At 62.1% G+C, this 114624-nt stretch carries 97 protein-coding genes and 2 tRNA genes (2 of these 99 only partly in view); 56 read left to right on the top strand and 43 right to left on the bottom strand.

Features of this window, described 5'->3' with window-relative positions; all coding sequences use genetic code 11:
* Both hrpB and ABWV42_RS04895 read right to left on the bottom strand, forming a co-directional pair.
* Positions 1-784 carry the 5' end (the start) of an ATP-dependent helicase HrpB gene (gene hrpB, locus ABWV42_RS04900; protein ID WP_353339125.1) on the bottom strand. It extends 1661 nt beyond the left edge of the window, so only the first 784 of its 2445 coding nucleotides appear in the window; the start codon lies at positions 782-784; its stop codon lies beyond the left edge, outside the window.
* Between the two features lie 32 nt (positions 785-816).
* Positions 817-1575, bottom strand: coding sequence for a DUF3108 domain-containing protein (locus ABWV42_RS04895; protein ID WP_353339124.1), 759 nt, complete (start codon positions 1573-1575; stop codon positions 817-819).
* A gap of 41 nt (positions 1576-1616) precedes the next feature.
* Here ABWV42_RS04895 and meaB point away from each other — a divergent pair, with 41 nt between their 5' ends.
* The 5 genes from meaB to ABWV42_RS04870 all read left to right on the top strand — a co-directional run bounded on the left by meaB (position 1617) and on the right by ABWV42_RS04870 (position 4906).
* A complete protein-coding gene (gene meaB / locus ABWV42_RS04890) occupies positions 1617-2594 on the top strand; it encodes a methylmalonyl Co-A mutase-associated GTPase MeaB (protein WP_255103095.1) in 978 nt (325 codons plus the stop codon).
* A complete protein-coding gene (locus ABWV42_RS04885) occupies positions 2591-3394 on the top strand; it encodes an alpha/beta hydrolase (RefSeq protein ID WP_353339123.1) in 804 nt (267 codons plus the stop codon). Before meaB ends, ABWV42_RS04885 begins: the two co-directional genes overlap by 4 nt.
* Positions 3395-3583: 189 nt before the next feature.
* Positions 3584-3874: a 50S ribosomal protein L28 gene (gene rpmB, locus ABWV42_RS04880; RefSeq protein WP_255103092.1), complete on the top strand. Its 291-nt coding sequence runs from the start codon at positions 3584-3586 to the stop codon at positions 3872-3874.
* Positions 3875-3981: 107 nt separating this feature from the next.
* The gene (locus ABWV42_RS04875; RefSeq protein ID WP_255103090.1) at positions 3982-4329 is read left to right on the top strand and encodes a hypothetical protein; all 348 of its coding nucleotides are present in this window, start codon (positions 3982-3984) and stop codon (positions 4327-4329) included.
* A 76-nt stretch (positions 4330-4405) separates the two neighbouring features.
* Entirely contained in the window at positions 4406-4906 is a 501-nt protein-coding gene (locus tag ABWV42_RS04870; RefSeq protein WP_353339122.1) for a copper chaperone PCu(A)C, read from the top strand.
* Positions 4907-4962: 56 nt separating this feature from the next.
* Here the strand turns inward: ABWV42_RS04870 and ABWV42_RS04865 are convergent, their stop codons facing one another.
* Entirely contained in the window at positions 4963-5661 is a 699-nt protein-coding gene (locus tag ABWV42_RS04865) for an NAD-dependent deacylase (protein WP_353339121.1), read from the bottom strand.
* A gap of 114 nt (positions 5662-5775) precedes the next feature.
* Between ABWV42_RS04865 and ABWV42_RS04860 the strand changes: the two genes are divergently transcribed.
* Positions 5776-6477, top strand: coding sequence for a 2-dehydro-3-deoxygalactonokinase (locus ABWV42_RS04860; protein ID WP_353339120.1), 702 nt, complete (start codon positions 5776-5778; stop codon positions 6475-6477).
* On the top strand, positions 6474-6902 hold the full coding sequence (locus tag ABWV42_RS04855) for a low molecular weight protein-tyrosine-phosphatase (RefSeq protein WP_353339119.1): 429 nt from the start codon (positions 6474-6476) through the stop codon (positions 6900-6902). The genes ABWV42_RS04860 and ABWV42_RS04855 overlap by 4 nt, the downstream gene beginning before the upstream one ends.
* Before the next feature lie 140 nt (positions 6903-7042).
* Here the strand turns inward: ABWV42_RS04855 and ABWV42_RS04850 are convergent, their stop codons facing one another.
* From ABWV42_RS04850 to ABWV42_RS04840, 3 genes are all read right to left on the bottom strand, one after another.
* Entirely contained in the window at positions 7043-8008 is a 966-nt protein-coding gene (locus ABWV42_RS04850; protein WP_353339118.1) for a LysR family transcriptional regulator, read from the bottom strand.
* A 149-nt stretch (positions 8009-8157) separates the two neighbouring features.
* Positions 8158-8478, bottom strand: a complete 321-nt coding sequence (locus ABWV42_RS04845) for a hypothetical protein (protein ID WP_255103078.1) — start codon at positions 8476-8478, stop codon at positions 8158-8160.
* Between the two features lie 119 nt (positions 8479-8597).
* Positions 8598-9242: a hypothetical protein gene (locus tag ABWV42_RS04840; RefSeq protein WP_353339117.1), complete on the bottom strand. Its 645-nt coding sequence runs from the start codon at positions 9240-9242 to the stop codon at positions 8598-8600.
* Between the two features lie 124 nt (positions 9243-9366).
* Between ABWV42_RS04840 and ABWV42_RS04835 the strand changes: the two genes are divergently transcribed.
* The 6 genes from ABWV42_RS04835 (at position 9367) to ABWV42_RS04810 (ending at position 12652) form a co-directional block, all read left to right on the top strand.
* Entirely contained in the window at positions 9367-9687 is a 321-nt protein-coding gene (locus tag ABWV42_RS04835; RefSeq protein WP_255103074.1) for an antibiotic biosynthesis monooxygenase family protein, read from the top strand.
* 82 nt (positions 9688-9769) lie between these two features.
* Positions 9770-10180: a universal stress protein gene (locus tag ABWV42_RS04830; protein ID WP_255103072.1), complete on the top strand. Its 411-nt coding sequence runs from the start codon at positions 9770-9772 to the stop codon at positions 10178-10180.
* Positions 10181-10203: 23 nt separating this feature from the next.
* Positions 10204-10608, top strand: a complete 405-nt coding sequence (locus tag ABWV42_RS04825; RefSeq protein WP_353339116.1) for a universal stress protein — start codon at positions 10204-10206, stop codon at positions 10606-10608.
* Positions 10609-10617: 9 nt separating this feature from the next.
* Positions 10618-11115, top strand: coding sequence for a hypothetical protein (locus ABWV42_RS04820; protein WP_353339115.1), 498 nt, complete (start codon positions 10618-10620; stop codon positions 11113-11115).
* 30 nt (positions 11116-11145) lie between these two features.
* Positions 11146-11727 carry a rhodanese-like domain-containing protein gene (locus tag ABWV42_RS04815; protein WP_353339114.1) on the top strand — a complete coding sequence of 194 codons (582 nt, stop codon included), beginning with the start codon at positions 11146-11148 and terminating at the stop codon, positions 11725-11727.
* Between the two features lie 109 nt (positions 11728-11836).
* Positions 11837-12652 carry a sugar phosphate isomerase/epimerase family protein gene (locus ABWV42_RS04810; RefSeq protein ID WP_353339112.1) on the top strand — a complete coding sequence of 272 codons (816 nt, stop codon included), beginning with the start codon at positions 11837-11839 and terminating at the stop codon, positions 12650-12652.
* A gap of 3 nt (positions 12653-12655) precedes the next feature.
* Here the strand turns inward: ABWV42_RS04810 and ABWV42_RS04805 are convergent, their stop codons facing one another.
* The 4 genes from ABWV42_RS04805 to ABWV42_RS04790 form a co-directional block, all read right to left on the bottom strand.
* Positions 12656-13150, bottom strand: coding sequence for a HugZ family pyridoxamine 5'-phosphate oxidase (locus ABWV42_RS04805; protein WP_353339111.1), 495 nt, complete (start codon positions 13148-13150; stop codon positions 12656-12658).
* 90 nt (positions 13151-13240) lie between these two features.
* Positions 13241-13711, bottom strand: coding sequence for an aminoacyl-tRNA deacylase (locus ABWV42_RS04800; RefSeq protein WP_255103062.1), 471 nt, complete (start codon positions 13709-13711; stop codon positions 13241-13243).
* 241 nt (positions 13712-13952) lie between these two features.
* Positions 13953-14732 (bottom strand): formate/nitrite transporter family protein, encoded by a 780-nt coding sequence (locus ABWV42_RS04795; protein ID WP_353339110.1) that lies wholly within the window; start codon positions 14730-14732, stop codon positions 13953-13955.
* A 210-nt stretch (positions 14733-14942) separates the two neighbouring features.
* Positions 14943-15371 (bottom strand): hypothetical protein, encoded by a 429-nt coding sequence (locus ABWV42_RS04790; RefSeq protein ID WP_353339109.1) that lies wholly within the window; start codon positions 15369-15371, stop codon positions 14943-14945.
* Between the two features lie 394 nt (positions 15372-15765).
* Between ABWV42_RS04790 and ABWV42_RS04785 the strand changes: the two genes are divergently transcribed.
* Positions 15766-16338: a hypothetical protein gene (locus ABWV42_RS04785; RefSeq protein WP_353339108.1), complete on the top strand. Its 573-nt coding sequence runs from the start codon at positions 15766-15768 to the stop codon at positions 16336-16338.
* A 40-nt stretch (positions 16339-16378) separates the two neighbouring features.
* On the opposite strand, the gene uvrB is transcribed toward ABWV42_RS04785, so the two are convergent.
* Positions 16379-18562 carry an excinuclease ABC subunit UvrB gene (uvrB, locus tag ABWV42_RS04780; protein WP_353339107.1) on the bottom strand — a complete coding sequence of 728 codons (2184 nt, stop codon included), beginning with the start codon at positions 18560-18562 and terminating at the stop codon, positions 16379-16381.
* Between the two features lie 124 nt (positions 18563-18686).
* Here uvrB and ABWV42_RS04775 point away from each other — a divergent pair, with 124 nt between their 5' ends.
* Entirely contained in the window at positions 18687-19040 is a 354-nt protein-coding gene (locus ABWV42_RS04775) for a DUF1353 domain-containing protein (protein ID WP_353339106.1), read from the top strand.
* Between the two features lie 140 nt (positions 19041-19180).
* Here the strand turns inward: ABWV42_RS04775 and ABWV42_RS04770 are convergent, their stop codons facing one another.
* The gene (locus ABWV42_RS04770) at positions 19181-19408 is read right to left on the bottom strand and encodes a hypothetical protein (protein WP_353339105.1); all 228 of its coding nucleotides are present in this window, start codon (positions 19406-19408) and stop codon (positions 19181-19183) included.
* Between the two features lie 59 nt (positions 19409-19467).
* On the opposite strand from ABWV42_RS04770, the gene ABWV42_RS04765 reads away from it, so the two are divergent.
* The gene (locus ABWV42_RS04765) at positions 19468-19779 is read left to right on the top strand and encodes an ETC complex I subunit (RefSeq protein ID WP_255103050.1); all 312 of its coding nucleotides are present in this window, start codon (positions 19468-19470) and stop codon (positions 19777-19779) included.
* Positions 19780-19895: 116 nt separating this feature from the next.
* Here the strand turns inward: ABWV42_RS04765 and ABWV42_RS04760 are convergent, their stop codons facing one another.
* The 4 genes from ABWV42_RS04760 to ABWV42_RS04745 all read right to left on the bottom strand — a co-directional run bounded on the left by ABWV42_RS04760 (position 19896) and on the right by ABWV42_RS04745 (position 31373).
* A complete protein-coding gene (locus tag ABWV42_RS04760; protein WP_353339104.1) occupies positions 19896-28457 on the bottom strand; it encodes a cadherin-like domain-containing protein in 8562 nt (2853 codons plus the stop codon).
* Between the two features lie 288 nt (positions 28458-28745).
* Positions 28746-29750 (bottom strand): GlxA family transcriptional regulator, encoded by a 1005-nt coding sequence (locus ABWV42_RS04755; RefSeq protein WP_353339103.1) that lies wholly within the window; start codon positions 29748-29750, stop codon positions 28746-28748.
* A gap of 78 nt (positions 29751-29828) precedes the next feature.
* Positions 29829-31166 (bottom strand): serine hydrolase domain-containing protein, encoded by a 1338-nt coding sequence (locus ABWV42_RS04750; RefSeq protein WP_353339102.1) that lies wholly within the window; start codon positions 31164-31166, stop codon positions 29829-29831.
* Between the two features lie 130 nt (positions 31167-31296).
* Positions 31297-31373 (bottom strand) — tRNA-Arg (locus ABWV42_RS04745).
* Between the two features lie 184 nt (positions 31374-31557).
* On the opposite strand from ABWV42_RS04745, the gene pdxR reads away from it, so the two are divergent.
* Positions 31558-32967, top strand: a complete 1410-nt coding sequence (gene pdxR, locus ABWV42_RS04740; protein WP_353339101.1) for a MocR-like pyridoxine biosynthesis transcription factor PdxR — start codon at positions 31558-31560, stop codon at positions 32965-32967.
* Here the strand turns inward: pdxR and ABWV42_RS04735 are convergent.
* Positions 32964-33872 (bottom strand): LysR family transcriptional regulator, encoded by a 909-nt coding sequence (locus tag ABWV42_RS04735; RefSeq protein WP_353339099.1) that lies wholly within the window; start codon positions 33870-33872, stop codon positions 32964-32966. The genes pdxR and ABWV42_RS04735 overlap by 4 nt on opposite strands.
* Before the next feature lie 217 nt (positions 33873-34089).
* Between ABWV42_RS04735 and ABWV42_RS04730 the strand changes: the two genes are divergently transcribed.
* On the top strand, positions 34090-34872 hold the full coding sequence (locus ABWV42_RS04730) for an SDR family NAD(P)-dependent oxidoreductase (RefSeq protein WP_353339098.1): 783 nt from the start codon (positions 34090-34092) through the stop codon (positions 34870-34872).
* 13 nt (positions 34873-34885) lie between these two features.
* On the opposite strand, the gene ABWV42_RS04725 is transcribed toward ABWV42_RS04730, so the two are convergent.
* The 3 genes from ABWV42_RS04725 to fsa all read right to left on the bottom strand — a co-directional run bounded on the left by ABWV42_RS04725 (position 34886) and on the right by fsa (position 37364).
* The gene (locus ABWV42_RS04725) at positions 34886-35803 is read right to left on the bottom strand and encodes a tyrosine recombinase XerC (protein WP_353339097.1); all 918 of its coding nucleotides are present in this window, start codon (positions 35801-35803) and stop codon (positions 34886-34888) included.
* A complete protein-coding gene (locus tag ABWV42_RS04720; RefSeq protein ID WP_255104422.1) occupies positions 35800-36510 on the bottom strand; it encodes a DUF484 family protein in 711 nt (236 codons plus the stop codon). Before ABWV42_RS04720 ends, ABWV42_RS04725 begins: the two co-directional genes overlap by 4 nt.
* 200 nt (positions 36511-36710) lie before the next feature.
* Complete coding sequence (gene fsa, locus ABWV42_RS04715; protein ID WP_353339096.1) at positions 36711-37364, bottom strand: fructose-6-phosphate aldolase; 654 nt, start codon at positions 37362-37364, stop codon at positions 36711-36713.
* A gap of 98 nt (positions 37365-37462) precedes the next feature.
* On the opposite strand from fsa, the gene ABWV42_RS04710 reads away from it, so the two are divergent.
* On the top strand, positions 37463-39676 hold the full coding sequence (locus ABWV42_RS04710) for a primosomal protein N' (protein ID WP_502930937.1): 2214 nt from the start codon (positions 37463-37465) through the stop codon (positions 39674-39676).
* Between the two features lie 114 nt (positions 39677-39790).
* On the opposite strand, the gene ABWV42_RS04705 is transcribed toward ABWV42_RS04710, so the two are convergent.
* On the bottom strand, positions 39791-40855 hold the full coding sequence (locus tag ABWV42_RS04705) for a YeeE/YedE family protein (RefSeq protein ID WP_353339095.1): 1065 nt from the start codon (positions 40853-40855) through the stop codon (positions 39791-39793).
* A gap of 146 nt (positions 40856-41001) precedes the next feature.
* Between ABWV42_RS04705 and ABWV42_RS04700 the strand changes: the two genes are divergently transcribed.
* The 4 genes from ABWV42_RS04700 to ABWV42_RS04685 all read left to right on the top strand — a co-directional run bounded on the left by ABWV42_RS04700 (position 41002) and on the right by ABWV42_RS04685 (position 45099).
* The gene (locus ABWV42_RS04700; protein WP_353339094.1) at positions 41002-42234 is read left to right on the top strand and encodes an MFS transporter; all 1233 of its coding nucleotides are present in this window, start codon (positions 41002-41004) and stop codon (positions 42232-42234) included.
* Positions 42235-42272: 38 nt separating this feature from the next.
* The gene (locus ABWV42_RS04695) at positions 42273-43568 is read left to right on the top strand and encodes an MATE family efflux transporter (RefSeq protein ID WP_353339093.1); all 1296 of its coding nucleotides are present in this window, start codon (positions 42273-42275) and stop codon (positions 43566-43568) included.
* Positions 43569-43622: 54 nt separating this feature from the next.
* Positions 43623-44492, top strand: coding sequence for a 50S ribosomal protein L11 methyltransferase (locus tag ABWV42_RS04690; RefSeq protein WP_353339092.1), 870 nt, complete (start codon positions 43623-43625; stop codon positions 44490-44492).
* Positions 44493-44745: 253 nt separating this feature from the next.
* Positions 44746-45099: a hypothetical protein gene (locus ABWV42_RS04685; RefSeq protein ID WP_353339091.1), complete on the top strand. Its 354-nt coding sequence runs from the start codon at positions 44746-44748 to the stop codon at positions 45097-45099.
* A 90-nt stretch (positions 45100-45189) separates the two neighbouring features.
* On the opposite strand, the gene ABWV42_RS04680 is transcribed toward ABWV42_RS04685, so the two are convergent.
* Together ABWV42_RS04680 and ABWV42_RS04675 are read right to left on the bottom strand one after the other, a co-directional pair.
* Positions 45190-47577, bottom strand: coding sequence for a choice-of-anchor L domain-containing protein (locus ABWV42_RS04680; protein ID WP_353339090.1), 2388 nt, complete (start codon positions 47575-47577; stop codon positions 45190-45192).
* Between the two features lie 142 nt (positions 47578-47719).
* Entirely contained in the window at positions 47720-48748 is a 1029-nt protein-coding gene (locus tag ABWV42_RS04675; RefSeq protein WP_353339514.1) for a polysaccharide biosynthesis/export family protein, read from the bottom strand.
* Between the two features lie 173 nt (positions 48749-48921).
* Between ABWV42_RS04675 and ABWV42_RS04670 the strand changes: the two genes are divergently transcribed.
* From ABWV42_RS04670 to ABWV42_RS04610, 13 genes are all read left to right on the top strand, one after another.
* Positions 48922-50190, top strand: a complete 1269-nt coding sequence (locus tag ABWV42_RS04670; protein WP_353339089.1) for a polysaccharide pyruvyl transferase family protein — start codon at positions 48922-48924, stop codon at positions 50188-50190.
* A gap of 3 nt (positions 50191-50193) precedes the next feature.
* Positions 50194-51444: a lipopolysaccharide biosynthesis protein gene (locus ABWV42_RS04665; RefSeq protein ID WP_353339088.1), complete on the top strand. Its 1251-nt coding sequence runs from the start codon at positions 50194-50196 to the stop codon at positions 51442-51444.
* Positions 51441-52715: a Coenzyme F420 hydrogenase/dehydrogenase, beta subunit C-terminal domain gene (locus ABWV42_RS04660; protein ID WP_353339087.1), complete on the top strand. Its 1275-nt coding sequence runs from the start codon at positions 51441-51443 to the stop codon at positions 52713-52715. Before ABWV42_RS04665 ends, ABWV42_RS04660 begins: the two co-directional genes overlap by 4 nt.
* Positions 52712-53773 (top strand): acyltransferase family protein, encoded by a 1062-nt coding sequence (locus tag ABWV42_RS04655; RefSeq protein ID WP_353339086.1) that lies wholly within the window; start codon positions 52712-52714, stop codon positions 53771-53773. The genes ABWV42_RS04660 and ABWV42_RS04655 overlap by 4 nt, the downstream gene beginning before the upstream one ends.
* The gene (locus tag ABWV42_RS04650) at positions 53770-55083 is read left to right on the top strand and encodes an O-antigen ligase family protein (protein WP_353339085.1); all 1314 of its coding nucleotides are present in this window, start codon (positions 53770-53772) and stop codon (positions 55081-55083) included. Before ABWV42_RS04655 ends, ABWV42_RS04650 begins: the two co-directional genes overlap by 4 nt.
* Positions 55084-55101: 18 nt before the next feature.
* Entirely contained in the window at positions 55102-56028 is a 927-nt protein-coding gene (locus tag ABWV42_RS04645; RefSeq protein WP_353339084.1) for a glycosyltransferase family 2 protein, read from the top strand.
* 11 nt (positions 56029-56039) lie between these two features.
* Positions 56040-57263: a glycosyltransferase family 4 protein gene (locus ABWV42_RS04640; protein WP_353339083.1), complete on the top strand. Its 1224-nt coding sequence runs from the start codon at positions 56040-56042 to the stop codon at positions 57261-57263.
* 205 nt (positions 57264-57468) lie between these two features.
* On the top strand, positions 57469-57945 hold the full coding sequence (locus ABWV42_RS04635) for a glycosyltransferase family protein (RefSeq protein ID WP_255104455.1): 477 nt from the start codon (positions 57469-57471) through the stop codon (positions 57943-57945).
* A gap of 10 nt (positions 57946-57955) precedes the next feature.
* Positions 57956-58447: a glycosyltransferase gene (locus tag ABWV42_RS04630; RefSeq protein WP_353339082.1), complete on the top strand. Its 492-nt coding sequence runs from the start codon at positions 57956-57958 to the stop codon at positions 58445-58447.
* A gap of 11 nt (positions 58448-58458) precedes the next feature.
* Positions 58459-59328 carry a glycosyltransferase family 2 protein gene (locus ABWV42_RS04625; RefSeq protein ID WP_353339081.1) on the top strand — a complete coding sequence of 290 codons (870 nt, stop codon included), beginning with the start codon at positions 58459-58461 and terminating at the stop codon, positions 59326-59328.
* The gene (locus ABWV42_RS04620; RefSeq protein ID WP_353339080.1) at positions 59328-61382 is read left to right on the top strand and encodes a GumC domain-containing protein; all 2055 of its coding nucleotides are present in this window, start codon (positions 59328-59330) and stop codon (positions 61380-61382) included. Before ABWV42_RS04625 ends, ABWV42_RS04620 begins: the two co-directional genes overlap by 1 nt.
* A gap of 271 nt (positions 61383-61653) precedes the next feature.
* Positions 61654-62325 carry a sugar transferase gene (locus tag ABWV42_RS04615; protein ID WP_353339079.1) on the top strand — a complete coding sequence of 224 codons (672 nt, stop codon included), beginning with the start codon at positions 61654-61656 and terminating at the stop codon, positions 62323-62325.
* A 30-nt stretch (positions 62326-62355) separates the two neighbouring features.
* Positions 62356-62703 carry a hypothetical protein gene (locus ABWV42_RS04610; RefSeq protein WP_353339078.1) on the top strand — a complete coding sequence of 116 codons (348 nt, stop codon included), beginning with the start codon at positions 62356-62358 and terminating at the stop codon, positions 62701-62703.
* A 59-nt stretch (positions 62704-62762) separates the two neighbouring features.
* Here the strand turns inward: ABWV42_RS04610 and ABWV42_RS04605 are convergent, their stop codons facing one another.
* Positions 62763-63632 (bottom strand): LysR substrate-binding domain-containing protein, encoded by an 870-nt coding sequence (locus ABWV42_RS04605; RefSeq protein ID WP_353339077.1) that lies wholly within the window; start codon positions 63630-63632, stop codon positions 62763-62765.
* A 132-nt stretch (positions 63633-63764) separates the two neighbouring features.
* Between ABWV42_RS04605 and ABWV42_RS04600 the strand changes: the two genes are divergently transcribed.
* Positions 63765-64718 carry an NAD(P)-dependent oxidoreductase gene (locus ABWV42_RS04600; RefSeq protein WP_255104463.1) on the top strand — a complete coding sequence of 318 codons (954 nt, stop codon included), beginning with the start codon at positions 63765-63767 and terminating at the stop codon, positions 64716-64718.
* A 235-nt stretch (positions 64719-64953) separates the two neighbouring features.
* Entirely contained in the window at positions 64954-71592 is a 6639-nt protein-coding gene (locus tag ABWV42_RS04595; RefSeq protein WP_353339076.1) for a calcium-binding protein, read from the top strand.
* Position 71593: 1 nt separating this feature from the next.
* On the opposite strand, the gene ABWV42_RS04590 is transcribed toward ABWV42_RS04595, so the two are convergent.
* The 3 genes from ABWV42_RS04590 to ABWV42_RS04580 all read right to left on the bottom strand — a co-directional run bounded on the left by ABWV42_RS04590 (position 71594) and on the right by ABWV42_RS04580 (position 76551).
* The gene (locus ABWV42_RS04590; protein ID WP_353339075.1) at positions 71594-74011 is read right to left on the bottom strand and encodes a GcvT family protein; all 2418 of its coding nucleotides are present in this window, start codon (positions 74009-74011) and stop codon (positions 71594-71596) included.
* Positions 74008-75510, bottom strand: a complete 1503-nt coding sequence (locus ABWV42_RS04585) for a trimethylamine methyltransferase family protein (protein WP_353339074.1) — start codon at positions 75508-75510, stop codon at positions 74008-74010. The genes ABWV42_RS04590 and ABWV42_RS04585 overlap by 4 nt, the downstream gene beginning before the upstream one ends.
* 81 nt (positions 75511-75591) lie before the next feature.
* Positions 75592-76551 (bottom strand): GlxA family transcriptional regulator, encoded by a 960-nt coding sequence (locus ABWV42_RS04580; protein WP_353339073.1) that lies wholly within the window; start codon positions 76549-76551, stop codon positions 75592-75594.
* A gap of 224 nt (positions 76552-76775) precedes the next feature.
* Between ABWV42_RS04580 and ABWV42_RS04575 the strand changes: the two genes are divergently transcribed.
* Together ABWV42_RS04575 and ABWV42_RS04570 are read left to right on the top strand one after the other, a co-directional pair.
* A complete protein-coding gene (locus ABWV42_RS04575; protein WP_353339072.1) occupies positions 76776-78176 on the top strand; it encodes a Glu/Leu/Phe/Val family dehydrogenase in 1401 nt (466 codons plus the stop codon).
* 11 nt (positions 78177-78187) lie between these two features.
* Positions 78188-79105 carry a LysR family transcriptional regulator gene (locus tag ABWV42_RS04570; protein WP_353339071.1) on the top strand — a complete coding sequence of 306 codons (918 nt, stop codon included), beginning with the start codon at positions 78188-78190 and terminating at the stop codon, positions 79103-79105.
* Between the two features lie 6 nt (positions 79106-79111).
* Here ABWV42_RS04570 and hutC read toward each other — a convergent pair whose 3' ends face one another.
* Positions 79112-79855, bottom strand: a complete 744-nt coding sequence (hutC, locus tag ABWV42_RS04565) for a histidine utilization transcriptional repressor HutC (RefSeq protein WP_353339070.1) — start codon at positions 79853-79855, stop codon at positions 79112-79114.
* A 151-nt stretch (positions 79856-80006) separates the two neighbouring features.
* Here hutC and hutI point away from each other — a divergent pair, with 151 nt between their 5' ends.
* From hutI to ABWV42_RS04540, 5 genes are read left to right on the top strand one after another with little or no spacing between them, the layout of a single operon-like run.
* A complete protein-coding gene (gene hutI, locus ABWV42_RS04560) occupies positions 80007-81215 on the top strand; it encodes an imidazolonepropionase (protein ID WP_353339069.1) in 1209 nt (402 codons plus the stop codon).
* On the top strand, positions 81212-82753 hold the full coding sequence (gene hutH / locus ABWV42_RS04555; RefSeq protein ID WP_353339068.1) for a histidine ammonia-lyase: 1542 nt from the start codon (positions 81212-81214) through the stop codon (positions 82751-82753). The genes hutI and hutH overlap by 4 nt, the downstream gene beginning before the upstream one ends.
* The gene (gene hutG / locus ABWV42_RS04550) at positions 82750-83544 is read left to right on the top strand and encodes an N-formylglutamate deformylase (RefSeq protein ID WP_353339067.1); all 795 of its coding nucleotides are present in this window, start codon (positions 82750-82752) and stop codon (positions 83542-83544) included. The genes hutH and hutG overlap by 4 nt, the downstream gene beginning before the upstream one ends.
* A 3-nt stretch (positions 83545-83547) precedes the next feature.
* Positions 83548-85218 carry a urocanate hydratase gene (gene hutU / locus ABWV42_RS04545; RefSeq protein ID WP_353339066.1) on the top strand — a complete coding sequence of 557 codons (1671 nt, stop codon included), beginning with the start codon at positions 83548-83550 and terminating at the stop codon, positions 85216-85218.
* A 38-nt stretch (positions 85219-85256) separates the two neighbouring features.
* Positions 85257-86618, top strand: coding sequence for a formimidoylglutamate deiminase (locus ABWV42_RS04540; RefSeq protein WP_353339065.1), 1362 nt, complete (start codon positions 85257-85259; stop codon positions 86616-86618).
* A 198-nt stretch (positions 86619-86816) separates the two neighbouring features.
* On the opposite strand, the gene ABWV42_RS04535 is transcribed toward ABWV42_RS04540, so the two are convergent.
* Positions 86817-87725, bottom strand: coding sequence for an AEC family transporter (locus ABWV42_RS04535; protein WP_353339064.1), 909 nt, complete (start codon positions 87723-87725; stop codon positions 86817-86819).
* Complete coding sequence (locus tag ABWV42_RS04530; protein WP_353339063.1) at positions 87722-88888, bottom strand: aminotransferase-like domain-containing protein; 1167 nt, start codon at positions 88886-88888, stop codon at positions 87722-87724. Before ABWV42_RS04530 ends, ABWV42_RS04535 begins: the two co-directional genes overlap by 4 nt.
* 111 nt (positions 88889-88999) lie before the next feature.
* On the opposite strand from ABWV42_RS04530, the gene ABWV42_RS04525 reads away from it, so the two are divergent.
* On the top strand, positions 89000-89836 hold the full coding sequence (locus ABWV42_RS04525; RefSeq protein ID WP_353339062.1) for a LysR family transcriptional regulator: 837 nt from the start codon (positions 89000-89002) through the stop codon (positions 89834-89836).
* Between the two features lie 427 nt (positions 89837-90263).
* Here ABWV42_RS04525 and ABWV42_RS04520 read toward each other — a convergent pair.
* A tRNA-Cys gene (locus ABWV42_RS04520) sits at positions 90264-90337 on the bottom strand.
* Between the two features lie 149 nt (positions 90338-90486).
* On the opposite strand from ABWV42_RS04520, the gene ABWV42_RS04515 reads away from it, so the two are divergent.
* The 3 genes from ABWV42_RS04515 to ABWV42_RS04505 all read left to right on the top strand — a co-directional run bounded on the left by ABWV42_RS04515 (position 90487) and on the right by ABWV42_RS04505 (position 93649).
* Positions 90487-91140: a protein-L-isoaspartate O-methyltransferase family protein gene (locus tag ABWV42_RS04515; RefSeq protein ID WP_255104493.1), complete on the top strand. Its 654-nt coding sequence runs from the start codon at positions 90487-90489 to the stop codon at positions 91138-91140.
* Positions 91141-91185: 45 nt separating this feature from the next.
* A complete protein-coding gene (locus ABWV42_RS04510; protein ID WP_353339061.1) occupies positions 91186-92607 on the top strand; it encodes a TolC family outer membrane protein in 1422 nt (473 codons plus the stop codon).
* Positions 92608-92680: 73 nt separating this feature from the next.
* Positions 92681-93649: a hypothetical protein gene (locus tag ABWV42_RS04505; protein ID WP_353339060.1), complete on the top strand. Its 969-nt coding sequence runs from the start codon at positions 92681-92683 to the stop codon at positions 93647-93649.
* A 105-nt stretch (positions 93650-93754) separates the two neighbouring features.
* On the opposite strand, the gene ABWV42_RS04500 is transcribed toward ABWV42_RS04505, so the two are convergent.
* A complete protein-coding gene (locus ABWV42_RS04500) occupies positions 93755-94075 on the bottom strand; it encodes a DUF6280 family protein (protein WP_243614643.1) in 321 nt (106 codons plus the stop codon).
* 216 nt (positions 94076-94291) lie between these two features.
* Between ABWV42_RS04500 and efp the strand changes: the two genes are divergently transcribed.
* Entirely contained in the window at positions 94292-94855 is a 564-nt protein-coding gene (efp, locus tag ABWV42_RS04495) for an elongation factor P (RefSeq protein ID WP_255104499.1), read from the top strand.
* 51 nt (positions 94856-94906) lie between these two features.
* On the opposite strand, the gene ABWV42_RS04490 is transcribed toward efp, so the two are convergent.
* Both ABWV42_RS04490 and ygfZ read right to left on the bottom strand, forming a co-directional pair.
* A complete protein-coding gene (locus tag ABWV42_RS04490) occupies positions 94907-95713 on the bottom strand; it encodes a fructosamine kinase family protein (protein ID WP_353339059.1) in 807 nt (268 codons plus the stop codon).
* Positions 95710-96447, bottom strand: coding sequence for a CAF17-like 4Fe-4S cluster assembly/insertion protein YgfZ (gene ygfZ / locus ABWV42_RS04485; RefSeq protein WP_353339058.1), 738 nt, complete (start codon positions 96445-96447; stop codon positions 95710-95712). Before ygfZ ends, ABWV42_RS04490 begins: the two co-directional genes overlap by 4 nt.
* Before the next feature lie 74 nt (positions 96448-96521).
* Here ygfZ and ABWV42_RS04480 point away from each other — a divergent pair, with 74 nt between their 5' ends.
* Positions 96522-97199: a TIGR04283 family arsenosugar biosynthesis glycosyltransferase gene (locus ABWV42_RS04480; protein ID WP_353339057.1), complete on the top strand. Its 678-nt coding sequence runs from the start codon at positions 96522-96524 to the stop codon at positions 97197-97199.
* Here the strand turns inward: ABWV42_RS04480 and ABWV42_RS04475 are convergent.
* Entirely contained in the window at positions 97196-99064 is a 1869-nt protein-coding gene (locus tag ABWV42_RS04475) for an ABC transporter ATP-binding protein (protein ID WP_353339056.1), read from the bottom strand. The genes ABWV42_RS04480 and ABWV42_RS04475 overlap by 4 nt on opposite strands.
* Positions 99065-99266: 202 nt before the next feature.
* On the opposite strand from ABWV42_RS04475, the gene ABWV42_RS04470 reads away from it, so the two are divergent.
* Positions 99267-100466 (top strand): pyridoxal-phosphate-dependent aminotransferase family protein, encoded by a 1200-nt coding sequence (locus tag ABWV42_RS04470; RefSeq protein ID WP_353339055.1) that lies wholly within the window; start codon positions 99267-99269, stop codon positions 100464-100466.
* Here the strand turns inward: ABWV42_RS04470 and ABWV42_RS04465 are convergent.
* The gene (locus ABWV42_RS04465) at positions 100463-100645 is read right to left on the bottom strand and encodes a histidinol phosphate aminotransferase (protein ID WP_353339054.1); all 183 of its coding nucleotides are present in this window, start codon (positions 100643-100645) and stop codon (positions 100463-100465) included. The genes ABWV42_RS04470 and ABWV42_RS04465 overlap by 4 nt on opposite strands.
* A 73-nt stretch (positions 100646-100718) precedes the next feature.
* A complete protein-coding gene (locus ABWV42_RS04460) occupies positions 100719-101822 on the bottom strand; it encodes a pyridoxal phosphate-dependent aminotransferase (protein WP_353339053.1) in 1104 nt (367 codons plus the stop codon).
* Between the two features lie 130 nt (positions 101823-101952).
* Between ABWV42_RS04460 and ABWV42_RS04455 the strand changes: the two genes are divergently transcribed.
* Entirely contained in the window at positions 101953-102747 is a 795-nt protein-coding gene (locus ABWV42_RS04455; protein WP_353339052.1) for a crotonase/enoyl-CoA hydratase family protein, read from the top strand.
* 1 nt (position 102748) lies between these two features.
* On the opposite strand, the gene ABWV42_RS04450 is transcribed toward ABWV42_RS04455, so the two are convergent.
* The 6 genes from ABWV42_RS04450 to ABWV42_RS04425 all read right to left on the bottom strand — a co-directional run bounded on the left by ABWV42_RS04450 (position 102749) and on the right by ABWV42_RS04425 (position 110386).
* Positions 102749-103075: a DnaJ family domain-containing protein gene (locus ABWV42_RS04450; RefSeq protein WP_353339051.1), complete on the bottom strand. Its 327-nt coding sequence runs from the start codon at positions 103073-103075 to the stop codon at positions 102749-102751.
* Between the two features lie 12 nt (positions 103076-103087).
* The gene (locus ABWV42_RS04445; RefSeq protein WP_353339050.1) at positions 103088-104275 is read right to left on the bottom strand and encodes an MFS transporter; all 1188 of its coding nucleotides are present in this window, start codon (positions 104273-104275) and stop codon (positions 103088-103090) included.
* A gap of 70 nt (positions 104276-104345) precedes the next feature.
* A complete protein-coding gene (locus ABWV42_RS04440; RefSeq protein WP_353339049.1) occupies positions 104346-107474 on the bottom strand; it encodes a valine--tRNA ligase in 3129 nt (1042 codons plus the stop codon).
* A gap of 109 nt (positions 107475-107583) precedes the next feature.
* Positions 107584-108408, bottom strand: a complete 825-nt coding sequence (locus ABWV42_RS04435) for a 3-methyl-2-oxobutanoate hydroxymethyltransferase (RefSeq protein WP_353339048.1) — start codon at positions 108406-108408, stop codon at positions 107584-107586.
* Positions 108409-108478: 70 nt separating this feature from the next.
* Positions 108479-109477: a sterol desaturase family protein gene (locus ABWV42_RS04430; RefSeq protein ID WP_353339047.1), complete on the bottom strand. Its 999-nt coding sequence runs from the start codon at positions 109475-109477 to the stop codon at positions 108479-108481.
* Positions 109478-109510: 33 nt separating this feature from the next.
* Positions 109511-110386: a phytanoyl-CoA dioxygenase family protein gene (locus ABWV42_RS04425; protein WP_353339046.1), complete on the bottom strand. Its 876-nt coding sequence runs from the start codon at positions 110384-110386 to the stop codon at positions 109511-109513.
* A gap of 102 nt (positions 110387-110488) precedes the next feature.
* Between ABWV42_RS04425 and ABWV42_RS04420 the strand changes: the two genes are divergently transcribed.
* The 3 genes from ABWV42_RS04420 to ABWV42_RS04410 form a co-directional block, all read left to right on the top strand.
* Positions 110489-111379, top strand: coding sequence for a LysR family transcriptional regulator (locus ABWV42_RS04420; protein ID WP_255104527.1), 891 nt, complete (start codon positions 110489-110491; stop codon positions 111377-111379).
* 162 nt (positions 111380-111541) lie between these two features.
* Positions 111542-113839, top strand: a complete 2298-nt coding sequence (locus ABWV42_RS04415; protein WP_353339045.1) for a xanthine dehydrogenase family protein molybdopterin-binding subunit — start codon at positions 111542-111544, stop codon at positions 113837-113839.
* Positions 113817-114624: the 5' portion of a T6SS phospholipase effector Tle1-like catalytic domain-containing protein gene (locus tag ABWV42_RS04410; RefSeq protein WP_353339044.1), read on the top strand. Its footprint extends 254 nt past the window's final position; the window shows 808 of its 1062 coding nt (coding positions 1-808); the start codon lies at positions 113817-113819; its stop codon lies beyond the right edge, outside the window. Before ABWV42_RS04415 ends, ABWV42_RS04410 begins: the two co-directional genes overlap by 23 nt.

Below are 114624 nucleotides of genomic sequence, written 5' to 3'. Positions count from 1 at the left end.
CCGAAGGTTTGATGGCGGCCTGCTGGTCCTTGAACGGCATCGCGCCAAACAACGGGCGCACATGGCAATCGGCGGGCAGGTTCAGAAGCGACTGGGTACGGCGGATTTCACCTTCGCCGGGCAGGAAGACAAGCACGCCGCCCTGGGTTTCGTCGATCGCCCGTGTGATCAGGCGGGCCGTGGCCTCCTCTAGGCGCATGGTTTTCGGGGTTGGGGTCTCGAGCCAGCGGGTTTCGACCGGATAGGCGCGGCCCTCGGAGGTGATGACCGGCACGTCGCCCATCAGCTTTGCCACGGGTTCGGCATCAAGCGTTGCCGACATGGCCAGCAGGATGAGGTCATCGCGCAGCGCCTCGGCGATCTCGAGGCAGAGGGCGAGGCCAAGATCGGCGTTGAGGGATCGTTCGTGGAATTCGTCGAAGATCACCGCGCCGATGCCCGAGAGTTCGGCGTCTGACTGGATCATGCGGGTGAGGATGCCTTCGGTGACAACCTCGATCCGGGTTCTTGCGCTGATCTTGCTTTCGCCGCGCACGCGGTAGCCGACGGTTTCACCGGGTTTCTCACCAAGGGTTTGCGCCATGCGTTCGGCGGCGGCGCGGGCGGCGAGGCGGCGGGGTTCGAGCATCAGGATCTTGCCCGAGGTCAGACCCGCATCGCGCAGGGCAAGCGGCACGACGGTGGTTTTGCCTGCGCCGGGGGGCGCTTGCAGAACGGCACGTCCCCGATCGGTGAGGGCCGTGATCAGGGGGGTGATGGCGTCGTGGATGGGTAGGGTCGTCATGAAGCCCTTATCCGGCACCGGCGCGGAGACGTCTAGTCCCGCCGCACAAGGGTTGCCGGGCCGTGACGGCTGCGCAGTTTGAGCTTGGTTGGCCGCCAGAGGGCACCGTGGGGTTCGTAGATCACCGAGAGCGGGGTGATGGGCATTTCCTTGAGCTCTTCGGCGCTGTAGCCGCCGAGGCGGTGATAGGTGCCGGAACAGATGACGCGGGAACTGCGCGTTTCGCGGGTTGTCAGGGTGATTTCGACAAGGCGCGTGCCGTCGAACTGGCGCTGTTTCAGCGTGCAGAGGGTTTCGGCGGGGCGATCCTTCAAAGTGAGCCAGAGCATCGTCAGCGGGTCGATGGCGCCCTTCAGGGCCTTATCGGGGATGGGGCTTGCCGGTGTCTGATCGCCTTCGGTTTTGCGGGGGAGAGGGCGAGAGAAGTCTACAACGGTGCGCGACAGGCGGCGGCCGGTATCGATGTCGCCTGAATAGGTGCGGGGGGTATAGGCCGACTGTTCCCGCGTGCCGCTGGTCGTGATGTCAAAGCGGATGCGGGCCAGAACGCCAGCCAGGCCGGTGGTCTTGAACGTGGCGTTGCCGGTGTAGGTGCCGGTGTCTTCCTGCATATGGACGCCAAGTTCACCGACCTTGATGCCAAAGGCATGGGCGCTCCAGTTCTGGGTCTCTTCGGCGAGGGCCGGGGTGGCGAGGCCCAAAACCAGTGCGGCGCATCGAAGCGCTGCGCTTGGGTGGCGGGAATTGGGTAGACAAGCAAACTTGGAACAAGGCATGTAAACGATCAGCATGAAAAGGGGCGCGTGACGCGCCGGAGGACACGGGAACCGTAATGGACATCGCACAGCTGCGTGACAAGATTCTTAAACAGGATCGCCGGGCCTTGGCGCGGGCGATTACCTTGGTGGAAAGTGGGCGCGAGGATCACCGGGCGCAGGCCAGCGAATTGCTTGAGCAGTTGCGCGGCAGCGGCAAGCAGGCGCTGAGGATTGGTCTGTCGGGTACGCCGGGTGTGGGCAAATCGACCTTTATCGAGAGCTTTGGCACCCTGCTTACGGACAAGGGGCTGCGCGTGGCGGTTCTGGCGGTGGACCCTTCGTCGGCACGGTCGGGGGGATCCATCCTTGGCGACAAGACCCGGATGGAGCGGCTTTCGCGCAACAAGAACGCCTTTATCCGCCCGTCGCCCAGCCAGTCGCACCTTGGCGGCGTCGCCCGGCGGACGCGCGAAGCGGTGGCATTGTGCGAGGCTGCGGGCTTTGATGTGATCCTGATCGAGACCGTCGGGGTCGGGCAGTCGGAAACCGTTGTGGCCGAGATGTCGGACCTGTTCCTGTTGTTGCTGGCACCGGCGGGTGGTGACGAGTTGCAGGGGGTGAAGCGCGGCATCATGGAGATGGCTGACGTGATCCTTGTCAACAAGGCGGATGGCGATCTGAAACCAACCGCGATCCGCACTTGTGCCGATTATGCCGGGGCATTGCGTCTGTTGCGCAAGCGCCCGCAGGATCCGGCGGATTTCCCGAAAGCCATGACCGTGTCGGCAATCGAGGAAGACGGGCTTGAGAAGGCCTGGGAGGAGATGCAGGCGCTGAGCGGGTGGCGACGTGACAACGGCCACTGGGATGCCCGCCGTGCGGCGCAGGCGCGGTTCTGGTTCGAAGAAGAAGTGCGGCAGGGTCTGTTGGCCAAGTTGCTGCAATCGCCGGCGCGTGAAGCCATGGCCGATCTGGCAATCGAGGTCGAGAATGGCGACGCGACGCCCAGCCGTGCGGCACGCAGGATGCTGGAGGAGCATCTGGCCTCATGAAGGCAGAGGGGCGCATCCTGTTTGACGGGGATCGCCTGCGGGCGACCCTGTTCAACGCGGACGCCAAGAAGCTGATTGTAACGTTTCGCCAGCGGGTGGCCGAGGACGGCGTGTTTTCCGAGAGCACACCCGTACAGCGCTTTGTGAAACGCGGATATGCGCACCTGCATCTGCAAGCGCGGGTGAATGACTGGTATGTCAACGACGAGACAGAGGCCTTCGAGGCGCGGATTGCCGAGATCGCCGATCCGTACCGGCGGGTTGTGGCGACCGGGTTCTCGATGGGCGGTTTCGGGGCGCTGCGCTTTTCCAAGGCGCTGGGCGTTCAGCATTGCATCCTGATCTCGCCGCAGTTCTCGATTGCGCCCAAGGTGGTGCCCAAGGACCGGCGGTACCGAGACAGCGCGGATGACTTTGATCCGGTGCTGGGCGATGTGGCCTCGCGGGCGCGGCGGGGGATGCGGGGCGTGGTGCTGGCCGATCCGTTCCGGCCGCTTGATATCTACAATGCGCAGATGATCCTGAAGGCCTTTCCGAAGCTGCGACTTTGCCGGCTTGGCTGTGGCGGGCATCCGGCGACGCGGGTTCTGGGCGAGAGTGGTGGTTTCAGCCGGGTTCAGGGGCTGTTGCTGTCCGGACAGGTCGATCCTGAGGACATCGTCGCAATGCACAGGGCGGGGCGCAGGGAATCACCCACCTATTGGCGACACCTGTCGGAGAATGCGGAAAAGCGCGGACATGCGGCGCTTTCGGCCTTTGCTGCTGCGAAACATGGCGAAATGGGACGGGAAACCCCTTGAGAGTGGTGGACGGGCGGCCCTTCAATAGGTACATGGGCCTGTGCTTGAAGATTCATTGTCCTGAATCACTTGACGGCACACCGAATACGGCCTAATGACGCCGAACAAAATTCCGGGCGCTGCGCTTGGCGGCGCCCATTTCCTTTGACGGGGTACGTTCCCCGTGGACCGTAAAACGAGGATGTACCCATGTCGCGCCGTTGCGAACTGACCGGAAAAGGCCCGATGACTGGCAACAATGTCAGCCACGCCAACAACAAAACCAAGCGTCGTTTCCTGCCCAACCTGAACGACGTGACCCTGCAATCTGAAGCTCTGGGCCGTGGCGTGAAGCTGCGCATCTCGGCTTCGGCTCTGCGTTCGGTTGACCACCGCGGTGGTCTGGACGCGTTCCTGGCAAAAGCCAAGGATGCAGAACTTTCGGCAAACGCGCTGAAAATCAAAAAAGAGATTGCAAAAGCTCAGGCCGCAAACGCCTAAGTTCTTGATAATCGGACAGTGAAGACGGCCCCGCCTGAGTATGATCAGGCGGGGCTGTTTCGTTTTGTCGCTATACATTCCCGCGCTGGAGTGCCTATATCTGCGGCATGATCCGTTTGCGTGCTTACATCGCGATTCTGCTGGTATCTGTGCTGGTGATGACCGGCCACAGCATGGCGATTGCGCGCGGGATGCCCACTGCGTCCGGCTACATGGAACTCTGCACCGGGACTGGACCGGTGATGGTGCCCATGGATGCCGAGGGCAATCCGACGGGTCCGGCTCATATCTGTCCGGAGTTCAGCCTTTCCCTTTTGGATGCCGTTGCGCCTGTCCCTGCGCTGGCAGTTCCCGTGGAAAGCCGAGGGCGGAGGATTGGAGCAGCCAAGGACGTGACCTTCCGGGTGATTCGACCGGTAGATGCGTCGGCGCGTGCCCCACCGATGTTTGGCTGAGCCCGTTTCGGGCCATTTTCCAAACGCACTCCCCCAGAAAACTTACTGAAATCTACTAGAAGACAGGAGAGACGTTATGTCCTTCAAATCCCTTGCCATGGCCACCGTGGCCGCTCTTGCCATTGCCGCACCTGCCCTTGCCGAAGGCATCATGGTCAAAGATCCCTATGCGCGTGTTTCGGCGAAGATGTCGAAGTCGGGCGCGGCGTTCATGGAAATCATGAACCACGGTGATGCCGACGACCAGCTTATTGAGGCCCGTTCGGACGTGGCCAAACGTGTTGAACTGCACACCCACAAGGAAAACGCCGATGGCGTGATGCAGATGCTGCATGTCGAAGAGGGTTTTGCCATTCCGGCACATGGCGCGCATATGCTGCAACGTGGCGGTGACCACGTGATGTTCATGGGCCTGAACCAGCCGCTTGAGCATGGCGACGTCGTGAGCGTGACCCTCGTGTTCGAAAAGGCCGGTGAAGTGGTTGTTGAAATCCCGGTCGATCTCGAGCGCAAGCCGAAGCACGGCATGAAGATGATGAAACATGACCACGGCAACATGAACAAGCAGACCAACTGATCCTGTTGCACAGTGTATCTGGAAAGGCCGGGCGGGCGCGTCCGGCCTTTTCGTGTTTAGCGGGACAGTTCCTGATCCACCCAGCGCGGCACGATCTGGGTGGCCGGACCAAAACAGGTTTCGGCAAAGTCCGACACCCGTGACGAGGGTTCGAGGTTGAGTTCGATGGTGTGCGCCCCGTTGATCGCGGCCTCCTGTACGAAGGCGGCGGCCGGATAGACTTCGCCCGAGGTGCCGATTGCGACGAAGGTGTCCGCCGTGGCGAGGTGCTGCCAGATGTCATCCATGTGATAGGGCATCTCGCCGAACCAGACGATGTCGGGGCGCGTGGCCGGGGCACCGCATTCGGGGCAGGTGTTGGTCTTGTGCATTTCGCCGGGGGCCGGCCAGCGGTGATCGCAGGCGGCGCAGAGGGCGCCGGCGAGGATGCCGTGCATGTGCAGGACGTTCCTTGAGCCGGCCTTTTCATGCAGCCCGTCGACGTTCTGTGTGACGATCAGCACTTCGCCGGGGTGGTCGCGTTCCAGACGGGCCAATGCTTCGTGGGCGGCATTGGGCGTGGCGGTGGCGGCCTGCTGGCGGCGGGCGTTGTAGAAGGCGTGCACGAGGTCGGGGTTGCGATGGAACCCTTCCGGCGTGGCGACGTCTTCGATGCGGTGCTGTGCCCAGAGGCCGCCTTCGTCGCGGAAGGTTCCGAGGCCGCTTTCGGCGGAAATTCCGGCGCCGGTCAGGATGACGATCTTGTCGTGACTCATTGGACGTTCCCATAAGTGTTAGGCTTGTCGCTATGGTGTCCGAGGGGGCGTCAGGCGGCAAGAGGTGTTGACGTCGCTGTCTGCATCCGCAACACCAAGGAAAAGGAGTTTTTCATGGCGGAATGGATCGCGGCAGAAAAGCGCGGGCGCAACGTGCGCATGTGGGCCATGCCAGAAGGCGCCCCGGTGGAAGATGCGATGGGAACGGTTGTGATGGTGGGCGGCGATGGCGCCCCGCGTCGCGCGGTGCCCTGCAAGGCAATCCCCGAAGGATTGGTGCCCGGTGCGGGGGGCGGGTTCCTGTTTCCCGCGTTGGAGTGGGAAGGCCAGCCCAGCGACGGGGCCGAGGCACGTATCGCCGGGTTCGCGGCGCGGGATGATCGCTGGGACGGTGTCCTGTGCATCGTTGGCGAAAGCACGGTCTGGGCGCATATCAGCGCCGGTGAGGTGATTTCCTTCCAACGTTTCCTAACCGCGCGGCTGGCGGCGGCGATCGACGTGTCCGAGATGTGGGATGATATCAAGCTGCGCGAGGCGATGGCCGATGCGATGGCGCGGCCGGAACGGCTTGCGGCCTATGTCGCACGGGCGGGCGATGCGGGCACGCTCTGGGGGGCTTTGCTTGGGGCGGAACTGGCTGCGGCCAAGCCCTATTGGCTTGGTCAGCAGGTCGTGGTGATCGGTGAAGGGCGCGCTGCCGAGGCGCTGGCTAGCGGTTTGGCCGGGCAGGGCGTGCCGGTGATGCGGGCCGATGACACGGACATGGTTCTGGAAGGTATGAAGGCGGCGGTTGCCGCACACGGGGGCGTGGCGTGAAGGTTCTGTTTGTCTGTCTTGGCAATATCTGTCGCTCGCCCGCTGCCGAAGGGGTGTTCCGGGGCATGAGCGACGTTGAAACCGACAGCGCGGGGACCAGCGACTGGCATGCTGGAGAGCCGCCCTATAGGCCGATGCAGGTGGCCGCCAAGGGGCGGGGCTATGACATCAGCGATCTGCGGTCGCGCCTGTTTACCTCTGCGGATTTTGGCCGGTTTGACCTGATCATCGGGATGGATGCTTCGAACATCGCCAATATGGAGCGGCTGCGCCCTGCGGGGAACGAGACGCCGATCCGCCTGTTTACCGACTATGCGCCGGAGCGCGGTGTGGACGAGGTGCCCGACCCCTATTACACCCGCGACTTTGACGGGGTGCTGGACCTGATCGAAGACTGCGCACGCGGGTTGAAGGCGGCGATCTAGGGCGCCGTTTTTCCGATGTTTCCATGGAATAGCGAGGGCAGCGACTGCCTGGGCGGGCGCGAATGCGCCTGCCGGGGGGCAGGCAGGCGCAGCCCGGCGTTGCCGCCGGGCAGTTCCTTTCCGAACTTTTGGGACGTGACTTAGCCGTCGATCAGGCGCAGTTCGCCTTCCAGCCATGGCAGGTTTTTCAAACCCGGTTCGATGATGTGGGTCTGGATCAGGCGGCGCATGGTCTGGCTGACGTCGCGGGGGACACGGTCGGCCCAGTCGCTGCTGGCAAACAGCGAAATATTGCGGTGGAACGGCGCAAAGGGCAGGGGGTGCGCCTCGACCTGTTCGTGGAACCGGGTGGCGCGCATGTAGCCAAGCGGGGTGGTGATGGTCCAGCCGATGCCGCGCGCCACGAGGGCCATCAGGGCAAGGTGGCTGCCGATTTCGAAACGATCCGGAAAGTCGAGCCGTTCGCGCGACAGGTGGGCATCGACCATGCGTGAAATCAGCTGTTCGCGTTCGTAGCGCACGAAGGGCAGGCTGTTGAGATGATCAAGCGTGACACCGCCTGTCGGCAATTGGCCGCGCGGGGCGACGATGATGAAGGGATCGCGGGCCAACGGGTATTCGGTAACCCCACTCAGAACTTCGCCGGTACTGGCCGAAACCCCAAGGTGCAGGTCGCGGGATTTCATGGCCTGGGTGATTTCATGGCTGGCGGCCGTGATCAGCTTGAAGCGGCAGTTGGTGAGGCTTTCGGCCAGAACGGTCACGAGGCGCGGCGTGAGGTCGTTGTCGAAGTCGTCGATGATTCCCATGTTGAGCGTGGTGAGATGGGACAGGTCCATCACTGACAACTCGGACTGGGCCAGACGCAGTTCGGACAGAACCGAGGTGGTGCGGGCCAGGAAGCTGCGCCCGGCTGGGGTCAGGCGCATTGGGCGTTTGCCATGATCCACGAGGTCTGCGCCAAGGGCGGCCTCTAGGTTCTTGATTTGCTGGCTCACGGCGGGTTGCGACAGGCCGGTTGCTTCGGCGGCCTGGGCGACCGAGCCGCTGTGGGCAAGGGCCTCGAAGACTTCGAGGCCGCGCAATGTCACACCTTTGGCGAGCATGTCCTGTTTCTCCGGATTCCGATTTTGTGAAACTACGGGCGTTCGGATGGCACGCTACACGCTTCGAAAATGGCGGTAAATAAATAGATTGCCCTTTCACAGGAGGTGAAAGGGAGGATGGTTAGTTTAAGGTGGTTGAAAAGTGCGGGTTAGTTCAGATGCCCGCAGCTGGCGGCGAAGACGCTGCCGAAGTCCTTGTAGCGCAGCCAGAACCGTTCGTGGCTGCGGCGGTCGGACTGGCGGATTTCCTGTGCCTTGTGGGGGTCTTTGAAGAAGGTCGCGGCGAGTTTTTGATCGTTGCGCGACAAGCTTTGATCGGCGACCTGCTGCATGCAGCGGCACATGCGGCGCGAGGCGGCCTTGCGGTCGGACTTGTTGCAGGCGCGTGAAATGACGCCGGCCTCGACCGGTTCGGGCATGGCGGGAACTACAAATGCGGCCAGCAGTGCCGCGCACAGGATACGTTTCATGTTGTCTGCCTCGACTAGCGATCTCCGGCCTCGTGTTTTCACGATGTCCCGAAGATCAGAACCTTTGAACGAAGTATGCCAAAGGAAGGGGGCAAATTCAATTCACGGAAACGCCAGTGTCAGAATGTGTACCAAACCCCGAATTTGAAGGCGGATGGGCGCGGCGATTGGTGGAGAACGACGGCGGTTGTGAGGAAGCTGTTTTTGCCGAAGCGGTAGACGTGGGTCGGGGTGAGCGACAGGCTGCGTGTGCCGTTGCCCTGTTCCCAGGTGGATTGCAGCATGACCTTGCTACGGGCAGTGACGGTAAGGCCGAGGGTGGCTTCGAGCTTGGGGCGGTGGGTGTCGTCCTTGGGGCGCCAAGACCACGTGGCATCCAGCGCCATCCAGCCTGATTTGTCGCGCAAGAGGTAGTTGCGTCCCCATGACAGGCCGGGGCGGATCACGGGGCTTTGGAACCCCGGATACCATTCTGCGCCCAGAGCGAGGTCGGCAGACAGGCGGCTGTGTTTTCCGTTCCATAGGGGGGTACGGGCGAAGAGGAGCGCACTTCCCGATCCGGTGAAATCGCTGCCGCCGTCGAAACCGAGGGTCAGCCGAGGCCGCAGGCCATACTCGATGTAGAGCGAACTGTAGCTGGCGGAACCGGGTGTTATGGGGCTTTCCGTTGCGAAGGATGCAAAGCCGCGCCCCTGGTCACGCATCCACGGCCCGGACAGGGCGGGTGTTGCGGCAAACAGGAGAAATAGCAGCGTTCGGATCATGGCACCCTCCGTTCAAGCATTTGGGAAGGAAGGTAAATTATCGGTTAACCACATGTTTCCGGTGCCAAAAACTCCTAGCCAGATTTGCCAGGGCTGGTCTAAGCTGAACTTAGAGGAGGAGCCCATGCCCAAGATTTCCAAGAATGCGAGCCATCAAACAGTCATCACGACGTTCGAAATGACGCCGGGAACCTGCCAGGATCTTATGGACGCCCTGACCGATGCCTATGAGACTTTTATCTCCAAGCAACCCGGTTTCATTGCGGCGGGGTTGCACGTGAACGATGCGCAGACGCGGATTGCCAATTACTCGCAATGGGAGAGGCGCGAGGACTTTCAGGCGATGCTGCGCAGCGACGAGATGCGCGAGCGGAACCGCAAGATCAACCAGCTGTGCCGCAGCTTCGAGCCGGTGATGTATGATGTTGCCGAGGCCTTTGACTGAGGTTGCAAAACGGGTCTGACCTGAATCAAGGCGACTGATGTGGGTTCGCCCTAGGCTTGGGACACTCGGAAGGAGTGGCGCAATGTACAAACATATTCTTGTTCCCGTGTCCTTTGACGACGATAGAAACGTCGCAGCCTCGGTCGCGGTTGCCGTCAAGCTGTTGGATGATGGTGGCAAGATCACCATGATCCACGTGATGGACCAATTGCCGGCCTATGCAATCAACTATGTCCCCGAAGGCTTTCACGAAAAGGCACGTGGTGCCATCGTGCAATCGCTTGAAGATTTGGCCCGCGATGCGGATGCCGATGTCGAGGGCGTTGTGGTTGAAGGCCATTCTGGACGCACTATTGTTGATTGGGCCGACGAACACGATGTCAATCTGATCGTGATTGCATCGCATCGGCCCGGGATGCAGGACTATCTGTTGGGTAGCACCGCCGCACGCGTTGTTCGCCACGCGCGCTGTGCCGTTCACGTTGTGCGCTGACGTCGAAAAGCTGGAGAAACGACATGTATAAGAACATCCTTGTACCGATTGCCGCGGACCATGATCCGCGCACTGCAGAAGTGGTGAAGATTGCCAAGCTTCTGGCGGATGAAGGGGCGCGTATCACGGCCCTGACCGTTCTTGAGGCGATCCCGGACTATATCGTGCAGCAGTTGCCCGAGGGCCAGATCGAGCACAATGTTTCCGAAATGTCCGATGGGCTGTCGGAAGACCTGCAAGGCACCGGCGTCGAAGTGGCCGTTGTGTCAGGGCATTCCGGGCGGACGATCCTCGAATATGCGGAAGAGCATGGTGTGGACTGCATCGTCATGGCCTCTCACCGGCCGGGGCTGAGCGACTATCTACTTGGCTCGACGGCGGCCCGGGTTGTGCGTCATGCACAGTGTGCCGTGCACGTGATGCGCTGAGCCTGATCCATGAGAGGTTTGATCGGTATAGTGTGTCTGGTTGTCTTGTGTCTCGGGAGTGTTGCTGCCCGGGCGCAGGACAGCGGCGGGGTCGGCTTGTCTCAATCCCAGACATTAAAGGTTGTCAGTATCCTGAAGGAGGGGTTCGAGACCTGTTCGAAGGTGGCGCCTGCCTACAAGGTTGATTGTTTTCAGCAGTCCTACCGGGCCGGCGCAAAGGTGCTTTCGCATAATGCGGGTTACTGGGAAGCCGAGGTCGCCCTGACGCGTGTCAGCAGGAATCTCTACCAATTCGTACGTGCCAATACCGATACTTCGGTGGGGCGGCTGCGGGAAGGGGGATTTCGCATGAAGGCCGTGACGCAAGAGGCGATGCCGCAAGCACGCAAAGTGTTTCGCCAGAACGTGGCGCGGGCAGAGACCCTGTTGCGCGACGTAAGCCCGAGCGAAGCAAAGTACTTTGCGCCAATCGCCGATGTGATTGGTCAATTCGGCGACATAAACTAGCGCCGCGACGCGCAGTATTTGGGAGAAAAAATGCGCTTATTGAAAGTTGTTTCCGCGTTGGTCTTCAGCGCAATGCCGGCCTGGGCGAACGAGGTTTCCATCACGCCGGATGTTCCTTGGGTTGAGGTGCAGACCGAAGAAGGAACTGTTGAGATTCAACGGGTGCAGGACACGTCGAACGTGATTGGCGGTGACTGGGCGCGAACCTCGCGGCCCTGTCCGAACTTCTGTGTTCAGCCGATGGTTCCCGCGCCGGGCGTGACACCGATTGGCGAGTTGGAAATCCTTGAAATGCTGCAAGATCCCGAGGCCATTGTTGTCGATAGTCGGGTGGTGCCCAACTATGAAAGTGGCGCGATCCCCGGCGCCATCAACATCCCCTATACCGAAGCCGCAGACCGGCTGGACGAACTGGGTTGCGAGATCGATTTCGACGGGTTCCTCTGTGACGAGGCCAAGAAGGTTGCGCTGTATTGCAACGGCAACTGGTGCGGCCAGTCGCCCACTGCGGCGCGCCGGATGATCGCGGCAGGGTTTCCGGCAGAAAAGCTGTTTTACTATCGCGGCGGAATGCAGGCCTGGCGGCTTTTGGGGCTGACCGTCACGGAGTAATCCGACGGGCGAATTTGCCTGTCTGTAACACGTCGGTATCATGACGGTATTGCGGCGGTGCGGTTTTCGGCGCACCGTCGTTTTGTTTTTGGCATTGGAGGGATGCGAGATGAGTGATTTGCCCGTGGTTGGCGCTCAGCTGAGCGTGCTGGATCTCGACAGGCACAGGGATTGGCTGTTCGAAAAGGACCGGGATCTTGAGCTGCCAGAATTCTGCATGGCGGACATCCTGAACAATGCCGAACCCTTTATCGACATGGCCAAGTCCAAGCTGGATGGCTGGGATGGGCGGCTGGGTATTCATGGGCCGTTTTCGGGCTTTGAACTGCATACGCGCGACAAGGAGGTGCGCGCGGTTGTCCAGACCCGGCTTGAGCAGGCGCTGAATGTCTGCGAGCAGTTGGGGGCGGTGCAGATGGTCATCCATTCGCCTTATGACCCCTGGGACCGGGACAATCTCGACAACGGGCCGAAGGATCGCGAAAAGCGGGTCAGCGCCATTCTCGACACGCTTGGGCCTGCGCTGACACGGGCCGAGGACCTTGGGGTCGAGATGGTGATGGAGAATATCAAGGATACCGATCCGGGTGACCGGATGGCGGTGATCGAGGCGGCCGACAGCGCGGCGCTGCGGTTGTCGGTGGATACCGGGCATGCGCATTGGGCCCACACGATCTGTGGTGCACCGCCGGCGGACCGGTTCATTTCCCATGCCGGTGCCATGCTGGGCCATGTGCATTTGCAGGACACCGATGGGTACGCCGACCGGCACTGGCCCCTGGGCTGTGGCAATATCACGTGGCACGGCGTGTTCGAGGCGATCAAGGGGACCAAGGCCAACCCGCATCTGATTGTCGAGATCAATGATTTCGACCGGGTGGAAGAGAGTGTGAAACACCTCGAGGCGCTGGGGCTGGCGCAGTAGGGGTCACGTGCCGCCGAGATCGTCCTTGTCGAATTTGAAGGCCTTGCCAAATCCCGCGTTCAACAGGGCGCGGGTGAGGGTGAAACGCACGAATGTGAAATCGGCAAAATCGATGTAGAGTTTCGCCTTGGGGTGAGTCTGCAGATAGTGGTCGCGCAGCACGGGATGATGGCTTGTGTCGCGGGGCAGGAAGGTCGCCGTGCAATCCAGTGTCAGGCGGGGATGGGTGAGGGGATCGCCTTTTGGTCCCGGCTCGCCAAGCAGCAGGGAACAGCGGGGATCGGCCCGGAGCGCGGCGGTGTGGGACGACAGGCTCGAGATCAGGGTGACGGGCGTGCCGTCAAGATCGGTGCCGATGGCGATGCGGGTGACCGAGGGCGCCCCGGTGGCCGGATCAAGCACCGCAAGGGCGCCGTAGGTGGCACCGGAGATCAGTTGACGGGCGAGCGCGCGGGCGTCGTCGTCAAGCGGTTGGAACGGGTCTTTGGGGGCGGTCATTTTGCTCGGCCTTTTTCACAAAGATGGCATTGAACCTGCGGAAAGTCCAATGAACACAAGCGGAAGGCCGCCACCGTCATCCAGTGATGCCTAGTGCAGACAGCAGAAGGAACCGGTTTTCGCATCGCCCATGAGGCGGTCGAAGTGACGGCCTTTCATGTGCACGAGGGTGCGGTGATCGCCGGCTTCGAACCAGACGTCATCCAGCCCCATCATCTGTCTGTCGATGATCGTGGGCACGCCATAGGCCACGCCGACGGGCGGCGCGGCGCCGATCTCGCAGTCTTCGAAGACCTCGGCAACCTCGTCTTCGGGGGCAAGGCCAAGGCGGCGGTCCATGATCGATTGCAGCATGTGCAGATCGACCATCATGTGGCTGGGCACCACGGCGACAAAGGGGGTTTCCTCCATGTGGATCAGCACCGATTTGGCAAGGTGATCGCCGGGGATATGCGCCTGTTCGGCGGTTTCGCTGGCGGTGGCGGTATAGGGGTGGGCAAGCATGTCGAATGGCAGGCCCTTGGCATCGAGGTGATGCTTGAGACGGGACGCAATGGCCATCGTGTCCTCCTGTGACAGAGGGCGCCGCGGCCGCGAGAGTGCCTGTATCAAACGTGTCGACGTCAACGGCTTTTGCGTTGGCAAGGCAGCGCGCCTGCAATGTCTCTGCGTCTTCGGGCGGCGTGCCGGATCGCTGGGTCACAGCGGTGTGTCGAAACGCGTGTCTGGGCGCAACCGGAGCGCCCTATAGGGTTTCGTGATGGGATCAGTGTGACGCAACAGGGGTGAGTCGGGCAAGGGGCTAGCGCAGATAGGCAAAGCGGTAGGAGAGCGCGACCCCGCCTGCGCCGCCGAGAATATTGCCGAGGGTGACCCAGAACAGGTTGTCAATAACGGCGGTGAGGGGCACTTCGGCGCCGGCGATAAGCCCTTGAGGGAAAAGGTACATATTGGCGACCGAGTGTTCCAGCCCCAAGAGGACAAACCCCGCGATGGGCCACAGGATGGCGAGGATCTTGCCCGCCACGGTGCGGGCCGCAAAGGTGAGCCAGACCGCAAGGCAGACCAGCGCATTGCACAGCGCCCCGCGCATGAAGGCCTCGGACGGGGAGAGCGTGGCCTTGGCGCGCGCGATGGCGCTGGCGGTATCGCCCATCGCACCCTCGAGAAGGCCGGTGAGGCCGAAGGCGAGGGCCAGCCCCACGGCGCCGATAAGGTTGCCAATATAGACGATGGTCCAGTTGCGCAGGAGCGCCGCGAGGGGGATCTTGCGATCGACGGCGGCCATGGTCATCAGGGCGTTGCCGGTAAAGAGTTCGGCCCCGCCCACGACCACGAGGATGAGACCAAGGCAAAAGACCACCCCGCCGAGAAAACGGGCGGGGCCGAAGGTGGGGTCGACGCCGCTCATCACCATGGTGTAGGCCGCGCCGCCAAAGCCGATAAAGACCCCGGCCAGGAGGGCTAGGGTCAGGGTTTGCGACAGGGTGAGGCGGGCCTTGGCCACGCCGGCGGTTTCGACCAGACGGGCGATTTCCGCGGGTTTGTAGGCGTCGAGGCCGGTTGGGTTGTCGGTGCTCATGGGATCAGCATGGGCATTGTCGGGCAAGGGGGGCTTTGATCGGGATCATTGCGCGGGGGATGTCGGGCGTCTGCGACGGGTGGTTAATGCGCCAAATAGGGCTGCGGTATCACGTCGGTATTACGTCGGTATTGCGACGGTATGGAGGGACTGGCGCGGCGGGTTAAGGCCGCGTGCGGTGGTTGCAGAAGCGTTAAGGGGACGGGCGGTTCAGGACAGGGCGGCGGCGGCGCAGGTGCGGAATTTCTGCACCTCGGGCGCAGCGCCGGCGAGGGGCAGGACCACATCCTGAGCCTCGGTAAAGGCGCGGGCAGCGCGGTTCAGGGCGAGGCCGTCGAGAACGTTGCCAAAGCCGCTGTCGGCGACGTTCAGGGTACGACCCTGGTCCGAGAGGGCATGGCCTTGGGTCGAGATGGTGATCTCCTGCCCGCCGACAAATCGCATGGCGAACCAGACCGAGGGCTGCCACGGGGCATCCTTGCGGGTGATCGCGAGGGTGTAGAGCGGTTGCGCGGGATCGTAGGTCAGGAAGACATGCGCGGCGTCGGTGTCATGCGAGAGGGTGCAGACCTCGCCCACGGTGGCTTCCCACGCGAGGGCGGGGCTTGAGAGGGTAAGGGCGAGGATCAGGCTGCGCATGGGGTGGAGGATAGGGCGCAACGGGGGGATGGCAAAGGGACAAGCGGTTTCGAAACCGCTTGCCAAGGTTTTTGGAAAAACCTTGGGCGGGGGAAGGGAAGGTTTTTGGGTGAGAGGGGTGGTTTGAGATGACGACAGATTGGGTGTCACATGCGGAATGCAACGCATTCCACCGCGCCCGACCCGCCCCACTGGGCGGGTAGTGAAGGTTTGGATGTCGTTGCGGATCTTGATCTGCATTTGTTTGCGAGGATTCTGTTCTTATTCAGGCGACTCCTTCGAGAAAAAAAACCACTTGCTCGACTCCGTAACTCGAAGGTCGGAGCAACGACTCTCAGAAATCGTTGCTTGAGTTTCGCGCCAAGGTAGACTTGCGAGAAAAGGAGTTCCGCCCATGGATAGTGTTTCAATAGCATTTGATTTGATGAGACTAGAACTTGAAGCTGAAGTTGATGCTCTGAATGCCGAAGGAGCCAAGTTGTTTCACGATTCTAGATATGAAGAAGCAACGGCCTTGAGCGCCAAGGGTGTTGCTCTCAAAGAGTTTTGCGGTCGATTGTCTAAAATGGCGGACGAATGGGAGGATGGCTTTGCGCAAGATTTCCCTGAAGTCGTGCACCCAGAGGAAGTTGCTGAAGCACATAGGACAATTTTGTCATCATCTAAGTCCTCAAAGACTATCCTTGTTGTCAGATTTCCGGACGGCACGGTCATTTCGGAACCCAAAGCGGCTTACACGTTGGCGAAAGCAATTGAGAAAATCGGATTTGAAGAAGTAAGGGCCCTAGAAATTTTTGTTAACAAAGAAAACTTGGTTTCACTGTCAAAGTCGCCGAAGTACCAAGACCACAATCTGGCGGGGTACTATATCAAGACGCACAGCAGTACATCACAAAAGAAGAAGAACCTTGAAGATATCGCTAAGGCATTAAAGTTAGACTTAAGTGTTCAGGTAGTCGACCCTTGAGAGTTTGGTAAACTCAATACTTTCCAGGAAAAAAATGTTGTCACCTCCCCCGCCTCTTCACATTCCCCCCACGCTGCCCCGGGCGGCCTGCGGTTGAGCGGCCGCGGGATTTGACGGCTTGTTCGCTGGCGGCCTCGACCGCGTATTGGCGGGCCATCGGGTCGTCGGCGACGGCGAGGTCGACGGCCTCAAGCCGTTTGATCTCGTCGCGCAGGCGGGCGGCTTCTTCGAATTCGAGGTTCTCGGCCGCCTTGCGCATGTCGGTGCGCAGGCCGTCGAGGACGGCTTCGAGGTTGCCGCCGTGCAGGGGCTTGTCGACCTTGGCGGTGACGCGGTTCATGTCGACGTCGCCTTCGTAGAGGCCCGCGAGCACGTCTTCGACGTTCTTTTTCACCGTCGCCGGGGTGATGCCGTGTTCCTCGTTATAGGCGATCTGGCGGGCGCGGCGGCGGTTGGTTTCGTTCAGGGCGCGCTCCATCGAGCCGGTGATCTTGTCGGCATACATGATGACGCGGCCTTCGGCGTTCCGCGCGGCGCGGCCGATGGTCTGGATCAGAGAGGTTTCCGAGCGCAGGAAGCCTTCCTTGTCGGCGTCGAGGATCGCCACCAGCCCGCATTCGGGGATGTCGAGGCCCTCGCGCAGGAGGTTGATGCCGACCAGCACGTCAAAGGCGCCGAGGCGCAGGTCGCGCAGGATCTCGATACGTTCCAGCGTGTCGATGTCGGAGTGCATGTAGCGCACGCGTATGCCCTGTTCGTGCAGGTATTCGGTGAGGTCTTCGGCCATGCGCTTGGTGAGCGTGGTGACGAGGGTGCGGAAGCCCTGATCGGCCATCTTGCGGACCTCGTCGAGGAGGTCATCGACCTGCATTTCGACGGGGCGGATTTCGACCTGCGGATCGAGGAGGCCTGTGGGGCGGATCACCTGTTCGGTGAAGACGCCGCCGGATTGTTCCATCTCCCAGTTGGCCGGGGTGGCCGAGACGAAGACGGACTGCGGACGCATGGCGTCCCATTCCTCGAACTTCAGGGGGCGGTTGTCCATACAGGAGGGCAGGCGGAAGCCGTGTTCGGCCAGCGTGAACTTGCGGCGGTGGTCGCCACGGTACATGCCGCCGATCTGGGGCACCGAGACGTGGCTCTCATCGGCAAAGACGATGGCGGTGTCAGGGATGAATTCAAACAGGGTGGGGGGCGGTTCGCCGGGGGCGCGGCCGGTGAGGTAGCGCGAGTAGTTTTCAATGCCGTTGCAGTGGCCGGTGGCCTCGAGCATCTCGATGTCGAAGTTGGTGCGTTGCTCAAGGCGCTGGGCTTCGAGCAGCTTGCCCTCGCCGACAAGGATGTCGAGCCGTTCGCGTAGTTCCTTCTTGATCGAGATGACCGCCTGGTTGAGCGTCGGTTTCGGGGTCACGTAGTGCGAGTTCGCATAGACCCGGATTTTCTCCATCGTGCCCGTGCGTTCGCCGGTGAGCGGGTCGAATTCGGTGATGGCTTCGAGTTCCTCGCCGAAGAAGGAGAGTTTCCAGGCGCGGTCTTCGAGGTGGGCGGGGAAGATTTCGAGACTGTCGCCGCGCACGCGGAAGGAGCCGCGCTGGAAGGCCTGATCGTTGCGGCGGTATTGCTGGGCCACCAGTTCGGCCATGACCGCGCGCTGGTCGTATTCCTTGCCGACCTCGAGGTCCTGGGTCATGGCCGAGTAGGTTTCCACCGAGCCGATGCCGTAGATGCAGGAGACCGAGGCGACGATGATGACGTCGTCGCGTTCCAGAAGGGCGCGGGTGGCCGAGTGGCGCATCCGGTCGATCTGTTCGTTGATCTGGGATTCCTTCTCGATATAGGTGTCGCTGCGCGGCACGTAGGCCTCGGGCTGGTAGTAGTCGTAGAAGGAGACGAAGTATTCCACGGCGTTGTCGGGGAAGAAGCCCTTCATCTCGCCGTAGAGCTGGGCCGCGAGCGTCTTGTTCGGGGCAAGGATGATGGCGGGGCGCTGGGTTTGTTCGATGACCTTGGCCATGGTGAAGGTCTTGCCGGTGCCGGTGGCGCCCAGCAGCACCTGATTACGCTCGCCTTCGTTTACGCCTGCCGAGAGTTCGGCGATGGCGGTGGGCTGGTCGCCGGCGGGTTCGAACTCGGTTGCCATGACGAAGGCCTTGCCGCCCTCGAGCTTGTCGCGGGGCGGGGTTTGGGCCGTTGGCACGGATTTGTCGGAATGGGCGTAGGGCATTGGGTGAGTCCTTTGGTTGCCCCTAGATTTGATCTCTTTTTGTTCCTGTTCAAGCCCTGTTTGGACGATGTGCGCTTCGTGCTAGGAAAGAGTGGTTTGCGGTTGGTGAAAGAGGGGTGCGGAAATGTCTTTGTATACGGAATTGAGGGACTGGTACGAGCCGATTGGCGGCATCAGGTATCGCACCACCAAGGAGATCTGCTGGGAGGTTGGGCGCAAGGGGTCGGACCTTTGGGTGATCGTGCCGACAGGCTATCCTTTCGACGTTTCGATCCCGCGTTTTCTGTGGTGGTTGCTGGATCCACACGATCCGCGGTTTCTCAAGGCCGGAGCGCTGCATGACTTTCTTTTGCATGATGCGCTTTGGGACAGGGTTTCAAGTGCAGCTGCTTTCTCGGATTCCCTTCGGGCGGAGAAGGTGGGTCGGTTCAAGCGGCTGATGATGGTTTTCGCAGTGATTGCCTGGAAATGGCGTTGATCATCCCAGTTTATGCTGCACAGCAGAAAGGCAAAGTGAGAGTGATTCTTGGCGATTTGCAGAAAGTGACGTTGGGGCATTTGGCAAAAAACTATCATTTCTGACAGGTTTTCTGAAATTCAAACTCTCGAATTGGTAAGTCAGGCTGTCCGGTTTTGTAATTTTCGAAAAGAAATTGCGGCAACTGCGAAATATTTCGTCGCAGTGCTTGTCATTTGATTCAAACACCGCGTATCATTTATTTCAGCAAGCAGCAGAACTTGGTTGTCGAGCAGGCCGCACTTACACCCCTCGCTCCCCGTGGTTTGACTGATAGCCTTTGCTGCTTGCGGCACTTTTTCCCCCTGTTTTAACGTGTTGTGGCGCATTGAACGCTTGCCCGCGTGCGCGGAATCCCGGATAACGTGGCAAGACCAAGGAGACGGACATGTTCGCACGTATCTACCAGCCAGCTCGCAATGCCATGACCTCGGGCACGGCCAAGACCCGCAACTGGATTCTGGAGTATGGTCCTTCGGAAGCGAAAGAGATCGACCCGCTGATGGGCTGGACCGGTTCCGGCGACATGAACTCGCAGGTGCGCATCAAGTTTCCGACCAAGGAAGCGGCGCTGGAGTATGCCAAGGAGCACGGTATCGAGGCGCAGGTGACCGAGCCGCACAAGCGCAAGCCGAACATCCGCGCCGGTGGCTATGGCGAGAACTTTGCCACCAACCGCAAGGGCCCCTGGACCCACTGAGGGGACCTGGGTTTCCGCGATTTGACAGGGCGTGCCATCGGGCGCGCCTTTTTGTTTTTGCGACGGTGGCGATGTGCGCCCGGCGTGGCCGCCGGGCGGTCTGTTATCGACGCGTATCAGAAGATGAAATCGTCTGCGTCGAGAAGCGCGATATTGATGCCGGTCAGGCGGATCGCGGTGGCATTTGCACCGGAGATCAGCGCGTCGGCACCGGACTGGCTCAGGTGGTTGGTGACAAGGTCGGTGAAGTCGGTGATGTCCGTCAGGGCCGAGACGTCGACGTGGTCGATGTCCAGTTCGAAGTCGGTCACCACGTTGGTGGCATTGTCGAGCGGGGTGAAGATGAAGATGTCATCCCCGGCTCCCCCCGTCATGGTGTCGCTACCGCCACCACCGGTGATCGTGTCGTTGCCGAGACCGCCGAGGATCAACTCGCTGATGCCTGCGCCGCTGCCGGTGAAGGAGTCGTCGCCATCACCGAGGTCATAGTCGACTCGCGGCGCGGTGAAGTTGTTCGATTGCAGGGCGGTTGTATCGGTGCCGATGACGGTATCATTGCCACCCCCCGCCGACACTTCGAGCGTGGCCGGAGAGGTGTTGACGCCGACGAAACGGGTGCCGGAGAAATCGAACAGGTTGCCTGTCGCGGTGCCGTACAGCGTGCCGGAGACGAGGTTGATCTGTTCGATGCCGGATCCGTTCACCGTTTCCGTGGCATCGTCGAAATCAAAGGCCGACATGATGAAGTTGACGCCGGCCAGGTTGGTGATGGTGTCCGTACCAAGGCCGCCGACGATGGTGTCGAGTTCCAGTTGGTCGCCGGTGCGGATGGTGAAGGTATCGTTGCCCGCGCCACCGTTCATGCTGTCGCCGCCGGAGCCGCCTTCGAACAGGTCCGCGCCAGCCCCGCCGTTGATGGTGTCCGAACCGCCGTCGCCGAAGACGACGTTGGAGACGGTTCCGCTGACGGTGAAGAGGTCATCGCCTTCACCCAGTTCGTAGCGCAGCTGGTTGGTGCTGAAGTTGTTGCTTTGCAGGCCGCTGACGCTGGAGCCGACAACGGTGTCGTTGCCTGCGCCGGTGTTGACCTCGGTGTTCGCAAGGTTCGTGTTTAGCGCAAGGAACTGGATCGCCGAGAAGTCGAAGTTGTCATTGCCGGTGGTGCCCAGCAGCACGTGGTTGTTGAAGGCAATCTGTTCGATGCCGGTGGCGTTGATATTGCCGCCCATCGAGGTGTTGACCATTGTCAGGGTGAAGTCGCCGCCGGTGTTGTTGACGATCCGGTCGGTGCCCGCTTCGCCGAGGTATTCCTCGGTTTCGTGGGCAGAGCCGGCGGTCAGGATGATCTGGTCGTCGCCGTCGCCGCCTTCCACGCGGTCGACGCCGATGCCGCCATCAAGCGTGTCGTTGCCCAGACCGCCAAGCAGCGAGTCATTGTCGGCCCCGCCATCGAGCACATCTGTGCCGTCACCGCCGTTGATGGTGTCGTTGCCAGCCCGGCCAAAGACCACATCCTTGATCACCCCCGCGCCGGTGAAGCTGTCGGCGCCTGAGCCGAGGTCATAGTCGATCTGAGGGGCGGTGAAGTTGTTGGATTGTAGCGCCGCGATATTGGAGCCGGTGATGGTGTCATTTCCGTCGCCGGACATGACTTCGAAGACGGCGGGCGTGGTGTTGACCGCCGTGAAACGGGTTCCGGCGAAGTCGAAGAAGTCGCCCGATGCGGTGCCGTTGAGGCTGTTGTTGTTGAGTTGGATGGTTTCGACGCTGCTGCCGTTGAGGAGGCCGGTGCCATCATCGAAGTCGAAGAAGGACATGGTGAAGCCAAGTCCGACGCCATTGATGATGATGTCAGACCCATCACCGCCGGCAAAGTTGTCGAGTTCGGACTGTTCGCCCGCGCGGACATAGAAGGTGTCGTTGCCCGAACCACCCAGCATCAGGTCGGCGCCGGCCTGGCCTTCGAACCAGTCGTGCCCGCCTTCGCCCTGGATGGTGTCATTGCCGATGCCGCCAAAGACCACGTCGCGGACCGTGCCGGAGCCAATGAAGAGGTCATTGCCGTCGCCGAGGTCATAATCGTTCTGCGGGGCGGTGAAGTTGTTTGACTGAAGGCCCAGGATGGCAGATCCGAAGATCGTGTCATTGCCGCCGCCAGCAGAGACTTCGAGGGTAGCAGGCGACGTGTTCACAGAGACAAAGCGCGCGCCGACAAAGTCGAACAGATTGCCTGCCGAGGTGCCGAACAGCGTGCCGCTGGCAAGGTTGATGTTCTCGACGCCGCTGCCGTTGACCGTGCCGGTGCCGTCGTCGAAATCGAAGACGGTCATGATGAAATTGGCCCCGGCCGCGTTGATGATGGTGTCGCTGCCCGCGCCGCCGACGATGGTGTCGAGTTCGGACTGGTCCAGCGTGCGCAGGGTGAAGGTGTCGTTGCCTGCGCCACCGTCCATGCTGTCTGCGCCGGTGCCGCCCTCGAAGAGATCAACCCCGTTGCCGCCGATCAGCGTATCGGAGCCGTCTTCGCCGAAGACCACGTTGGTGATGGTGCCGGTGCCGGTGAAGTGGTCGTTGCCCTGGCCCAGTTCATAGCGGAACTGGCTGACGCCGAAGCTGTTGGTCTGAATGCCAGAAAGGCCCGAGCCGATGACGGTGTCATTGCCTGCGCCGGTGTCCAGTTCGGTTGCGGCCAGCGTCGTGCTGACGGCGAGGAACTGTACGCCGCCGAGATCGAAATTGTCTCCGGTCGCGGTGCCCAGCATGCGGAAGCTGTTGAGGGCGATCTGTTCGATGCCGGTGGCGTTGATGTTGCCGCCCATCGAGGTGTTGACCATGGTCAGGGTGAAATCGCCGCCGGTGTTGTTGACGATCCGGTCGGTGCCCGCTTCGCCGAGGTATTCTTCGGTTTCGTGGGCGGACCCGGCGGTGAGCACGATATGGTCGTCGCCGTCGCCGCCTTCTACGCGGTCGATGCCGATCCCGCCATCAAGCGTGTCGTTGCCCAGGCCGCCAATGAGCGAGTCATTGTCGGCCCCGCCATCGAGCACATCGGTGCCGCCGCCACCCGCAATGGTATCGTTGCCGGCCCGGCCAAAGACCACATCCTTGACCGTGCCTGCGCCGGTAAAGCTGTCGTTGCCTGCGCCGAGGTCATAGTTGTTCTCGGTGGCGGTGAAGGCGTTGGATTGCACCGCAAGGATGCTTGATCCGGTGATGGTGTCATTGCCGTCGCCGGACATGACTTCGAACACCGAGGGGGTCGTGTTGACCGCGGTAAAGCGGGTGCCGTCGAAGTCGAAGAAATCCCCCGATGCCGTGCCGTTGAGGCTGTTGCTGTTGAGTTGGATGGTCTCGACGCTGCTGCCATTCAGGAGGCCGGTGGCGTCATCGAAGTCGAAGAAGGACATGGTGAAGCCAAGCCCGACGCCGTTGATGATGATGTCAGCCCCATCCCCGCCCGCGAAGTGGTCGAGCTCGGACTGTTCACCGGCGCGGACATAGAAGGTGTCGTTGCCAAGCCCGCCGAGCATGAGGTCGGCACCGGCCTGGCCTTCGAACCAGTCGTTGCCGCCTTCGCCGCGAATGGTGTCATTTCCGGTGCCGCCATAGACAACGTCGCGCACGTTGCCGGTGCCGGTAAAGTCGTCGTTGCCCGCGCCGAGATCATAGTCGTTCTGCGGGGCAGTGAAGGCGTTGGATTGCAGCGCGGCGATGCTTGAGCCGATGATCGTGTCATCGCCGTCACCGGACGAGACCTCGATGTTCGCGGCCGTGGTATTCGCACCGATAAAGCGTGCTCCGGCGAAGTCGAACATGTTGCCAGCCGTGGTGCCGAGGAGCACGCGGGTGGACAGGTTGATGAACTCCACGCCGCTGCCGTTCACAAGGCCGGTGGCGTCGTCGAAGTCGAAGGTCGACATGAGGAAATCGGTTCCGGTGCCGTTGACGATGGTATCGCTGCCCGCGCCGCCGACGAGGGTGTCGAGTTCGGAGTCGTGGCCGAGGCGCAGGTAGAGCGTATCGTTGCCGCCGTCGCCCTGGACAAGGTCGCCGCCTTCTTCGCCTTCGAGCCAGTCGTTGCCCTCGCCGCCACGGATGGTGTCGCTGCCGGTGCCGCCAAAGACGAAGTCGACGATGTTGCCGGAGCCAGTGAAATCATCGTTGCCGGTGCCAAGATCGTAGTCGTTCCGAGTGGCGGTGAAGTTGTTCGATTGCAGGCTTGCCTGGTTCGAACCGACCACCGTGTCGTTGCCGTCTCCAGTGGAGACTTCGAACAGGCTTGCCGTGGTGCTGACCGCGAGGAACCGCGTGCCATTGTAGTTCTGGTAGTCATCCCCTGTGGTGCCGAGGATCGTCAGGATGCCGGTGTTGATGGATTCGATGCTGGAGCCGTTGACCGTGCCGGTCAGGTCGGTGACATCAAAGCTGTTGAACACAAGGTTGGAGCCGCTGTTGTTGATGAGCGAGTCCGTCCCCGCGCCGCCGACATAGATGTCGCCAAGCGAGGTTGTTCCGGCGCGCACGCGGATGATGTCGTTGCCGGCACCTGCATAGATGCCATTGTCGGCGGCGCTCGAGATCAGTTCGTCCGCAAAGGCCGTGCCGATCACGTCTTCGAAGTTGATGGCGGTCAGATCGGTCGTGTTGTTGCGTCCGATGTCGACGGTGCCCGCGCCGAGATCAACCCGCACGGCGCTCGTGGTGGCCAGCAGGGCGCTGGTATCAAGGGTATCCCTGCCAGTGCCGCCATCGGCGTTCATGTTGCCGTTCAGGATGGTGATCCAGTCATTCCCGCCATCGCCGCTGAAGGTTTGCCCGTTGAACTGTGACAGGTAGGGCGAGACTTCGAGGCCCGAGACCAGCACCACGGTGTCATCGCCGCCAAGCGCATTGAGGAAGTTGTTTTCAAAGGCGGTTTGCGGGAAGGCCTGAATTGCGGCGCTGAGGTCGACGGTGTCGGCCTGTTCGGTGAAGAGGCCGTCGGTGACGCCATTGATGGTCACGGTCAGGGTGGCGGTGTTGCTGTTGGCGCCAAAGTCATCCTGCACGATGAAATCGAAGGTTTCCGACAGGCTGCTGCCCGCTGTCAGGCCGTGGACCGTCGGATCGCTGTCGTTGACGGTATAGAGATAGGCCCCGGTGAGGGCGTCCCAGGTCAGCGTGCCGTAAAGCCCGGCAATGCCCGTGGTGCCATCGGTGACGCCATCCACCTCGACCACCGAGGTGACGGTGCCGTCGACATCGCTGGCCGCCGAGATCAGGTTGCCGGTGCCTGTGGCGCTGATGTTGATGCCGATGCCCTCGAAGACATCCAGCGAGTCATCGCCTGCCACCGGTGCGTCGTTCACGCCGGTCAGGGCAATCGAGACGGTGGCGGTGTCGGTTTCGCCATCGGGATCGGAAATGGTGTAGCTGAAACTGTCCGCCCCCGGTGCGCCATCGACCAGGTGATCAAAGGCGCCGCTGGGATCATAGGTGAGGGTGCCATTGACGTTGAGGGTGACGGTGGCCCCGCTGCCGCTCAGGACAACGCTGCCGCCCGGTGCAATGGCCTGCCCGTCGACCATGGTGATGGTGATCGGGTCGTTCTCGGGATCGCTGTCGTTGGTGAGAACGGCAAGGGTAACGGCGGTGTCCTCGTCAGTGCTGTCGGAATCGTCCACCGCGATGGGGGCGTCGTTGATGCCGGTCACGGTGATCACGACCTGGCCAACCGATGTGTCGGTGCCGTCGGACGCCGTGTAGTTGATGATCACGGTGTCCTGCGCGCCGCCGCCAAGATCGACGAAATTGCCATTGGTGTTGAAGGTGATGTCGCCATTGGCCTGGACCGTGGCAATGCCATCGCGGCCACCCACCGATGTCGCCACGAAGCTGGTGCCCGGGGCCACGCCACCGGCAAGCGACACCGTCAGGCTGTCGCCGCTATCGACGTCGCTGTCATTGGCCAAGACGTTGCCATTGGCCGATCCGTTGACCGGCGCCACGAGGGCATCATTGACCACCGTTGGCGCATCGTTCTGGCCGGTGATGTTGAGGGTGAGGGTTGTGGGCACGGTGGCGGTGCCGTCGGTGACCTGCACGGCGAAGACGTCGGTGTCGGAGAAGCCGTCGTCGATGCTCTCGTCAGTGACCGTGTAGCTGTAGCTGCCGTCGGCGTTGAGGGTGAGGGTGCCATAGGTGCCGACATAGACGCCCGGGTTGGCGACGGAGAGGCTGTCGCCGGCATCCGGATCGCTGTCGTTGGTCAGGACGTTGCCGGTGGCTGCGACACCATCGTCGGTGGCGCTGTCGCTGTCGGCGGTGACCACGGGGGCGTCATTCTGGCCGGAGATGTTGAGGGTGAGGGTTGTGGGCACGGTGGCGGTGCCGTCGCTGACCTGCACGGCGAAGACGTCTGTGTCGGAGAAGCCGTCGTCGATGCTCTCGTCGGTCACCGTGTAGCTGTAGCTGCCGTCAGCGTTGAGGGTGAGGGTGCCATAGGTGCCGACATAGACGCCCGGGTTGGCGACGGAGAGGCTGTCGCCGGCATCCGGATCGCTGTCGTTGGTCAGGACGTTGCCGGTGGCGGCGACACCATCGTCGGTGGCGTTGTCGCTGTCGGCGGTGACCACGGGGGCGTCGTTCTGGCCGGAGATGTTGAGGGTGAGGGTTGTGGGCACGGTGGCGGTGCCATCGGTGACCTGCACGGCGAAGATGTCGGTGTCGGAGAAGCCGTCGTCGATGCTTTCGTCTGTCACCGTGTAGCTGTAGCTGCCATCGGCGTTCAGGGTGAGGGTGCCGTAGGTGCCGATATAGACGCCCGGGTTGGCGACGGAGAGGCTGTCGCCAGTGTCGGCGTCGCTGTCGTTGGTCAGGACGTTGCCGGTGGCGGCGACACCATCGTCAGTGGCGCTGTCGCTGTCGGCGGTGACCACGGGGGCGTCGTTCTGGCCGGTGATGTTGAGGGTGAGGGTGGTGGGCACGGTGGCGGTGCCGTCGGTGACCTGCACGGCGAAGACGTCTGTGTCGGAGAAGCCGTCGTCGATGCTTTCGTCTGTCACCGTGTAGCTGTAGCTGCCGTCAGCGTTGAGCGTGAGCGTGCCGTAGGTGCCGACATAGACGCCCGGGTTGGCGACGGAGAGGCTGTCGCCGGTGTCGGGGTCGCTGTCGTTGGTCAGAACGTTGCCGGTGGCGGCGACGCCATCGTCGGTGGCGCTGTCGCTGTCGGCGGTGACCACCGGCGCATCATTCTGGCCGGTGATGTTGAGGGTGAGGGTTGTGGGCACGGTGGCGGTGCCGTCGGTGACCTGTACGGCGAAGACGTCGGTGTCGGAGAAGCCGTCGTCGATGCTCTCGTCGGTCACGACATAGCTGTAGCTGCCGTCGGCGTTGAGGGTGAGGGTGCCGTAGGTGCCGACATAGACACCGGGGTTGGCGACGGAGAGGCTGTCGCCCGCGTCCGGGTCGCTGTCATTGGTCAGGACGTTGCCGGTGGCGGCGGCGCCATCATCGGTGGCGCTGTCGCTGTCGGCGGTGACGATTGGCGGGGTGTTGCCGCCGCCGGGGCCGACGCCGGTTACGGTGATGGTGACGGTGGCCTGGTCGGTGTCGCCATTGGCGTCTTCGATTTCATAGGTGAAGCTGACCTGACGGGTTTCCCCGGTGGCGAGATCGTTGAAATCCCCCGCGGGATCAAAGCTGAAGCTGCCGTCAGGTGCCCCAACGGACCCCGCGTTGAAGACAAGGATGCCTTCTGCGGTGGTAGAGATCAGGCGGACTTCCTTGACGAGGTCGGGGGCGGTGTCGTTGTCGAGGACCGAGGCGAAGGTGGTCGCGACGGCGTCTTCCGTGATGGTTTCGGCATCGTCGTTTGCGATGGCCGGTGCGTCGGCGGGGTCGAGTTCCACGCCATCCACCAAGACCTTGAGGTTTTCGAAGGCCCGGACCTGGAGGTCGAAGGCGGTAAAGCTGAATTTGCGGTAGTTGGCCTCGCCGTTGGAGCGGGTGTTGTCGGCCACGAATTGCAGGAAGGCCGCGATGTCGGCCTGAACGTCGGCGCGGAACCATTCTTCGGAGGTCAGGTCGAGGGTCAGGGTGTCGATGCCGCTTCCGCCGACATAGCGGTCACGGGCTCCGGCGTTTTCAGTGACGTTGTGGAAGACTTCGTCATCTCCGCCGCCTGCGAAGAGGAAGTCGTTCCCGGCACCACCGTCGAGGTAGTCGTTGAAGCTGATCGCGGCGCCCGATCCGGTGCCTGATCCGCTGCCGCTTCCCGAACCCCGACGACACCGGCCAGACCCGCTGCCGCGCCCGCGGCCTGAACCCGAGCCGCGCCCACGATGTCCGCTGCCAGAGCCGGCGTGATGCCAGAGGCGATGCAGGGAGAGGCCACGTCCGGAGACGCTGTCGCCAAAGATGACGTCGTTGCCGTCGCCGCCGAGGATGGTGTCTTCGCCCGTGCCGCCAAACAGCCAGTCGTTGTCGGCGCCGCCGTCGATGAGATCGTTGCCATTGCCGCCAAGGATGAGGTCGCGTCCATTGCCGCCGAACAGCTGGTCATTGCCATTGCCGCCGTCGATCAGGTCGTTGCCGTCCATTCCGTTAAGGGTGTCATCGCCGTTTCGCCCCTTGATCCTGTCACCGCGCGATGTGCCGGTGTATTGATCCGCTGAATTCGAGCCCTTGAAACGTGCCATGACTTAATCCCTCCCGAAAGCAATTGCCCTGGAACTCGTTAACAAAGACGGTAATTTTCACTGGTATTGGACCGGTCAATTTCACGCCTTTCGGCCCCTTTGAGTCAAGTAAAGGGTCCGTGTCGGACCTATCGTCCGGATTCTGAACGCGATTTCAGGTGGTTATCTCTTGGATTTCCGTTGCGTAAAGGGAATCACCCGCGAAACCATCCCGAAAACCGGGAAACAGTTGCGCGCCAAGCCCGAAATTGTTGCCCCGAGCGAGACAGGGCGGGACGGGTGGCGCCCCTATTTGCGCAGGCTGTTGGGAGAGGTGCCGTAGACATCGCGGAAGGCCTTGGACATGGCCGAGGTGCCCGAGAAACCGCAGGCAATGGCGATGTCGAGTAGGGACATGCGGGTTTCCACGATAAGGGAGCGGGCACGCTTCAGGCGGATGCGCTTGTAGGTCTTGGCAGGAGAGCTGTTGAGCTGGATCTTGAAGAGGCGTTCAAGCTGGCGGGCGGAGACGCCGATGGCACGGGTCAGTTCGCCGATCGAGAGGGGCTCTTCGATGGTGTCTTCCATCAGTTGCAGGGCCTTTTGCAGCGGGCCTTCGAGGAAGGTGTTGCCCTGCGCCTTGCCCTTGGGCTGGTCGCGGTAGAAGCTCCGGGCGCTGTCGACGATCAGCAGGCTGGCGAGTTCGGCGCGTTCCTGCGGATTGAGGAGTTCCGCGACAAGGTGGAAGATGGTCTCCATCGCGTATCCCCGGCCGGCGCTGGTGATGATGCCATTGCCGTATTCGGCGAGGTGGGTGGACAGGTTGGAGTAGTCTCCGATCTCGTTCAGGATCGGGATGTCGCGCCAGTGGGTCGTGGTGGGGTGCGAGACCTTCTTGTTTGATTTGATGTACTCGGTTGCGGCGTCCGAGAACAGCACGACGGGGTGCTGTTTCTGCTGCATGGCGCGTACGCGTTTGATCCAGGTGGTGCTGGAACAGTCGCGCCCGCCGAGAACAATCAGGCAGTCCTTCATGTAGTCGCCATCAAAGGCGGGCTCGGCCCGGACCATGAGGTTTCCGTTTGCGACTAGGCCCGGGGTGTCGGAGGAAAAGCTCCATTCGACTTTGAAACGGGTCTGAATGTCGTTCAGGACCTCGAGCACCGCAGTGGTGGAGGACAGTTCGAGCTGCGAGAACTGGGGCTGTACGAAAATCTCGACATTGAGGCAGGGGTGGGGTGCCGTGGGTTCGTTTCTGGACGAATCCGAGTTTGGTGGCGAGACGCGCTTCGCGAACTGTTCAAAGAAGGTCATGCAAGGGGATGTAGCAAGAAGTGCCGCCGGGTCCTAGGGGCAGCGCGCAAAAATCCGGCAACATCGGGGTGTTGGCGGTTAGTCAGGTAGGGCGGCGATCAGGGCCTGTGCCAAGGGCAGGGCGGAGTAGCCGAGTTTGGAGGGGGTCAGGCCAAGGCGCACGATCACCATGTCGTGCGAGGGGAAGATGCCGATGGATTGCCCGTCGTGTCCCAAGAGCCAGACCGCATCTTGGAACGGGGGGCGATCGCCGGGGGCTTCGCGCCAGAGGTGGCCCTTGGTGTAGAGGCCATCGGAGGCGGCAACCGGTTCGAACATCCAGTCAACAAAGCCTTCGGGCAGGAGTTGTGCGCCGTTCCAGTTGCCCCCTTGCAGGAGGAACTGGCCGTAGCGGGCCCAGTCGCGGGCGGTGGCGTACATGTAGCTTGAGCCGACGAAGGTACCCTTTGCATCGGTTTCCATGACCGCCGACGTCATGCCGAGCGGGGCAAAGAGGGCGGTTTGCGGATAGGAGAGGTTGTTGTCGCCAAGCCTTTCCTGCCAGACGCGGGACAGCATGGTCGAGGTGCCGGACGAATAGTTGAAGGTGGTGTTCGGTGCGGCCTCGGCGGGGTTCCTGGCGGCAAAACCTGTCATGTCGTCGTGCAGATAGAGCATTCGGGTGACGTCGGAGAGGTTGCCATAGCTTTCGTTCCACTGGAGACCGCTGGCCATGGCGAGCATGTCGGCGACGGTGATGTCGGCGCGGCTGTCGCCTGCCCAGTTCGCATAGGTGGTGGCGGGTTTGTCGGTGAGGGCCATGTCGCCGGAGTGGATCAGGGTGCCGATGAGGCCCGCCGTCACGGTTTTGGTCATCGACCAGCCAAGCAGGGGTGAGGCGGCATCAAACCCTTCGGCGTAGGTCTCGCCAAGGATGCGGCCGCTCTTGACCACGACAACGGCACGGTGGCCCGGACCAAGGAGGGTGGGGTCGGCAAGGATGTCTGTGATTACAGGGTCTTGCGAGGGGGTGACCGTGTTGCCTTCGGGCCAGGGGGCTTCTGGCAGGGGGGGGAGGGCGGGAAGGGTGGTTTCGCTCAGGTCGGCGGTATGGATGTTGGTGCAGCCAAGGCCCGCGCGGTGTTGCGAGGTGGCGGGAGCGGCGAAGTGGAAGAGGCGGGTGTCGACGGTCTGGGCCTCGTGATCGACGTCGATCGAGACGTATTTCAGCAGGGGATGCCCGGGGGCCTGTACGTCGGCGGCCAGAACCTGATGCGGGTCGCGGCCGGTGATGAATGTGCTCGAGCAGACCATCTTGGCGGAGTAGTTGGTGACAACCTTCAGAAGATCGGGAGGCGAGACCCGGAGGTAGACGGCGCCGGCCAAGGCCCCCAAAGCAAGCGCGCCTGCCGCGATTTTCAGACTCTTCCGCAACATCGTTTTCCCCCCGAAGGCCGCAAGACGGCCCTTTGCGCGTTCCTATTGGGCAAAGCTTTTCACCAAGTGGCGCGAATCTCTAGGGTGACGTGGCGTTGGCCACTTGGGGCGGTTTGACGTGTTTGGGAAATGGCGACCCCGGAAGGACTCGAACCCTCAACCTGCCGATTAGAAGTCGGCTGCTCTATCCAGTTGAGCTACGGGGCCGCGACGGGCCTTGGGCCGGTCTTGGTGGTGACAGTTCATAGAGGCGAACGGGGATGATTTCAAAGCGATAATTTCGTTGTGGCAGACTTATCTGGCCGCGCGCCGGAATGGCGGGGGGAGGTGCGGCTTGTCTTGGGTTTGGTCTCGTCATAGCGTGCAGGTTGAACGTAAATGAGCAGACCAGATGACACAGACTGCCTGGCTTGGGTTTTCGATTGATCGCAACAGCGGCACGCCGGTGTTTGAACAGATCTGCGCGGCGATACGGGATGGGGCCATTACGGGGGCGTTGGAGGCTGGGCGCAAGCTGCCTGCGACGCGGGTGTTTGCGACCGAGATCGGGGTGTCGCGGTCGACGGTGGTGACGGCTTACGAACAATTGGTGGCCGAAGGTTATCTCGAGGCGGTGCGCGGGTCGGGCTACCGGATTTGCGCGATGGGCGAGGTGGAGCTGTCGCGCAAGCTTGCCCCAGAGCAGCCGGAAGCGGACCTTGCGCCGCGGGGATTTCCGTTGCCGTTCGAGGCAGGCCATCCCGATATGCAGCTGTTCCCCCATCGCCAGTGGGCCAAGTCGGTGGCGCGGGTGTGCCGTGTGGCGCCGCAGTCGATGCTGGTCGGCGGGAGCCATCTTGGCAATCCTGACCTGCGCAAGGCGATTGCCGGACATGTGGCCGAATGGCGGGGGATTGATGCCTCGCCCAACCAGGTGATTGTCACCGCCGGATCGACAGATGGGCTTGAGGTGTGCCTGCGGACCCTGATGGGGGCTGGGGGGACGGTGGCGCTGGAGAACCCCGGTTACATGCCGTTGCGCCGATTTGTCGAGGCGCAGGGGATGCAGGCCACGTACATGGGGATTGATGGCAGTGGCGCAGAGGTGCCCGGCGACGACAGCGGGGCGCGGTTGGCGATCTTGACGCCCTCGCACCAGTATCCGCTGGGCGGTGCGATGTCACCCAACCGGCGGATGGAGTTCATTCGCTGGGCCGAGCGGGGCGATGCCTGGCTGATCGAGGATGATTACGACAGTGAGTTCCGCTATGCGGGGCGGCCGATTCCGGCGTTGGCGGGGTTCGATCATCTGAACCGGACGATCTATGTGGGCAGCTTTTCCAAGATATTCTCGAACACCCTGCGACTGGGGTATCTTGTCCTGCCCGAGAGTTTGGTCACGCCGGTGGCGGATACCATCCGCAGGTTCGGGGCGAAGGCCAGTTTCATGCCGCAGCAGGCATTGGCGGAGTTCATCGACAAGGGTGAGTTCTATCGGCATTTGCGGCGGATGCGGCGGGTCTATGCAGAGCGGCGCAAGGTCCTTTTGGCGCGGCTGGCCGGGTGGCAGGCGTTTGGGGCCTGTGTGGATCATCAGGCCGGGATGCAGCTTGTTTTCCACCTGCGCGAGGGGATTACGGATCGAGAGGTAGAAGCGCTGGCCGAGGAGAAAGGCGTTATCGCGCGGGCCCTGTCACGCTATGCGGTTGGGGGGCGGGGGTATAATGGCCTGATGCTTGGCTTCTGCGCTTACGGTGAAGACGAAATGGACAAGGCACTGGATGTGCTTGAAGACTGTCTGCATCAGGTGGCGGCTGGCTAGTCCTTCAGCCACTCTGGCGACTTGCCGATTTCGCGCAGCAGGAAATCCATGAAGACCCGGACCTTTGCCGAGAGCACGTTGGTTTTCGGGTAGACGAGCCAAAGCACCGACTGATCATCGACGTGATAGTCGGGCAGGACGCGGGTCAGGGTGCCGGATTTCAGCTCCCGGTGAACACTCCAGATCGAGTTGATGGAGATGCCCGCCCCGGCGATGGTGGTGTGTTTCTGGCTCAGGCCGTCGTCGAGCATCAATTGGCAGGATGCGGTGCGGGGATCGAACAGGCCGGTATCGCCCGCGGCATTCTTGAGCGGGCGGGTGGCGTTGCGGCGAAAGCTGATGAGGGTGTGTTCGGACAGGTCAGCCGGGGTTTGAGGAATGCCCTTTTCGGCAAGGTAGGACGGGGCGGCACAGAGGATGCGCATGTCATCGGCCAGCTTGCGCCCCTTGAGGCTGGTGTCTTCCAGCGCGCCGCTGCGCAGGGCGAGATCAAAGCTGCCTTCGATGAGGTCGAACTGGGTGTCGGACAGGCGCAGGTCGAGTTTGACGCCGGGATGCTGGCGCAGAAATTCCGGCAGGCGGGGGGCGATGTATTGCTGGGCGAAGGTGCTTGAGGCGGTGAAACGCAGGGTGCCGGTGGCGGTGCCGCTGCCAAGGCCAAGCGCGGCGCGACCGGCGTCTTCCTGCGCCAGCATTTCGCGCGCATAGGGCAGGAACTCGGCCCCTTCGAGCGACAGGGACACCTTGCGGGTGGAGCGATGCAGGAGGTCGGCCCCGAGGGATTTTTCCAGTTTGGCCAGACGCGCGCTGGCAACGGCGGGAACCATGCCCAACTCGCGCCCCGCTGCGCTGATGTTCAGCTTTTCGGCGGCCAGAACGAAGAGGCGGACGCTTTCGGTGTCCATGTCATTATATCCATTTTGCGAATTATGAAGTTGAAAATCTCCGGTTTATTTGGGTGGGGCAAGGGGTATTTTCAGGAAATCATGCAAAGCGCCGGAAAATGGAGCGCCTCGGTGGCGTGTTGTTCAATGCTGGTCGTGGCCCCTGCAACAGATGACCGGATGTTGGGCCATGCGTCGCATTCGAAGGCGCGGACGGAAGGATTTGGGAGAAAGACCGATGCAGAAGACGATTTTGGTCACCGGGGCGACGGATGGCATTGGGCTGGAGACGGCCAAGGCGCTGGTCACGCTTGGGAATCGGGTTCTGGTGCATGGCCGTAGCGCGGAAAAGGTGGCGCGGGTGTCCGAGATGCTGGGCGGGGCACCGGGTTATGTGGCGGACCTTTCCGATCTCGGGGCCGTGGCGCGGCTGGCGGACGAGGTGCTGGCGGGGCAAGACAGGCTGGATGTGGTGATCAACAACGCGGGCGTGTTCAAGACCCCTGAGGCGCGCACCAAGGGCGGGCTGGATGTGCGGTTCGTCGTGAACACCCTCGCGCCTTACCTGCTGACGCAGAGGTTGCTGCCTTTGCTGGGCAAGGCGGGACGGGTGGTGAACCTGTCTTCGGCGGCACAGGCCCCGGTGGATCTGCGCGGGCTGCGGGGCGAGACGCCGCTTGCGGATATGGAGGCCTATGCGCAGAGCAAGCTGGCGATCACCATGTGGACGCAGGCGATGGCTGAACGCCTTCCCGACGGGCCGGTTGTGGTTGCGGTGAACCCCGGTTCGCTTCTGGCCTCGAAGATGGTGAAAGACGGGTTCGGCGTGGCCGGAAACGACCTTGGGATCGGGGTGGATATTCTTGTGCGGGCCGCGACGGCGGCGGAGTTTGCCGACAGGAGCGGGGCCTATTTCGACAATGACAGCGGCAGGTTTGCCCTGCCGCAGGCAGATGCGCAGGATGCCGGCAAAGTCGCGGCGGTGGTCGCGGTGATCGAGGAACTGGTGTCGCGGGGCTAGGGATCCCCACGTTTCACTGCGCCTTTGGGTGGGTGCGGTTGTAGACTTCCATCAACTGCGTGGTGTTGACCGCCGTATAGTTCTGGGTGGTGGCCAGCTTGGCATGGCCCAGAAGTTCCTGAATGGATCGCAGATCGCCGCCTGCCTCTAGAAGGTGGGTGGCAAAGCTGTGGCGCATGGCGTGGGGTGTCGCGGTGGAGGGCAGACCCAGCTGCATCCGGGTCTGTTGCATCACCTTGGCGACCTGCCTGCGGGACAGGGCCCTGCCGCGTACGCCGCGAAACAGCGGGCCATCCTCTGGCAGAGGGTATGGGCAGAGCGAGACATAGCGATCCACCGCCGAGCGGGCGGCGTCGATCACCGGGACAACCCGTTCCTTGCCGCCCTTGCCGAGGATGCGCAGCACGGGAGAGAGCGGCGCGTCCGAGCCGATCAGGCCGAGGGCTTCGGATATCCGCAACCCGCAGCCGTAGAGCAGGGTGATCACGGCCACGTCGCGCGCGCCGACCCAAGGCTCGGAGGATTGCAGGTCAACCGTGTCGATCACCGCCGCAGCGGCATCGGGGGCCAGAGGGCGGGGCAGTTTCTTTTCGAACTTCGGGCTGCGCATCGACAGGAGCGGGGTGGCGTCAAAGCCCTCGCGTTCGGAGAACCAGCGATAGAAGCTTTTCACCGCCGAGAGCTTGCGGGCGAGCGAGCGGGCGCTGACACCGGAGCGGCGGGTTTGCGCCATCCATGCGCGCATGTCGGGGACGGAGACACGTTGCAGCGGGGCGAGGCCCTGGGCTTCGCCCTTGTGCAGGGTCAGGAAGGTGAGGAACTCGGCCACATCGTTGCGATAGGCGCTGAGGGTGTTTTCCGAGATGCCATCAAGGGCCGAGCGCAGGGTGAGCCACTCGGCCAGAACGTCACGTGCCGCCGGTGAGATCACGACAGCCAGCGGCGCATCGTGCGCTCGAAGACACCGGCGAAGAAGGCAAGGAGATCGGTGCCCTGCTGCGGGGTGAACTGGTGCGGGTCTTCCGCGCCCATGACCAGAAGGCCCGGCAGGCGGCCTTCGCCGAAATCCAGTTTCAGACAGGCTTCGGAGCGCACCCAGTCGGCGGCTTCGCCATAGATCGCGGTGGGGCCGGAGTGGACCTGGCGTAGGGTGACTTGGCGCAGGGGCACGTTGCGGCCACCGTTTATGTAGTCTTCGATGAAGCCGGGTTCGGCGACCGAGAGCACATCGCCCATGCGGCGGATCGCGGGGTCATCTTCGCCGGACTGTTCGGATTCCAGCACCAGGCGCATGGCATCGACGCGCAGGATGTCGGCGACGTCACCGCCGAGATCGGTGAGGAAGGTCTCGAAGCTGACCGGATCGAGCATGCGCAGAATGGCGCGGTGCACCTGATTGGTGCCGGCCAGGTTTTCATAGGCCGCGGCGATCACGCTGCGGTGGGTGTCTTCGAGCCGGTCGAGCCGCGCCTCGAGGCGCTCCATCGCGATGCCGCGCAGGTCGACGATATTGCCGCCCATGGATTTCTCGTTGGCGGCGATCAGGGCCTTCATCAGATCCTGGTCTTCCAGAATCACGTCGGGCTGCGAGATGATCTTTTCTCGCAGGGAATCTTCGATCTTGGCGGTGCTGCTCATGCGTGCCTCTTGTTGTTTGTGGCGACTTTAACAGAGGCGGCGGGGGAATGCCCCCTTTTTTTGGTTAAGCGTCGAGAGAGAAGGGGCGCTGCCCCTTTGGCCCCGAACCCTGTCCGGGGCCATTCACCCCGGGGTACTTTAGCCAAGAAGAAAGGGGGCCGTGGTGGCCCCCTTCGGATCTGGTCTCGATGTGGCGAAGATCAGAGGATCTTGATGCCCGCGGCCTTGATGTCGGCGAGGAAGGCGTCGAGGCCCTTGTCGGTCAGCGGGTGGTTGACCATCGACTTGATCACGCCCGGAGGGGCGGTCATGACGTCGGCACCGCAGAGCGCGCTTTGCGTGACGTGGTTCACTGTGCGGATCGAGGCGGCGAGGATCTGGGTGTCGAAGCCGTAGTTGTCGTAGATCGTACGGATGTCGGCGATCAGGTCCATGCCGTCGAGGTTGACGTCGTCGAGGCGGCCGATGAAGGGCGAGATGAAGGTCGCGCCCGCCTTGGCGGCCAGCAGCGCCTGGTTGGCCGAGAAGCACAGGGTGACGTTGACCATGTGGCCGTCATCGCTCAGTGCCTTGCAGGCCTTGAGACCGTCCCAAGTGAGCGGCACCTTGACGGCGATGTTCTCGGCGATCTCGACCAGTTTGCGGCCTTCGGCGATCATTTCGTCGGCGTCGGTCGCGGTGACTTCGGCGGAAACGGGGCCGTCGACAAGGTCACAGATTTCCTTGGTGACTTCGATGATGTCACGGCCGGATTTCTTGATCAGCGAGGGGTTGGTGGTCACACCGTCGACCATGCCGAGGTCATTGAGTTCGGCAATGGCGTCGATTTCGGCGGTATCAACGAAGAATTTCATCGGGCAGCGTCCTTTGATGGGTTGGCCTATCTGTCGCTTGCCTTTAGCGCATAGTTTGAGATGCTGGAACCCCCGATGGATTTCGGGAGCGGGAAAGCGTGGCGACAGGGGCAGGTGTGAGCGAGCCGGATTTCTTTGACGAAGGGGCCTTGGTGGCGGTGTTGACGACGCAGCCGCTGGATCGGCTGTTGGACTACAAGGCACCGGAGGGGGGCTGTTTTCGCGGGGCTTTTGTCGAGGTGCCGCTGGGGCCGCGCAAGGTGATTGGCGTGGTTTGGGGGCGCGGGCGTGGCGGGTTCGACCTGTCCAAGGCGCGGTCGGTGAGCCGGGTTCTGGATGTCGCCGCGATGCGCGATGAATTGCGGTTTTTCCTTGAGAAGGCAGCGGATTACACCCTGACGCCGCTGCATGCGATGTTGAGGCTTGCGACGCGGGCACCGGGGCTGTCCGATCCGCCGTCGATGCGCAAGGTTTACCGGCTGGGCGAGGGGGAGCCGGATCGACAGACCGATGCCCGCCGCCGGGTGATCGAGGTGCTGACCGACTATGGCGGCTTGGCCTTCACGCTCAAGGAAGTGAGCGAGATGGCGGGTGTGACCACCACGGTGGTCAAGGGATTGGTGAAGCAGGGCGTGGTGCGCGAGGAAGACACGCCGCGCGACCTGCCGTTCATGCGGCTTGATCCGGAATGGGGCGGCAAGGAACTAACCGAGGATCAGGCGGCCGGCGCCGAGGCGTTGCGGGCCGGGGTGCGGTCGGGGGCCTATGGCACGACCTTGCTGCGCGGGGTGACGGGATCGGGCAAGACCGAAGTCTACCTCGAGGCGGTTGCGGAATGTCTGCGGCAGGGGCGGCAGGCGCTTGTTTTGTTGCCGGAAATCGCGCTGACGGCGGAATTCCTGACACGCGTTGAGGCGCGGTTCGGGGCGAAGCCTGCGGAGTGGCACTCCGGGGTGACGATGACCGAAAGGCGGCGCATCTGGAAGATGGTTGGCCAAGGCGGGGCGCAATTGGTGATCGGGGCGCGGTCGGCGCTGTTCCTGCCCTATCAGAATCTCGGGCTGATCGTGGTCGATGAGGAGCATGACACCTCGTACAAGCAGGAAGACGGGGTGCTTTACAACGCGCGGGACATGGCGGTGTTGCGGGCCTCGGTCTGTTCGGCGCGGGTGGTGCTGGCCTCGGCGACGCCGTCGTTGGAAAGCTGGTCGAATGCGCAAGCGGGGAAGTACGAAAAGCTTGAGCTGACCTCGCGCTATGGCGAGTCGGTTTTGCCGGAGATGCGGGCGATCGACATGCGGGCAGAAGACCTGCCCAGCAGCCGGTGGATTTCGCCAAGCCTGCAAAGGGCGGTGAATGCGCGGATCGAAAAAGGTGAGCAATCCCTGTTGTTTATCAACCGTCGCGGCTATGCGCCGGTGACGATTTGCCGGGCTTGCGGGCACCAGATTGGCTGTGACCATTGTGATGCGCGGATGGTGGAGCACCGGTTCCTGAAGCGGTTGGTCTGTCACCAGTGTGGCGAGACGAAACCGATGCCGGAGGCCTGCCCGTCGTGCCATGAAGAGGGCAAGCTGGCGCCGGTGGGGCCGGGGGTTGAGCGGCTGGCGGAAGAGGCGGCGACCCTTTGGCCCGAGGCGCGGTTGGCGGTGTTGTCGTCGGATCTGTTCGGGTCGGCGCGGGCGCTGAAGGAAGGTATCAACCAGATCGCCGAGGGCGGCGCGGATATCATCATCGGGACGCAGCTTGTGGCCAAGGGGCACAACTTTCCGCTGCTGACGCTGGTGGGGGTGATTGATGCAGATCTCGGGTTGCAGGGATCGGACCTGCGGGCGGCGGAGCGGACGTTTCAGCTGATGCGGCAGGTCGCGGGGCGGGCCGGGCGGTCGGAGCGTAAGGGTTTGGCTTTGTTGCAGACTTTCCAGCCGGAGCATCCGGTGATCCGGTCAATCCTTGCGGGGGATGAGGTCGGGTTCTGGACGGCAGAGGCCGATGAGCGGCGTCATGCCGGGGTGCCGCCGTTTGGGCGGATGGCGGGGATCATCCTGTCGTCGGAGGATGTTCAGCAGGTGTTTGATCTTGGCAATGCACTGGCGCGTCAGGACGGGCCGTTGCAGGCGATTGGCGCGCAGGTCTTTGGCCCTGCGCCAGCCCCGATTGCGCGGGTTCGGGGGCGGCATCGGGTGCGGCTTTTGGTGAAGGCTGAGAAGGGCGCGCCCTTGCAGGCGGCGCTGGCGAAATGGGTGGGGCAGTTCAAGCTAAAGGGTGATCTGCGGCTTGCGGTGGATATTGATCCGCAGAGTTTCTATTAGGCCTGAAAATCCACGTCGGTATTGCGTCGGTATTACGGCTGTATCGCGGAGGTGCAGACATGCGAAAACCGCCCGGATTGGGGCGGTTCTTTTGATTTTGTTGTGTGCGCGTGGTCAGGCGGCGGCGGCTTTCATGCCGCGCTGATCGACGAGAAGGTCGGTGGCCATCGCGCCGATCCACATGGCAAAGAGAGCGGCCCATGCGGTGCCAGCGAAGATCGAGCCGCCGGTGACGCCCGCGCCGATGGCGCAGCCGCCGGCAAGCATGGCCCCGAAGCCCATGAGAACCGCCCCGAGCATGGCGCGGCGCATGTTGCTTTCGTTTTCGAAGCCCTGGAACTTGAACTCGCGGGCAATGACCGAGGCAAGGAAAGAGCCGATGACCACGCCCGGCACGAGGCCGATGTCGAATTCGAGGACGGAATTGCGATCGAGGAAGAACATCAGGGTGTGTGCCGAGGGGCCGGAGAAGGTGGCGCTTTCGATCTGGACGGGTTCGAAGGCGACCTGGCTGAGGCCGTAGGTCAGCACCCAGCCCACGGCCACGGCAAAGCCGACGCCGGAGGCAAAGATCAGGCGGCTGGCGCCGATGCGGTTCTTGCGGGCGATCAGCAGGGCAAGGCCGGCCATGCAGGTGCCGAAGGCGAGGCCGGCGAGGTCGGGCAGGCCAAGGGCGGCGATCAGGTCGAGATTGCGGCCACCGTCGGTGACCCAGAGGCTGGCGATCTTGTCACGCCAGCCGGACAGGATGCCGGACAGGCTCATCTGGGCGACCACGGCGAAGATCAGGCCGGAGACGACCGAGCGCAGGTTGCCGTTGGCGGCCAGAACCAGCAGGCGGCCGGAACAGCCGCGGGCCAGCACCATGCCGATACCGAAGAGAAGGCCGCCGATGATGGCCCCGGACCAGGAGCCGGGTACGGCCATCATGCGGGCGTCGGCGCTGTGCATCAGGCCAAGCGCCTGCGCGCCCTGAACCCAGACGATGGCGGTGGAAATGGTTAGCAACCAGACGGCCACCTTGTCGCCCAACTCGCCCCGCGCAAATTCGACGGTGGCGGCGCGCAGGCAGAATCTAGAGCGTTGCGCCGCAACGCCGAAGATGATGCCGGTGATCAGGCCAAGGACCGCCGCAGTGGGGGCTTCGCCGATTTGTTCCACGAGGGTGAGGATGTCCATGCCGACCCTTTCACTTATCTGAATGCGTGGATGTATGCTTGGAATGGCATGTTTCTCCTTGATTCAGATCAGGGCAGGGCCATTTCCGACCTCAGAATGGCGTGAAACCGCTCGCCTTTCCGGTCTGAAAGGCGTAGCCGCAAAGCATGTTAAGAAAAATCACCCTTGATGAAGCACAGCAGTTGCCGCTGTGGCGTCAGCCCGTTGCCCTGTTGTTCGTGACCGCCCTTGCAATGCCGATCGCGTTTTACGCGTGGTATGCGCTGCTCAATAACTTTGTGATCGAAGTGGCGGATTTCGACGGGCGCGACATTGGTCTGTTGCATGCGATCCGCGAGATTCCGGGGTTTCTGGCGGTTGGGGTGATTGCCATCATCCTGTTCGTGCGCGAGCAGGTTTTGGGCATGGTGTCGCTGGCGCTCTTGGGGGTGGCGACGGCCTTTACCGCGTGGTTCCCGAGCCTTGGCGGCATCCTGATGCTGACCTTTCTGAGTTCAGTTGGCTTCCACTACTACGAGACAGTCAACCAGTCGGTGCAGTTGCAGTGGCTTTCGAAGGAGAAGGCGCCGCAGACCCTGGGCTGGCTGTTGGCGGCGGGGTCGGCGAGCACGCTGGTGGTGTTCGTGTTGATCGTGCTGATGTGGGACACGCTGAACCTGACGTATAATGTTGTGTTCATGACAGCGGGGATGACCACGGCGGCCATCGCGCTGTTCTGTTTGCTGGCTTATCCGCAGTTTGAATCGCGCACGCCGCAGGCCAAGAAGATGGTGCTGCGCAAGCGGTACTGGCTGTATTACGCGTTGCAGTTCATGTCTGGGGCGCGGCGGCAGATCTTCATGATCTTTGCGGGCTTCATGATGGTCGAGAAGTTCGGCTTTGAAGTGCATGAGCTGACGGGGCTCTACCTGATCAACCTCGTGATCAACATGATCGCGGCGCCTTTGCTGGGCAAGGCGGTGGCGCGGTTCGGGGAGCGGGCGACGCTGATTTTCGAGTACGCGGGCCTTGTGATCGTGTTCCTTGCCTATGGCGGGGTCTATTGGTTCGGCTGGGGCGTTCTGGTGGCGGCGGTGCTTTATGTGATCGACCACATCCTGTTTGGCCTCGCGCTGGCGCTGAAGACCTATTTCCAGAAGATCGCCGACCCGCAGGACATCGCGCCAACGGCGGCGGTGGCCTTTACCATCAACCATATCGCGGCGGTGGCCTTGCCTGTGCCGCTGGGCCTGTTGTGGGTGTTGTCGCCGGCGGCGGTGTTCATTCTGGCGGCGGGGATGGCGATGGTGTCGCTTGGCCTGTCGCTCTTGGTGCCGCGCCATCCGGAAAAGGGCAATGAAACGCGGCTGAGCCGCTATGTTGCGGCGGCGGCCGAATAGAGATGGCGGCGCGGGGGAGATTTCTCGACGGGCCGACGATGGGGCATGTGATCCGCATGACCATGACCGGCGCTGCGGGGATTACCTTTGTCTTTCTTGTCGACCTTGTGAACCTGTTCTGGATTTCGCAACTGGGTGATCCCAAGCTGGTGGCGGCGATTGGATATGCCTTTGCGGTGCAGTTCTTTTCGGTGAGCACCGGCATCGGCCTGATGATCGCGGCGACGGTCATGGTGTCGAAGCGGATTGGCATGGGGCAGCGGGAACGGGCGCGGCGCGAGGCGACCAGTTCGATGATGATCACCGTGGCGTTCCAGTCGCTCGTGGCGGCGCTGATCGTGTGGTTCCGGCATGACCTTCTGGCGCTGGTCGGGGCCGAGGGCGAGACGGCGGCATTGGCGGCGCGCTACCTGTTGTGGACGGTGCCTTCGCTGGCGATCATGGCGGTGGGGCTTGTGGGGTCTGCTGTGCTTCGGGCCGAAGGCGACGGCAAGCGGGCGATGTTCGTGACGCTGACGTCTGGGTCGGTGTCATTCGTGCTGGACCCGCTGTTGATCTTCTACTGGGAGCTTGGGCTGGACGGGGCGGCGATTGTTCTGGTGATCTCGCGGATCATTCTGGCGGGTAATGCGCTGCGGTTTGCGACTGTGACCCATGACCTGATGGCTTGGCCGCGCTGGCGCACGATCAAGCGGGTGTTCCTGCCCTATTTCGCGATTGCCCTGCCGGCGATCCTGACGCAGATTTCGACGCCGTTTGGCAACTATCTTTTGACCGGGGTGATCGCGAGTTTCGGGGATGACGCGGTGGGGGCCTGGGCGGTGGTGAACCGTCTGACGGTGGTGGCCTTTGGCGGTATCTTCTCATTGTCTGGGGCGATTGGCGGGATCTATGGCCAGAATTTTGGCGCCAAGCAGTATGACAGGCTGCGGTCGACCTTTCGGGATTCCCTCATTTTCTGTGCCTGCTACACGATGGTGGCGTGGTTCCTGTTGTCGGTCTCGGCAGGGTTCATGATTGATGTCTTCGGCCTGAAGGGCGAGGGCGCGGCGGTTTACAGGGCCTTTGCCTATGTCGGGTCGGGGGCGTTTGTGCTGGTGGGGGCGCTGTTCGTGTCGAATGCAACGTTCAACAGCCTGGGCAAGCCGACGCGGTCGACGCTGGCGAACTGGACGCGCGATGGCATCCTGATGTTGCCTGCGGCCTGGGTCGGGGCGGCGTGGCTGGCGGCGCCGGGCGTTGTTTACGCGCAGGCGGTGGCCGGGGGTGTTGTCGGGGTGCTTGCGGCATTGTGGAGCTGGCATTTCCTGAAAGGCTTTGGTTCGAAAGCTTGACGGCGGGGCCGCATCGGCCTAGGGGCGAGGGATATCCACAAGGAGCCCCGAGACATGCCCACTTTCACCGCACTGACCACCCTTGTCGGCAAGGACCAAGCAGAGCAGCTTGGCGACGCGATGGAACGCCTTAATCCGGAACCGACCGGCGTTGGCGTGTTCGAGATCGAGGATGGCTCGGGCCTGTGGGAGATCGGCGGCTATTTCACTGAGGCCCCGGATGAGGCCGGGCTGGCGGTTCTGGCGGCGGCCTTCGGGGCGAAACCCTTCGTGGTGTCGGAACTGCCGGAGACGGATTGGGTGGCCAAGGTTAAACGCGAGCTGGCACCGGTCGAGGCGGGGCGCTTCTTTGTTTATGGCAGCCACGACGCCGACAAGGTGCCCGCAGGCAGCGAGCCGTTGTTGATCGAGGCGGCGATGGCCTTTGGCACCGGCCACCATGGCACGACGCTGGGCTGTCTGAAGGGGCTGGACCGGCTGGCGAACGAAGGGTTCGTGGGCAAGAACGTGGCCGACATCGGCTGTGGCACGGCGGTTCTGGCGATGGGCGCGGCACGGATCTGGCCGAACCCGGTTCTGGCCAGCGATATCGACGAGGTGGCCGTGGATGTGGCCGAGGCGAATGTTGCGGCGAACGGGCTCGAAGGCAAGGTGATCTGTCTTGAGGCGGCGGGCTTTGGTCATCCGGACCTTGCGGCGAAAGCGCCTTATGACCTCGTGTTCGCCAATATCCTGAAGGCACCGCTGGTCGATCTGGCACCGGACATGGGCGGCAATATCGCGGCCGGTGGTCATGCGATCCTGTCGGGTATCCTGAACGAACAGGCCGACGAGGTCGTGGCGGCCTATGACGCGGCAGGCTTTGATGTTCACACCCGCGAAGAGATCGGGGAATGGACCACGCTGACGCTGACACGCCGGTAAGGCGGGCTTCGAATCGGATGGGATGAGGCGGCTTCGGCCGCCTTTTTCGTGCCCGATTGGTTAATGGATGTTGCGCGTTTGGAGACAATGTTTCAGGGTGGCGGCAGGCTGTTTCCAGATCGGATTCAAGATTTCCCCGAATTGCCCAATTTGGCCCTTTTTTGCCTTATTTCGAAGGGCTTGCCTTATTTTCGCCACAATTCGAGACGAATTTAGCCTTGTTTGGTGGGGGCCGAACTCGATGAAGGCTGCCATGAGCGATTCCTACGAAGAATTCCGTGATCGCGTTGCCCGCATCTATGACGCGAAGGGCAACAAGAAACCCATGCGAGCATCGCGCTCGCAGATCTCTGTAGATCATGACGGATACGTCGTGATCCGGAGTGCGCGACGGGGACCACAGGTTCCCTGGACGGGGATCTTGATGCTGGCTGTTGCGTTCTTTGGTGTCAAAGGGGCGGTGATGTCGCGCCTTGGCCCCGACTTCTACGGCGCACAGGCGCAGCGGCTCGAACCGGCTTCGGTTCTTGAGCAGGTAGGTGCCTGGACAATGCGCCCCGATCCGGTGTCCCGCTGGGTCGCCGCACAGATTAGCTCTCTCAGCTGATCCCTCCAAGTCAGCAGTAAAACGGCTCCGGTCTCTCTCCCGGAGCCGTTTTTGATTCAGGGTCATGGGCGCGGCATGGTGGCCGGGCGGTTAGACGAAATCGAAGGTGAACTGGTCGAGTGTGAGTGCGCCGCTGCCGGAGAAATAGATGCTGTCACCTTCGCCATAGACGATCACGACGCCGTTGCCCTGGGTTCTGAGCGTCAGGTCGCTGGCATCGAGGCCGTGGAAGACAAGCGTGTCGTCGGTGGCGTCGAAATCGCGGATGGTGTCGTGGCCGTCGCCGGCGCGGAAGACGATGTGGTCGGCGCCGTTGCCGGTGAACAGGCGGTCGTTGCCGGTGCCGCCGTCCAGCGTGTCCTGACCGACCCCGGCCTTGAGGCGGTCTGCGCCAGCGCCGCCCGAGAGGAAATCGTTGTCGAGGCCGCCCTTGAGGATGTCATTGCCCGCGCCGCCAAGAAGGATGTCCTGACCGCCCATGCCACGCAGGTCGTCTGCGCCGTCGAGGCCTGAAAGGGCGTTGTCGCCGCCGGTGCCGAAGATGCGGTTGTTCAGGGCGTTGCCCGTGCCCGCCGTGGCCGCGCCCTTGAGGCGCAGGTGTTCGAGATTGTCGCCAAGCGTCCAGTCGAAGGTCGAGAACACGGTGTCGGTGCCCTGATTGGCGGCCTCGATGATGGTGTCGGAAAGGGTGTCGATGCGATAGACATCGTTGCCCTTGCCGCCGGACATGATGTCGGCGCCTGCGCCCCCGTCGATGTTGTCATCGCCGTCGCCGCCGGTGATGGTGTCGGCGCCCCAGCCACCGCGCAGCAGGTCATTGCCGGTGCCACCGTCGATGACGTCGGTGCCGGTGCCGCCGCGCAGCTTGTCCGCGCCGTTGCCGCCAGACAGTGAATCGTTGCCAGCGCCGCCTTCCATGTCGTCGTTTCCGTCGTCGCCGAGGATGGTGTCATTTCCGTCTTCGCCCAGGACGCGGTCATTGCCGCCAAGGGCTGTCAGGGTGTTGTTGTTGGCGTTGCCGACGATCAGGTTGTTCTGGGCATTGCCCGTGCCATCGGTGGCGGCGCTGCCTTCGCGCAGCCAGAGATCTTCGAAGTGGGTGCCGAGCGTGTGGCTGTGGGTGGTGATCACGCGGTCGTGGCCATTGTTCGCGGTTTCGTTGACCTGATCGCCGGTGCTTTCGATGTAGTAGATATCGTTGCCGCTGCCGCCGGCCATGGTGTCGTCGCCGGTGCCGCCGTCAAGGACGTCGTTGCCCGTGCCGCCAAGGATCAGGTCGTTGCCGGTGCCTGCGCGGATGAAATCGTTGCCGCTGCCGCCGTGGATGTCGTCGTGGCCGTCGCCGGCGAAGATCTTGTCGTGGCCACCGTAGCCCATGATGACTTCGCTTGCGCCGTCGGTGCCTTCGATCTGGTTGCCGTCGGCGTCCGTGTATTTGAGGATCATCGAGTCGTCGCCCGATGTGCCATCCACGGGATCGGTCACGAGGGTGGCATAGGCGACGTCGGATTGGCCGAGGCCGTTGGAGATCGTGTAGGTGAAGACGACAGAGCCGAGATCGGCGGTGGCCTGAACATGCACCTTGCCGTCGGCCGTCAGGGTGAGCTGCTGGCCGGTGTCGAGGGTGATGCTCTGGCCTGCGGAAACCGCCTGACCGTTGATCTTGGAGATGGTGACAGTGCTGCCCGAGGGCATGTCGTCGTTTGCCAAGAGATCGACGAGGGTTTCGCCCTTGGCCGTCACGTTGATGGTGTCGTCCTCGGCGATGAGGGCGGTTTGCACGCTGTCGCCGACGATCAGGAGGTTGCTGTCATAGATTGCGTCGCCCGCATCGGCGATGCCGAAGCGGATGGTGTTGGTGACGCCGTCGTTCACCGGTGCCTTGACCGTCAGAACGATGGTGAGCCCGTCCATTTCGGTGTTCACGGCAGAGGTGCCGTTGTTGATGAAGAGGTTCTCGTTGACGGTTGTGTTGATGTTGTCGATCGAGATGTCGCCGTCCCCGATGGCCAGTTCCGCCTTGGTGCCGTTGACCCAGATGCCGACCGCATCGTTGAAGCCCGCGTTGACCCATTCAAGATATTCCTCGGAGGAAAACACGAGCTGCATCGAGAGGGTGTCGCCGGTGGGGATGAAATCGGCTTCGAAAATGGCGGCGTCATAGGTGCGGACGCCTGCAATGCCGTTCAGCAGGGCATCATTGTCGACGCCCGCGTTGTTGGTGCTTGTCTGTTCGGATTGGTTGGCGGTGCCCGAGGAGTTGGTAAAGTCGGTCGCCTTGCCGGTGGAGAGGATAACGCCTGTGTCAGCGGGAACGGCCCCGGGCGAGGTGGATTCCCCGCCGGTGTAGATGCCGGAGGCGAGGCCGTCGCCGGTGAAGGTTGCGCTGAGGACGGTCACGCCGGCCCCGAACATCGCGTTGGCCATTTCCAGAGCGGTTGCGCTGGTATTCACATTGAGTTCGGCTGCCTGAACCATAGGACACTCCCTAACAAACTATCCGACCAAGGTAGCAAGTCGGGCGTCGATGTGAGGGGGCGCAAGTGGTTGAGAGCAGGGGCGATCGTATGAGGGGGGCGTGCAAGCGGGGGGCCGGCCACTCAAACGGATAGGCGGGCTATCACAGGTTCTCGATCAGGACGATGGGCGAGATGATGCCGCCGATCAGTTCGAGGCTGGGCAGGATGGCGGCGATGGCCTCGTTCCAGTTGCCCAATGCGCTGCGCGGGACATAGACCACATCCCCTGGCATGAGGGGGTAGTCGAGGGCATTGCCGGTGAGCATGGCATCCACGTCGACGATCAGGAGTTCGCCTTCGGTGGTGGAGTAAGAGCGCACGATGCGCACGTCGGTCAGAAGGGCGTTGGCCTCGTCGGGCCCTTCGGCCATGGAGAGGGCTTCGAGCAGGGTGCGGCCGTCGGCACCGAAAGGCACGGCACGGGGTTTGCCCACTGCGCCGAGCATGTAGACCTGCATGTCTTCCTTGCGCGGGGCGAAGATGACATCGCCGCTTGCCACATAGACATTGTGATCAAAGCGGCCCTGTTTCAGGAGCGCCTGAAGATCGACGATACACATGACATCGTTGCGGATCAGGCGGGCGCCGGGGAGGTAGGCATCGGGGGTCAGGCCGCCGCCCATCGCGAGGGCCTCAAGCAGGGTGCGGGGATGTTCGAGATACTGAACACCCGACTGTTTGAATTCGCCAAGGAAATAGATCGGATGGCTTTCGGCATCGTCGAGCTCGACCGTGACCCAGGGATTCACGAAATGCGCGGTGTAGGCTTCTTTTACCGTGCGCTGGATCTGGCGGGTGGTCTTGCCGCGCACCAGCACCGTTTCCACGATGGGCAGTTGCACATAGCCGCCGCCGTCCACGCGGGCGGAGATGTCGCGCATGCCTTCTTCGCCGAAGATGTTGAAGCGCAGGGTGTCACCGGGGCCAACGCGGTAGCTTTGTTCCGGGATCGACTGGCTCAGGGTTTCGGGCGACTTGGTCGAGGCGCGGCAGCCCGCATCGCGGCCGGGAACGCCGGGATTGGAGGTGACGGTCTTGCGAAACACCACCCCGTCGTTGCGCATGACGGAGGTGTCGAGAAGGCCGGATTCGCAGGCCGAAACAAGAAGCGACAAGGCCAGAGGCAGCACACGCAACGCGCGAAACCTATCCTTCAGGATAGGGGCGACGCCGTGAACTATACTTTTGCCTAGGCGTCCCAATCCCTTGCACCTGCACTTAGCCTTACGTGCGCTATTCTTCGCGCGTTCCGAGCTTATGGTCAATGCAAGTTACTGAAAAGCCTTTGATTGGAGACCTCGACATGATCACCTTGCTTGGAGCCGCCCCTGATACTGGCAACCAAGGGGTCAGTGCGCTGTGTCGCTCAGCCGTGGCGGGAATACGATCTCGCGGGTTCGACCGGATCGCCGTGGCCGACCACGGACGCGGTGCGCGACGGGCCTTCTGGTGGATCGGTGGCGAGGAAACCGGCGTCGATCTTTTTGGCCTGACCAACAACCGCCGTCTGTGGCGCGGGGATTGCCTGCGCACGGTTTCGGCGCTTGCGCGGTTGGGAGGACTTGGCAATTCGGCGGCGCGCAGCATCCTTGGGTCGCGTGCGGTTCTGGATGTCAGCGGCGGCGACAGTTTCACCGATCTTTACGGCGAAAAGCGGTTCCAGGCGATGTGTCGGTCAAAGCGGCTGGCGCTGGACAATGGTCGCCCGCTTATCCTTTTGCCCCAGACGCTTGGGCCGTTTCGCGACCCTCAGCGCAAAGCCGAGGCCGTGGATATCCTGCGCCGTGCAACGGCCGTGTGGGTGCGTGACCAGCGGAGTTTCGATTTCCTGAAAGACGAGCTTGGCGCGGATTTCGATCCTGCGCGTCATCATCTTGGCGTCGATATGGCCGTGCTGTTGCCGGAGACGGTGCCGGCGAAACCCCTGCCGGACGAGATTTGCAACTGGTTGCACGATGATCGCATTCCGGTGGCGGGGATCAATGTGAACGGGTTGCTGTATCAACGCGAAACCGAGGCCTGCGCGGCCTTTGGGCTGGCCGAGAGCCATCGGGCGCAGGCGTCGGCGGCGGCGCGGGCGGTGCTGGATAGCGATCCCGCGATGCGTCTGCTGCTGGTGCCGCATGTGAACCGCCCAGAAGGGGACGCAGAAAGCGACTGGAGCGCCTGCCGTGCGCTGGAAGACGAGCTGCGGGTGACCTATGGCGCGCGGGTGGCGACGCTGCCGCAGATCTATGACGCCTGCGAGCTGAAGTGGATCATTGCGCGGTGCGACTGGTTCGCGGGGGCGCGGATGCATTCAACCATTGCGAGCTTTTCGTCAGGCGTGCCGACCCTCGGGTTCGGCTATAGCGACAAGGCGGAAGGCGTCTTTGCAGAGTGCGGCATCGAGCAGGATGTCGCCGACCTGCGGGTTCTGGATGCACAGAGCCTTGGGCGCGTCGTGCGGGCCAGCCTGCGCCGTCGCGGATTGAGCCGCAAGACTTTGAAAGAACAGATGGCGTTTGTGCGGGCGCGGGCCGGGGCGCAGATGGACATGATCGCGGATGCGATCCGTCGGGCCGAGGGCTGAACCATGCGGTCTGCGAGCACATCGGGACGTGCGGCCGCCTGGGCCGTGCCAGTGGCCAACGAGGTGGCAGTCTTTGCCCGCTCGGTGGTGCTGGCACGGTTTCTGGGTGCCGAGGAACTGGGCAAGATCATGCTTCTGGCGCTTGCGCTGCGCCTTGTTGAAATGGCGAGCGACCTGTCGGTTGAACGCCTGATGGCGCAGGCGATGGACGGCGGGACCGAGCGGATGCAGGCGAACCTTCAGGGGTTTGCGGTGTTGCGCGGTGCGGGGCTGGCGCTTGTGCTGGTGCTGCTGGCGGTGCCGATGTCGTTTGGATTTGCCGACGGGCCGACCGCGCTGACCTTTGCGGCGCTGGCGCTTGCGCCCTTGCTGCGGGGCTTCGTGCATCTTGATTATCGCCGTCGCGAGCGTCGGTTCGACTATCGCGGCTTGATGGTTGTGGATGGCGGCGCGGCGGTGGCTATGCTGATGAGCGCGCCCTTTGCGGCACAGATGGTCGGGGATCACCGTGCGTTTCTGGTGGTGCTGATGGTGCATGTGGCGGCGCTGGTCGTGCTGTCGCATCTGGTGGCCGAGCGGCGCTATCAACTGGCGCTGGAGTGGGGGTATGGCCTGCGTATCTGGCGTTTCGGGGCGCCACTGATCGTGAACGCGGGGCTGATGTTCCTAACGTTTCAGGCGGATCGCCTGATCGTGGCGGGGTATTTCGGCTGGAGCGAACTGGCGCTCTATGGCGTGGCGCTTCAGCTTGCGCTGCTGCCGGCACAGATCGCAGGGCGGGCGGCGGCCTCGTTGCTGGCGCCGGCCTTCCGTCGGAGCCTTGCCGAGGACGATCTGGCAAGCGCGGCGGGGCCGGCGTTGCGGGGGTACGGGGCGCTGGCGCTGATTTTCTTTGCCGGGTTTGGCCTGTTGGCGGGTCCGTTCATCCGCGCGGTCTATGGCGCCGAGTTTGACGTGACACCGGCGCTTCTGTGGGCGCTTGGCCTTGCGGCGGCGATCCGGATTGCCCGCACGCCTGTTTCGCAACTGGCTGTTTCCCTTGGGAAAACCGCGATCCCGATGCGGGGCAATATTCTGCGTGCGATGGCGCTTGTGCCTGCGCTCGGGCTGGCGATGGCCGGCCATCCAGTTCATGCGCTGGCGCTTGCGGCGGCGGCGGGAGAGGCGCTTGCGGCCCTGCGGGCCTGGGGGCTTCTCAAACCTCATCTAGTCACCACTCACGACTCTGCCAAACCTGTGGGAGCCAGCGCATGAAACCCAAGAGCGATCCGATCACCCGTACCGTGGAAAGCAACCTGTGCACCGGGTGTGGCGTGTGCAGCGGTCTGTTTCCGGAGTTCATCAAGATGGTGGATGACGAGATCAACGGGCGTCGTCCCGTGGTGACGCAGAGCGAGGAAGGGCACGCCGCGGCGCGGATGGCGCTGGGGGCCTGTGCCGGTGTCGGGGCGGATCACGATGACCTGCCGGTGGCGGATCAGGTGGATCGCGACTGGGGGCCGGTGCTGAAGGTCTGGGAAGGCTGGGCGCGTGACGAAGAGATCCGCTTTCGCGGCTCGAGCGGTGGTGCGGTGACGGGAATTGCCGCGAGCCTTTTAGCCAATGGTGTGGCCGAGCGTGTTTTGCACGTGGCGCAGCGTGCCGATGATCCGCGTCTGAACGAAGCAGTCATCAGCCGTGATCGCGAAGGGCTGATGCGGGGTGTGGGGTCGCGCTATGCGCCTGCCGCGCCGGGCGAGAAGCTGGCGGATGCGGCGCTGGAGCCGGGGCAGTTTGCCTTTATCGGCAAGCCCTGTGACGTGGCTTCGGTGGCACGGATGGGCAAGGTCGATCCGCATCTGACCGAAAAATGCGCCGCGACGATTTCGATTTTCTGCGCCGGTGCGCCGAATATTGCCGCGACCAACCGTCTGCTTGATCGTCTGTCGGTGCCGAAAGATGCCATCGTGACCGACCTGCGCTATCGCGGGCAGGGGTGGCCGGGCATGATGCAGGCAACCTATCGCGATGCACAAGGTGCCGAGCATCAGAGCGATGCGGTGAGCTATGGCGAGGGCTGGGGCCGGGTGTTGCAGGCGGGGCGCAAGTGGCGCTGCCGGATCTGTGCTGACCACACCGGAGAGTTCGCCGACATCTCGGTGGGCGATCCGTGGGACACGCCGCCCAAGTGCAACATGGATGCGGGGCGGTCGCTGATCGTGGCACGCACGCAGCGCGGCATCGAGATCGTCGAGGAGGCCATCCGCAGCGGTCACCTGATCGCGCGGGAGACGGCGCGGGATCGGATCGCCAAGGCACAGCCGAACCTGCTTGATACGCGCGGGTCGGTGTTTGGGCGTCGTCTTGCGATGCGGCTGGTGGGGCTGCCGGTGCCGCAGGATCGCGGGTTGAACAGTTTCGCGCTGTGGCGGTCGCACCTGTCGCTGAAGCGCAAGGCGCAGTCGGTGGCGGGATCGCTGAAGCGGATTTTGAAGGCGCGTCTGTGGCGTCCGGTGCGGATCACGCCCTACGAGGCGGGCCAATGAGCGGCCCTGTCACCCTTGGCGCGGCGCTGGGGCGGGGGCGCGAGAACAACCTTGACCTGTTGCGCCTTGTCGCGGCTTCGGCGGTGGTGGTGAGCCATGCCTGGCCGCTGGCGCTTGGGCGGGGGGCCGTGGAGCCGCTGGAGGCGGCGCTTGGCCTGTCGCTTGGGGGCGTTGCGGTTCTGGTGTTCTTTTTCCTCTCGGGCATGTTGATCAGCGCCAGTGCGGCGGCGGACCGGCAGGAACGCGGGCGGTTTGTGCTGAAGCGGGTGCTGCGGATTTATCCCGGCCTGGCGGTGGCCCTGATCGTGACGGTTCTGATCGCGGTGGATGGCGGGGCAACGGCAGGGTTTGGCGAGCTGGTGACCTATGTGCTGCGCGGGCTGTCGCTGGTGTCTTTGCAGCACGAGATTTCGGGCGCCCTTGTCGGGACGCCTTACGGTAGCGTGGTGAACGGCCCGCTGTGGACCCTGTTTTACGAAGTCCTGTGCTATGGGGTCATTGCCTCGGCGATCTGGTCGGGACTTCTGGATCGTGTCTGGGGGTGGGTTTGCCTTGCGGGGGCGAGCCTGATGCTCTGGGCGTTTCCGGAAATGATCTCGCAGCAGGTTGCGCCTGCGCTGGCCTATCGCCTGAACACGCTGGCACCTCTGTTGCTGGCGTTCGTGAGCGGTGCGGTATTCTGGCGGCTACGGGATTGGATGGTTCTGGACTGGCGTGCGGGCATTGCCCTATTGGCCGGCGCGTCGTTGGTGGCAGGGCAAGGAAGTGCCCTGCCGCTGATGATCGTGGCGATGGGCTATGGCCTGTGCCTGCTGGCGTTCCGGTTGCCCGCGGTCTCGCCGGGGATGGACCTGTCCTATGGCATCTACATCTATGGCTGGCCGGTGGCGCAGTTCGTGCTTTGCTATGTCGGGCCTGCAACGCCGGGGATGCTTGCCTTGCTGAGCCTGTCGGCGGTGCTGCCGGTGGCGTTCCTGAGCTGGCATCTTGTTGAAAAGCCGGCGCTCTCGCTGATCAAGCGTAACCGGTTCCGCGCGCATCGGGTGGTGTCGCCGTGACTGTGGCGAAGACAAGAACCCGCACCCTTCTTGGGGTGCCAGTGCCGGTGGCGCTGTTCTTCCTTGGCATTCTGTTGCCGCCGGAAGTGTCGCTGACGGTGGGCGGACTGCGGTTTTCGGGATACCGCGTGGTGCTGATCATCGCGTTCATCCCGATGTTCTACATGCTGATTTCGGGCAAGCGCACGAAGATCAATATCTTTGACTGCCTCGTGTTTGGCCATTCGATCTGGGCGACGCTGTCGCTGATCAAATGGGGCGGAGTGCAGCAGGGGATCGAGAGCGGCGGAATCTATACGATCGAATGCGCGGGCGCCTATCTTCTGGGGCGGCTTTACATCCGGTCGATCGAGGATTTCACGGCCTTTGCCAAGGCCTATGTCGGCGTGGTCTGTTTCCTGCTGTTGTTCACGGTGCCGGAATCCCTGACAGCGATCCACTTTATCCGCGATACCTTTGCCGCGGCGCTGGGCGGGCCGGGCGCGCCCTATATCGACCCCCGCATGGGGATCGAGCGTGCCTTTGGGCCGTTTGATCACCCGATCCTGTATGGCGTGTTCTCGGCCTCGGCCTTTTCGATGGCCTATTTCGTTGTGGCAGACCGCCGGTTCATGAATATCTCGGGCATGGCGCGGGTGATCGGCGTGGTGGTGGCAACCTTTCTGTCGGCCTCGGGCGGGCCGTACCTTGTGCTGATCATGCAGATGTTCGTCGCCGCCTGGGAGCGGGTTCTTTATGGGATCGTCGGGCGCTGGCGGATGCTGCTCGGGCTGTTCGGGCTGACCTATCTGGCGATTGACGTTCTGTCGAACCGCACGCCGTTCCATGTGTTCGTGACCTATCTGACGTTTTCGACCCACTCGGCCTATAACCGTATCCTGCTGTGGAACTATGGCACCGCAGAGGTAGCGCGGCATCCGATCTTTGGTGTGGGGCTGGGCGATTGGGTGCGTCCGGTCTGGATGTCGGACAGCATGGACAATTTCTGGCTTTTGATCGCGATGCGTTACGGGATGCCCGCGTGGTTCATGCTGTTCGGCCTGTTGATCGGGCTGGTCTATGTGGTGGGACGCAAGAAGAAGCTGCCGCAGAACTGGCAGCGGGCGCGGCATGCCTGGGCGTTTACCTTGTTCGGTATCTCGGTGGTGGCCTGCACCGTGCACCTTTGGAACGCGCTGTTCGTGCTGTTCATGTTTTTGATCGGCTGTGGCGTGTGGATGGCCGACACCAAACCCGAAACCGCGCGCAAATCTTCGGCGCTGAAGCGGATGCTGCCCGCGATGCCCCGCCGCCGCGTGCCCCTGTTCTGAGTGAGTTAGGAGATGAGTATGGATCTGTCGATCGTGATCGTGAACTGGAACACCCGCGAGATGCTGCGGGATTGTCTGCAATCGGTTTTTGACGGGCTGGGCGGGCTGGAGGCCGAGGTGTTCGTGGTCGACAATGCCTCGGAAGACGGATCGCAGGAGATGGTGCGGACGAGTTTTCCTGATGTCAGCCTGATCTGCAACACCGAGAACCGTGGATTTGCGGCGGCCAACAACCAGGCGCTGCGGGTTGCGCATGGGCGGCATGTGCTGTTGCTGAATTCCGACACGCTTGTGCATGGCGATGTGCTGGCGGCCTCTTGCGGGTATCTTGACCAGCGTCCGGAGGTTGGGGTGATGGGGTGCCGCGTGCTGAACACTGACGGCAGTTTGCAGATCACCGGATCGGGGTTTCCGAGCCTGTTCAACCTGTTCCTGATGACCACGGGGCTTTGGAAGCTGAAGTCCATGCCGCTGTTTGATCGTTACCAGATGCTGAGCTGGGATCGGCGCAGCGAAAGGGAGGTGGCGGTTGTTTCGGGCTGTTACATGATGGTGCGGCGCAGCGCGATGGAAGAAGTCGGGCTGTTGGACGAGGACTTCTTTTTCTACGGCGAAGAGACCGACTGGTGCCGGCGGTTCGCGAATGCGGGCTGGAAGCTGGTTCTGGCCCCGGTGGGCGAGATCACCCACTTTGGCGGCGGGTCTGTGAAGAAGCTGAACCACAAGCGGGACGTGATGCTTACGCAGGGCACCATTCGCCTGCATCGCAAACATGGTGGTATCCTTGGTGGTGCGGCCTGTTGGGCGATGTTGATGGGGTTCAACCTGTCGCGCGCTGCCTTCTGGAGCCTGTTGCAGATCGGCGGGCGGGCACGGGCCAAAGAACGCGCGCATCATTTCCGCAACGTGGTGGTCTCGCTTGGCAAGCTGTGGCCGGCGACCTGAGGGAGGATGGTATGAAGGTACTTCTGATTGCACCGAATGTGGATGGCACGGACGTGGGCGAGGCTTATGTCGCCTTCAAGTGGGCCGAGGCGCTGGCGGAAATCGTGGATTTGACGGTTCTGTCCTTCGAGCGGCCGGGGCGGGTGGCGCTGGCGGCGCAATTGCCGAAGGCGCGGGTGGTGAGCTGGCCGGAGCCCGCCTGGGCGCGGCGCAATGAACGGGTGAACGCCATGTTGAAGCCCGCGTGGCCGGTGTTTTCGCGCCACGTGCGGGCGTGGATCCGGCAGGCGCAGGCCGAGGGGGTGCAGTTTGATATTGCCCAGCAGCTGATGCCGCAGGCGGCGCGCTATGCCTCGCCGCTGTGTGGTGCGGGCATTCCTTATGTCATAGGGCCGCTGGGCGGGGCGCTGGAGACGCCGGAAGGGTTCCGGCACGAGATGGACGCGGCGCCGTGGTTTACCAAGCTGCGCAAGCTGGATGCCTTTCGGTTTGCCCATGATCCGTGGCTGCGCCGCAGCTATGTTCAGGCCGAGGCGATCCTTGGCGTGGCGCCCTATATGCAGGAGGTTCTGGGAGCCGTGCCGATCAAGCGGTTTGAGCCGGTGCTGGAGTTGGGGATTGATGATCTGGCCCCCGACGTGGCGCGGCATGAAGGGACTGAGACGCTTGACCTGCTGCATGTGGGTCGCGGGGTGCGGACCAAGGGATTGCGCGATGTGGTGCGGGCGATGGCGCTTTTGAAGGATCGGCCGGGCATCCGGCTGACCAGTGCCGGTGCCGGTGAGGAAATCGAGATTTGCCGCGCCGAGGCGGAACGGCTTGGGGTTGCGGATCGTGTTCGCTTTCTTGGGCGTATTCCGCGCGAGGAGGTCGAGGCGCTTTATCGCAGGGCCGATGTGTTTGTGTTCCCCAGTTTCCGCGAACCTGCGGGTGGGGTGCTTTACGAGGCGATGCGCTGGGGATTGCCGGTGATTGCGGCCAAACGTGGCGGGCCGGAGTGGATCGTGGACGAGACCTGCGGGGTGCGGCTGGATGTGTCGACGCCGGAGGATCTGGCGCGGGATGTGGCCGGTGCGATCCGGTGGTTGGCGGACACCCCCGGGCAGCGCCGGACCTTGGGGCAGGGCGGGCGTGACAAGCTGTTGTGCGAAGGTCTTTGGCCGGTCAAGGCGGCGGCGCTTGTTGACCTTTACCAAGATATTCTGGGTGCGGCGCAGGTGGGGCAAGCCGCCTGATCCAAAACGGTTTTTCGCGGGTGGTATCCCTTTTGAGCGGGCGGCTGCATCCGATGCGGCAGGCCGCCCTATCCTTTGGCATAGGGAGGTCGCCCGATGCCCGTGCCATTCCCCTTTTGGTTGTCTGACGGGCGGGCCTTTTGCGCAGTAGTTTTGTTTCAAAGGATGGCATCGTCCGGAACATTTGAAGCGGAAGGGAATTGATATGCGCAAGGCAATTGCAATCCGGCCAGCGGGTCGTCGGCGGGTTCTGGCGGTGGCGTCGGGCGGAGGTCACTGGGTGCAAATGCTGCGCCTTGTTCCGGCCTTTCAGGAGGCCGAGGTGCATTATGCCTCGACCGAGGATGTGGGGCATGATGTGGCCCCCGCGCCCTATCACCAGTTCCTCGATGCCAACCGCGATACCAAGCTGAAACTGCTGGTGTCGGCGGTGCAGATTGCCTGGATCGTTCTCAAGGTGCGTCCGCATGTGGTTGTGACCACGGGCGCTGCGCCGGGGTATCTCGCGATCCGGTTCGCGAGCTTGTTCGGTGCGCGCAGCATGTTTATCGACAGCGTGGCCAATGGCAACGAGCTGTCGCTCTCGGCGCATCTGGCGCGGCGTCATGCGGATCGGCTGGTGACGCAATGGCCCGAGGTGGCGGCGAAGACGGATGCCACCTATCACGGCTCGGTTCTGTGAGGGGGATGCGATGATCTTTGTAACTGTAGGAACACAGCTGCCGTTTGATCGCCTTCTGGGGGCGGTGGACGTTTGGGCCGAGGTCCATCCGGGTCGTCGTATCGTCGCGCAGAGTGGCGAGAGCGGGTTTGCCTCGGACCGGATGGATATCGTTGCGCGGCTTGAGCGCAAGGATTTCAGGCAGTTGGCGCAGGAGGCGGCGGTGATCGTCTCGCATGCGGGGATGGGTACGATCCTGACCGCGCTTGAGTTGTGCAAGCCGGTGATCATCCTGCCGCGTCGTGCCGATCTGGGAGAGCACCGCAACGACCATCAGCACGCCACCGCCGAACGTCTTGGCGGTTTGGCCAATGTGCGGGTGATCTGGGACGAAAGCGATCTTGGGCCTGCGATGGATGCGGCGCTTCAGGGGCGCGCGCTTCCATTGGAACAGGAAGGCATGTCGCCCAACCGGACGCAGCTTTTGCAGGAAGTCCGTTCGTTCATTTCGGACGCGGCATAGGAGGGGAAGAGATGACACAGGTTTCCAAGATCACGACATCGATCCTGATTCCCGCGCATAACGAAGCGGCGGTGATCGGGCGCACCCTGGCACATCTGGGCCGCGGGCTGTGTCGCGACACGGTTGAGGTGATCGTGATCCCAAACGGGTGCCGCGACAGAACCGCCGAGGCGGCGCGCGAGGCGATGCCGGAGGCGATTGTTCTTGAGACGCAGGTGCCGGGAAAGGCCAATGCCATGCGCCTTGGCCTGGCGCGGGCGCGGGGCGAGGCCATCGTGTTTCTGGATGCCGATCTCGATGTGGATGCGGCGGCGATCGGACGGCTTGTGGCACCGCTGTTGCGCGGCGAGGCGCTGGCCAGCCATGGCGGCATGGATGTAGACCTTAAGGGCTGTAGTGCCGCTGTGCGGGGGTTCTATGCGATCTGGCAGCGCGGGCCTTACCTGCGGGGGGGCAAGTTCGGCGGGTTGTTTGCGGTGGCCCGCGCGGGGCTGGAGCGGATCACGCCTTTGCCTGATGTGACGGCCGATGATGAGTATGTGAGCCGCGCGTTTAGGCCGTCGGAAAAGGCCTATGTGCGCGATGTGCGCTTTGTGGCCCGTGCGCCGAGAACGCTTGCGGCATTGTTTGCCGTGCGCAAGCGGGTGCGTCGCGGAACCCGCGAGTTGGGCCGGATGGGGCATGGCGCGTCGGGCGGCGGTGGGCGTGGGCATCTGGTGGGCGCATTGGCGCGGCCTATGCTCTGGGCGCCGCTGCTGGTGTTCCTGTCGCTGACGGTTTCGGTGCGCGTGGCGTTGATGTTCGAGGCCACGGGGGGTGCACCCAAGTGGGAACGCGATGACAGTTCCCGCGTGCCGGTGGCCCGTCGAGGAGACCTGTGATGGACGGCTCGGTTGTCGATAGCCCCGACGCAGAAGGCTTTGCCGGTGCCGAGGTTGCGGATTTCGTTCAGGCGGGTGAGCCGGCGGAATTCAGCCCCTTTGCCGCGTTGGGTCGCCTTATGCGGGGGCGCTGGCTTGTCCTTGTGGTGCTGGCCGGTCTGTTCGGCGCGGGGTTCGGTGCGCTTGGGTTCACCTCGGGTAAGAAGATATATGAATCGCAGGCGATCCTGCGGATTTCGGCACGCGAGCCGGGCATCCTGTTTGCCAATGGCGACGACAGCAAGCTGAAGCTGTTCCAGTCTTTCGTTAAGGCCGAGACGACCTATGTAGCTAGCCATCCGGTGATGCAGCGGGCGGTGGAGATTATCAAGGAGGTGCCCTCGCCCTATAACGAGGAGCTGACAGCGCGCAGGCTGGCGGAGTCGGTTTCGATCCGACGCAAGGAGGCGTTGATTGTTCTGAAATCGGCGTCGGTGGATGCGGAGTTTGCCGCCCGCAAGGTCAACGCGGTGGTGGATGCCTATCTGGCGCTGCACGAAGAGGGCAAGGAGAAGCTTGCCAGTTTCCGTGAGAGCGAATTGGCGTCGCGGGAAGTTGACCTTCTGCAACGGCTGAACGCGGTGAAGGCCCAGACGCTTGAGGTTGGGGGTGAGTTCGGCATGGCGTCGCTGGTGAAGACGCATATCGAGAAGGTCTCGCAGATCGAGGGGCTGGTGGCGCGTCGGGCCGAGGTGGCCGCGACCCTTGCGGCCCTGGAAAGCCAGACCGGATCAGGCAGTGCCGATATGGCGGATCAGGAAATCATGCGGGCCACCCTGCTGGACCGTGCGCTGGCCGATCTGAACTTTGACAAGGCCAAGCGCGAGGCAGAGCTTTCGACGCTGTTGCGCCGTTATGCGGATGGGACTTCGCAGGTGCGCGAGAAGCGCGAGGAGATCGCGATTATCGACCGCGCGATGGCGGATCGGCGTCAGCAGATTCAGGTTCTGGGGCAAACCGGTGCGCTGACAGAAGGTGGCGAGGCCAGCCGGGAAGAGTCGATCGCAGAAATTCAGGCGCTGCTCAAGAAGGTGTCGGACCAGTTGCAGACCGCGCGGGATGATGCGCGGGAGTTGAACCGCAAGCGGATCGAACTGACGTTTCTGGAAGAGGAGCGTGACGAGCTGCGCCGGATGCTGGATGAAACCCGCCGGGCGCTGGATGTGATCCGTGTGGAAAGCCGCAATTCGATGCCGGGGCTGGTCGAGGCGATGTCGCGCGGTGTTGTCTCGGAGAATCCGGCAGAGAACACGGCCAAGATGCTGGGGGCGGGAGGTGGCCTTGGGGGTATGGTTCTCGCGGTGGTTTTGGTCATGGGGTACGGGCTGCGTCGCGGGCGGTTCCGCTTTAGTGACGATCTGTGGCGGCATGTGTGGCAGATGCCCCTGCTTGCGGTGTTTCCGGCCAAGACGGGCAAGGGCGGCGATGATGATGCGGTGTTTCGCCTGCGCAATGCGGTGCTGCTGTTTCCAAGCCGGAGCACGCGACCGAGCCGCCGCGCCAGGATCATTGCTGTCAGCGGGCTTGAAAGGGCCGAGAGTCGCGCCTTGTCGCGGGCGCTGGCCGACAGTTTCGCGACGGCGCGGCTGAACACGCTGTTCATTGACGCGAACCTTGCCACTGGCACCACGAGCGACACGGCGGGCTGGCGGGAAGTTCTGACGGGTGAGACCGTGTTCCCAATGGCGGGTGATCCCGGAAAGGCGGCGGTGCTTGAGGCGGGGCGGGATGCCCTTGTCGGGGATGCGTCGGTTTCGGTACGGGCGGTGCGTTCGGCGCTTGAGACATATGCCGAAGACTATGCGGTGATCGTTGTTGATGCGGGCAGTTTCGGAAAGGGGCTGTCGGCGGAGCTGATTGCGTCGGCGGCGGACCTTGTGGTGGGCGTGGTGACGCCCGGCGACCGGTTGGCGCGCCTGAATGATGCGGTGTCGCGGGTGGCCTCCTTGCCGAGACATGGGGCGGGATTTGTCGTTCAGAAGGCCTCGCGAAAGGACCCTGGCCTGATGCGATAGGTGCGGTTTCAAAGACCTTGAGACAAGGATGGAGGGCGTGGTGTTCGGCACTGCGCCTTTCGTCGTTTTCGGGGTGCTCGGGCAAGGTGGACCCCATTTGCGTGGCGCCTTTATCCGGAGGGATAGACCTGTGATCCGGTCCCGCGCTGTGCCCTAGTCTGGTGGCTAAGTCGTTCACATAAGGGCATAAAACATGGCCTCCCGCGTCGTGGAACGGGCTGATCCTTGCGCGCATATTGAACCAAACCTGATGCAAAAGGAGGGTTCGACTATGGTTCTTGCTATGGATCCCGGCTTTGCCAAGAATGGCGCGGCCCCGTCCCAAACTGTTCGTAAAACGAGCGCGCGGGATGTCATGAAGCGGATGCTTGATCTGGCATTTGCCTCGATCGTGGTGGCTCTTGTGTCGCCTCTGATCATTGCCGTTGTGGCGATCATCAAGATCACCAGTCCCGGGCCTGCGTTCTTTCGCCAGACACGGGTTGGACGGCATGGCGAAACCTTCGAGATGCTGAAGTTTCGGTCCATGTATATCGACGCCGAGGCGCGGCGTGCCGCCCTGCTTGAGGGTAGTGACCGCAGTGGCGTGTGTTTCAAACAGAAGTCGGATCCGCGGGTGACGCCGATTGGCCGGTTCATCCGTCGCTATTCCATCGACGAGCTGCCGCAGGTTCTGAATGTTCTGAAGGGGGATATGTCGCTGGTTGGGCCGCGTCCGGCCCTGCCAGAAGAGGTGACGCAGTATTCCGAAGAGGCACGCGGGCGGCTTGAGGCGGTGCCGGGCATGACCGGGCTGTGGCAGGTTTCGGGGCGGGCCGACGTGGGGTTCGAGCGCATGGTGAAGATGGATATCGCCTATGCGAAAACCCACAATGTGTTTCTGGACCTGCTGATCATGGCCCTGACGTTCCGGGCGGTTCTGTCGGCGCGCGGTGCGTATTGAATGGGGGTTTCAGGGGAAGGTACGAGTGAGATGAGTGTTTGTCATTTGTTTGAAAGCCAGAATGCCGAGGCGCGGTCCTTGTCGGGCGAAAGCGGGGTTGTTGCGCCGGATGATTATTCGATGGCCGTGAAACGCCGAGGGGCCAAGCGGATGGACGCCGAGGTGATCGTCTCGCATTTGCCGATCAGCTGGTTCTGGTTCCCGTTTCTTGTGCAGTTGCGGGCGCTGAATCCGGACACGCGGATTGTGCATATGCAGGCGGATCTGACGAAAGCCAGGCTGCGCCGGCGGCGGATGCCGGGGCGGGCGATCAAGCTGCTGGCCTATTCACTGTTTGACGAGATCCGGTCGGAAACGGGGGCGTCGGTGCGTCTTTAGATAGGCCAGGTGGATCTATGACATGGCGGCTTTGCGGGCGGATGCTGGCAAAGCCCGTTTCATTTGGCGATCTGTTCCAGCCAGCTGGTGAAGAGCTGTGCGGCGGTATTGTTGGTCGATGTTGCCGACGGGCGGGTGACGTAGTGGGCCTGTTCGATCGGGAGGGGTTGACCGACGATGGCAATGTCGCGCCCTATCGCGATAGCGGTTTCGGCAAAGCGTTCCAGTATCACCGCGTATCCGCCGCCCGCGGCGACAATGTCGACAGCGGCAATGGTGGTATCGACGGCAAACTGGCTTTGGGTGGCGTCCTGCGGGATGTCGAAGGCCGCGAGGTACCTTTGCCACAGATCCTGAAGTCCGAGGATCTGGACTGCGGGTCGGGTTTGCAGGTCATCGTGCGACAGTGGTGGCGTTCCGGCGGCGGCAATGGGAACGATGCGTTCGTGGGTGAGTCGGTGCGAGGTGACATCGGGCCAGTCGCCCCGGCCGAACCGGATTTCCACGTCGACGTTTTCGCGCCCAGCAGAGTCGGCCCAGATGTTGGAGGCCAGCCTGATCGAGATGCCGGGGTGGCTTTGGGTGAAGTCCGGCAGGCGGCGGGCGAGCCAGAGTGTGGCCGAGGAAATCGGGATGCGGATGGTGAGGTGTTGCGCCTCGCTGGCACCAAAGAGGCTTGTGGTGGAGAGCGCAATGTCGCCCAGGGCGCGGCGGACCGAGAAGGCATAGGCCTGACCGACCTCGGTGAGGGTGAGGTTGCGGGCGGCGCGTGTGAAGAGCGGACAGCCCAGTTGCGCTTCGAGAGAGCGGACATGCAGGCTTAGCGCGGTCTGGGTGATGCCGAGTTCGGCGGCGGCGGCGGTGAAGTTCATGTGCCGCGCGGCGCTTTCGAAGGAGCGGAGCCAGACCAGATTGGGAGACTTGGACATTTCAGGGTCAAGAAATTTTGGTGGTTTTTCGATGTTTTATTCGTTTCACTTTCTGAAAACAATCTTCTTAGAGTGGCGTATCAGATAGGGTTTCCGGCCTTACGCGCCGGCCATTGCGGGAGGGATGCGCGCATGAAGATTGGATTTATCGGGCTTGGGAACGTGGGCGGCAAGCTGAGTGGTAGCCTTCTGCGCAACGGGATCGACCTGACGGTGCATGATCTGAATGCCGATCTGGTGGCGGCGTTCGTGGCAAAAGGTGCCACCGCAGGAGACAGCCCGGCGCAGATGATGCGCGACTGCGATGCCGTGATTACCTGCCTGCCGTCGCCCGCCGCGTCGGACGCGGTGATGCAAGAGATGTTGCCGGAGGTGCGTGAGGGTAAGATCTGGATGGAGATGTCGACCACCGACGAAGCCGAGGCCAAGCGGTTGGGGGCGATGGTGATCGAACGCGGCGGGGCGGCCGTGGATTGCCCCGTTTCGGGCGGGTGCCATCGGGCGGACACGGGCAATATCGCGATTTTCGCGGGCTGTGATCGGGCGACGTTCGAACGCATCCTGCCGCTGTTGACCACGATGGGGCGGCGTATCTTGCACACTGGTGAACTTGGGTCTGCTTCGGTGTTGAAGGTGCTGACCAACTATCTGGCGACGGTGCATCTCGTGGCGAATGCCGAGGCGCTGGTGACGGCTGCGGCGGCGGGGATGGACCTGAACACCACATACGAGGCGATCAAGATTTCCTCGGGCAATTCGTTCTCGCATGTGACCGAAAGCCAGGTGATCCTGAACGGGAGCCGCGACATTTCCTTTACGATGGACCTTGTAAAAAAGGATGTGGGGCTTTTTCAGGAGATTGCGGAACGGGCCAATGTGCCGTTGGAGATCAGCCCGATGATGGTGAAGATCTTCGAGGATGGTATTGCGCGCTATGGCGAGCGGGAATTGTCGCCGAACATCATCCGCCGTCTCGAGGATGCCACGGGTCTTGATATCCGCGCGCCGGGCTTTCCGCCGGAGATGGTGGATGATGAGCCGGAAGAACCGGGATACGAGGTCATTCCGCAGGGCAAGGGTGTGTAGGCGTACTCAATCAGAAGCGTTTTCGAGGGGCAGGGTTTTGTGCAACAACCCTGCCTTTTGTTTTGACCTTGGTGATTTCAGGCGGCGCGACGTGATCTGAAACGTTTGACACAAAGCGGTTCCAGCCCTTATTTTTAAGGGACTTCGCACTTTTTACACAACGCGCCCCCCTTTGTTTGGTACGGGATTTTGCCCGTTATTGTTTTGTATCGCGTTTCATCAAGGAACAGATTTCATGCTCGATTCCAGTGCCGGCAAACTTCCCCTTTTTCCCCGCAAATCCTCGCCTTTGACCCTGTCCGAATTGCGGGCAGAGTGGCTGGCCTATCCCGATATCCTGCGCGAGAAAATCCTGCCGGTTCTGGTGTCCGTCATGGGGTCCTATGCCGGGGATGAGGTTGGATTTCCCGATTTGGACCAAGCGGTTGCATCGGCGTTGGATGAGGCGGGCGTGGTCGGGGCCGAGGTCGCGTCGGCGTTGGGGGAAGACGGGTTTGAACTGCGTGTTTCGGGGATCGAGAGCGCCGAGGACGGCGCGGCGCTTGAGCTGACCCTGACTGTCGGAGAAAGCGGTGTCCGGATCGAGGTGCTTGGCGGGGCGGAGCCGGTTGTTCTGGATTTTCCGAAGTTCACTGTCGCGGATCTGGACGGGCAGGGTGGCCCGCGTTCCGGCAAGGCGGGTGATTCCCCCGAATTGAATGATGCCGGGGCCGGTGAGGGGGAAAGCATGGCCTCGGGCGCGGGGGAGGTGGCCCATTCCAGCCCCCCGACGATCACCGCGGCGCAGTTGCAATCGCTCGCTGACGGGATCGAAGCGGCACTCGACACCCTGCACGCACGGGTTGTTGCAGAGGTTCTGGCGGAGACCCTGCCGCTGATCGGGAGTGGGTTGCTGGCGGCGGAACAGGGTGGGGAAGCCGCGTTGCAGATGGTCGAGGCGTTGGGCACGGCGCTGAGCGACGCCTTGGATATTCTCGCGGCGGGCGGGAGCCATGGCGCGGATGCGGTCGAGACGGCGCTGAATGCGGCTTTGGCGTCGGCCGGTTTTACCGGCACCACGCTGTCGGTGACGGTTCAGGGCGGTGCGGTGCATGTCGCGGTGCAGACGCAAGGCGCAGGCAGCTATTTGCAGGGTCTTGCGGGTGATCTGGGGACGGCCGGCCTTGGAGCGGTCGGAGGCGGGTCGGGGACGCTGTCGACGGTGTTTGATTTCGATCTGGATTTCGCGACTGGCGGGTCGGGGTTCTTTCTGGATACCTCTGCGGCCAATGATATCTCGATCGATCTTGATCTGACCAATGCGACGTTTGACCCCTCGCTGACGCTTGCGGGGCAAGGGTTTGATGCGCTGGATGCGGGAACGGGGTTGAGCGGGTCCATCTCGCTTGATCTGCAGGGGGCGGGCAACAGCCTGACCCTTGCGCAGTTGGGCAGTGCGACGCTGGATGCGGAACTGGACGGGACGGCATCGCTTCAGGTGGGGCTGACGGCGCAAAGCCAGGGCGACATGACGCCGCCGATCGGGGCCGAGTTGAACGTGGATTGGTCTTTCGCCGATGCGACCATCAACGTGGCGGACACCAACACGACGTTCGGGGACCGCCCCGATGTGTCGTTCGAGACCGTGACGATGGACCTTGGCGGTTTCATGGAGGATTTCGCGGGGCCATTGATCGAGCAGCTGGACAAGCTGCTTGAGCCGCTGCGGCCGATCCTGAACGTGTTGGATGCCTCGATAAAGCTGCTTGAAAACTTTCCGGGGCTGAGCGGTGTCTTTGACAAGACCGGCGATGGGCGGGTGACGCTGATCGACGTGATGAAGTTCGTGTTCCCGAACCTGGACACCGGCCCGTTCGAGACGGTTGTCGAACTGGCCAAGGATGTCGCGGACTGGGCGGATTTTCTGGACAGCACCGGATTTTCGCAGGGCGATCTGATCCTTGGGGATGTCGATCTGGGAACGGCGGATATCCGGCTTCCCGGTTTTGATCTTGCCACCGTCACGGCGCAGTTCGGGGGGCTGGCGGATAACCTTCAAACCGTGCTGAACGGTCTGGGCGGCAGTGGCTGGGACGCGACGGATGGGGGCAGTGGCGACACCGGCGCGGATATCCTGGATTCGATGATCAACGACGGTATCTTTGGTTTGCCGATCCTGACGGACCCGTCGCAGTGGATGAACCTTTTGCTGGGGGCGCCCGCCGATCTGGTGTCGATCGACTTGCCCGAGATTTCGATTGGTCCAAAGAACTACAAGAACCTGTTTTCGGTGCCCGTTTTCCCCGGTGTGTTCCTTGATATCGACGGGTTTGCCAATGCAACGATCAACCTTGATTTCGGGTTTGATACGCGGGGGCTTCTTGATCCGGCGCTTGATGCGCTGGACGGGCTTTACATCGTGGATGATCCGAACGAGGCCGAAATTGTTCTGAATTCCGGCGTGCAGGTTGGTTTGGAGCTGAACGCCTTTGTCGCCTCGATCGGGGGCGGTGGCAATGTTCAGGGTGTCATCAACCTTGATCTGGATGACAATCTGGGCAGTACGGCGGGCAAGCTTTATTACGACGAGTTCATCGCGGCGCTGACCACCAACCCGTTCTCGATGTTCGATGCCTCGGGGTCGATCACGGCGGGGTTCTCGGCCTGGGTGGATACCATTCTTGGCGAAATCTGGCGCTGGGATAGTCCGCGTGTCACGCTTGGGAACTTTGGTTTTGACAGCCCCGGCATTGATCTGGACCTGGCCAAGATGTCGGGCGGCACCATGACGTTGCACACCGGTGGGCGCGCGGGGGATCGGAACCTTCTTGTTCCAAATTTCGATATTGCCGAGGCGATCACGGTGGATCAGTCGGTCGAGACCGGCAAGGTGGACCTGAGCATCAACGGCTATACGGAACGCTATAGCAACGTCAGCCATATCAAGGGCAACGGGCAGCTGTTGCGCGACAGCATTTCGGTGGCCACCCATCTCGCGATTTCGGTCGATTTCTCGGGGGGCGATGGCGATGACGTGCTGAGTGGTGCGATGTTGGGTGACACGCTCAAGGGCGGTGCGGACAACGACGGGCTTTTCGGCAATGGCGGCGATGACTCGTTGCGCGGTGGTCTTGGCAACGATCTCCTGGACGGGGGGGAAGGAGCGGACACGCTGGAAGGGGGCGATGGTATCGACTGGGTCAGCTATGTGGCCAGTGATGCCGGGATCGACATCAATTTTGGTGCGTCCTTGCAGTTTGGCGGCCATGCGCTTGGGGATGTTCTCTCGGGTTTTGAAAACCTCGATGGTTCGGCCCATGACGACACGGTCGAGGGATCGCAGGGCGATGGCAACATCTTTGGCCGCAGTGGCAACGACAGCCTTGTCGGGGGCTCGCATCTTCAGATTCTGTTTGGCAATGATGGTGATGACACCCTCGAAAGCAACGCGGGCGGCGATACGCTTGTCGGGGGCGAGGGGGACGATATCTACATCGTTCGCGCCACGAACATACGGGTCAACGAAAACGAAAATGGCGAAATCGCCGAGGGTAGCGACAGCGGCTATGACTGGCTCAAGGCCTATGTTTCGGTCGACCTGCGGGGCATGGACGATTTCATCGAGCGGATCACGTTGTTCAACTCGGCGACCACGGCCTTTGCCAACGGCATGGACAACCTGATCAACGGCAATGCGCAGGACAATGGTCTTTACGGCTACGGCGGTGCCGACACGATCTATGCCAACAATGGCAATGACACGGTTTACGGCCATGGTGGTGGTGATCTCGTGACCGGAGGCAAGGGAGATGACGAGTTGCGTGGCGGCGGCGGGAATGACTCGTTGTTTGGCAACTTTGGCGATGACAAGCTTTTCGGGGACAGCGGTGACGATGTTCTGACCGGCGGTTTCGGGAGCGACACGCTGTATGCGGGATCTGGTGCGGACGATCTGTGGGGCGGTGCAGAGAACGATTACTACAAGGTTGATGTTCTTGACGTCGTGCATGAGTTCAACGGCGGCGGGATTGATTTTGTCTGGGCGGATGACGATCACGCTTTGACCGCTGGCCAGGAGATCGAAGTGCTTTCGATCTATTCGTGGCAGAACCTTTTGGTGGCGATCACGCTGGCGGGAGTGACGCAGAATTACGACGGGCTGGCGGCGGCCATTCAGGCCGGGGTTCAGCTTGGGGCGGTCAAGGAAGGCAGCCTGTTGACGGCGGACCTGACGGGGAACGAGTACAACCAAATCCTGATCGCCGAGATGTCGGATATCGACGAGTTCTTTGAGAATACGCTGGAAGGCATGGCGGGGGCCGACACGATTGTCGGGGACGGCCGTCATGACGTTGCCAGCTATCTGCAATCGGACGCGGCGGTGCAGATTGACCTGTCGTTCAATCGCCAGAACGGCGGCCATGCGCAGGGGGATTTCCTGCATGGCATCCACCATGTTCAGGGATCGGCCTTTGATGACACGATCCTTGGCGAAAGCACGCTCGCGGGGGCGACCGTCGAGGATGCCAACGACATTCATGGCCGGGAAGGCAACGACCTGATCAACGGGTTCGGTGGCAACGACACCCTGCGCGGGGGATCGGGGGATGACACGGTTCTGGGCGGGTTTGGTGACAACAAGCTGTTTGGTGGTCTGGGCAAGGACAGCCTTGAGGGGGAAAGCGGTGCTGACACGCTGGATGGCGGGCAGGATGTCGATACGCTGATCGGTGGTCTTGGGGATGACCGCTATATCGTGACCACGGGCGATGTGATTGTGGATGCCGATGGTGATGACACGGTCGAGGCCACCGAGGATTTCTATCTTGGGATCGGTGACGAGATCGAACACCTCGAAGCCACGTCGGGCAGCGATGATCTTTTGCTTTATGGCAATGCCTTTGCGCAGGTGATCGACGGCAATGACGGTGATAACACCATTCACGGCGGCGCCGGGGCAGATACGATTGATGGCGGCGACGGGACGGACCGGGCGTCGTATCTTTTGTCCAACGGAGCGGTTCAGGTGAACCTGAACCTTGCGGTACAAAGCGGCGGCCACGCGGCGGGAGATGTGCTGAGCGGGATCGAGAACCTTCGGGGGTCGATCTTTGGCGATACGCTGATCGGGCTGACGGGGCCAAACCTGAACGGCAGCAATGAAAACGTGCATTTCGGCGAGGCGGGGCATGACTGGATCGAGGATGTCTTTGGCCAGAACACGCTGCACGGCGAGGGCGGCAATGACACGCTTGTCGGCAGCGGCTCATTGCCTTTGCTTGGAGGCAGCGGAAGCCTGCTTTTAGGTGGGGCCGGAAACGACAGTCTGGACGGCGGGCATTCGACCGCGACCGGTGGCGATACGCTGGCGGGCGGGATGGGAGACGATACCTATCGTGTGACCTCGGCCGGGGACGTTGTGGACGAGAACTGGAATGGCGACATTGCAGCGGGGGCTGATGGTGGCCATGACACGCTGATTTCGGACGTGGCGAGCTGGGATATGGACACCACCGGCCAGGCGGAGATCGAAGACGCGGTGATCGAAGGCGGTGTTGATCTCAAGGCCAACGATCTTGCCAACCATGTGACGGGGAATGCCTCGGACAACGACATCACGGGCCGCGCCGGGGATGATACGCTGCTGGGTCTGGGCGGTGATGACACGCTGCGAGGGGGCAACGGGAACGACCATCTGGATGGTGGTTCGGGTGACGACCAGATGATTGGCTGGGCCGGGGACGACCTGTTTGTTGTCGACAGTTCGGGCGACAGTGTGGTTGAGACAGATGGCAACGGCGACGATACCGTGCAGTCTTCGATTACCTTTACGCTGGGTGATTTCCTCGAGAATCTGGAGCTGACCGGCGGCGGGGACATCAAGGGCTTTGGCAATGCGCTGGACAACCGGATCGAGGGCAACAGCGGCGACAATATCCTGCGCAGCTATGCCGGCAATGACACGCTGTTGGGCGGGTCTGGGATCGACACGATCTATGGCGGCACTGGCGATGATGATCTGACGGGTGGTCTTGGCGGGGGCGACAGCCTGTTCGGCCAGGGCGGCGATGACATCCTGCGCATCGTGCAGAGCGAGGGATCGGATCATCTTGACGGGGGTGCCGGAACGGACCTTGGGGATTTCTCGGGGATCACGACGTTTACGGCGCTGATGGATCTTGAGAACGGGTTTTACCAGTGGTCTGGCACTGGACCGCAGTACACCCTTGTCAATATCGAGAACATCGAGGGCGGCGCGGCGTCGGATACCGTGGAAGGGTCTTCGGATGCGAACTGGATCGACGGCAATGACGGTGATGACGACCTGAAGGGCAACGACGGTTTTGATACGCTGTTGGGTGGTCTCGGGAACGACACCCTGACCGGCGGGCTTGGCTCGGATTCGCTTGAGGGCGGTGATGGGGCGGACGACCTGACCGGGAATTCCGGGGCGGATGTGTTGCTTGGCGGGCGCGGGAACGACAGCCTGCTTGGCGGCAATGGCGCGGATACGCTCAAGGGCGGCAATGGGGTGGATACCCTGAAGGGCGGGGGCGGTCACGACACGGTGTTCGGTTCCGGCGGCAAGGACCAGATCGAAGGCGGAAACGGAAATGACACGCTTGAGGGCGGGCTGGGCGATGACGTTTTTGTCTTCGGTGATGGCTTTGGTCAGGACGAGGTGATCGATTTCGACGCGGTTGATGGCGAGAAGATCGACCTGTCCGGCGTTACCAATATCGTGGATTTCAACGATCTCGTCGGGGCGCATCTTGTTGACGTCGGGGGGACTGCGCAGATCGTTGATGGTGCGGATACCATCCTGCTTGTGGGTGTCAGTTTTGCCGATGTCGGCGTTGGCAAAGACTATTCCGACGCCGACTTCATCTTCTGATCTAGCCCAGAAGCCTTGTGTTTTGCGGATCGTAGACCGGGTCGGCCACGACGGTTGCGCGGTAGGTTTGCAAGAGGATCTGGACCTCGAGTTGATCGCCTGTGCGGGCCTGATCGGCGTCGACCCATGCAACGGCAAGCATCTTGCCGCTGCGCCAGCCCATTCCACCGGAGGTGACATAGCCGATGAGCGCGCCGTTCTTCAGGATCGGTTCGGTGCCCCAGCAGGGAGGGGCCTCGGGGTCGACCTCGAGCGTGACGAAACGCTTGGTGGGTGGTGTGTCGCGCTGGGCGTCGACCACCGCGCGCCCGATGTAGGGTTTTGTGGTCGAGCAGAACCGCTCGAGACCGGCGGCATGGGGCGTGACTTCGGTGGTCATTTCCGCGCCCCAGCTGCGGTAGCCTTTTTCCAGCCGCAACATGCCCATAGCGCGTCCTCCCATCAGGGTAAGGCCGTGGGCGCGGCCCTCGGACATGAGGGCATCGAAGAGGGCTTTCTGGTTGAGCATGGGGCAGTGGAGTTCCCAGCCGAGTTCACCCGAATAGGAGACCCGCAGCGCCTTGCAGCGGATGCGGCCGATTTCGACCTGTTTCGAGGTCATGAAGGGGAAGTCGCCAAATGCGCCTTCCGAGAGGGCGTTCAGAAGCGCGCGGCTGTTGGGGCCTGCGATGCCGATGGCGGCGAACTGGTCCGTGACGTTTTCGATGCGGACGCCAAAGCCGTTTGCGTGGCCTTCCATCCAGCGTTGGTAGAGGGCGACGCCAAGGGTGGCGCCGACGAGGTAGAAGCTGCCGTCGCCGCTGTTTTCGATGGTGACGTCTCCGACGATGCCGCCGCGATCGTTCAGCAGCAGCGACAGGGCCATCCTGCCGGATTTGGCGGGTACCTTGGCCGAGCCGATATGATCGAGGAAGGCATGGGCGTCCGGGCCGCTGATGCGGAATTTGCCGTAGGATGACATTTCCGAAAGGCCGCATCCGTTGGCCATTGCGCGGGCTTCGTTGCCGACGTGGTCCCACCAGTTGGGGCGCTGAAAGCTCGGGATGTCCTTGGGGGGCGTGCCGTCGGGGGCGTACCAGAGGGGGCGTTCCCAGCCGTAGGCCTGCCCCATGACGGCACCGTGAGACAGAAGATCGTTGTAGATCGGGGTGGTTTTCAGCGGGCGTCCGGTTTCGCGTTCGATGCCGGGGTAGATGAGTTCGTAGCGGATGGGCAGGATTTCGTGGGTGCGTTCGCGGGCGAATTCGCGGGTGGTCCAGTCGCCAAAGCGGGCGACGTCAATGAAATGCAGGTCGAGCTCGCTTTCGCCTTCGAGAATCCATTGGCTCATGGCGAGGCCGATGCCGCCGCCCTGTGCGATGCCACCCAAGAAGCCACATGCGACGAAGAAGTTCGGCACGCCGGGCATCGGGCCGATCATCGGGCGGCCGTCGGGGGCGAAGCTGATCGCGCCATTGACGCCGCGCTTGATGCCTGCGGTTTCGAGGTCGGGGACACGGTGGAAGATGGCCCCAAGACCGTCGGCAAGGCGGTCCCAGTCGTCTTCGAAGAGTTCCTGGCCAAAGGACCACGGGGCGCGTCCGCCCCGTTTGTCCCAGGCGGTGCGGCAGTCCTGTTCCCATGGACCAAGCAACAGGCCCTGACCCTCCTGGCGCAGGTAGTACTGGCTGTCGCAATCGCGGATCATGGGAAGTTCGTAGCCGAGGGCGGCGACCGAGGGCATGGTTTCGGTCACGAGGTACTGGTGTTCCATGTTGGTGATGGGCAGGCGGGTGCCGACCATTTCCGCGACCTCGTTGGCCCAGAACCCCGCACAGTTGACGAGGATTTCGCATTCGAAGACCTCGTCGCCCGCCGTGAGACGCCAGTGGCCCGAAGGCAGGCGGGTGATGCTGTCAACCTGGGTGTTGCGGCGGATGGTGCCGCCGTATTTGCGTGCGCCTGCGGCGAGGCCCATGGTGACGGAGTAGGGATCGACGTAGCCCTCTTCGGGGTCCCATGCGCCGCCTTCGAGGTCGGAGACGTTGAGGAGCGGGTATTTGGCCTTGATCTCATCCGGCGTGACCAGTTCATATTCCAGCCCGAGGCCGCGGAACTTGCCGGCCAGATGTTTGAACTCTTCCATGCGTTCCTTGGTTTGGGCCAGGAAGAAGCCGCCGACCACGTGGCTGCCCACTTCCTGACCCACCTCCTCGGCCAGACCGTCGTAAAGGCGCAGGGAGTACGCCTGAAGCGCCGAGAGATTGGCATATGCCGATTGGGTGTGAACGTTTCCGGCGGCGTGCCAGGTGGCCCCTGAGGTGAGTTCGCGACGCTCGAGCAGAAGGGCATTTTTCTCGCCTGCCTTGGCGAGGTGATAGAGGGTGGAGACCCCGACGATGCCGCCGCCGATGATGATGATACGGGCGTGAGTGGTCATGAGAGGTCTTCCTTGCGTTTGGCCACGTAGTTGTCGAGTTCTTCACGGATGGCCGGGTCGATGGGGGGCGTTTGGTAGCTGTCGAGAAGGTGTCGGGCGATGTCGCCCGCGCGTTCGGTTGCGGTTTTGCTGCCGGCTTCGACCCAGGCGTCGAAGGGGCGCCAATCGCTGAGCATGGGTTCCCAGAAGGCGGTTTCATAGCGATCGAGGGTCATCTGGTCGGCGAAGAAGTGACCGCCGGGGCCGACGCGGGCGATGGCCTCGACGCCGAGGGCCTCTGTGCCAAGGTCCATCGGGGTGTGGAACGCCTGCATCATGCGCAGCATTTCGGCGTCGATGATCGCCTTTTCGAAACTGAAGGTCAGGCCGGATTCCAGCCATCCGATGCCGTGTGCCATGACGTTGCAATGGCCCATGTGGGTGGCCCAGAGGGCGTTCATGCTCTCATAGGCGGATTGGGCGTCGGGCGCGTTGGCGCTGTTCACGTTCGAGGATTTGTAGGGCACGCCGTAGCGGCGGGCGAGTTGGCCGCCGGCGATGGCCGCCTGCGCATATTCCGGCGTGCCGAGGGCGACCGAGCCGGAGCGCATGTGAACGTTCGAGGTGAAGGCGCCGTAGATCACGGGTGCGCCCGGTTTCACGAGTTGGGTGAGGGTCATTCCGGCAAGGCATTCGGCGTTTTGTTCCACCAGGGCCCCGGCCATCGTGATAGGGGCCATCGCGCCGGCCATTGTGAAGGCGGAAATGACAACCGGCTGTCCGCGTGAGGACATGGCGATCAGCCCGTCGCACATGGGGCCGTCGATTTTTAGCGGCGAATTGGTATTGCAGTTCAGCAGGAGGCTGGGTTCCTGCGCGAACTGATCGTGGGGAATACCGCGGGCGATGCGGGCGATTTCCAGCGCGTCGGTCATGTCGGACATGGCATAGGCGCGCCAGACCTTGTCTGTCTGGGTGGCAAGGGCGTGGTAGGCATCAAGGTGGCGGGTGGGCACAGGGAGGTCCTGTGGTTCCACGGGGTAGCCGTAGAAAAAGTGCATCTGGTCGAGAGACTGGCACAGGCGAATGGCCTCGGTGAAGGTTTTCAAGCTGCCCGGTTGGCGGGGCAGGTTCGGGCCGCTGACATAGGGCGGGGTGGTGGCGTTGCAGTAGGCAAGCCAGTTGCCCCCGATCGGAACGTTGCGCGAGGGGTTTCGGGCATGGAGTGTCCATTGTGCCGGACAGGTGGCGATCGTTGTCTCGATCAACTCGGGCGCGAGCCGCACGCGTTCGCTGATTTCGTCGACCTCGGCACCTGCGTTGCGAAAGAGGGTGCGGGCGGCGGGCGACATGATCTCGATGCCGGTTTCCTGAAGCACGCGGAGCGAGGCGTGGTGAATGGCATCGACCTGATCGGCAGAGAGGATTTCAACGGGCGCGATATGGGACTGCACCGGGCCGGAGTGCGTTGCTTGTGGCTGGATGCTCCTTGTCTGTCGTCTTTGACCACGTCGTGCCATCGTGTTTCTCCCCTGTATCCCATGAGGTTAGGAGGGGAGATTGCCGGGCGAGGGCGCTTTCTCGACATCAGGGGGAGGGGATCACGACACCGGGGGCTGGTTGGCTTTGCGGTCATCAGACGGCAGGAGGCCAAAGACCTTGCGGTAGGATTTGGAAAACTGGCGGGGCTGGTAGCCGTAATCGAGGGCGATGTCGATCAAGGGGCGGCGGCCGGCGAGCACCTCTTGCCGGGCTTCGCCCAGCCGGAGTTTGGCATAGACGATGGCCGGTGTCTTGCCAAATTCCGCGTTGAATAATCGTTCCAGCTGGCGTTGGGAAATGTCGAGGCGGCGGGCGATCTCGAGGATGGAAAGGGCATCGAAGGTGTTGGCTTCCATCAGGCGGATCGCGGCGAAGACGGTCTTGTTGGCGGTGGCATAGCGCATCTGTTCGGGCAGGCTTTGCGACAGGCGACCGTCGCGGACACCGTCGATCATCAGCCGCGAGGCGATCTCTTCGACAAGTTCGGTGCGCCCGCTGCGGGACAGGAAATCAAGCATCAAGTCCGAGGCCGCGCCACCGCCCGAGCAGGTGGGATGGCGGGCGTCGCCAATGAACAGGCGGGTGGATATTTCGACCTCGGGGTGGTGCTCCTTGAGGTAGGTGATGTCCTCCCAGTGGGCGGCGACGCGGGCGCCATCGGCAAGGCCCGCCTGTGCGAGGCGTACGACGCCCGACGAGATGGCCCAGATCGGGTGGCCCTGCCGGTTCCAGAGACGCAGCTTCGCGATCAAATCGGGATTGGTGGTGCGGTCGGCACCGGCCCCGGACACGATGACAACAATGGTGTGGCGCGGCAGATCGCTGATCGGGCAATCGGGCAGAACGGAGATCCCGTTCGAGGCGGCGACCGGAGCATCGTCAAGCGCGGCGACCTGATAGGCGAAGTCATCGGCCCCCAGTTTGCGCGCGACGCGCAGCACTTCGATGGCAGAGGAAAACGCCTGCATCGTGAAGCCTGTTTCAATGACGAAAACAAAATGTGTTCTGTCTGACGCCATTTCGGGGCCTCCTTCGGTGTCTCGCGAAAGACATGCGTCGCATGACCGTGATGCGAAAAGGCCAAGCAGGCAAGGGTGTTGTGAAATCATGGGCCGTTTGGGCGTGCCCGTGGCCATACGAACCTGCATGGGCCATGCAATAGTTGCATTGGACTTTGAAAGGAGGTTGGCGTTTCCGTTGCGGCATTGCCCCGGGCCTTGGGGCAGAGACAATTGGAAAGACCATGAGCCAGCAAGAGTTCCTGACCAGCGTTCAGCACTTCATCGAAACCGCCGTAACCCATGTCGACCTGCCCGAGGGGCTGGCCGAGCGGATTGCCCAATGCAACTCGACCTATTCCGTGCGCTTTGGCGTCAAGCTGCGCGGCCGTATTCACAGCTTTCAGGGCTGGCGGTCGGTGCATAGCGAGCACATCGAGCCGGTGAAGGGCGGCATCCGCTATGCGCCGGATGCCAATCACGACGAAGTGGAGGCGCTGGCCTCGCTGATGAGCCTGAAGTGCGCGCTGGTGAATGTGCCGTTCGGGGGGTCGAAAGGCGCGTTGGCGGTGGATCCCAACGCCTGGACCGAGGATGAGTTGGAGAAGATCACCCGCCGCTTTACGCAGGAGTTGGCGCGACGTGACCTGATCCACCCGGGGCGCAACGTGCCGGCCCCCGACATGGGCACCGGCGAGCGCGAGATGGCGTGGATGGCGGATGAGTACCGCCGTATCGGATCGTCGGATGCGTTGAACCAGAATGCCTGTGTGACCGGCAAGCCGGTGGCACGGGGCGGCATCGAGGGGCGGGTCGAGGCCACGGGGCGGGGGCTGCAATATGCGTTGCGCGCCTATCTTACCCATGGCGACACGCCGCCCGTTGCGGGGCAGAAAACGCCAGAGGGACTAACGGTTGTTGTGCAGGGGTTCGGCAACGTCGGGTATCACGCGGCCAAGTTTCTTGCGGAGGACGGCTGCAAGATCGTGGGCATTGTCGAGCATGACTGTGCGATTTTCAACGAAGGCGGGCTGGATGTTGAGGCGGTCGCCGCGCATCGGGCCGAGACGGGATCGGTTGCCGATTTCGACGGGGCCAAGACGGTTCCGAGTGCGGAGGGGCTGACCTATATGGCGGCGGATGTGTTGATCCCTGCGGCCAAGGAGAACGCGATTACCAGAGAGAACTGCGAGCAGGTGAACTATAGCCTGATCGTGGAGGCGGCGAACGGGCCGGTGACGGCAGAGGCCGAAGATTGCCTGAACAGGCGCGGAATCGTGGTGCTTCCGGATCTCTATGTGAATGCCGGTGGTGTGGTCGTGAGCTATTTCGAGTGGGTGAAGAACATCACGCACCTGCCGTTCGGCCTGATGGATCGTCGTCAGAACCTGAGTTCGGGGAATGCGCTTGTGTCGGCGCTGGAAGAGATTGCGGGCCGTCCCCTGCAAGAGACCCAGCGTGCCAAGATCGCCAAGGAAACCCGCGAGATTGATCTTGTGCGGTCTGGGCTGGAAGAGATCATGGTGCGGGCGTTTGACGACATCATGGACCGCAAAATGGCGCTGGACGGGGTCACTTTACGAACGGCGGCTTACGCGGTAACCATTGCCCGCATCGCCGAATACTATCGGGCGATCGGCTTGTAAGGACTGAAGACATGGACGTTCGGTGGCTCGAGGACTTTCTGGCTCTCGTGGAACTCAGGAACTTCACCCGGGCCGCTGAATTCCGCAATGTCTCGCAGGCTGCGTTTTCCCGGCGTATCCAATCGCTTGAACAGTGGTTGGGCACGCCCCTTGTGGTCAAGGGGGCGTCGCCGGTGCGCCTGACCGAGGCCGGTGAGCAGTTTCGCGACAGCGCACGGATTGCCGTGGACCGGCTGTTCGAGGCGCGGGCCTCGATCCGCACCAGCCAGTTCGAGGTCATGTCGCAGGTGCGTATCGCGATGCCCAACGTTCTGGCGCGGTCGGAATTCAAGCGGTTGCTGGATATTCTGGAACGCAAGCACAACAGTTCGTTTTCGGTGATCGTGGGGACGACGAACGACGTGGTGGGGCGGTATCTGGCGGGGGATGCGGATATCCTGTTTGCCCATGACTGCAAGGCCATCCCGACCCATGACAGCCTTGGGCAGCATGAACGCATCGTGATCCGGCGGGACCGGTTCCAGCCCTATGCCACGCGCAATGCGGCCAAGCGCGAGGCGTTCGGGTTTCCCGGCACGGCGCGTCAGCCGTTTCCGATGGTGGCCTATTCGCAGAAAGCCTATTTCGCGCGGCTGTTCGAACATGTGCTGGAACGAGCGCGGGCGCCATTGCCGCACAAGATCACCGTTCAATGCGACATGTCGGATGTGCTCAAGGAAGTGATCGCAGCCGGATACGGGATTGGCTGGCTGCCGCAAAGCGCGGTGGAAGACGGCAACCCGCCGCAGATCACCCCGATTGGCGGCGTGGAATGGGGGCTGGACGTGGACATCTGTGCCTTCCGCCCAAAAAGCCCGCTTGGCCCCAGCATCGAGGCGATCTGGAGCGCGTTGCGTAAGCGCGACCTGGCTGGGAAAGCGGCCGGTTAGGCGCGATCAGATCAGGGTGGTCATCTTGTAGCCCGGCGCAAAGAACATGCGGGCGTGTGTGACCGGGTTGTCCCGAAGCCATGTCGTGCGCTGGGCCGAAAAAATCGGGTCGCCGGTGGCGGCATCGAGGAATTCGGCCACATCCGCATCCGCCTTGGTGGCAAGGAAGCTCAGCTCCAGATTGCTGAATGGGACTTTCTGAACCAGCCAGTCGCTTGGGCCGATGGTCGAAAAATCGGCGTCGAGCACTTCGGGGATGCTGTCGACAACGATCCAGCGCACTTCGAGCTGGAAAGGTGTGTTGTCGGCGAAGTGCATGGATTTCAGAAACAGGACGCGGCTGTCTGCGGGGAGATCAAGCTTGGCGACGAGCCAGGCCGGGGCCGCCATTTCCTGCCGTTCGACGGGGGCATAGCGGTAGGCTGCGCCGCTTTTCTCGATCTCGTCGCGGACGAGGGGGATGGCGAATTGCGCCTTGCGGACAGGGGCGTGCAGGACGCGGGTTCCGGCCTTGCGCTTTCGTTCGAGGTAGCCTTCTTCGGCCAGTTCCCGCAGGGCGCGGTTCACGGTGGTGCGGGTGCTTGAGAATTCCTCGGCGAGGTCCGTTTCACTGGGCAACAGGCTGTCTGGCCCCCAGACGCCGTTCTGGATGCGGTCGAAAACCACGCGTTTGATGTCTCGGTAGCTCAGGGTTTCGCGGGGTTGGGACACGGGTTTTGCTGCCTTTAGAACGTCTTTTGCCTGGGTCATTAATATAGACATATTGGAATTATGCAAAGGCAGAGGTGGATGTGGGGCGGCCCTGAGGGTGAGTATCTCTGTGAGTTTTCATTTTTTGTGTAGACAAAAGTAGATTGGAAAAGACAAAATGCGGGCAAGTTGGGATTGGGAAGAGATTCTGATGTCTTCAGACAAGATTTACGGCGGCGCGCGGGTCGCTTGCATGACCACAGGTGAAGCGGCTTATGGGCTGATCCCCGAAGGCGCAGTGGTGGTGGCCGGTGGGCAGGTGGCCTGGGTTGGGCCGCAAAAGGACGTTCCGGCGGATTATGCCGGTTTCGAGGTGGAAGACCTCGAGGGACGGCTGGTCACTCCGGGGTTTGTGGATTGTCACACCCATGTTGTTTTCGGCGGCAATCGGGCCAACGAGTTCGAGATGCGCCTGAACGGGGCCAGCTATGAAGAGGTGGCGCGTGCTGGTGGCGGCATCGTGTCCACTGTTGCGGCGACGCGGGCGGCGACGTTGGAGCAGATGGTGGCAGAGGCGCTGCCGCGTGTGGATGCCTTTATCGCCGAGGGTGTGACCACGCTGGAAATCAAATCCGGCTATGGGCTTGAGCGTGAGACCGAACTTACCATGTTGCGCGCGGCCCGCCAGATTGCAGAGGCGCGCCCGATCCGTGTGAAGACAACCTATCTGGGCGCTCATGCGACGCCGGTTGAATACAAGGGGCGCGAGGATGCCTATATCGCCGAGGTGGTGATCCCGACCTTGCGGGCCGCCCACGCCGAAGGGCTTGTCGATGCGGTGGACGGGTTCTGCGAGGGGATTGCCTTTGCGCCGGAACAGATGGCCCGTGTGTTCGACGTGGCAAAGGAACTGGGATTGCCGGTCAAGCTTCATGCCGAGCAGCTGTCGAACCTTGGCGGGGCCAAGATGGCGGCGGGATACGGCGCGCTGTCGGCGGACCATATCGAGTATCTGGACGAGGACGGGGTGGTTGCCATGGCCGCGGCCGGCACGGTTGGTGTTGTGCTGCCGGGGGCGTTTTACACCCTGCGCGAAACACAGGTGCCGCCGATTGACCTGCTACGCAAACACGGTGTTGCGATGGCATTGGCCACGGACTGCAATCCGGGGTCTTCGCCGCTGACTTCGGTGCTTTTGACGATGAACATGGGCTGCACCCTGTTCCGCATGAAGCCGGAAGAGGCGCTGGCGGGGGTGACACGCAATGCGGCGCGGGCGCTGGGGCTTGACGATTGCGGCGTGATTGCGCCGGGGCAGAGGGCCGACCTTGCGATCTGGGATGTGACGACGCCTGCGGAGCTGTCCTATCGCGTTGGTTTTAACGCGCTCTACAAGCGGATTTTCGGAGGTTCAGAATGACCGCTCTTACGTTGATACCGGGGGCTGCGAGCCTTGGCCATCTGGCCGAAGTTTACTGGACTGAAGCTGCTGTCATCCTCGACCCTGCCTGCCGTCCGGCTGTGGAAGAGGCCGCCGCGCGCATTGCGGAAGCGGCGGCGGGGGATGCGCCGGTTTACGGGGTGAACACGGGCTTTGGCAAACTGGCCAGCCTCAAGATCGAGGCCAAAGATACGGCGACCCTCCAGCGCAATCTGATCCTGAGCCATTGCTGTGGGATTGGCGAGGCTTTGCCGCGTGAGGTGACGCGGCTGATGATGGTGCTGAAGCTGTTGTCCTTCGGGCGCGGCGCCTCTGGTGTGCGCTGGGAATTGGTGGCGCTGTTGCAGGACATGCTGTCGCGGGGTGTAACACCCGTTATCCCCGCGCAGGGATCGGTGGGGGCGTCGGGGGATCTGGCACCGCTGGCGCATATGACAGCGGTGATGATCGGGGAAGGCGAGGCCGAATTCGAAGGTGTGGTGCTTGCCGGTCGCGAGGCGCTGCGCAGGGCGGGGCTTGTGCCTGTGGTTCTGGGGCCCAAGGAAGGGCTGGCCTGTATCAATGGTACGCAGTTCACCACGGCCAACGCGCTGGCGGGATTGTTCCAGGTCTGGCAGGCGGCGCAGAATGCCCTGGTTATTTCGGCTATGTCGACCGATGCGATCATGGGGTCGACCGCGCCCTTGCAGCCGGAAATCCACGAGTTGCGTGGGCATCGTGGCCAGATCGAGGCGGCGGATACCATGCGCGCGATCCTGAATGGATCGGAAATCCGCGAGAGCCATCGGGATGGCGACACCCGCGTGCAGGACCCCTATTGCATTCGCTGCCAGCCGCAGGTGACGGGGGCGGCGATGGATGTGCTTCGGCAGGCGGCGCAGACCCTGCTGGTCGAGGCCAATGCCGCGACGGACAACCCGCTGGTTCTGACCAAGGCGGGGCTGATCGTGTCGGGGGGGAACTTTCACGCAGAACCTGCCGGTTTCGCGGCGGACATGATTGCGCTGGCGGCGGCAGAGATCGGTGCGATCTCGCAGCGGCGTATTGCCCTGATGGTCGATCCGGCGCTGAGTTTTGATCTGCCGCCGTTCCTGACCCCTGATCCGGGTCTGAATTCCGGGCTGATGATCGCCGAGGTGAGTTCGGCCGCGTTGATGAGTGAAAACAAGCATCTGGCGAACCCGTGTGTGACCGACAGCACGCCGACCTCGGCCAACCAAGAGGATCACGTGTCGATGGCGGCGCATGGGGCGCGGCGTCTGACCAAGATGGCGCAGAACCTGCAGTATATCCTTGGTATCGAGTTGATGTGTGCCGCCGCGGGTGTCGAGTTCCGTGGACCCTTGCAGACCAGCGCGGCGTTGCAGGGTGTGGTGGCGCGGTTGCGGGAGGATATTCCGCAGATCGCCGAGGATCGTTATCTCGCGCCGGACCTTGAGACCGCGCGTGATCTGGTGGCGGATGGTGCTATCCTTGCGGGGCTTGACCTGCCGCTGTTGCACGAGGGGGCCATGTGATGGCGGTCGAGGTTCATGAGGGCAGTTGCCCCATTGTGCTTGGGCTGCCGCACACGGGCACGTTGGTGCCGGACGATATCTTTGCGCGGCTGAATGCACGCGGGCAGAGCCTTTCGGATACGGATTGGCATGTTCACACGCTCTATGAGCAGGTGCTGCCCGGTGCCAGCACGGTGCGGGCGACGTTTCATCGTTATGTGGTGGATGCCAACCGCGATCCTTCGGGGGTTTCGCTCTATCCCGGCCAGAACACGACGGGATTGGTGCCGCTGACCGATTTTGACGGGACGCCGATCTGGGAGGAGGCACCGGACGCGGACGAGATCGAAGTGCGGCGGCTGGCCTATCATGCGGTCTATCACGCGGCACTTGAGGCCGAGTTGCAGCGGGTGCGCGACATTCACGGCATCGCGATCCTTTATGATTGCCATTCGATCCGGTCGGTGATCCCGCATCTGTTCGAGGGCACCTTGCCGGATTTCAATATCGGGACGAACCTTGGCACCACCTGTGCGCCCGAGATCGAGGCGGCGGTGGCGGAAATCTGTGGTGGGGCCGGGGGCTTTACCAGTGTGACCAACGGCCGTTTCAAGGGCGGCTGGACCACCCGACATTATGGCCGCCCCGAAGAGAGCCTGCACGCCATCCAGATGGAACTGGCGCAGTCGACCCACCTGCACGATGAAACCGAAGGCTGGGGCTATGACCCGATCAAGGCGGCCCGCCTACGCCCCGTTTTGAAAACCATTCTTGAAACCCTGGCCGATCTGGCCCCCAAGCTGAAAGGCTGAGCCATGACTGATCCCCGTCACAACACGCGTGATATTTTTCCGCCGACTGGCCCCGAGTTGACTGCCAAGTCCTGGCTGACCGAAGCGCCGATGCGGATGCTGATGAACAACCTGCATCCGGACGTGGCCGAGAACCCGCATGAACTGGTGGTTTATGGCGGCATCGGGCGCGCGGCGCGGACGTGGAAGGACTTTGACCTGATCGTCGACAGCCTGAAAGACCTCGAGGCGGACGAGACCCTTGTTGTGCAATCCGGCAAGCCGGTTGCGATTGTGAAAACCCACAAGGATGCGCCCCGTGTCCTGATTGCCAACTCGAACCTCGTGCCGCATTGGGCGAACTGGGATCACTTTAACGAGCTGGATAAGAAGGGTCTGGCCATGTACGGCCAGATGACGGCGGGGTCGTGGATCTACATCGGCTCGCAGGGGATCGTGCAGGGCACCTATGAGACATTCATGGAGGCCGGGCGCCAGCATTATGGCGGTGATCTCAAGGGCAAATGGATCCTGACCGGTGGACTGGGCGGTATGGGCGGTGCCCAGCCCCTTGCGGCGGTGATGGCCGGTGCCTGTTGTCTGGCGGTGGAGTGTGATGAGAGGTCGGTCGATTTCCGTCTGCGTACGCGGTACGTGGATGAAAAGACCGACAGCCTTGACGAGGCGCTTGAGATGATCGACCGCTGGACCAAGGCGGGTGAAGCGAAATCCGTGGGCCTGATCGGGAACGCCGCTGACATCTTTCCGGAAATCCACAAACGTGGCATTCGCCCCGATATCGTGACCGACCAGACATCGGCGCATGATCCGATCAATGGCTATCTGCCGCAGGGCTGGAGTGTTTCGGAATGGCGCGCCAAGGCTGAAACCGCGCCCAAGGAGGTCGAGGCGGCGGCGCGTGCCTCGATGAAGGTGCAAGTTGCGGCGATGGTCGCCTTTCACAATGACGGCGTGCCGACCGTGGACTATGGTAACAACATCCGCCAGATGGCGCTGGAAGAAGGGCTGGAAGATGCCTTTGCCTTCCCCGGTTTCGTGCCAGCCTATATCCGTCCGTTGTTTTGTCAGGGGATCGGCCCGTTCCGCTGGGCGGCGCTGTCGGGCGATCCCGAGGATATCTACAAGACGGACCAGAAGGTGAAGGAACTGCTGCCGGACAATGCGCATCTGCACAACTGGTTGGATATGGCGCGCGAGCGGATTGCCTTTCAGGGCCTGCCGGCGCGGATTTGCTGGGTCGGTCTGGGCGACCGCCACCGCCTTGGGCTGGCCTTCAACGAGATGGTCAGGAATGGCGAGTTGAAAGCGCCGGTTGTGATCGGGCGGGACCATTTGGATTCCGGCTCGGTTGCCTCGCCGAACCGCGAAACCGAGGCGATGATGGATGGCTCGGACGCGGTTTCGGATTGGCCGTTGTTGAACGCGCTGGTCAATACGGCCTCTGGCGCGACCTGGGTGTCGCTGCACCATGGCGGGGGCGTCGGCATGGGCTTTTCGCAACATGCGGGCGTGGTGATCGTGGCCGATGGCACCGACGATGCCGCCGCCCGTCTGGAGCGTGTGTTGTGGAATGACCCGGCCTCGGGCGTCTGGCGGCATGCGGATGCCGGTTACGAGAGCGCCAAGGAATGTGCGCGGGTCAACGGGCTGCGTCTGCCGGGCATTCTTGGGTGAAGACGACGGCGCAGGACAACACGTCAGGAGAGGGTGGCATGAAGATTTTTGCCAAACAGGTGCTGGTCGGTCAGGACTGGCGATCCGATTGCCGCGTGACCTGTGACGGCGGCAGGATTGCGGCGCTGGACGAAGGCGTTTCGGTTGGTCCTGACGACTATTGCGTGGATGTTCTGTTGCCGTCCTTGGCCAACCTTCATAGCCATGCGTTCCAGCGGGCGATGGCGGGGATGACTGAGTTCCGTGCTGCCGGAAAGGAAAGCTTCTGGACCTGGCGTGACCTGATGTATCGCTTTCTCGAGCACCTGACACCTGATCATATCGAGGCGATTGCCGCGCTGGTGTTCATGGAGATGCAGGAGGCGGGCTATGCCTCGGTTGGCGAATTCCATTACGTGCACCACCAGCAGGGAGGCGCGAGATATGGCAGGCTGTCGGAGCTGAGTGAGCGTATCTTTGCGGCCGCGCGCGAGACCGGGATCGGCCTGACGCACCTGCCGGTTCTGTATTCCTATGGCGGCGTCAATCAGGAGGCCTTGGCGGGGGGACAGCTTCGGTTTGCCAATGATGTTGACCGGTTCCTGAAACTGGTTGATGCGTGCAAGGGCAGCCTTTCGGACATGCCGCCCGACACACGGGTCGGGATCGCGCCGCATTCCCTGCGCGCAACAAGCCCGACCGATCTGGCACGTGTGCTTGAGGCGGTGCCAGAGGGGCCGGTGCATATCCATATCTCGGAACAGGTGCAGGAAGTGGCTGACGTCGAGGCCAAATTGGGCCAGCGGCCCGTGGCCTGGCTTTTGGACCACGCAGAGGTGAACGACCGCTGGTGCCTGATCCATGCGACGCATATGAGCGAGGCCGAGACAATCGCCATGGCCCGAAGTGGCGCCACCGCAGGGCTTTGCCCGATTACCGAGGCCAACCTTGGCGATGGCCCGTTCAATGGCCCGACCTATATCGGCCAGGGGGGGCGGTTTGGTCTCGGGTCGGATTCAAACGTGCGAATTTCGCTGAGTGAAGAGTTGCGGACGCTGGAGTATTCCCAGCGCCTGCGTGATCAGGCACGCAACGTGATGGTGGCGGGGGCGGGGTCTGTCGGCGCGTTTCTCTATACCGGTGCGGCCACTGGCGGGGCGCAGGCCCTTGGGCGCGACGCCGGGGAGGTTGCGGTTGGCAAGTTGGCGGATCTGGTGGCGATTGACAGCACCGATCCCGCGCTGTGTGCCCTGCGAGGGGATCAACTCTTGGACGGTCTGTGCTTTGCGGCGGCTGACGGCGTGGTCACGGACACCTGGTCTGCGGGGCGTCATATGGTCAGGCAGGGACGCCATATCGCCCGTGACAGGATCGTGGATCGCTACAAGGCCACCATATCGGAGTTGCTGCTCTTGTTGTGAGGGGCGGAACCGAAGGCGATGTAGGGGCTCGCACAAAATGTGTACGCCTTGCGCAGATTCGGGAAGCCGTTCCCGATGCGGTTAAACGTGACGGTGCCTTCGCAGGGCATCCTTAAGGCAAATCACCCTCCGCCAAATCTGACGGAGGGTGTTTTCTTTTTCACCTGACCTGCCTTTGACTGGTGGCAGAGGATAAACCTATTGCGATGCGTGCACGGCGACCGCGACCCAGAAGGGCAGCGACAGGCAGCCAAGCAAAGTCGACTGGGCGATCAGGTTTGCGACCATTCCCCGGTCCGCACCAAAGGCAGAAGCCATCACATGGGCCGCCGATGCCGTGGGCAGAGCGGCAAAAATGATTAGGACGGCGGCAGGGGCTGGCGGCATCTGAAGCAGGCTGGTCAATGCCAGCGCCGACAAAGGCAAGAGCAACAGTTTGATTGCATTCAGACCGGTCTGAAACAGATTGAGCCGCGCGAATGCACCAAAGTCCAGCGACGCGCCGATAGATAACAATGCCAGCGGGACTGCGGCATAGGCCAAGCGCGACACAAACGCGTCCAGAATGACCGGTATGTGAAGGTCATTCAAAGCCACAATAACACCAGCGAGGCTGGCAAGAAGAAACGGGTTCGTTGCGACCATCATGACTGTTTTTGCGAGCGGCATCGATGTGCCGCGGGACAAAGCGCCGACAGCAAGCAGATTTGCAACGGGAACGGCGCAGCCAATGGCGACCGACATCAAGGCCGCTGTTTCCGGCGGCAGCGCCTGAACGGCTACCAGCGCGATAGCGGCATTAAACCGCCATGCTGTCTGCCAAAGGCCTGCGAAATCGAGAAACTTTTCTGGCCCCCAGGGTCTTAGCAACAGTGCAAAAAGGAACCCAAGGAAAATGACCCCCCAAACGCCTGCGCCCATCATGGCGAGGTCGGATAGGGACGTGGCGCGCCCAGACGCTGCGCTGAAGATCAAAGCCGGAAACAGGATTTGGAAGTTCAGTTTGTCAAGCTGAGCCCAGGCCTGAGCGGACACCGTCCGGCGCAAATAAGCGCCAAGGGCAATCAACATGCCATCGGGCAAAAGTGCCAGCAGAATGGGGTTCATGACCAGGTCTCCACCGCTTTTGCCAGTTTTTTGCCAGCCTTCGCCAAGTCTTGGCGCGGAAGCGACGCAAAACACAGACGCAGCTGTCGGGACGGCGTGGATGTATCAATGGCGAAAGCACTGCCCGGGGCTACCAGAAGTCCTTCTGCGTTGATGTGTTCAATCAGCCCTTCCAGCCGTGTCGTCTCTGGCAGGTGTGGCATGACGAACATGCCCCCAGCAACGGCGAGCCGAGTGAAGCCGACGTTTTCCAGTTCGGATGCAAAATCATGGTGCGCCTGGGCGTATTCGCCGCGGACTTTGGCCAAATGCGGTTCCAGAGAGCCGGACAACAGGTAGTGAAGCGCCACACGCTGCGCCAAAGAGTTTGGCTGAAGATCTGCTGCCTGACGCGCCGCGGTCATTGCAGAAACCAAAGCAATTGGGCCCTGAACCCATCCCACGCGCAATCCGGGGGCAACGATTTTGGAAAGGCTGCCCAAGCTCAGCACAGGCAGATCAAGACCGCGTTCGGCGGCGCGCTCTATCAGGCGTGCGGGCGGTGTGGTTTGAAACCAAAGCTCGCGATAGGGATCATCTTCGATGATTGGCAGATTTGCAGCTGCGCAGATATCCAAAAGCGCATCCCGCTCTTCCAGAGACCACGTGTCACCGTTCGGGTTTGCAAATGTTGGCAGGACATAAATGGCACACAGGTTGCTTTGCGTTTCTGTCGTGGCTTTGACATCTTCCAGTGCCGCGGAAACAGATGACACACGGTACGGCATGATGTCCAAACCGAGCAAAACCGCAACTGACAAAACCGCCGGGTAAACGGGATCAGGTACCAAAAGGGTTTGTCCAGATTGTCCCAAAGCCTGACAGGCCAGGAAGATACCCTGCTGCGCGCCAGAAGTGATCAAGGACGACGTGTTATCTGCATGCGTCAACCAGGGCGACAGGGCTTCGATGAGGTCTGGATCGCCACTGCTTGCACCATACCGCCAGGAGCTTTGATCCTGTGCCGCCAGCTGGCTTGCGGCCTCAAGGCCTGCGCTGTCACAGTACACCGGGTTCGGGTGGCCACTGGCCAGATTGATCATTCCAGGGCGGGCTTGCTCAAATATCCGGCGCAGCGGGTTGGCTGGTAGGTTCAAGACGTTGGGATTCAGGGAATAAGTCATTGGAGCCTCTTGATGGATGGCTCTTCATGGTGGAATAATGGGGAATATTAAAATTCTATTTAGTTATGATTGGGGTGAGCTTTGCAGGATTTGCCTGATCTTTTGTGGCGCGTGCTGCCTGAACTACGCGAAACCGGCAACCTCACACAGGTCGCTGAACGGCTGAATGTGTCTCAGCCTGCGGTCAGCAAGGTTCTGGCAAAGGCAGAGGCGACCCTTGGGGTTTCTTTGCTGCGCCGCGATGAGCGCCCCGTCAAATTGACCAGCGAGGGCGAACTTCTTGCAGAGTTTGCCGAACAGCGCATCGGTATGGAGACGCTTTTGGTGCGCCGTCTGAATGTTATTCGAAAACGCGGCGCTGGGCTGGTACGCATTGCATCCTTCGGGGCGTCGTCGTCGACCCGTATTTTGCCGCCGTTGTTGAAACGTATGCGGCAGCGGCTTCCTGAAATTGAAATCGAAATTGTCGAACTGACAGATCAGGATGCAAGTCGCGCGGTCAAAGAAGGCCTGGTAGACTTTGCGACCCTTGCCGGGGGAAATGATGTGGATTTGGACTATTTTCCTTTGGCCAAGGACCGGCTCGTTGCTTTGGTCCCCGAAGGTTCCCCCCTGTCTGGCAAGGTTTCGGTAACACCCGAGGACCTCGCCAAAAAAGAGTTCATAATGACGAAAGGTGGCAGCGAGCCCCTTGTGAGGGACTGGTTTCGTGGGGCGGGTGTTCAGCCCAACGTACGGCATACGGCCCTGCAACTTACGTCGATCTTGGCCATGGTGCGTGCGGGGTTTGGCCTTTCCGTGGTCGCAGAAATGGCGGTTCCCGAAAACCACCCCGAAGTGACGATCGTACCCCTTGATCCCGTCAAACAGCGCGAAATATTCCTGTGTCGCCCGGTTGGCAGCTTTGCGTCGCATGCCGCCGAACGGTTCTGGAACGTCTTGACCTAGGTCGTACGGACGCACCGAGAGGTTGAACTCAGTTTTATGTACGACCCATCATGCCGCAGATCACATCGCCAATGTTTTCAACAATGCGCATCGCCCTTTTGACCCCGATAGGTTCTTCTATCAAAGCGGACGGCAATAGGCTCAGAGCCATCAATCAGACCGCCAGAAAGCCGGTTCAGCTGTGGCATTCATGTTCTTTCGCTCGGGCGAGGTCGTGTGCCAAAGCCTCTTTCGTTATCGCATGTGTCGCGGTGGAACGGTCACTACCGGCCAGCACCGATCCCGTTGGTCGTGCAACCACAAATCGCGGAGCAATACGGCGGAATTCTTGCGTTGATAGGTATGAAGGCAATCTCACATTCAGTGTGCCCCACTACTGTGGCACACTTGGTTTCAGATAAGTCTAAGAAGTTGATTTGAATAAATATGGAGGCGAGTACCGGAATCGAACCGGTGTACACGGATTTGCAATCCGCTGCGTCACCACTCCGCCAACTCGCCGACCTTGTGGTGGAGTGGGCAATAGCTGATCTGTCGCAGGGCCGCAAGGGGCTTTGAGAGGGAAATCACGTCGCGGGACGTTGCCGCTTGGGGCGATCTGTGGCAAGACAGGCTTAATTCCCGAGTCTGAACGAACGAGTTTAGTTAAGATGACCGACTACAAGACCCTTCGCACCACAATGGTAGATACACAGGTTCGTCCGGCGGATGTGACCAAATACACCGTTATCGATGCCCTGCTTGCAGTTCCACGGGAGAATTTCGTGCCACGTGACAAGCGTGACGCAGCCTATGTCGGGGAACATGTGACCCTGGATACCGGTCGCGTCGTGCTGGATGCGCGCTGTCTTTCGAAGATGCTGGATGCGCTGGACATTCAAAATGACGAGCTGGTCTTGGATATCGGTTCGGGCCTTGGGTATTCGGCGGCGGTTATTGCCCGCATGGCGGAAGCTGTGGTCGCGGTGGAAGACGATGAGGACCGCGTGGCCGACGCGCAGGCGGCGCTGGCCGAGTTCGGCGCGGACAACGTGATTATGCACCAGGGCGAGTTGGTGGCCGGTGCCGCTGAACATGGTCCCTATGACGTGATCGTCGTGGAAGGCGCGGTAGAAATTATGCCCGACAGTCTGCTTGACCAGTTGAAAGAAGGCGGTCGGATCGTATCTTTGTTCATGGACGGCGCGTTGGGTGTCGTGCGTGTTGGCTACAAGATTGACGGCGTGATGAACTGGCGTCAGGCGTTCAATGCCGGTGCGCCGGTGTTGCCGGGCTTTGAAAAGCATCGGGCCTTCACGCTGTAAAACAAAAAAGCTGCAAAGCGGCAGGACAGTAACGGGGGAGAGCGGATGGCTCTGGGGTTTGCGAAATCGGTGAAAGCGGGCGTTGCAGCCCTGGCACTCATGGCGGCGGCGCCTGTCCAAGTCGCCGCGGAGACCCTTGGGGAGGCGCTGGTCAGCGCTTATAACCACAGCGGTCTTCTGCAACAGAACCGTGCCCTTCTGCGGGCTGCTGATGAAGACGTTGCCGCGACCTTTGCCTTGTTGCGCCCGGTGATTAACTGGACGGGATCGGTTGGGCGACGCTATGGCAACTCCGCAAGCTCTCAGACCGGTGGTTTTTCACGTGTCAGCGCGGCTACGGAGGTCGAGCTTGGCCTGAGTTTCAGCCTGCTGCTGTACGATGGCGGCGCCACCCAGGCGGCGGTTGAAGCATCCAAGCAAACCGTTTTGGCCACACGCCAGCAGCTGGTTTCGGTTGAGCAGAATGTTCTTCTGCAAGCGGTGCAGGCCTATATGAATGTGGTGCGTGATGCGCAGATCGTCGAGCTGCGCCGCAACAACCTGCGCCTGGTATCGCGTGAGCTTCAGGCTGCGAAAGATCGTTTCGAAGTGGGGGAAGTCACCCGGACCGATGTGGCGCTTGCGGAAGCGCGCCTTGCCGGTGGGCGTGCTGAGCTCGCGGTTGCCCAAGGCAACCTGATGCAGTCGAAGGAACAATATGCAGCGGCTGTCGGGCATGCGCCGGGTGCGCTTGTTGCACCGCGTGGTGCCCCCTCGACGCCAGCACGGTCTGAAGAGGCCAAGCAGATCGCAGTACGCGGTCACCCGGACCTGCGGGCCGTGCAGCATAACATCAAGGCTGCAGAATTTGGCGTGCAGCGGGCCGAAGCCGCGTTGAAGCCGACTGTGCGGCTGAATAGCGGTGTGACCTTGACCCAGGACCTTGGGCATTCGAACTTTTATTCCAACGGCGGTTCGGTTTCTCTTGGACTGGAAGCGCCGATTTATCAGGGCGGCCGTCTCTCGGCGCTGATCCGTCAGGCGATGGCCAACCGGGATGCCCAAAAGGGCAACCTGCACGTGGTGCGCCATTCGGTGCGCGAGAATGCGGGGGTTGCCTGGGCGACGCTGGCCGCAGCCGGTGCGCAGTTGGAAGCAAGTGGACGTCAGATCGAGGCTTCGCGGATCGCCTTTGATGGTGTGCGCGAGGAGGCCAAGCTGGGATCGCGCACGACTCTGGATGTTCTGATTGCAGAGCAAGACCTGCTGGACGCCGAATCGAATCGCATCACTGCGCAGACCGGCAAGATCACGGCGGCCTATAGCCTGCTTGCATCCATGGGGCTTTTGACGGCGGATCATCTCAACCTCAAGGTCGAGCAATACGATCCCGAAGCCTATTATAATATGGTCAAGGATGCGCCTGCGATGAAATCCAAGCGCGGTAAGCAGCTGGATAACGTGTTGCGCGCATTGGGAAAAGAATAACAATTCTTCCTATCTGTTGTGCGGATTGTGGGCTGAGGCTACACTTGCCCGGAGGCAAGAGTGGTGAATTGGTATGTCTAACCCTGTAACGAATGTAGAAATCGAAGACGTTCTGTCGTCGATCCGTCGGCTGGTGTCCGAGGGAAGCCGTACTGCGCCTGCCGAAGACATGGAAAAGCCCGAAACGGCGATTGCGGCTGAGATCGCGGCCACCCCGGAGCCTGAAATCGATGACCGGCTTGTTCTGACGCCGGCCCTGCGTGTGGCTGAGGTTGAGGACGAGCCCTCGGACGACATCTTGCGCAATGTCGAGGCCGATCTAGAAGCGATTGAAAATGGTGCGAGCGAGGAAGCCGAGGCCGCACTTTCAGAGGCGCACGATCACGCGTGGGAAGATCCCGGCGCGACTTTTGAAGTGGCGGAGGCCGTGGAGGAAGCGCCATTCGTTGCGGTGGAAGATGTTGCAGAGGACGAAGTCGAAGACGGTATTGCACTTGAGCGTGCCAAAGAGCTGGATGCGCGGATTGTTCGTTGGGAGCACCTGAGCGAGATTGATGCGGCTCCTTATGAGCCTGATGAGGCTGGGGACAGCGAATACGCGGGCACCGATGTCGAGCGTCTTCAATGGGAAGATGCCGAAGAGGTCGAGGCGCCCGAGGTGGAAACCGCGGCAGAGCCGGATATTGCACCTGAAGATGCCGCCCCAGCGGTCGAGGCATTGGAAGAAGGTGTTGCCGAACTTTCCGATGAAGATGCGGAGACGTCCGAGGACGTGCTTGAGGGGCTGGCGCAGCAGCTTGAGCAAGAGGCCGTGTCCGGTGTGCATCGCGCCGTGGAGACGGCTGCTGCGGATGAAATGGACCTGGGCGATCTGAATGACGACAGTGTCGTCACGCTGGATGAGGGTTCATTACGCGATCTGGTTGCCGATATTGTTCGGCAGGAACTGCAGGGTGCGCTGGGGGAGCGCATCACTCGCAATGTCCGCAAGCTGGTACGCCGCGAAATCCATCGTGCGCTGGCGGCGCATGATCTGGACTGAGCCCGTCTTTTCCCGGCTGTAGAAATCGCGCCTGCTGTAGGCAATAGACAAAAGAAAAGCGCGCCTGAAAGCGGCGCGCCATTCTTCTAAAAACGTGCGAAAGGATCAGGCGGCTTCGGCCTGTTGCGCAGCGTTGCGGCGCTCGCTTTCTTCACGCGACAGGGCAACCGAGGTGCGAACACCTTTGCCCACGAATTCCATCAGACCCTGAACGACACGTTCGTTCGGATCGATACCGGCACAGCTCAGCACTTCGCGGCCATCGCGCGAACGGGCCCAGCGGGCGATTTGTTCAGGGCCGTTACCGTACTTTTTGTCGTCGGCAATGGCATCATCAAGTGCGGCAAGAACAACGGCCGCAAAAAGCTTGCGAGCACGGTTGCCCTGTTCATTATTGAAAGCCGTACCATCAACGAAATCTCGCATCTCGTCGTCCTTGTATTATTGCTCTTGTCTTTTCGGCGTGGCGCCCCTTATGGCGTAGTTGTATTGATTCGGGTAGTGCGGTTTTGCATATCTTCTATGCAAATTGTGCATATCTTTCTGCAGCTGCACAACGAGATCGGTGCCTTGCCACATGTCAACCTGCCAGATATAGGTGCGTGCAAATTCCGATCAACCTTTAAGTCATGGTTTTGTCACATGCCCAAAATCAACGGTAATGAAATTCGCCCCGGCAACGTGCTGGAGCACAGCGGTGGTCTTTGGGCTGCCGTCAAAGTCGACCACGTCAAGCCCGGCAAGGGTGGGGCATTTGCCCAGGTGGAAATGCGCAACCTTCGCAACGGTTCCAAGCTGAACGAGCGTTTCCGCAGCGCCGATAAGGTCGAGCGCGTACGTCTGGAGCAGAAAGACCAGCAATTCCTCTATGAGGATGACGGCATGCTGATCTTCATGGACACCGAGACCTATGAGCAGATCCAGCTTCCGGCGGACCTGCTGGGGGAACGTCGTCCGTTCCTGCAAGACGGCATGACCATCGTCGTGGAATTCTACGAGAGCGAGGCGCTGAATGCCACGCTGCCCCAGAAGGTGACCTGCACCATCGAAGAGACCGAGCCGGTTGTTAAGGGGCAGACCGCGGCGAACTCGTTCAAGCCTGCACTGCTGGACAATGGCGTGCGCGTAATGGTGCCGCCGTTTGTTGGCACGGGTGAGGCGATCATCGTCAACACCGAGACCATGGAATATTCGGAACGCGCCTGATTTCAGGCTGTTTCCAAGTGATTTGGGCCTGCCTTTCGGGGCGGGCCTTTTTCATGCGCCGAGTTTGGTGAGGCAGTCATTCACCATTGAGCGGTAGGAGGCACCAAACAGGCGCAGGTGCACGAGGGCGGGCCAGAGCTGGTAGGCGGGGCGTCGTTCGAGGATGTCAGGCGCGATCTCGCCATATCCGTCATAAAAAGCGCGGGGCGGTGTGCCGAACAAGTGCAACATCGCAAGGTCGACTTCTGCATCGCCGTAGTAGCAGGCCGGGTCGATCAGGAAGGCCTGATTGCCGGAAAAGAGGGCGTTCCCGGTCCAGAGGTCACCGTGAAGAAGCGAGGCTGGTGGTTTGGTGGGCAGGAGGTCCTGAAGGTGGGGGACAAGGTTTTCGAGGCGATGGGCAATGTCCGTAGGCACATGTGGCAGAAAGGGCAGGATGCGGTTGCTCGCCCAGAATGCTGGCCAGTCGTCTGATTGCGTGTTGTGAATGGCGACATCGCCAAATGCATAGTCTTCTGACCAGCCATAGGCGGCGCCCTGCGTGTCATGCAGTTGACGAAGACCGGCTCCAAGGGTGCGCCATGCCGTTTCCGAGCCGGGCGTTTCCGCGATGTATTGCAGGAAGAGGGTGCTTGCAGCCTCACCTAGCACCTCTGGCACCGGAGCCCGGGACCGGGACATGGCGGCCAGCATCCGACCTTCTGTCGCGACGCAGGTGCCGCGCTTTGCGATCACCTCCTGGCCGTCCGAGAAGGTAAGGTGCCAGACTTCGGAGAGGTCACCGCCGTGCAGGCGGCGCTGGTTCGTCGGGGAGACCCCGAAAACCTTTGCAGCCGCCTGTTCAAGGGGGGGTGTCATTCTGCAAGCTGAACCGTGGCACTTCCGGCTGTCATGTCATCGCCAGCGCGGTCAAAGCGCAGGTAAGCGATGGCCTTGTCACCCGAGCGGGTGAGCAGGGTGCCGATGTCGCGGTCATTGCGTTGAATGGGGGTTCCGGCGGTGGCCTCGCCCGAGACGTTGACGACGGCCAGACCTTTGCGCAGTTCGGTCTTGTGCTTCATGCGCGCGGTCACTTCTTGCCCAACGTAACAGCCCTTGCGGAAATCGACGCCGTGCAGGCGTTCGAAACCCGCCTCGAGAATATAGGTGTCAGGCGTAAGTTCGATGCCAGTTTCCGGGACACAATGGGCCACGCGCAGGGCGTCCCAGTCGGTGGTGTCGGTGTCCTGCGGGGTGTCGCGATAGGCGCGCCAGCCCAGTTCGGGATGCCGCGGGTCGGCAAAGCCATCGGCGGGCACCGCGTCTAGGCCGCGATGCAGGTGCAGGCCGGTTTCGGAAATCGTCACGTCGGCGCGCAGTTTGTACATGTTGAGGCGGGTCATGAGGCCAGTCGCCAGAGAGGTATCTACATCGAGCAAGATGGAGTCATCCGCAGGCACAAGGAAGAAATCCGCGAGATACTTGCCCTGCGGTGTCAGGATCGCCGCGTAGACCAGACCGTCCTGCAACCGTTCGATATCGTTGGTGACAAGCCCCTGCAGAAAATGCTGGGTGTCCGGTCCGGTAAGTGAAAAAATCGTGCGCTGGGTCATCTGTCGCGGTCCTGTTCCTTGTTCCCAGAGTCATATAGAGAGAATGCGGCCATGCAACAGGGCAGGAGAGAGAAATGCGCGCACCAATCTCGGTTGTGATCCCGACGCTGAATGCCGAGGCGGCCTTGCCTGGTTGTCTGGCAGCGCTGTTTGAAGGGTTGAACGCCGGGGTGATCCGCGAGTTGGTGATCGTGGATGGCGGCTCAATGGATGAGACCGTGAAGATCGCGGAAGAGGCCGGGGCGACGGTTGTTCAATCGGCCCCCTCGCGCGGCGGGCAGTTGCGGGCCGGGGTTGCCGCGTCGAAAGGCGACTGGGTGCTTGCGCTGCACGCGGATACGCAGTTGGCGGAAGGCTGGAGTGACGTGGTGGCTGGGCATCTGTCCAGCGAGAAGGCGGGCTATTTCAAGCTGTGTTTTGATCGCAAAGGGCTGGCGCCCCGCATCGTGGCAGGATGGGCCAATCTAAGGTCACGCCTTTTGGGGTTGCCTTACGGGGATCAGGGCATGTTGGTGAGCCGCGCTCTCTATACCGAAGTGGGCGGCTACCCTGATATCCCGTTGATGGAGGATGTGGCGCTGGCGCGGGCGCTAAAGGGGCGGATGGTGCTTTTGCAGGCCCATGCCGTGACCAGCGCCGGGAAATACGTGCGGCAAGGATGGCTGCGCCGGGGCGGGCGCAACCTTTGGACGCTTGCCCGGTACTTTACCGGGGTATCGCCCGAGAAACTGGCCGACGCCTACCGGCGTTAACCCACAAGGCGGCCGAGGATGCGGCCAAACCAGCTGCGGGGCGCTGTATCTGTGGCGGGTTCGGTCACGATGGCGTTTTTCATGGCGCGTTCTTCGGCGGTCATGCCGTCGGTGTTGAACTGCATGTTGTATAGGCTGGCATAGATGCCGCCACGCGCGATCAACTCGTCATGGGTGCCTTCGTCGACCACCTGACCCTTGTCCATGACCACGATCTTGTCGGCTTCGCGCACGGTGCTGAGACGGTGGGCGATCACAAGGGTGGTCCGTCCTTTGGCGAGCTTGTCGAGGGCTTCCTGCACCACGGTTTCCGACTGGGCATCCAGCGCGCTGGTGGCCTCGTCCAGCAGGAGGATCGGGGTGTTGCGCAGGAGCGCACGCGCGATCACGACGCGCTGACGCTGGCCGCCTGACAGGTTGGTGCCGCGCGGTCCAACCGGGGTATCAAGACCTTGCGGCAGCTTCTTGAGGAAGTCGGTGACATGGGCCGCGTCGAGGGCCGATTTCAGCTTGGCTTCGCTGACGTCGGTGCGGCCCAGCACGATGTTCTCGCGCACGGTTTCGTCGAAGAGGAGGGCCTCTTGCGAGACAACAGAGAACATGTCGCGCAGGTCTTCAAGCCGCATGGCGCCGGTCGGTACGCCGCCGATTGTGACACGGCCTGATTGGGGATCGACAAGGCGGGTCAAGAGGTTGAAGACGGTGGATTTGCCTGCGCCCGAGGCGCCGACAATAGCGGTGGTCTTGCCAGCCTCGGCGGTGAAGGTCGCGCCACGTAGAACCTTTGCGTCGCCATAGGCGAGTTTCGTAGCTTCGAGGCGGATTTCCGGTGTGCCCTGTGGCGCGGGCATCGGGTTCCTGGGCGAGACCAGTGTCGGTTCGCTTTCGATCAGTTCCTTGATGCGCTCGATGCCGGAGGCCGCAACCTGCCAGATGCCCGAGATCGCGCCGAGTCGCCGCAATGGTTCGAAGGCAAAGCCGATGGCGGTGAAGAAACTCATGAACTGACCAACGGTTTTTTCGCCGGAAATGATTTCGCCACCGCCGAAGATGAGGACCGCGAGGAAGCCGAGGCCGGCCATGACATCTGCCATCGCGGTGATGGTTGCAGAGCCCGCCATGACGCGCACTTCAGTTTTCACATAGGTGTTGGTGATCTCGTTGAAGCGGTTGGACTGGTAGTCCTCAAGACGATTCAGTTTGACGGGAATGATGCCGTGGAACACCTCGTCGAGCCGCGTCGCCAGGGTTGCGCCAAGGTCCCGTGCCTCGCGGGCGCGACGGCGGACGAACCGCTGGGCGGCAACGGTGGGCAGGATCAGGATCGGGGTGCCGATCAGGGCGACGACGGTCCATTTCCAGTCAATGCTGATGGCGACGCCAAGAAGCGCGATGAGCGAGATCGTGTCACGCCCCGCGCCGGTGATGACCGCGGACCAGACGTTGTTGATGGATTGCACGTCGGTCTGGACACGCTGGATCAGGTAGCCGGGTGGGTGGGTTTGGTGAAAGCTGTTGTCCTGGATCATCATCCGTTCCAGCAGCTTGCGGCGTACGTCGGCGGCGGTGTTCTGGGCAATGTGAGACATGGTGACCTTCTGGACCAGGCCCGACAGGCCACGGGTGCAGAAGATGCCAAGAAAGATCAGACCAACCGTCCAGAGTGCGCCCGTGTTGCCGGTGGCAAAGACGTTGTCGAACATCGGCTTCATCATGTAGCTGAGTGCGCCCAGCATTGAGCCTTCGATGGCCATGAAGAAGATCGAGATCAGGAGCAGCCAGGCGTATTTTTTGAGGAAGCTCCGCCACAACCAGACGAGAAGGCCCTTGCCCGGTTTGCTTTCGGTCTTGTCGGTCTCGCTCACGTCGCTTGCACCTTGTTCTTTCGCGGTTGGCGACCGCAGAGATCCTTGGGAACTTTACGCAGTGCCCCCGCGTTTTGTCCAGTTGTCGCCGTGCTGCTGCCTACTGCAAGGGGGAAGGGGGGGCAAGCCTGCGGAAAAACGTGAGCGGGAGATTGACGACGCAATTGTTGGGCGTAGTGTTTGCCATTCAAGGGAGCAGAACATGACACTATCCAACGGACGAAGCTATCTGGCCATTCCGGGGCCATCGGTGATGCCTGACCGGGTGCTGCGCGAAATGCACCGGGCGGCGCCGAACATCTATGAGGGCGAGGTGGTCGATATGACCGCCGGGCTTATCGACGATTTGAAGCAGGTGGCGGGCACGCGACACTTTGCAACGATTTATATCGGCAACGGCCATGCCGCCTGGGAGGCGGCGCTGTCGAACGTGGTGGCCCCCGGAGAAAAGGTTCTGGTGCCTGCGACGGGTCTGTTCGGCATGGGTTGGGCCGAGATGGCGCGCGGCATCGGGGCCGAGGTAGAGGTGGTTGATTTCGGACTGAAGGACGGAATGGATCTTGGGCGGGTGCAGGGGATTCTGGCGGCTGACGAGGCGCATGAGATCAAGGCGGTGTTGGGTGTGCATGTCGATACGTCGACATCCCTAAAGACGGACGTGCAGGGCCTGCGTGCGGCGATGGATGCGGCGGAGCATCCGGCGCTTTTGATGGCGGATTGCATTGCCTCTTTGGGGTGTGACCGTTTCGAGATGGACGCCTGGGGCGTGGACGTGATGGTGGCGGCCTCGCAAAAGGGGCTGATGGTGCCGCCGGGCATGGGGTTTGTGTTCTTCAACGACAAGGCCGCAGCCGTGCGGGCCGCTATGCCGCGTGTGAGCCGTTACTGGGATTGGGCTCCACGTGCCGAGCCCGAAGCGTTTTATCAGTATTTTGGCGGCACTGCCCCGACGCACCACCTTTATGGTCTGCGGGCGGCGCTGGACATGATTGTCCGGGAAGAAGGGCTCGAGGCCGTCTGGGCGCGGCACGAGACACTGGCGCGGGCGATCTGGGCCGCGGTTGAGGCCTGGGGACAGGGTGGACCGATTGCCCTGAATGTTGCCGATCCGGCCAAGCGCAGCCACGCCGTGACATCGCTGCATATCGGCGCGCCGCATGGCACCGACCTGCGCCGCTGGACCGAAGCCAACGCGGGTGTCACCCTTGGTATCGGGCTGGGCATGTCGAATGCGGATGATCCGCAAGGCGACGGGTATTTCCGCTTTGGACATATGGGGCACGTCAACGCCCATATGGTTCTTGGGATGCTGTCCACGGTTCAGGCGGGCATGAAAGCCCTAAGTATTCCCTTTGGCGATGGTGCGCTGGATGCAGCGATTGAAGTGGTTTCCGGGGCCTAGCGGTTCCGGACCTTTCGTTCGAGGAAGGTGATCGCATAGTTCATGGCAAGGCCTGTCAGCATCACGGCGGGCAGGCCCCAGACGACCCAGATCACCCCGAACACCCAGATCAGGTTGACGAAGCCCATGACAAGGGCCGGTGTCGTATAGTTCTCAACGCGCTGGATGGGGCGTGCCATTCTTGCTCTCCTTTGGAAACAGGATAGCGCAGAATTGGTAAATGTCTGTTGAAAGACGCGTGAGCCTGCGTGATCAGCCGAGTTCCGCCAAGACCTGCGGCAGTTCCCGGGCGAGGATGGCGAGGTCTTCGGGGCGTCCGCAGCTAACGCGGATACAGCGGTTCTGGGGAGTGACAAAGGGCATGCGGACAAAGACGCCGCGTGCCACCAGCCCATCGAGGACAGCCTTGGCATAGGCCCCGTCGCGACCGCAGTCGATGGCAACGAAGTTGGTGGCCGATGGAAGGGCAGACAGACCGTTGTCGGCGGCGATGCGGGTAATGGTCTCGCGGGATGCGGCGACGTTTCGGCAGGTTGTGTCCAGCCACGCCTGATCGTTCAGGGCTTCGAGGGCCGCGGCCTGGGCCGCGCGGTTCATGCCAAAGTGATTGCGGATTTTCTCGAAGTTGCGGATGAGATCGGCCGCACCCATCGCATAGCCGACGCGTGCGCCTGCCATGCCGTAGGCCTTGGAGAAGGTGCGCATGCGGATCACGCGCGGGTCTTCGATGTCGAGGTCCGGTGCGGTGCCTTCGGGGGCAAATTCCACATAGGCCTCGTCCAAGACCAGTAGCGTGCCATCAGGCAATGTGTCGAGCGCGGCCTTGATGCTGTCGCCGGATACCCATGTGCCCATCGGGTTGTCGGGATTGGCGAAATAAACCAGCTTGGCATCGACCTCGGCGGCCTTGGCGATCAGGGCAGGGAGGTCTTCGTGGTCGTCCGTGTAAGGCACCTTGTGCAGAACACCGCCGAAACCGGCGACGTGGTAGTTGAACGTCGGATATGCTCCTTCGGAGGTGACCACCGCGTCGCCCTGTTCCACGACAAGGCGGACGAGGTAGCACAGCAACCCGTCGATGCCTTCGCCCACCACGAGGTTCTGGGGTGCTATGCCGTGATGGCTGGCCAGGGCCTGACGCAGGTCGTGGCTTTCGGGGTCGCCATACATCCAGATGCCGTCGGATGCGTCTTTCATGGCCGCGATTGCGCGGGGCGAGGGGCCAAAGATGTTCTCATTCGCACCAAGGCGGGCGCGGAAGCCTTCTCCTTGGGCGCGTTCCTGGGCTTCGGGGCCGACGAAGGGCACCGTTGCGGGCAATGTCTGGGCGAGGGCGGTATAGCGTGGTCCGGTCATGGGCGGAAAGTGACGCAAGGCCGGTGTCAGGGCAAGCGGGATTTTGCATCGGTTTGTGCCCTCACGTCAGGGTGGATTTCGTTTGGCGCATTGGCGAGACTGCCGCCATCCCAGCCGGAGGAGAGAGCTTATGTCGCGCGTGTCCGTTACCGTTGAAAACCACATTGCCCGTGTCACCCTGACCCGCGGTGACAAGATGAACGCGCTGGACCCGAAGATGATCGACGCGATTATCGAGGCGGGAGAGAGCCTGATTGACCGTAAGGATGTCCGCGCGGTGGTTCTGTCCGGCGAGGGCGAGTCCTTTTGTGCGGGGCTGGACGTGATGAGCTTTGGCGCGCTCGCGATGCAGGATCCGGTCGAGGTTCTGGTGCCGCGCAGCCACGGCGACAGCAACCGGTTCCAGCAGGTCTGCATGGTCTGGCAGAAAGTTCCCGTTCCGGTGATCGCGGCATTGCAGGGCGTGGTGCTGGGCGGCGGTTTGCAGATCGCGCTTGGGGCGGACATTCGCATCGCCGCGCCGGGAACGCGCCTGTCGGTTCTCGAGATGAAGTGGGGTCTGGTGCCGGACATGGGTGGGATGGTGATCCTGCCGCGCCTGTTGCGCTCTGACGTGTTGCGCAAGCTGACCTATACCAACGAGATGGTGGATGCCGCGCAAGCCGAGGCCTGGGGGCTGGTGACGGAACTGGCTGACGATCCGCTGGCCGCGGCGATGGCGCTGGCCGAGCAGATCGCGGGTAAGAGCCCCTCGGGTATCCGTTCGGCAAAGGCCCTGATCGGCTATGCCGAAGCCCATCTGCATGACGTTGATGCGGTGCTGGTCGAGGAAAGCAAGGCGCAGGCCGCCCTGATCGGCAAGCCGCACCAGATGGAAGTGGTTGCCGCCAACATGCAGAAGCGGGCGCCGGTGTTCAAAGACTGACCTATCGCAGGAACTTGCGGTAGGCGTCGCGCTCCATTTCATAACGCATTTCCAGATCGGCGATTTTCGCCATCAGGTCTTTGCGCTGTTCCGGGGCTGTGCAGTCGCGATAAGCGGCACGGGCCTTTTCGAGGCCTTCCTTAAGGGCAAATTCACGCGGGACCACACCGGCTTCGGCCATGATGCGGTGGCCTGCGGCGGTTGCGGGATCCTCGAACAGGTGGCGTTCGGGCAGCGGTTTGCCTTCGCCAGCAAGGCCCGACAACTGGCCCTCGGCCTCTGCCTTGAGGATCTGCCGTTCGATGAGTTTTCGAAGTCCGCTGAGCATGGGGGACTTATATCATTCCGCGGCGGGTTTGCGACCTACAAAGAAGGTTGCCACTGCCAGTACCCCGAACAGGGCCATGATGATCGGGATGGCGCGGTGCGATCCGTCGAAGATGACCGAGGCAAGGGCTGCGCCTGCCGCGCCGAACCCCATCTGGATCGCCCCCATCAGCGAGGCGGCGAACCCCGGCATTTCCCCTGCGGGCTCCATTGCCAACGCGACGGAGGTGGGAAGGACCATGCCGAAGGCCATCACGTAGAGGCAGATCATGCCCCAGTAGAGTGGCAGCGACGGCGTGGTGACGACCGTTGCCAGGCTGGCAAGCGTTGCCACGCCCATCAGTGCGACGGCCATGGCGTTGACGCGGGCAACGGGAATGTCGCGCAGGAGGCGGCGTATGGTCATGGCGCCTGCGGTGTTGGAGAGGGCGGCAAGGGCAAAGAGCGAGCCGAAGGCCTGTGGCGAAACCGCGTAGACCGTTTCCGTCAGAACCGCCCCGACCGAGAGCATGGCCGAATAGCCGGCGAAGGCGAAACTGCCCAGTAGCATCGGGATCAGGAAGGCCTTCATCGACATCAGCTTGCGCGAGGCGGTGGAGACGAATCCATAGGTAAAGCGTTCGGGGCGACGCTGGCCGCCGGTCTCTTCCAGAAGGAAGATCGTGTAGAGCAAGAAGACGATGCCCAACCCGCCAAGCGCCCAGAAGATCGCGCGCCATTCGAACAGCACCAACATGCCGGAGCCGAACACCGGAGCGATCAGGGTGGCAATGGTCAGGATGGCGGTGAGCACGGCCAGTGTCTTGGCGGCCTCGTTGCCCGAGGAGACATCCCGTACCATGGCGCGGGCAATCACCGGGGTGCCGCCGGTCAGACCCTGAAGGGCGCGCATCCAGATCAGGAATTCGAAGGTCGGTGCCATGGCGCAGGCAATGGTCGAGGCGGTGAAGCCGATCAGCGCGAGGATCAGCGCAAGACGGCGGCCGAATGCGTCCGAGAACAGGCCCCAGAACAGCTGACCCACCGCGTAGGCGATGAAATAGGCCCCGATCAACAGCGAGCCCATCGCGTCTTCGACAGCAAAGTCGCGGGCGATCACGCCGGTTGCGGGCAGGACGATGTCGATGGAAATCGCGGTGAGGGCGGTGATGCCCCCGAAAAAGATCAGCGCATCGGAGCGGTCAAAGGCGGATTTGGACATGGGGCCTCGTGAAAGGAAAAGGGCGCCCCTTGGTGGGACGCCCTGAAAGGTTGTTTATATGTTAAGGGAATCAGCCGATCTCGGCAAGGCGTTCCAGGGCCGCCTTGAGCTTGGCTTCTTCCTCTTCGCGGGCGGCGAGGTTCTCGCGGGCTTCTTCAACCACCTCTTCCGGGGCCGAAGCCACGAATTTCGGGTTGTTGAGACGGCCGCGCAGGCCACCCAGTTCCTTGGCGAGTTTGCCAAGGGTCTTTTCGAGACGGGCCTTTTCTTCGTCCACGTCGATGATGTCGGCCAGCGGCAGGCCGAAGGTGCCGCCCTCGACGGCCACGGTGGCGCAGCCTTTGGGGAATTCGGCAACCTCGGTCAGGCTGTCGATGCGGGCCAGCTTCATGATCAGCGCCTCGTTGCGTGCCCATGCGCCCTTGCCTGCCTCGTCCAGCTGGCTGACCAGCATCGGCACCTTGAGACCGGCCGGAACGTGCATCTGCGAACGGGCAGAGCGGACGTTTTCAATCACCGAGATCACCCAGTTCATCTCGCGGTCGGCCTCGCCGTCTACCAGATCGGTGCTGTAGGCAGGCCAGTCGGCGTGGACCAGCATCCCGTCGCGGCTTGCGGTTTCGCCCCAGAGCTCTTCGGTGATGAAGGGCATGATCGGGTGCAGCATGATCAGGCACTGGTCGAGAACCCAGCCCATGGTGGCGCGGGTTTCGGCCTTGATGGCGTCGTCTTCGCTGTTCAGCAGCGGCTTGGAGAATTCCACGTACCAGTCGCAGACCTTGCCCCACACAAAGGCATAGAGGCCAAGGGCCGCATCGTTGAAGCGGAAGCTGTCAAAGGCGGCATCGACGGTTTCGCGGATTTTCGCGGTTTCGCCGATGATCCACTTGTTCACGGTGGCCGTTGCAGCGGGAACCTCGGCCGAAGGCGCGCCGTTTGCGTAGACTTCGTTCATCTCGGCAAAGCGGACGGCGTTCCAGATCTTGGTGCCGAAGTTGCGGTAGCCCGCGATCCGCTGCATGTCGAGTTTCAGAACCCCACCCAGCGAGGCCATGGCCGCGTTGGTGAAACGCAGGGCGTCGGCACCGTATTCGTCGATGATTTCCAGCGGGTCGACCACGTTGCCGGTGGATTTCGACATCTTCTTGCCCTTGGCATCGCGGACGAGGCCGTGCAAGTAGACGGTGTCGAACGGAATCTGATCCACGACGGCGAGTTGCATCATCATCATCCGGGCCACCCAGAAGAACAGGATGTCCTGACCGGTGATGAGGGTCGAGGTCGGGAAATACTTCTGCATCTCCGAGGTGTCCTCGGGCCAGCCAAGCGTACCGATCGGCCAGAGGCCGGAGGAGAACCAGGTGTCGAGGACGTCGGCATCGCGCCAAACCGGGTAGACCAGTTTGGTGGGGTCCTGGCTGACTTCGTATTCGGCAAGGGCGGCCGCGAACTTCTGGATCGCCTCGGCACGGTCCGCGACTTCGATCACGGTAGCGTTGTTGAGCGGGGTCGGCAGCGCAGCTTCGACGTCGGCGAACTGGGCTTTCACCTCATCAAAGCTGGCGGCGCAGTGATGGGTCTCGTCGCCGATCAGAAGTTGCTGGTCGGCCAGCAGACGACCCATTTCCACGAGGTCGAGAACACCGTCGCCTTCGTCGTCATAGACACCCTGAGCCTTGAGGTTCAGGCCATACCAAACGGGGATCTGGTGACCCCACCAGAGCTGACGGGAGATACACCAGGGTTCGATGTTTTCCAGCCAGTGGTAGTAAACCTTTTCGCCGCTTTCCGGCAGGATTTTCACGTCGCCGTTGCGCACCGCATCCAGCGCCGGGCCGACAACCTTTTCGGCGTCGACGAACCATTGGTCGGTCAGCATCGGTTCGATGACCACCTTGGAGCGGTCGCCGAAGGGCTGCATGATCGGCTTGTTCTCGACGTAGGGCACCATCTGTTCAACGAGGTTGCCGTCTTCGTCGGTGGAGCTTTCCTTGATCATCACCGCGAGGCCTTCGTCGGTGATCTGCTGGACCACGATCTTGCGGGCTTCGAAACGGTCGAGGCCGCGAATGTCGTCGGGCACGAGGTTGATGGCGTCGACCTCGTTCTCGGTGAACGCGGCACCCTTGGCGTGGCCCTGTGCCTTGGCGGCTTCGTCCGCATAGGGCGCGCCGTCAGCCCGCATGTGGCCCTTCATGTCCATCAGGCGGTACATCGGGATGCCACCACGCTTGGCGACCTGATAGTCGTTGAAGTCATGCGCGCCGGTGATCTTTACCGCACCCGAGCCGAAATCGGGATCGGGATATTCATCGGTGATGATCGGGATCAGGCGGCGATGTTCTTTCGGGCCCACGGGGATTTCGCAGAGCTTGCCGACGATAGGCGCATAGCGTTCGTCCGAGGGATGCACCGCAACCGCGCCGTCGCCCAGCATGGTTTCCGGGCGGGTGGTGGCGATCGAGATATAATCGCGCTCTTCCTCGAGGATGACGTTGCCGTCTTCGTCTTTCTCGACGTAGGTGTAGGTCGCGCCACCGGCCAGCGGGTATTTGAAGTGCCACATGTGGCCCGCGACTTCGATGTTCTCGACTTCGAGATCCGAGATCGCGGTTTCAAAATGCGGGTCCCAGTTCACGAGGCGTTTGCCGCGGTAGATGTAGCCCTTGTTGTACATGTCCACGAAGACCTTGATGACGGCATCGTGGAAGTTGCCGTGGGCTTCGTCCTCGGGGGCGCCGGGGGCGCCGGACATGGTAAAGGCGGTGCGGCCAAAGTCGCAGGAGGCGCCAAGGCGCTTGAGCTGGTTGATGATGGTGCCACCGGACTGGGCTTTCCAGTCCCAGACCTTTTCAAGGAACTTCTCGCGTCCCAGATCGCGGCGGCCCGGTTCGCCCGCTTCGGCGAGCTTGCGCTCGACCACCATCTGGGTGGCGATGCCCGCGTGGTCGGTGCCCGGCTGCCAGAGGGTGTCAAAGCCCTGCATGCGTTTCCAGCGGATCAGGATGTCCTGAAGCGTGTTGTTGAAGGCGTGCCCCATGTGCAGAACGCCAGTCACGTTCGGGGGCGGGATCATGATGCAATAGGTAGAGGCACCGGGTTTGGCATTGGCGCCCGCGGTGAAACATCCGGCCTTTTCCCAGGCCTCGTAAAGGCGGCCTTCGGCTTCGGCCGCGTTGAAGGTTTTTTCCATCGCCATGGGTTCGTGATCCTGCGTGAAGAAATGGTTTTGGATCACTTATCGAAAGCATGGGCAAAGGGAAAGCGGGCTTTGGGGAAAATGGCCCAAAGCCAGCGGTTTTGTGGCCTCAGAGCTTGTCGAGGGCCTCGTTCAGCTTGTCGAGTTCTCCGTCTTTCATGGTGATCGACTGTGCGGGGTAGGGGAAGTTGTGGCTGGTGACCTCGGATTGGAAGGCTTTCAGGGCGTCCACGCGTTCGGTGTACATCTGTTCGTGAAGGCGGGCGAGGTTGCCGAAGGCGTGGGCGTGGCGGGGCGGGTTTTCGGCTTCGCCGCAGATGTCGGCCATGAAGAGAAAGATCACGTCGCCCGCGTTGCCCGACCCAAGCGAGATGGTGACCATCGAGGTCCTGTCGTTCAGCAGGCGCAGGGTGTCTTCGGCGACGCATTCGATTTCGCAGGCAAAGGCCCCAACGTCTTCGTAGCGTTTGAAGGTGCGCAGGAGTTCCATCGCGCCTTCGGCGGTGCGCCCATAGGCCCGCAGGCCGCCGACCCAGTGGCTGATTGTCGGGACAAGACCCATGTGGACCTGTATCGGAATGCTCTCCTTGGCCAGCATTTCGACGATGTCATAGGAGCGGTTGGTGTAATACATGTCCGCGCCGCGCTCCATGCAGTCGATGGCATGGCGCAGGATTTCCTCTTTGGTGGCGAACTGGCCCCATGTGATGCCGACGCCCTGAAAGTGGGTGGGAGCGGTCTGGCGGGCCATGTCGAGTTGCGTGTCCCAAACCGTGAGCAGGTCGATGCCCGCATCGACGCAGGCGCGGATTTCGACCTCGTTGGCGGGGTTGCACATGGTCAGCCGCTTGCCCGAGCCCTTGAGGTCGATCAGATCGCGGACTGTGTAGTTGCGTTGCGCCGGTTTGCGGCCGAAGTCGTAGATGTTTCTCATAATCCTGTCCTGTTCGCTTGGATGGGAAAGGGCGGCGCAGGGCCGCCCTTGTTGGGGTGTTGGAGTGGCGTCAGTTGGTGGACCAGATCTTGCGCCGGCGTTCCTTGACCAGTTCGTTGCCGTCATCCGAGCCGTCGTGGAAGGTGTTGAACCATTTGTCCCATGGCGTCTCCCAGGTGCCGTAGTTGCAGTCGAAGAACCGGTGGTGAAGCTGGTGGAAGAAATCCCCCATCGGCAGGTTCACCCGCTTGCCGATCTTCACATGTTCGAACCCTGCGTGGCTGGTTGGGGCGCCGATCAGGTGGTGGAAGACCAGGAACAAGACGTGCAGCGGATTGGCGGCGATCAGGAAGAAGATCATCGTGTCAAACAGCAGGAAGAAACTTTCGACAGGGTGCATTGCAAGGCCGGACCAGGGGCCGGTGTTGATGTTACGGTGATGCCAGGAATGCACCCAGGTATAGAGCTTGCCGACGTGCAGCAGGCGGTGCAGCCAATAGAAGTGAAACCCTGCCCAGATCGGGATCAGCAGGATCAGGGCGAAGAACCAGACGGGATTGCTATCAAAGGTGATCATGCGCGCCCAGCCGTTGGCATAGGCATACCACATCAGGGCCTCCCAGAAGGTCACGAACAGGAGCGCGGGGCCGAGGGTCCAGAACATGTTGTCCCAGACCTGGTTCCTGAAGGTGAAGGCGCGGGCGCCTTTCATCATCGGGCGCATGTCATAACGGTAGTCGTCGTCCTGCAGGCGGTATTTCCAGAGCGCGAGGTGCAGGCCTCCGGCGATGACCAGAAGGATCACGAGGTCGCGCAGCCAGATCTCAAAGATCCAGTCGAACGCCAGTGTCCGGGTGTGTTCGAGATCGGGGGTGAACCATGTCCAGACGACAAAGGCCATCAGGAGGATGAAGAAGCGTTGCGCAATCGGGTTCCAGCTTGCCAGCAGGTATTTGACCGAGGCAAGGGGGCGCAGCGGCCAGTCCCAGTAGGGGGCGAGTTGCAGCGGCAGCTGGGGCGTGTAGTTCCAGAGCTGGCGCTTGGGGCGGGGCGTGGGCGTGTCAGTCATGTGCTTGTCTTGGCTTGAGAAAATCGCGTTGGTTCAGTCGTAGCTGGCCTTCTGGTCCGACCCCTTCATCAGGATCGCGTTTTGCGCGTCCCGAATGGTTTCGAACATGGCAAGGCTGTCGGCGGAAAAGTCCGAGGCGGCCCCGTTGTAGTGATGGAAGTTGCCGAACCGGTCCTCGCCACGCACCAGCATGGCATAGTCTTTCGCGCCGCCCATCTGTGCCATGTCGGGGCGCAGGAAGCGCATGGCGATGGCGATGCGGCGGTCGTCGCTGGTGTTGGGCCCCGAGCCGTGGATGGTGAGACCGTGGTGCAGGGACATCTGGCCGGGCTGGAGCTCGACGGTGACGCGGTCTTCGGGGGCGACCTCGACCTTGATCTCCTGTCCGCGCGACAAGAGGTTGTTGTCTCCGTGCGTGTCCTGATGCGGCAGGATCGGGTTCTTGTGACTTCCCGCGACGAACTCCATGCACCCCGAGGCAATGGTGGCGGGGGATAGGGCGATCCATGCCGTGACCAGACCGTCGATTTCGCCCATGCCCCAATAGGTCAGATCCTGGTGCATCGAGACATAGGCGCTGGTGTGGGGTTCCTTGATGAAAAGTTCTGCGCCCCAAAGCAGGATGTCGGGGCCGAGAATACCTTCGACCACGTCCAGCACACGCGGGTCAGAGGCGATGCGGGCGGTAAGGGAGATGGTGCAGTTGGCGTTGAGGCGCTTGTAGGTGTTGAGGGGGCGGGGCAGGTCCGCGTCGAGCCAGTTGGCTTCGAGGGTTTCCAACTCGCGCCGCAGCGTGGCGGCCTCCTGAGGGGGGATCACCTGCATCGGGAAGAGATACCCGTCTTGCCAGTAGCTGTCTTTCTGAGATGCGTTTAAGTGCCCGTTTTCAAGGGGTTGCAGGTTTTTCATCGGATTGGTCCTGTGTCGCTTTGGGGCAGGTTAGCGCAAGTGTTTGGGATCGCAGCACGATGGTTCTTGCGGGAGAGGCTAAGTTTTGCTTAGCCTTGAGGCATGACCAGTCGCATTCCTTCCCTCAACTGGCTGCGCGTCTTCGAGGCCGCGGCACGCACCCAGAGTTTCGCCCGGGCGGCGGCGCAGTTGCATATGTCGCCAGCGGCGGTGAGCCAGCAGGTGAAGGCGCTTGAGGATCGGTTGGGCCTGCCGCTGTTCCAGCGCAAGGCGCAGGCGGTGGTGCTGACCGAAGCGGGGCGGGCCTATCTGCCGCCGGTGCAACAGGCGCTGATGACGCTGGAAGGGGCGACCGAGGCCCTGTTCGGTGCGAGCCGCGAGCAGGGGCTATACGTGCAATGCGTTCTGATCTTTGCGCATGGTATCCTGGCGCGCGGTGTCGAGGCCTTTGAAGCGGCCAATCCGGGGGTGTCTCTGGTTCTGTCCACGGGCAATTCGGCCTCTGATTTCGATAGCAGTTTCAGTGACTTGAAGATTGTTTTTGGAAACCCGCATTCGTTTGGCGCAGAAAGTGACCGGATCATGGGAGAGCGGTTGTTTCCGGTGGCCCGCCCGGAGGTTGCGGCGCAGATCACACAGCCTTCGGACCTTTTGAACTGGCCTCTGGTCGAGGTGGCGTCGCATCGATCAGGGTGGACGCAGTTCCTTGACGAGACGCGGGTGATGCCGGGGCAGAGGCGGATGATGCACGCAGACAGCACCATCATGTCGATGCGGATTGCCGAGGCAGGCCAAGCTGTTGCGCTGGCGCGGTCTCCGGCCAGTGATGCGGTGATGAAGGGGGGCGGATTGGTGCCCTGCCTGCCGGGTGTCGAGGTTGCGGGCAGTGAGGCGTATCATCTGGTTTACGACAGCCTGAGCGGTTTGCGCCCCCCTGCGCGGCGGTTCCGGGAATGGCTTTTGGACTGGGTGAAGGCGCAGGGCTGGACCTGAGCAAGGGGCCGAAAAACGGCATATGTATCACGTCGGTATTACGTCGGTATTGCGGCGGTGCGAAAATGGCCAAGGGCCTTGTTGTGCCGTTGCGTTTCGGGTGGACAGTCTGGCGATGGAGCCTAGAGTTGCCATTAACATGTTAGGCGCGAGGGGAGTGGCATGGAAAAGTTTGGACGCAGCCAGTCGGTGAAACGGATCGAGGACCTGCGGTTCCTGCGCGGTGAGGGGCAGTATGTCGATGACGTCGCGCCGCGGGATGCGCTGTTTGCGGTCTTCTTCCGGTCGCCAGTGGCCCATGCGGTGATCACCGAGCTGGATGTCGAAGACGCGCGGGAGGCCGATGGCGTTCATGCGGTTCTGACCTATGCCGATCTTGCGGCGGCGGGCATGAAGACCGAGATGTTTGCGGTGACGCTTGAGAACCGCGACGGCAGCCCTGCGGCGGCTCCTGTGCGGCACATGCTTGCCAAGGACAGGGTGCGCTTTGTGGGCGAACCGGTGGCCATTGTCGTGGCCGAAAGCGCCGAGCAGGCCCGCGATGCGGCCGAGATGATCATGTTCGACTATGAAGACCTGCCCGTGCACATGGCCCGCGAAGCCGGCGGCGAGGCGTTGCACGAGGATGTGGCCGACAACCGGGCTTTTGACTGGGAACTTGGGGACGAGGCCAAGGTGGCGGCGGTGTTCGACAGCGCGGCGCATGTGGTTTCGCTGGAAGTGGATGACAACCGGGTGATCGTGAACCCGCTGGAGACCCGCGGCTGTTTTGCCGAGTGGGATGGCGGGCGGCTGCATGTCTCGGTGAACGCGCAGGGGGTCTGGGTGCCCAAGGATCAGCTGGCGGCGGCTTTTGGCGTGGCGAAAGACCTTGTGCGGGTGACCAACCCCGATGTGGGTGGCGGTTTTGGCATGAAGGCGATGGTGCATCCCGAGATGTTCTCGGTCGCGGAGGCGGCACGGATCACGGGGCGTGCGGTGCGCTGGATGGCGGACCGGACCGAGGCGATGCTGGCCGACAATGGCGCGCGTGACTTGGTTTCGATGGTCGAGATGGCCTTTGACACCGATCACAAGGCGATTGGCTACAGGGTGCACAGCAAGTGCAACCTCGGCGCCTATAACTCGCAGTTCGGGCAGATCATCCAGACCCGTCTGTTCAGCCGCGTGCTGGCTGGGGTCTATGATCTTCAGGATACCTACCTGCGGGTGGAGGGGATCTATACCAACACCTCGCCCGTGGATGCCTATCGCGGGGCTGGTCGCCCCGAGGCGATCTATGTGCTGGAGCGGCTGATGGATCGGGCGGCGCGGGAGTTGGGTGTGGACCCGTGGGAGCTGCGCCGCAAGAGTTTCATTCCGAGCGATGCCTTTCCCTATGCGGCCTCCACCGGCGAGACCTATGACGTGGGCGATTTCGAGAGGGTGCTGGCGCGGGTTGACGGGCTGTCGGATCGCGCGGGCTTTGAGACACGCAAGGCAGAGAGCGCGGCGCGGGGCAAACTGCGTGGTCAGGGCCTGTGTTACTATATCGAAAGTATTTTGGGTGATCCTTCGGAAGGCGCGAAGATCGAATTCAACGAGGATGGCACGGTGACGATATATGTCGGCACGCAAAGCAACGGGCAGGGGCACGAAACTGTCTATGCGACGTTCCTTTCGGATCAGACCGGCATTCCGGTTGATAGGATTTCGGTCGTTCAGGGGGACAGTGACCGGATTGCCAAGGGCGGCGGCACTGGTGGGTCGCGGTCTGTCACGACGCAGGCCAATGCCACGCTGGCGACCGTGTCGAAGATGATTGCCGCAATGGTGCCCTATTTGTCGGATAAGATGGGGGTCGACGAAAGCGCGATCCGGTTTGACGACGAACGCTTTCGCGCCGAGGGGTCGAACCTGACCCCAAGCATGTTGGAGGTCGCCGAAATGGCACGGGCAGATGGCCGTCACGATCTTTTGACCCACGAGGAGCGGGCCACGCTCGAGGCGCGGTCCTTCCCCAATGGTGCCCATGTCTGCGAAGTTGAAGTCGACCCGGAAACCGGTATGGTAGAGGTAGACCGCTATACGGTCGTCGATGATTTCGGCAATCTTATCAACCCGATGCTGGCCGAGGGGCAGGTGCATGGGGGTGTTGCCCAGGGTGTTGGCCAGGCGCTGATGGAACATGTGGGCTATGATGAGGATGGGCAACTGCTCACGGCAACGTTCATGGACTATGCGATGCCAAGAGCCAAAGATTTGCCTATGTATGTGTTTGACACCGAGGCCGTGCCGTCAACAGCCAACCCGATGGGGATGAAGGGCTGTGGCGAGGCCGGAACGGTTGGCGCGATGGCGGCGACGGCAAACGCGGTACAGGATGCCCTGTGGGAACGGGGCGTGCGGCAGGCGGATATGCCATTCATGCCGCAAAGAGTATGGGAACTGTTGAAGGATGGATCTGTCACGGCTCAGTAAGAGGGTATTCGGATGGCTCGGGCGACCGCTGCGCGAGGACCATACGAAGACGCGCAAGCGCGGGCCGCAGACCCATGTGATCATCCTTGATGGCACCATGTCGACGCTTGAGCCGGGGTTCGAGACCAATGCCGGTCGGACCTTTCGGCTGTTGCAGGAAATGAACGGGCAGATGACCCTTTATTACGAGGCGGGCGTGCAGTGGCAAAGCTGGCGCAATACGCTGGATGTGATGATGGGGCGGGGATTGAACCGGCAGATCCGCCGCGCCTATGGGTTTCTCGCGTCCCGCTACCGCCCGGGCGACCGGATTTTCCTGTTCGGCTATTCCCGCGGGGCGTTTGCGGTGCGATCGCTGGCGGGGGTGATTGATCGGGTTGGCCTCGTGAAGGCCTCCTGCGCGACAGAGCGTAATATCCGACAGGTTTACCGGCTTTATGAATGCAATCCGGACGGCGATGCGGCGCGGGCCTTTGCGGCAGAGCACTGCCATCCCTACACCGAGGTCGAGATGATCGGGGTCTGGGATACCGTGAAGGCGCTGGGCCTGCGGTTGCCGGTGTTGTGGCGTTTCACGGAAGAGCGCCACGCCTTTCACAACCACCACCTTGGGCACTCGATCCGCCACGGGTTTCACGCTTTGGCGCTGGACGAAACGCGGGAAGTGTTTGAGCCCGTCATGTGGGAATGTCCGCAGGGCTGGGGCGGGCGGGCAGACCAGGTGTGGTTCCGCGGCTCGCATGGCGACATCGGCGGGCAACTGGGTGGTTTCGAAGAGGCACGGC

It is taken from the genome of Pelagimonas sp. KU-00592-HH (genome assembly GCF_040369695.1).
In the GTDB taxonomy this organism is placed as follows: Bacteria; Pseudomonadota; Alphaproteobacteria; order Rhodobacterales; family Rhodobacteraceae; genus Shimia.
Note: the sequence above shows the minus strand (reverse complement) of the source record. Positions and strands in the feature narration are given on the sequence as shown.

What these genes read in the sequence shown, in the direction of transcription:
- rpmB (WP_255103092.1), top strand. Translation starts at nt 3,584, where the DNA reads ATGTCGCGCCGTTGCGAACTGACCGGAAAAGGCCCGATGACTGGCAAC.
- ABWV42_RS04750 (WP_353339102.1), bottom strand. Translation starts at nt 31,166, where the DNA reads ATGTTGCGGAAGAGTCTGAAAATCGCGGCAGGCGCGCTTGCTTTGGGG.
- ABWV42_RS04590 (WP_353339075.1), bottom strand. Translation starts at nt 74,011, where the DNA reads ATGACCACTCACGCCCGTATCATCATCATCGGCGGCGGCATCGTCGGG.
- ABWV42_RS04720 (WP_255104422.1), bottom strand. Translation starts at nt 36,510, where the DNA reads ATGAGCAGCACCGCCAAGATCGAAGATTCCCTGCGAGAAAAGATCATC.
- ABWV42_RS04575 (WP_353339072.1), top strand. Translation starts at nt 76,776, where the DNA reads ATGAGCCAGCAAGAGTTCCTGACCAGCGTTCAGCACTTCATCGAAACC.
- ABWV42_RS04705 (WP_353339095.1), bottom strand. Translation starts at nt 40,855, where the DNA reads ATGGACATCCTCACCCTCGTGGAACAAATCGGCGAAGCCCCCACTGCG.
- ABWV42_RS04600 (WP_255104463.1), top strand. Translation starts at nt 63,765, where the DNA reads ATGAAGATTGGATTTATCGGGCTTGGGAACGTGGGCGGCAAGCTGAGT.
- ABWV42_RS04620 (WP_353339080.1), top strand. Translation starts at nt 59,328, where the DNA reads ATGGACGGCTCGGTTGTCGATAGCCCCGACGCAGAAGGCTTTGCCGGT.
- ABWV42_RS04645 (WP_353339084.1), top strand. Translation starts at nt 55,102, where the DNA reads ATGGATCTGTCGATCGTGATCGTGAACTGGAACACCCGCGAGATGCTG.
- ABWV42_RS04665 (WP_353339088.1), top strand. Translation starts at nt 50,194, where the DNA reads ATGCGGTCTGCGAGCACATCGGGACGTGCGGCCGCCTGGGCCGTGCCA.
- ABWV42_RS04530 (WP_353339063.1), bottom strand. Translation starts at nt 88,888, where the DNA reads ATGACTTATTCCCTGAATCCCAACGTCTTGAACCTACCAGCCAACCCG.
- ABWV42_RS04465 (WP_353339054.1), bottom strand. Translation starts at nt 100,645, where the DNA reads ATGGCACGCCCCATCCAGCGCGTTGAGAACTATACGACACCGGCCCTT.
- ABWV42_RS04655 (WP_353339086.1), top strand. Translation starts at nt 52,712, where the DNA reads ATGAGCGGCCCTGTCACCCTTGGCGCGGCGCTGGGGCGGGGGCGCGAG.
- ABWV42_RS04435 (WP_353339048.1), bottom strand. Translation starts at nt 108,408, where the DNA reads ATGAGAAACATCTACGACTTCGGCCGCAAACCGGCGCAACGCAACTAC.
- ABWV42_RS04875 (WP_255103090.1), top strand. Translation starts at nt 3,982, where the DNA reads ATGATCCGTTTGCGTGCTTACATCGCGATTCTGCTGGTATCTGTGCTG.
- ABWV42_RS04760 (WP_353339104.1), bottom strand. Translation starts at nt 28,457, where the DNA reads ATGGCACGTTTCAAGGGCTCGAATTCAGCGGATCAATACACCGGCACA.
- ABWV42_RS04885 (WP_353339123.1), top strand. Translation starts at nt 2,591, where the DNA reads ATGAAGGCAGAGGGGCGCATCCTGTTTGACGGGGATCGCCTGCGGGCG.
- ygfZ (WP_353339058.1), bottom strand. Translation starts at nt 96,447, where the DNA reads ATGACCCAGCGCACGATTTTTTCACTTACCGGACCGGACACCCAGCAT.
- ABWV42_RS04670 (WP_353339089.1), top strand. Translation starts at nt 48,922, where the DNA reads ATGATCACCTTGCTTGGAGCCGCCCCTGATACTGGCAACCAAGGGGTC.
- ABWV42_RS04795 (WP_353339110.1), bottom strand. Translation starts at nt 14,732, where the DNA reads ATGAGCACCGACAACCCAACCGGCCTCGACGCCTACAAACCCGCGGAA.
- ABWV42_RS04770 (WP_353339105.1), bottom strand. Translation starts at nt 19,408, where the DNA reads ATGCGCCACAACACGTTAAAACAGGGGGAAAAAGTGCCGCAAGCAGCA.
- hutU (WP_353339066.1), top strand. Translation starts at nt 83,548, where the DNA reads ATGACTGATCCCCGTCACAACACGCGTGATATTTTTCCGCCGACTGGC.
- ABWV42_RS04825 (WP_353339116.1), top strand. Translation starts at nt 10,204, where the DNA reads ATGTATAAGAACATCCTTGTACCGATTGCCGCGGACCATGATCCGCGC.
- ABWV42_RS04570 (WP_353339071.1), top strand. Translation starts at nt 78,188, where the DNA reads ATGGACGTTCGGTGGCTCGAGGACTTTCTGGCTCTCGTGGAACTCAGG.
- ABWV42_RS04415 (WP_353339045.1), top strand. Translation starts at nt 111,542, where the DNA reads ATGGAAAAGTTTGGACGCAGCCAGTCGGTGAAACGGATCGAGGACCTG.
- ABWV42_RS04870 (WP_353339122.1), top strand. Translation starts at nt 4,406, where the DNA reads ATGTCCTTCAAATCCCTTGCCATGGCCACCGTGGCCGCTCTTGCCATT.
- ABWV42_RS04540 (WP_353339065.1), top strand. Translation starts at nt 85,257, where the DNA reads ATGAAGATTTTTGCCAAACAGGTGCTGGTCGGTCAGGACTGGCGATCC.
- ABWV42_RS04660 (WP_353339087.1), top strand. Translation starts at nt 51,441, where the DNA reads ATGAAACCCAAGAGCGATCCGATCACCCGTACCGTGGAAAGCAACCTG.
- ABWV42_RS04830 (WP_255103072.1), top strand. Translation starts at nt 9,770, where the DNA reads ATGTACAAACATATTCTTGTTCCCGTGTCCTTTGACGACGATAGAAAC.
- ABWV42_RS04695 (WP_353339093.1), top strand. Translation starts at nt 42,273, where the DNA reads ATGGGGCATGTGATCCGCATGACCATGACCGGCGCTGCGGGGATTACC.
- ABWV42_RS04455 (WP_353339052.1), top strand. Translation starts at nt 101,953, where the DNA reads ATGTCGCGCGTGTCCGTTACCGTTGAAAACCACATTGCCCGTGTCACC.
- ABWV42_RS04515 (WP_255104493.1), top strand. Translation starts at nt 90,487, where the DNA reads ATGACCGACTACAAGACCCTTCGCACCACAATGGTAGATACACAGGTT.
- ABWV42_RS04640 (WP_353339083.1), top strand. Translation starts at nt 56,040, where the DNA reads ATGAAGGTACTTCTGATTGCACCGAATGTGGATGGCACGGACGTGGGC.
- ABWV42_RS04790 (WP_353339109.1), bottom strand. Translation starts at nt 15,371, where the DNA reads ATGCGCAGCCTGATCCTCGCCCTTACCCTCTCAAGCCCCGCCCTCGCG.
- ABWV42_RS04850 (WP_353339118.1), bottom strand. Translation starts at nt 8,008, where the DNA reads ATGCTCGCCAAAGGTGTGACATTGCGCGGCCTCGAAGTCTTCGAGGCC.
- ABWV42_RS04440 (WP_353339049.1), bottom strand. Translation starts at nt 107,474, where the DNA reads ATGGCGATGGAAAAAACCTTCAACGCGGCCGAAGCCGAAGGCCGCCTT.
- ABWV42_RS04610 (WP_353339078.1), top strand. Translation starts at nt 62,356, where the DNA reads ATGAGTGTTTGTCATTTGTTTGAAAGCCAGAATGCCGAGGCGCGGTCC.
- ABWV42_RS04785 (WP_353339108.1), top strand. Translation starts at nt 15,766, where the DNA reads ATGGATAGTGTTTCAATAGCATTTGATTTGATGAGACTAGAACTTGAA.
- ABWV42_RS04605 (WP_353339077.1), bottom strand. Translation starts at nt 63,632, where the DNA reads ATGTCCAAGTCTCCCAATCTGGTCTGGCTCCGCTCCTTCGAAAGCGCC.
- ABWV42_RS04580 (WP_353339073.1), bottom strand. Translation starts at nt 76,551, where the DNA reads ATGGCGTCAGACAGAACACATTTTGTTTTCGTCATTGAAACAGGCTTC.
- ABWV42_RS04420 (WP_255104527.1), top strand. Translation starts at nt 110,489, where the DNA reads ATGACCAGTCGCATTCCTTCCCTCAACTGGCTGCGCGTCTTCGAGGCC.
- pdxR (WP_353339101.1), top strand. Translation starts at nt 31,558, where the DNA reads ATGACACAGACTGCCTGGCTTGGGTTTTCGATTGATCGCAACAGCGGC.
- ABWV42_RS04480 (WP_353339057.1), top strand. Translation starts at nt 96,522, where the DNA reads ATGCGCGCACCAATCTCGGTTGTGATCCCGACGCTGAATGCCGAGGCG.
- ABWV42_RS04700 (WP_353339094.1), top strand. Translation starts at nt 41,002, where the DNA reads ATGTTAAGAAAAATCACCCTTGATGAAGCACAGCAGTTGCCGCTGTGG.
- ABWV42_RS04765 (WP_255103050.1), top strand. Translation starts at nt 19,468, where the DNA reads ATGTTCGCACGTATCTACCAGCCAGCTCGCAATGCCATGACCTCGGGC.
- ABWV42_RS04450 (WP_353339051.1), bottom strand. Translation starts at nt 103,075, where the DNA reads ATGCTCAGCGGACTTCGAAAACTCATCGAACGGCAGATCCTCAAGGCA.
- ABWV42_RS04895 (WP_353339124.1), bottom strand. Translation starts at nt 1,575, where the DNA reads ATGCTGATCGTTTACATGCCTTGTTCCAAGTTTGCTTGTCTACCCAAT.
- ABWV42_RS04470 (WP_353339055.1), top strand. Translation starts at nt 99,267, where the DNA reads ATGACACTATCCAACGGACGAAGCTATCTGGCCATTCCGGGGCCATCG.
- ABWV42_RS04730 (WP_353339098.1), top strand. Translation starts at nt 34,090, where the DNA reads ATGCAGAAGACGATTTTGGTCACCGGGGCGACGGATGGCATTGGGCTG.
- ABWV42_RS04430 (WP_353339047.1), bottom strand. Translation starts at nt 109,477, where the DNA reads ATGACTGACACGCCCACGCCCCGCCCCAAGCGCCAGCTCTGGAACTAC.
- ABWV42_RS04800 (WP_255103062.1), bottom strand. Translation starts at nt 13,711, where the DNA reads ATGGCCATTGCGTCCCGTCTCAAGCATCACCTCGATGCCAAGGGCCTG.
- ABWV42_RS04685 (WP_353339091.1), top strand. Translation starts at nt 44,746, where the DNA reads ATGAGCGATTCCTACGAAGAATTCCGTGATCGCGTTGCCCGCATCTAT.
- ABWV42_RS04840 (WP_353339117.1), bottom strand. Translation starts at nt 9,242, where the DNA reads ATGATCCGAACGCTGCTATTTCTCCTGTTTGCCGCAACACCCGCCCTG.
- ABWV42_RS04735 (WP_353339099.1), bottom strand. Translation starts at nt 33,872, where the DNA reads ATGGACACCGAAAGCGTCCGCCTCTTCGTTCTGGCCGCCGAAAAGCTG.
- meaB (WP_255103095.1), top strand. Translation starts at nt 1,617, where the DNA reads ATGGACATCGCACAGCTGCGTGACAAGATTCTTAAACAGGATCGCCGG.
- ABWV42_RS04510 (WP_353339061.1), top strand. Translation starts at nt 91,186, where the DNA reads ATGGCTCTGGGGTTTGCGAAATCGGTGAAAGCGGGCGTTGCAGCCCTG.
- ABWV42_RS04585 (WP_353339074.1), bottom strand. Translation starts at nt 75,510, where the DNA reads ATGGCACGACGTGGTCAAAGACGACAGACAAGGAGCATCCAGCCACAA.
- ABWV42_RS04445 (WP_353339050.1), bottom strand. Translation starts at nt 104,275, where the DNA reads ATGTCCAAATCCGCCTTTGACCGCTCCGATGCGCTGATCTTTTTCGGG.
- ABWV42_RS04635 (WP_255104455.1), top strand. Translation starts at nt 57,469, where the DNA reads ATGCGCAAGGCAATTGCAATCCGGCCAGCGGGTCGTCGGCGGGTTCTG.
- ABWV42_RS04835 (WP_255103074.1), top strand. Translation starts at nt 9,367, where the DNA reads ATGCCCAAGATTTCCAAGAATGCGAGCCATCAAACAGTCATCACGACG.
- ABWV42_RS04425 (WP_353339046.1), bottom strand. Translation starts at nt 110,386, where the DNA reads ATGAAAAACCTGCAACCCCTTGAAAACGGGCACTTAAACGCATCTCAG.
- hutC (WP_353339070.1), bottom strand. Translation starts at nt 79,855, where the DNA reads ATGACCCAGGCAAAAGACGTTCTAAAGGCAGCAAAACCCGTGTCCCAA.
- ABWV42_RS04490 (WP_353339059.1), bottom strand. Translation starts at nt 95,713, where the DNA reads ATGACACCCCCCCTTGAACAGGCGGCTGCAAAGGTTTTCGGGGTCTCC.
- ABWV42_RS04860 (WP_353339120.1), top strand. Translation starts at nt 5,776, where the DNA reads ATGGCGGAATGGATCGCGGCAGAAAAGCGCGGGCGCAACGTGCGCATG.
- ABWV42_RS04845 (WP_255103078.1), bottom strand. Translation starts at nt 8,478, where the DNA reads ATGAAACGTATCCTGTGCGCGGCACTGCTGGCCGCATTTGTAGTTCCC.
- ABWV42_RS04615 (WP_353339079.1), top strand. Translation starts at nt 61,654, where the DNA reads ATGGTTCTTGCTATGGATCCCGGCTTTGCCAAGAATGGCGCGGCCCCG.
- ABWV42_RS04630 (WP_353339082.1), top strand. Translation starts at nt 57,956, where the DNA reads ATGATCTTTGTAACTGTAGGAACACAGCTGCCGTTTGATCGCCTTCTG.
- ABWV42_RS04500 (WP_243614643.1), bottom strand. Translation starts at nt 94,075, where the DNA reads ATGCGAGATTTCGTTGATGGTACGGCTTTCAATAATGAACAGGGCAAC.
- ABWV42_RS04805 (WP_353339111.1), bottom strand. Translation starts at nt 13,150, where the DNA reads ATGACCGCCCCCAAAGACCCGTTCCAACCGCTTGACGACGACGCCCGC.
- ABWV42_RS04690 (WP_353339092.1), top strand. Translation starts at nt 43,623, where the DNA reads ATGCCCACTTTCACCGCACTGACCACCCTTGTCGGCAAGGACCAAGCA.
- ABWV42_RS04505 (WP_353339060.1), top strand. Translation starts at nt 92,681, where the DNA reads ATGTCTAACCCTGTAACGAATGTAGAAATCGAAGACGTTCTGTCGTCG.
- hutI (WP_353339069.1), top strand. Translation starts at nt 80,007, where the DNA reads ATGTCTTCAGACAAGATTTACGGCGGCGCGCGGGTCGCTTGCATGACC.
- ABWV42_RS04810 (WP_353339112.1), top strand. Translation starts at nt 11,837, where the DNA reads ATGAGTGATTTGCCCGTGGTTGGCGCTCAGCTGAGCGTGCTGGATCTC.
- ABWV42_RS04815 (WP_353339114.1), top strand. Translation starts at nt 11,146, where the DNA reads ATGCGCTTATTGAAAGTTGTTTCCGCGTTGGTCTTCAGCGCAATGCCG.
- fsa (WP_353339096.1), bottom strand. Translation starts at nt 37,364, where the DNA reads ATGAAATTCTTCGTTGATACCGCCGAAATCGACGCCATTGCCGAACTC.
- ABWV42_RS04865 (WP_353339121.1), bottom strand. Translation starts at nt 5,661, where the DNA reads ATGAGTCACGACAAGATCGTCATCCTGACCGGCGCCGGAATTTCCGCC.
- ABWV42_RS04775 (WP_353339106.1), top strand. Translation starts at nt 18,687, where the DNA reads ATGTCTTTGTATACGGAATTGAGGGACTGGTACGAGCCGATTGGCGGC.
- ABWV42_RS04535 (WP_353339064.1), bottom strand. Translation starts at nt 87,725, where the DNA reads ATGAACCCCATTCTGCTGGCACTTTTGCCCGATGGCATGTTGATTGCC.
- efp (WP_255104499.1), top strand. Translation starts at nt 94,292, where the DNA reads ATGCCCAAAATCAACGGTAATGAAATTCGCCCCGGCAACGTGCTGGAG.
- ABWV42_RS04755 (WP_353339103.1), bottom strand. Translation starts at nt 29,750, where the DNA reads ATGACCTTCTTTGAACAGTTCGCGAAGCGCGTCTCGCCACCAAACTCG.
- ABWV42_RS04595 (WP_353339076.1), top strand. Translation starts at nt 64,954, where the DNA reads ATGCTCGATTCCAGTGCCGGCAAACTTCCCCTTTTTCCCCGCAAATCC.
- ABWV42_RS04680 (WP_353339090.1), bottom strand. Translation starts at nt 47,577, where the DNA reads ATGGTTCAGGCAGCCGAACTCAATGTGAATACCAGCGCAACCGCTCTG.
- ABWV42_RS04820 (WP_353339115.1), top strand. Translation starts at nt 10,618, where the DNA reads ATGAGAGGTTTGATCGGTATAGTGTGTCTGGTTGTCTTGTGTCTCGGG.
- ABWV42_RS04625 (WP_353339081.1), top strand. Translation starts at nt 58,459, where the DNA reads ATGACACAGGTTTCCAAGATCACGACATCGATCCTGATTCCCGCGCAT.
- uvrB (WP_353339107.1), bottom strand. Translation starts at nt 18,562, where the DNA reads ATGCCCTACGCCCATTCCGACAAATCCGTGCCAACGGCCCAAACCCCG.
- hutH (WP_353339068.1), top strand. Translation starts at nt 81,212, where the DNA reads ATGACCGCTCTTACGTTGATACCGGGGGCTGCGAGCCTTGGCCATCTG.
- ABWV42_RS04460 (WP_353339053.1), bottom strand. Translation starts at nt 101,822, where the DNA reads ATGACCGGACCACGCTATACCGCCCTCGCCCAGACATTGCCCGCAACG.